The organism is Flavobacterium marginilacus, from assembly GCF_026870155.1.
Classification (GTDB): Bacteria; Bacteroidota; Bacteroidia; order Flavobacteriales; family Flavobacteriaceae; genus Flavobacterium; species Flavobacterium marginilacus.
The window spans coordinates 5,017,413-5,132,755 of record NZ_CP113975.1 but is presented as its reverse complement, the minus strand read 5'-3'; the positions used below and the strand labels follow the sequence as shown (position 1 = coordinate 5,132,755).

At 34.7% G+C, this 115,343-nt stretch carries 106 protein-coding genes and 2 pseudogenes (1 of these 108 only partly in view); 49 read left to right on the top strand and 59 right to left on the bottom strand.

All coding sequences use genetic code 11. The features are described from left to right. The 4 genes from OZP07_RS21370 to OZP07_RS21355 all read right to left on the bottom strand — a co-directional run. A protein-coding gene (locus OZP07_RS21370) for a polyphosphate kinase 2 family protein (RefSeq protein WP_281636699.1) crosses the window boundary here: on the bottom strand, positions 1-57 show its beginning. 915 nt of this gene lie to the left of the window's left edge; the window shows 57 of its 972 coding nt (coding positions 1-57); its start codon is at positions 55-57; the stop codon falls past the left edge of the window. A 392-nt stretch (positions 58-449) separates the two neighbouring features. Further along, positions 450-860 (bottom strand): BrxA/BrxB family bacilliredoxin, encoded by a 411-nt coding sequence (locus tag OZP07_RS21365; protein ID WP_194642829.1) that lies wholly within the window; start codon positions 858-860, stop codon positions 450-452. Positions 861-998: 138 nt separating this feature from the next. Next, positions 999-1,463: a thioredoxin family protein gene (locus OZP07_RS21360; RefSeq protein WP_281636698.1), complete on the bottom strand. Its 465-nt coding sequence runs from the start codon at positions 1,461-1,463 to the stop codon at positions 999-1,001. Next, a complete protein-coding gene (locus OZP07_RS21355) occupies positions 1,464-3,740 on the bottom strand; it encodes a TonB-dependent receptor (protein WP_281636697.1) in 2,277 nt (758 codons plus the stop codon). It abuts the gene before it with no gap. A gap of 90 nt (positions 3,741-3,830) precedes the next feature. Here OZP07_RS21355 and OZP07_RS21350 point away from each other — a divergent pair, with 90 nt between their 5' ends. From OZP07_RS21350 to OZP07_RS21340, 3 genes are read left to right on the top strand one after another with little or no spacing between them, the layout of a single operon-like run. Next, positions 3,831-5,702 carry an Nramp family divalent metal transporter gene (locus tag OZP07_RS21350; RefSeq protein WP_281636696.1) on the top strand — a complete coding sequence of 624 codons (1,872 nt, stop codon included), beginning with the start codon at positions 3,831-3,833 and terminating at the stop codon, positions 5,700-5,702. A 4-nt stretch (positions 5,703-5,706) separates the two neighbouring features. Beyond that, on the top strand, positions 5,707-7,365 hold the full coding sequence (locus OZP07_RS21345) for an AlbA family DNA-binding domain-containing protein (RefSeq protein ID WP_281636695.1): 1,659 nt from the start codon (positions 5,707-5,709) through the stop codon (positions 7,363-7,365). A 28-nt stretch (positions 7,366-7,393) separates the two neighbouring features. Next, entirely contained in the window at positions 7,394-8,047 is a 654-nt protein-coding gene (locus tag OZP07_RS21340) for a metal-dependent transcriptional regulator (RefSeq protein ID WP_194642821.1), read from the top strand. A gap of 34 nt (positions 8,048-8,081) precedes the next feature. Here the strand turns inward: OZP07_RS21340 and OZP07_RS21335 are convergent, their stop codons facing one another. The 4 genes from OZP07_RS21335 to OZP07_RS21320 form a co-directional block, all read right to left on the bottom strand. Continuing rightward, a complete protein-coding gene (locus OZP07_RS21335; RefSeq protein ID WP_194642437.1) occupies positions 8,082-8,204 on the bottom strand; it encodes a FeoB-associated Cys-rich membrane protein in 123 nt (40 codons plus the stop codon). Positions 8,205-8,210: 6 nt separating this feature from the next. Further along, positions 8,211-10,310 (bottom strand): ferrous iron transport protein B, encoded by a 2,100-nt coding sequence (gene feoB, locus OZP07_RS21330; RefSeq protein ID WP_281636694.1) that lies wholly within the window; start codon positions 10,308-10,310, stop codon positions 8,211-8,213. Further along, complete coding sequence (locus OZP07_RS21325) at positions 10,307-10,549, bottom strand: FeoA family protein (protein ID WP_115814808.1); 243 nt, start codon at positions 10,547-10,549, stop codon at positions 10,307-10,309. Before OZP07_RS21325 ends, feoB begins: the two co-directional genes overlap by 4 nt. Before the next feature lie 71 nt (positions 10,550-10,620). Then, positions 10,621-11,298 carry an SCO family protein gene (locus tag OZP07_RS21320; protein WP_281636693.1) on the bottom strand — a complete coding sequence of 226 codons (678 nt, stop codon included), beginning with the start codon at positions 11,296-11,298 and terminating at the stop codon, positions 10,621-10,623. Between the two features lie 131 nt (positions 11,299-11,429). On the opposite strand from OZP07_RS21320, the gene OZP07_RS21315 reads away from it, so the two are divergent. Beyond that, positions 11,430-13,493, top strand: coding sequence for a M13 family metallopeptidase (locus tag OZP07_RS21315; protein WP_281636692.1), 2,064 nt, complete (start codon positions 11,430-11,432; stop codon positions 13,491-13,493). Positions 13,494-13,627: 134 nt separating this feature from the next. Here OZP07_RS21315 and OZP07_RS21310 read toward each other — a convergent pair whose 3' ends face one another. Continuing rightward, complete coding sequence (locus tag OZP07_RS21310; RefSeq protein ID WP_228520920.1) at positions 13,628-14,548, bottom strand: DMT family transporter; 921 nt, start codon at positions 14,546-14,548, stop codon at positions 13,628-13,630. A 491-nt stretch (positions 14,549-15,039) separates the two neighbouring features. On the opposite strand from OZP07_RS21310, the gene OZP07_RS21305 reads away from it, so the two are divergent. Continuing rightward, entirely contained in the window at positions 15,040-17,382 is a 2,343-nt protein-coding gene (locus OZP07_RS21305) for a CHASE domain-containing protein (RefSeq protein WP_281636691.1), read from the top strand. A 14-nt stretch (positions 17,383-17,396) separates the two neighbouring features. On the opposite strand, the gene OZP07_RS21300 is transcribed toward OZP07_RS21305, so the two are convergent. The 3 genes from OZP07_RS21300 to OZP07_RS21290 all read right to left on the bottom strand — a co-directional run bounded on the left by OZP07_RS21300 (position 17,397) and on the right by OZP07_RS21290 (position 19,784). After that, a complete protein-coding gene (locus tag OZP07_RS21300; RefSeq protein WP_281636690.1) occupies positions 17,397-18,221 on the bottom strand; it encodes an SDR family oxidoreductase in 825 nt (274 codons plus the stop codon). A gap of 226 nt (positions 18,222-18,447) precedes the next feature. Beyond that, on the bottom strand, positions 18,448-18,897 hold the full coding sequence (locus OZP07_RS21295; RefSeq protein WP_281636689.1) for a GNAT family N-acetyltransferase: 450 nt from the start codon (positions 18,895-18,897) through the stop codon (positions 18,448-18,450). After that, complete coding sequence (locus tag OZP07_RS21290) at positions 18,894-19,784, bottom strand: LysR family transcriptional regulator (RefSeq protein WP_281636688.1); 891 nt, start codon at positions 19,782-19,784, stop codon at positions 18,894-18,896. The genes OZP07_RS21295 and OZP07_RS21290 overlap by 4 nt, the downstream gene beginning before the upstream one ends. A 145-nt stretch (positions 19,785-19,929) precedes the next feature. Between OZP07_RS21290 and OZP07_RS21285 the strand changes: the two genes are divergently transcribed. Further along, positions 19,930-20,325, top strand: coding sequence for a rhodanese-like domain-containing protein (locus tag OZP07_RS21285; RefSeq protein WP_281636687.1), 396 nt, complete (start codon positions 19,930-19,932; stop codon positions 20,323-20,325). A gap of 23 nt (positions 20,326-20,348) precedes the next feature. On the opposite strand, the gene OZP07_RS21280 is transcribed toward OZP07_RS21285, so the two are convergent. Next, complete coding sequence (locus OZP07_RS21280; RefSeq protein WP_281636686.1) at positions 20,349-20,888, bottom strand: DMP19 family protein; 540 nt, start codon at positions 20,886-20,888, stop codon at positions 20,349-20,351. A gap of 208 nt (positions 20,889-21,096) precedes the next feature. On the opposite strand from OZP07_RS21280, the gene OZP07_RS21275 reads away from it, so the two are divergent. Continuing rightward, complete coding sequence (locus tag OZP07_RS21275; RefSeq protein ID WP_281636685.1) at positions 21,097-21,981, top strand: 3-keto-disaccharide hydrolase; 885 nt, start codon at positions 21,097-21,099, stop codon at positions 21,979-21,981. 347 nt (positions 21,982-22,328) lie between these two features. Here OZP07_RS21275 and OZP07_RS21270 read toward each other — a convergent pair whose 3' ends face one another. Beyond that, a complete protein-coding gene (locus OZP07_RS21270; RefSeq protein ID WP_281636684.1) occupies positions 22,329-22,820 on the bottom strand; it encodes a hypothetical protein in 492 nt (163 codons plus the stop codon). Between the two features lie 243 nt (positions 22,821-23,063). Between OZP07_RS21270 and OZP07_RS21265 the strand changes: the two genes are divergently transcribed. Further along, positions 23,064-24,977, top strand: coding sequence for a M1 family metallopeptidase (locus OZP07_RS21265; RefSeq protein WP_281636683.1), 1,914 nt, complete (start codon positions 23,064-23,066; stop codon positions 24,975-24,977). A gap of 138 nt (positions 24,978-25,115) precedes the next feature. On the opposite strand, the gene OZP07_RS21260 is transcribed toward OZP07_RS21265, so the two are convergent. The 15 genes and pseudogenes from OZP07_RS21260 to OZP07_RS21190 form a co-directional block, all read right to left on the bottom strand. After that, a complete protein-coding gene (locus tag OZP07_RS21260) occupies positions 25,116-27,509 on the bottom strand; it encodes a M20/M25/M40 family metallo-hydrolase (RefSeq protein ID WP_281636682.1) in 2,394 nt (797 codons plus the stop codon). 14 nt (positions 27,510-27,523) lie between these two features. After that, a complete protein-coding gene (locus OZP07_RS21255; RefSeq protein WP_194642422.1) occupies positions 27,524-27,871 on the bottom strand; it encodes a DUF2116 family Zn-ribbon domain-containing protein in 348 nt (115 codons plus the stop codon). 60 nt (positions 27,872-27,931) lie between these two features. After that, on the bottom strand, positions 27,932-28,654 hold the full coding sequence (locus tag OZP07_RS21250) for a DUF2625 domain-containing protein (protein WP_281636681.1): 723 nt from the start codon (positions 28,652-28,654) through the stop codon (positions 27,932-27,934). Between the two features lie 374 nt (positions 28,655-29,028). Continuing rightward, a complete protein-coding gene (locus OZP07_RS21245; RefSeq protein ID WP_281636680.1) occupies positions 29,029-29,529 on the bottom strand; it encodes an SRPBCC family protein in 501 nt (166 codons plus the stop codon). Next, positions 29,526-29,848, bottom strand: a pseudogene (locus OZP07_RS21240) (ArsR/SmtB family transcription factor). Before OZP07_RS21240 ends, OZP07_RS21245 begins: the two are co-directional and overlap by 4 nt. A gap of 255 nt (positions 29,849-30,103) precedes the next feature. Then, positions 30,104-30,547, bottom strand: a complete 444-nt coding sequence (locus tag OZP07_RS21235; protein WP_281636679.1) for a lysozyme inhibitor LprI family protein — start codon at positions 30,545-30,547, stop codon at positions 30,104-30,106. 120 nt (positions 30,548-30,667) lie between these two features. Continuing rightward, positions 30,668-31,186: a DUF3997 domain-containing protein gene (locus OZP07_RS21230; protein ID WP_281636678.1), complete on the bottom strand. Its 519-nt coding sequence runs from the start codon at positions 31,184-31,186 to the stop codon at positions 30,668-30,670. 187 nt (positions 31,187-31,373) lie between these two features. Continuing rightward, entirely contained in the window at positions 31,374-32,480 is a 1,107-nt protein-coding gene (locus OZP07_RS21225; protein ID WP_194642415.1) for a hypothetical protein, read from the bottom strand. 32 nt (positions 32,481-32,512) lie between these two features. Beyond that, complete coding sequence (locus tag OZP07_RS21220) at positions 32,513-33,196, bottom strand: toxin-antitoxin system YwqK family antitoxin (RefSeq protein WP_194642414.1); 684 nt, start codon at positions 33,194-33,196, stop codon at positions 32,513-32,515. A gap of 164 nt (positions 33,197-33,360) precedes the next feature. Then, entirely contained in the window at positions 33,361-33,918 is a 558-nt protein-coding gene (locus OZP07_RS21215) for a DUF4738 domain-containing protein (RefSeq protein WP_194642413.1), read from the bottom strand. Between the two features lie 819 nt (positions 33,919-34,737). Then, positions 34,738-35,217: a hypothetical protein gene (locus tag OZP07_RS21210; protein ID WP_194642412.1), complete on the bottom strand. Its 480-nt coding sequence runs from the start codon at positions 35,215-35,217 to the stop codon at positions 34,738-34,740. 14 nt (positions 35,218-35,231) lie between these two features. Next, positions 35,232-35,609, bottom strand: coding sequence for a PH domain-containing protein (locus OZP07_RS21205; protein ID WP_194642411.1), 378 nt, complete (start codon positions 35,607-35,609; stop codon positions 35,232-35,234). A gap of 907 nt (positions 35,610-36,516) precedes the next feature. Continuing rightward, the gene (locus OZP07_RS21200) at positions 36,517-37,329 is read right to left on the bottom strand and encodes a hypothetical protein (protein ID WP_281636677.1); all 813 of its coding nucleotides are present in this window, start codon (positions 37,327-37,329) and stop codon (positions 36,517-36,519) included. A gap of 157 nt (positions 37,330-37,486) precedes the next feature. Beyond that, positions 37,487-38,077, bottom strand: a complete 591-nt coding sequence (locus OZP07_RS21195) for a transglycosylase domain-containing protein (protein ID WP_281636676.1) — start codon at positions 38,075-38,077, stop codon at positions 37,487-37,489. A 174-nt stretch (positions 38,078-38,251) separates the two neighbouring features. Next, a complete protein-coding gene (locus tag OZP07_RS21190) occupies positions 38,252-38,668 on the bottom strand; it encodes a TonB family protein (RefSeq protein WP_281636675.1) in 417 nt (138 codons plus the stop codon). 337 nt (positions 38,669-39,005) lie between these two features. Between OZP07_RS21190 and OZP07_RS21185 the strand changes: the two genes are divergently transcribed. Then, positions 39,006-39,329 carry a single-stranded DNA-binding protein gene (locus OZP07_RS21185; protein ID WP_194642404.1) on the top strand — a complete coding sequence of 108 codons (324 nt, stop codon included), beginning with the start codon at positions 39,006-39,008 and terminating at the stop codon, positions 39,327-39,329. A gap of 79 nt (positions 39,330-39,408) precedes the next feature. On the opposite strand, the gene OZP07_RS21180 is transcribed toward OZP07_RS21185, so the two are convergent. The 4 genes from OZP07_RS21180 to OZP07_RS21165 all read right to left on the bottom strand — a co-directional run bounded on the left by OZP07_RS21180 (position 39,409) and on the right by OZP07_RS21165 (position 44,780). Beyond that, positions 39,409-40,344, bottom strand: coding sequence for a right-handed parallel beta-helix repeat-containing protein (locus OZP07_RS21180; RefSeq protein WP_281636674.1), 936 nt, complete (start codon positions 40,342-40,344; stop codon positions 39,409-39,411). A 1,033-nt stretch (positions 40,345-41,377) separates the two neighbouring features. Then, positions 41,378-41,905, bottom strand: coding sequence for a ferritin (locus OZP07_RS21175; RefSeq protein ID WP_281636673.1), 528 nt, complete (start codon positions 41,903-41,905; stop codon positions 41,378-41,380). A gap of 290 nt (positions 41,906-42,195) precedes the next feature. Beyond that, positions 42,196-42,942: a LytR/AlgR family response regulator transcription factor gene (locus OZP07_RS21170; RefSeq protein ID WP_281636672.1), complete on the bottom strand. Its 747-nt coding sequence runs from the start codon at positions 42,940-42,942 to the stop codon at positions 42,196-42,198. After that, positions 42,939-44,780 carry a tetratricopeptide repeat-containing sensor histidine kinase gene (locus tag OZP07_RS21165; protein ID WP_281636671.1) on the bottom strand — a complete coding sequence of 614 codons (1,842 nt, stop codon included), beginning with the start codon at positions 44,778-44,780 and terminating at the stop codon, positions 42,939-42,941. The genes OZP07_RS21170 and OZP07_RS21165 overlap by 4 nt, the downstream gene beginning before the upstream one ends. Before the next feature lie 147 nt (positions 44,781-44,927). Here OZP07_RS21165 and OZP07_RS21160 point away from each other — a divergent pair, with 147 nt between their 5' ends. From OZP07_RS21160 to OZP07_RS21150, 3 genes are all read left to right on the top strand, one after another. Next, the gene (locus tag OZP07_RS21160; RefSeq protein ID WP_281636670.1) at positions 44,928-45,890 is read left to right on the top strand and encodes an SIMPL domain-containing protein; all 963 of its coding nucleotides are present in this window, start codon (positions 44,928-44,930) and stop codon (positions 45,888-45,890) included. Positions 45,891-45,993: 103 nt separating this feature from the next. Beyond that, the gene (locus tag OZP07_RS21155) at positions 45,994-47,154 is read left to right on the top strand and encodes a vWA domain-containing protein (protein WP_281636669.1); all 1,161 of its coding nucleotides are present in this window, start codon (positions 45,994-45,996) and stop codon (positions 47,152-47,154) included. Between the two features lie 196 nt (positions 47,155-47,350). After that, positions 47,351-49,006 (top strand): DUF4139 domain-containing protein, encoded by a 1,656-nt coding sequence (locus OZP07_RS21150; protein ID WP_281636668.1) that lies wholly within the window; start codon positions 47,351-47,353, stop codon positions 49,004-49,006. Positions 49,007-49,062: 56 nt separating this feature from the next. Here the strand turns inward: OZP07_RS21150 and OZP07_RS21145 are convergent, their stop codons facing one another. Next, the gene (locus OZP07_RS21145) at positions 49,063-50,100 is read right to left on the bottom strand and encodes an aldo/keto reductase (protein WP_281636667.1); all 1,038 of its coding nucleotides are present in this window, start codon (positions 50,098-50,100) and stop codon (positions 49,063-49,065) included. A 233-nt stretch (positions 50,101-50,333) separates the two neighbouring features. Here OZP07_RS21145 and OZP07_RS21140 point away from each other — a divergent pair, with 233 nt between their 5' ends. Together OZP07_RS21140 and OZP07_RS21135 are read left to right on the top strand one after the other, a co-directional pair. Further along, on the top strand, positions 50,334-50,570 hold the full coding sequence (locus OZP07_RS21140) for an addiction module component CHP02574 family protein (RefSeq protein WP_194642372.1): 237 nt from the start codon (positions 50,334-50,336) through the stop codon (positions 50,568-50,570). After that, complete coding sequence (locus OZP07_RS21135; protein ID WP_281636666.1) at positions 50,567-50,884, top strand: type II toxin-antitoxin system RelE/ParE family toxin; 318 nt, start codon at positions 50,567-50,569, stop codon at positions 50,882-50,884. The genes OZP07_RS21140 and OZP07_RS21135 overlap by 4 nt, the downstream gene beginning before the upstream one ends. Before the next feature lie 74 nt (positions 50,885-50,958). Here the strand turns inward: OZP07_RS21135 and OZP07_RS21130 are convergent, their stop codons facing one another. After that, complete coding sequence (locus tag OZP07_RS21130) at positions 50,959-51,897, bottom strand: OmpA/MotB family protein (protein WP_281636665.1); 939 nt, start codon at positions 51,895-51,897, stop codon at positions 50,959-50,961. A 125-nt stretch (positions 51,898-52,022) separates the two neighbouring features. After that, positions 52,023-52,784, bottom strand: a complete 762-nt coding sequence (locus OZP07_RS21125; RefSeq protein WP_281636664.1) for an exodeoxyribonuclease III — start codon at positions 52,782-52,784, stop codon at positions 52,023-52,025. Positions 52,785-52,976: 192 nt separating this feature from the next. On the opposite strand from OZP07_RS21125, the gene OZP07_RS21120 reads away from it, so the two are divergent. After that, the gene (locus OZP07_RS21120; protein WP_194642375.1) at positions 52,977-54,794 is read left to right on the top strand and encodes a GNAT family N-acyltransferase; all 1,818 of its coding nucleotides are present in this window, start codon (positions 52,977-52,979) and stop codon (positions 54,792-54,794) included. 38 nt (positions 54,795-54,832) lie between these two features. Here the strand turns inward: OZP07_RS21120 and OZP07_RS21115 are convergent, their stop codons facing one another. The 3 genes from OZP07_RS21115 to OZP07_RS21105 all read right to left on the bottom strand — a co-directional run bounded on the left by OZP07_RS21115 (position 54,833) and on the right by OZP07_RS21105 (position 56,698). Then, positions 54,833-55,270: a DUF2752 domain-containing protein gene (locus OZP07_RS21115; protein WP_281636663.1), complete on the bottom strand. Its 438-nt coding sequence runs from the start codon at positions 55,268-55,270 to the stop codon at positions 54,833-54,835. A gap of 7 nt (positions 55,271-55,277) precedes the next feature. Continuing rightward, positions 55,278-55,658: a DUF4234 domain-containing protein gene (locus tag OZP07_RS21110; RefSeq protein WP_281636662.1), complete on the bottom strand. Its 381-nt coding sequence runs from the start codon at positions 55,656-55,658 to the stop codon at positions 55,278-55,280. 89 nt (positions 55,659-55,747) lie between these two features. Continuing rightward, positions 55,748-56,698, bottom strand: coding sequence for a 2-hydroxyacid dehydrogenase (locus OZP07_RS21105; protein WP_281636661.1), 951 nt, complete (start codon positions 56,696-56,698; stop codon positions 55,748-55,750). Between the two features lie 118 nt (positions 56,699-56,816). Here OZP07_RS21105 and nhaA point away from each other — a divergent pair, with 118 nt between their 5' ends. From nhaA to OZP07_RS21055, 10 genes and pseudogenes are all read left to right on the top strand, one after another. After that, positions 56,817-57,980, top strand: a complete 1,164-nt coding sequence (gene nhaA, locus OZP07_RS21100; protein ID WP_281636660.1) for a Na+/H+ antiporter NhaA — start codon at positions 56,817-56,819, stop codon at positions 57,978-57,980. Between the two features lie 108 nt (positions 57,981-58,088). After that, complete coding sequence (locus OZP07_RS21095) at positions 58,089-58,748, top strand: hypothetical protein (RefSeq protein WP_281636659.1); 660 nt, start codon at positions 58,089-58,091, stop codon at positions 58,746-58,748. A 22-nt stretch (positions 58,749-58,770) separates the two neighbouring features. After that, on the top strand, positions 58,771-60,765 hold the full coding sequence (locus OZP07_RS21090; RefSeq protein WP_281636658.1) for a hypothetical protein: 1,995 nt from the start codon (positions 58,771-58,773) through the stop codon (positions 60,763-60,765). Between the two features lie 3 nt (positions 60,766-60,768). Next, entirely contained in the window at positions 60,769-62,136 is a 1,368-nt protein-coding gene (locus tag OZP07_RS21085; RefSeq protein WP_281636657.1) for a hypothetical protein, read from the top strand. 356 nt (positions 62,137-62,492) lie between these two features. Continuing rightward, entirely contained in the window at positions 62,493-63,005 is a 513-nt protein-coding gene (locus OZP07_RS21080) for a hypothetical protein (protein WP_281636656.1), read from the top strand. Between the two features lie 193 nt (positions 63,006-63,198). Continuing rightward, the gene (locus tag OZP07_RS21075) at positions 63,199-63,375 is read left to right on the top strand and encodes a hypothetical protein (RefSeq protein WP_281636655.1); all 177 of its coding nucleotides are present in this window, start codon (positions 63,199-63,201) and stop codon (positions 63,373-63,375) included. A gap of 3 nt (positions 63,376-63,378) precedes the next feature. Continuing rightward, a pseudogene (locus tag OZP07_RS21070) lies at positions 63,379-63,534 on the top strand (IS982 family transposase); the annotation flags it as partial. Positions 63,535-63,736: 202 nt separating this feature from the next. Continuing rightward, complete coding sequence (locus tag OZP07_RS21065; protein WP_281636653.1) at positions 63,737-64,453, top strand: immunoglobulin domain-containing protein; 717 nt, start codon at positions 63,737-63,739, stop codon at positions 64,451-64,453. Position 64,454: 1 nt separating this feature from the next. After that, positions 64,455-65,045: a hypothetical protein gene (locus OZP07_RS21060; RefSeq protein WP_281636652.1), complete on the top strand. Its 591-nt coding sequence runs from the start codon at positions 64,455-64,457 to the stop codon at positions 65,043-65,045. Between the two features lie 11 nt (positions 65,046-65,056). Next, positions 65,057-65,749: an outer membrane beta-barrel protein gene (locus OZP07_RS21055; protein ID WP_281636651.1), complete on the top strand. Its 693-nt coding sequence runs from the start codon at positions 65,057-65,059 to the stop codon at positions 65,747-65,749. 158 nt (positions 65,750-65,907) lie between these two features. Here OZP07_RS21055 and OZP07_RS21050 read toward each other — a convergent pair whose 3' ends face one another. The 5 genes from OZP07_RS21050 to OZP07_RS21030 all read right to left on the bottom strand — a co-directional run bounded on the left by OZP07_RS21050 (position 65,908) and on the right by OZP07_RS21030 (position 68,946). Beyond that, positions 65,908-66,078 carry a hypothetical protein gene (locus OZP07_RS21050; RefSeq protein ID WP_281636650.1) on the bottom strand — a complete coding sequence of 57 codons (171 nt, stop codon included), beginning with the start codon at positions 66,076-66,078 and terminating at the stop codon, positions 65,908-65,910. Positions 66,079-66,128: 50 nt separating this feature from the next. Then, complete coding sequence (locus OZP07_RS21045; RefSeq protein ID WP_194642385.1) at positions 66,129-66,314, bottom strand: hypothetical protein; 186 nt, start codon at positions 66,312-66,314, stop codon at positions 66,129-66,131. A gap of 168 nt (positions 66,315-66,482) precedes the next feature. Beyond that, positions 66,483-66,986 carry a GNAT family N-acetyltransferase gene (locus OZP07_RS21040; protein WP_281636649.1) on the bottom strand — a complete coding sequence of 168 codons (504 nt, stop codon included), beginning with the start codon at positions 66,984-66,986 and terminating at the stop codon, positions 66,483-66,485. Between the two features lie 144 nt (positions 66,987-67,130). Then, a complete protein-coding gene (locus tag OZP07_RS21035) occupies positions 67,131-68,027 on the bottom strand; it encodes an IS982 family transposase (protein ID WP_281635207.1) in 897 nt (298 codons plus the stop codon). A 154-nt stretch (positions 68,028-68,181) separates the two neighbouring features. Beyond that, the gene (locus OZP07_RS21030; RefSeq protein ID WP_281636648.1) at positions 68,182-68,946 is read right to left on the bottom strand and encodes a hypothetical protein; all 765 of its coding nucleotides are present in this window, start codon (positions 68,944-68,946) and stop codon (positions 68,182-68,184) included. Positions 68,947-69,530: 584 nt separating this feature from the next. On the opposite strand from OZP07_RS21030, the gene metG reads away from it, so the two are divergent. The 7 genes from metG (at position 69,531) to OZP07_RS20995 (ending at position 77,922) form a co-directional block, all read left to right on the top strand. Further along, positions 69,531-71,591, top strand: coding sequence for a methionine--tRNA ligase (metG, locus tag OZP07_RS21025; RefSeq protein WP_281636647.1), 2,061 nt, complete (start codon positions 69,531-69,533; stop codon positions 71,589-71,591). 158 nt (positions 71,592-71,749) lie between these two features. Then, positions 71,750-72,385 carry a transposase gene (locus OZP07_RS21020; RefSeq protein WP_281636646.1) on the top strand — a complete coding sequence of 212 codons (636 nt, stop codon included), beginning with the start codon at positions 71,750-71,752 and terminating at the stop codon, positions 72,383-72,385. Between the two features lie 107 nt (positions 72,386-72,492). Then, positions 72,493-73,371, top strand: a complete 879-nt coding sequence (locus OZP07_RS21015) for a DMT family transporter (RefSeq protein WP_281636645.1) — start codon at positions 72,493-72,495, stop codon at positions 73,369-73,371. Between the two features lie 55 nt (positions 73,372-73,426). Further along, complete coding sequence (locus OZP07_RS21010) at positions 73,427-74,134, top strand: HAD family hydrolase (RefSeq protein ID WP_194642390.1); 708 nt, start codon at positions 73,427-73,429, stop codon at positions 74,132-74,134. A 273-nt stretch (positions 74,135-74,407) separates the two neighbouring features. Beyond that, positions 74,408-75,679, top strand: a complete 1,272-nt coding sequence (locus tag OZP07_RS21005) for an OmpA family protein (protein ID WP_281636644.1) — start codon at positions 74,408-74,410, stop codon at positions 75,677-75,679. Positions 75,680-75,827: 148 nt separating this feature from the next. After that, on the top strand, positions 75,828-76,466 hold the full coding sequence (locus OZP07_RS21000) for a chloramphenicol acetyltransferase (RefSeq protein WP_281636643.1): 639 nt from the start codon (positions 75,828-75,830) through the stop codon (positions 76,464-76,466). Between the two features lie 64 nt (positions 76,467-76,530). After that, entirely contained in the window at positions 76,531-77,922 is a 1,392-nt protein-coding gene (locus tag OZP07_RS20995) for a hypothetical protein (protein WP_281636642.1), read from the top strand. A gap of 33 nt (positions 77,923-77,955) precedes the next feature. Here the strand turns inward: OZP07_RS20995 and OZP07_RS20990 are convergent, their stop codons facing one another. From OZP07_RS20990 to panC, 14 genes are all read right to left on the bottom strand, one after another. Continuing rightward, complete coding sequence (locus OZP07_RS20990) at positions 77,956-78,537, bottom strand: LOG family protein (protein WP_281636641.1); 582 nt, start codon at positions 78,535-78,537, stop codon at positions 77,956-77,958. A gap of 80 nt (positions 78,538-78,617) precedes the next feature. Beyond that, entirely contained in the window at positions 78,618-79,583 is a 966-nt protein-coding gene (locus tag OZP07_RS20985; RefSeq protein ID WP_281636640.1) for a hypothetical protein, read from the bottom strand. A 410-nt stretch (positions 79,584-79,993) separates the two neighbouring features. Further along, the gene (gene proC, locus OZP07_RS20980; RefSeq protein ID WP_281636639.1) at positions 79,994-80,770 is read right to left on the bottom strand and encodes a pyrroline-5-carboxylate reductase; all 777 of its coding nucleotides are present in this window, start codon (positions 80,768-80,770) and stop codon (positions 79,994-79,996) included. Positions 80,771-80,917: 147 nt separating this feature from the next. Continuing rightward, the gene (gene mgtE / locus OZP07_RS20975; RefSeq protein ID WP_194642397.1) at positions 80,918-82,270 is read right to left on the bottom strand and encodes a magnesium transporter; all 1,353 of its coding nucleotides are present in this window, start codon (positions 82,268-82,270) and stop codon (positions 80,918-80,920) included. Then, complete coding sequence (gene rsmA / locus OZP07_RS20970; protein ID WP_281636638.1) at positions 82,257-83,039, bottom strand: 16S rRNA (adenine(1518)-N(6)/adenine(1519)-N(6))-dimethyltransferase RsmA; 783 nt, start codon at positions 83,037-83,039, stop codon at positions 82,257-82,259. Before rsmA ends, mgtE begins: the two co-directional genes overlap by 14 nt. 95 nt (positions 83,040-83,134) lie before the next feature. Further along, entirely contained in the window at positions 83,135-83,446 is a 312-nt protein-coding gene (locus OZP07_RS20965; RefSeq protein WP_281636637.1) for a DUF4286 family protein, read from the bottom strand. A 161-nt stretch (positions 83,447-83,607) separates the two neighbouring features. Continuing rightward, a complete protein-coding gene (locus OZP07_RS20960) occupies positions 83,608-85,386 on the bottom strand; it encodes a tetratricopeptide repeat protein (RefSeq protein WP_281636636.1) in 1,779 nt (592 codons plus the stop codon). Positions 85,387-85,559: 173 nt separating this feature from the next. Next, positions 85,560-86,831: a serine--tRNA ligase gene (serS, locus tag OZP07_RS20955; protein ID WP_281636635.1), complete on the bottom strand. Its 1,272-nt coding sequence runs from the start codon at positions 86,829-86,831 to the stop codon at positions 85,560-85,562. Between the two features lie 306 nt (positions 86,832-87,137). Next, entirely contained in the window at positions 87,138-87,476 is a 339-nt protein-coding gene (locus OZP07_RS20950; RefSeq protein WP_281636634.1) for an SdpI family protein, read from the bottom strand. A gap of 17 nt (positions 87,477-87,493) precedes the next feature. Next, positions 87,494-89,455 (bottom strand): transglycosylase domain-containing protein, encoded by a 1,962-nt coding sequence (locus OZP07_RS20945; protein WP_281636633.1) that lies wholly within the window; start codon positions 89,453-89,455, stop codon positions 87,494-87,496. 39 nt (positions 89,456-89,494) lie between these two features. Continuing rightward, positions 89,495-90,856 (bottom strand): DNA repair protein RadA, encoded by a 1,362-nt coding sequence (radA, locus tag OZP07_RS20940; protein ID WP_281636632.1) that lies wholly within the window; start codon positions 90,854-90,856, stop codon positions 89,495-89,497. Positions 90,857-90,858: 2 nt separating this feature from the next. After that, positions 90,859-92,115, bottom strand: a complete 1,257-nt coding sequence (locus OZP07_RS20935) for an alpha/beta hydrolase (RefSeq protein ID WP_281636631.1) — start codon at positions 92,113-92,115, stop codon at positions 90,859-90,861. An 85-nt stretch (positions 92,116-92,200) separates the two neighbouring features. Then, positions 92,201-92,551 carry an aspartate 1-decarboxylase gene (gene panD, locus OZP07_RS20930; protein ID WP_281636630.1) on the bottom strand — a complete coding sequence of 117 codons (351 nt, stop codon included), beginning with the start codon at positions 92,549-92,551 and terminating at the stop codon, positions 92,201-92,203. A gap of 6 nt (positions 92,552-92,557) precedes the next feature. Further along, complete coding sequence (gene panC, locus OZP07_RS20925; RefSeq protein WP_281636629.1) at positions 92,558-93,406, bottom strand: pantoate--beta-alanine ligase; 849 nt, start codon at positions 93,404-93,406, stop codon at positions 92,558-92,560. Between the two features lie 107 nt (positions 93,407-93,513). Between panC and OZP07_RS20920 the strand changes: the two genes are divergently transcribed. The 16 genes from OZP07_RS20920 to OZP07_RS20845 all read left to right on the top strand — a co-directional run bounded on the left by OZP07_RS20920 (position 93,514) and on the right by OZP07_RS20845 (position 112,577). Further along, complete coding sequence (locus OZP07_RS20920) at positions 93,514-94,320, top strand: glycogen/starch synthase (protein WP_281636628.1); 807 nt, start codon at positions 93,514-93,516, stop codon at positions 94,318-94,320. A 21-nt stretch (positions 94,321-94,341) separates the two neighbouring features. Beyond that, the gene (gene bamH, locus OZP07_RS20915; protein ID WP_281636627.1) at positions 94,342-95,955 is read left to right on the top strand and encodes a BamH family beta-barrel-assembly machinery protein; all 1,614 of its coding nucleotides are present in this window, start codon (positions 94,342-94,344) and stop codon (positions 95,953-95,955) included. 8 nt (positions 95,956-95,963) lie between these two features. Continuing rightward, positions 95,964-97,811, top strand: coding sequence for a glutamine--fructose-6-phosphate transaminase (isomerizing) (gene glmS, locus OZP07_RS20910; RefSeq protein WP_281636626.1), 1,848 nt, complete (start codon positions 95,964-95,966; stop codon positions 97,809-97,811). Between the two features lie 300 nt (positions 97,812-98,111). Further along, complete coding sequence (locus tag OZP07_RS20905; RefSeq protein ID WP_281636625.1) at positions 98,112-100,949, top strand: carboxypeptidase-like regulatory domain-containing protein; 2,838 nt, start codon at positions 98,112-98,114, stop codon at positions 100,947-100,949. A gap of 37 nt (positions 100,950-100,986) precedes the next feature. Continuing rightward, a complete protein-coding gene (locus tag OZP07_RS20900; protein WP_281636624.1) occupies positions 100,987-102,501 on the top strand; it encodes an SGNH/GDSL hydrolase family protein in 1,515 nt (504 codons plus the stop codon). 259 nt (positions 102,502-102,760) lie between these two features. Then, positions 102,761-104,269, top strand: a complete 1,509-nt coding sequence (atpD, locus tag OZP07_RS20895; RefSeq protein ID WP_281636623.1) for a F0F1 ATP synthase subunit beta — start codon at positions 102,761-102,763, stop codon at positions 104,267-104,269. A gap of 77 nt (positions 104,270-104,346) precedes the next feature. Continuing rightward, positions 104,347-104,628, top strand: coding sequence for a F0F1 ATP synthase subunit delta/epsilon (locus OZP07_RS20890; RefSeq protein ID WP_281636622.1), 282 nt, complete (start codon positions 104,347-104,349; stop codon positions 104,626-104,628). Between the two features lie 669 nt (positions 104,629-105,297). Further along, on the top strand, positions 105,298-106,443 hold the full coding sequence (locus OZP07_RS20885) for an aminotransferase class I/II-fold pyridoxal phosphate-dependent enzyme (RefSeq protein WP_281636621.1): 1,146 nt from the start codon (positions 105,298-105,300) through the stop codon (positions 106,441-106,443). Between the two features lie 90 nt (positions 106,444-106,533). Next, positions 106,534-107,391, top strand: coding sequence for a TraB/GumN family protein (locus OZP07_RS20880; RefSeq protein ID WP_281636620.1), 858 nt, complete (start codon positions 106,534-106,536; stop codon positions 107,389-107,391). Positions 107,392-107,395: 4 nt separating this feature from the next. Further along, positions 107,396-107,899 carry an RNA polymerase sigma factor gene (locus tag OZP07_RS20875; RefSeq protein WP_194642352.1) on the top strand — a complete coding sequence of 168 codons (504 nt, stop codon included), beginning with the start codon at positions 107,396-107,398 and terminating at the stop codon, positions 107,897-107,899. Beyond that, positions 107,889-108,497 carry a hypothetical protein gene (locus OZP07_RS20870; protein WP_281636619.1) on the top strand — a complete coding sequence of 203 codons (609 nt, stop codon included), beginning with the start codon at positions 107,889-107,891 and terminating at the stop codon, positions 108,495-108,497. The genes OZP07_RS20875 and OZP07_RS20870 overlap by 11 nt, the downstream gene beginning before the upstream one ends. 137 nt (positions 108,498-108,634) lie before the next feature. After that, positions 108,635-109,252 carry a dethiobiotin synthase gene (gene bioD / locus OZP07_RS20865; protein ID WP_281636618.1) on the top strand — a complete coding sequence of 206 codons (618 nt, stop codon included), beginning with the start codon at positions 108,635-108,637 and terminating at the stop codon, positions 109,250-109,252. A gap of 97 nt (positions 109,253-109,349) precedes the next feature. Beyond that, a complete protein-coding gene (bioA, locus tag OZP07_RS20860) occupies positions 109,350-110,621 on the top strand; it encodes an adenosylmethionine--8-amino-7-oxononanoate transaminase (RefSeq protein WP_281636617.1) in 1,272 nt (423 codons plus the stop codon). Positions 110,622-110,731: 110 nt separating this feature from the next. Then, complete coding sequence (locus tag OZP07_RS20855; protein WP_281636616.1) at positions 110,732-111,886, top strand: beta-ketoacyl synthase N-terminal-like domain-containing protein; 1,155 nt, start codon at positions 110,732-110,734, stop codon at positions 111,884-111,886. 158 nt (positions 111,887-112,044) lie between these two features. Then, complete coding sequence (locus tag OZP07_RS20850; RefSeq protein WP_281636615.1) at positions 112,045-112,281, top strand: hypothetical protein; 237 nt, start codon at positions 112,045-112,047, stop codon at positions 112,279-112,281. A gap of 50 nt (positions 112,282-112,331) precedes the next feature. Further along, entirely contained in the window at positions 112,332-112,577 is a 246-nt protein-coding gene (locus OZP07_RS20845) for a type II toxin-antitoxin system RelE/ParE family toxin (RefSeq protein ID WP_349293672.1), read from the top strand. Between the two features lie 54 nt (positions 112,578-112,631). Here OZP07_RS20845 and OZP07_RS20840 read toward each other — a convergent pair whose 3' ends face one another. Next, positions 112,632-113,105, bottom strand: coding sequence for a regulatory protein RecX (locus OZP07_RS20840; RefSeq protein ID WP_281636614.1), 474 nt, complete (start codon positions 113,103-113,105; stop codon positions 112,632-112,634). 376 nt (positions 113,106-113,481) lie between these two features. On the opposite strand from OZP07_RS20840, the gene OZP07_RS20835 reads away from it, so the two are divergent. After that, positions 113,482-114,891 (top strand): DUF8693 domain-containing protein, encoded by a 1,410-nt coding sequence (locus tag OZP07_RS20835; RefSeq protein WP_281636613.1) that lies wholly within the window; start codon positions 113,482-113,484, stop codon positions 114,889-114,891. Positions 114,892-115,343 lie beyond the last annotated feature (452 nt).

The following is a 115,343-nucleotide window of genomic DNA, read 5'->3' as shown; positions in this document are numbered from 1 at the left end:
AAGGTCAATTAGATTTTCTTCAAAGTCATTTGGTTCTTTTTTATTCGATTTTGACATAATCCCGAAATTTAATATTACTGAAAAGGCTGTTAGTTGTCTGTAAAAAGAAAAGAATCTTTTTTGTACCAAAAAAATTAATGAATTATTAATGAACTAATTTAATGAAAAAATAATTACAGGTATTGTTTTTAATAATGAATTACTCCGAGGCAGAGCCTTAAGAAATTCAACTGATTAAATGCGATTTGTCAATAGTGTTTTTAATCTGCGATAATTTTTTGTATGCTGGGTAATCAAAGGGCAGCTGCGAACACTTTGTATTAATTCTAAAAAGTGATTACAAGAAACTGTATTTGGAAACTCATTTTGCATAGTCCTGATAGGTATGGAAACGAAACAAAAAAATCCAGCAATTGCCGGATTTTTTAAATAGTATAATTTATTTATGCTTAGCAGAATTCGTTGAAAGCATCTTTTAAGTTTTCTGCAATAGTTTCTGCAGGACGTCCTTCAATATGGTGACGCTCCAGCATGTGAACCAATTCACCATTTTTGAACAAAGCAATACTTGGAGATGATGGAGGAAAAGGGAACATGTGCTCTCTTGCTGCATTTACTGCATCTTTATCAACACCAGCAAAAACGGTGATTAAATGATCTGGTTTTTTTGAGCCTTCTAAACTCATAATTGCTCCCGGACGTGCATTTCTTGCTGCACAGCCACAAACAGAATTTACTACTACAAATGTGGTGCCTTCTGATTTAATTGCATTATTAACTTCGTCAGCACTATGTAAATCTTGAAAACCAGCAGTTGTCAATTCAGCCTGCATTGGTCTTACCATTTCTTCTGGATACATATTTTTTATTTTAAGTTTAACTTTTAGAACTGCAAAGTTACAAAGTTTCAAATCAAGATAGGGGTTTGAATTATAAAGTTTTGTTATAGTTTTATAAGATGTTTTGTGCTGATTTTGAGAACTTTTTTCAAAAAGGGATTATTTGGTCTTTTCCAGAATAGCGACTAATTCTTTGGCATTCAAAAAAGAGTGCTTTTGAAATACAACGGAATAATCATCCTGCAGAATAGTAACCGCTGGATAAACTACTTGGGAATCGATTTCGGCTAAGGCTGTGGCGAGTTCGTGAACTCCAGTATTCGGACCTTTTGGCTTGAATTTATAAGTATGATCATTGAACTGAATATCATTTCTGCTTTCGGCATCCAACGAAATGAAATAGAAATTCTCGTTTAAAAGCTGAATGATTTCGGGGTTCTTGAAAGTGGAGTTTTCCATCATTCTGCAGTAATTACACCAAGAGGTATGAATGAAAACTACAATTGGTTTGGGTTTTTCCTTGGATAATTTTTCAGCTTCTTCGAAAGTATAGGTTTTCAACTGGGCAAAACCAGATGGAGTTGTACAGAAGAAAATTAATAATATGTAAAGTACTTTTTTCATTTAAAACAAATTATAACGAAGCCCAAAGAAACCTCTGATTCCTTGATTCGAGCCGTAAACATAAGTAGTGTCGAATGTTAAACCATAGGGATTATTGGGAGTTACCAATACTTTTCCGTTAGAATCGTATTGTACATTTTTATCAAAGGGATCTTCTGTTCTGGAAATCAGGAACGGATTATTTTGCTTAGGAGTAAAGTTAAGCAGGTTTTTGATTCCGGCGTACAACTCAAAATTTTTCCAGCCGGCATAGGTAAACTGTATGTTTTGTAAGCTGTACCAAGGAGAGTCAGGGCTTCTGGGATCAGTGTCGCTTAATAATGGCAGTTTCATTGGGCTGTAACAGTTTCCGGTGTAATCAATGGACAAATCAATCGGGCTGATTTTATAGGAAACACTCCAAGTTGCCGTGAAATTTTCGGTCAAATAAGGCCTTGTTTTGATTCCGTTTTCTACATTGGAAACATCCATATACGTTGCGCCTAAAATGAATTTCAATCCGTTGGTAAAATTGATGTCCGCATTACAGCTGATTCCCTGGCTCAATGCATATCCGTCAATATTATGGTAAATGATTTTGTTTGGATCGGTTTCATAATCCGATACAATTTTGTTGCTGAAACGAGTGTAAAAGGCGGTGGTTTCAATCCCTAAAAATGTTCCGTTTGGAAAGTATATTTTTTTGATGTAATTTAAATTGGCATTAACAGATTTTTCCGGATCTAAATCTTCGGTAATTACCACCTCGCGTGATCCTGTGAGGGCGGCGTGATCTTCGGTAAACAAATTGACTACTCTAAAACCGGTTCCGGTATTGAAACGCACAATATTGTTATCATTAATCTTTAATTTATAAGCAAAGCGCGGGGTAAAAATGTTTCCATGAATGGAGTTGTAATCGTATCGTATGCCAAGCAGTATTTTGTGTTTCTCGCTGAAAGAGATTTCATTCTGAAGAAAAATCCCTGGAAGCCATGTTTTTTCGGGATTGTTTTCACTTAAAACTGCTGTCGCCGCTGTGTTGTCATCATAATAAGTATAACGTGAAGCGATTCCGGCAAGTAAGTCACTATTTTGGATTTTCTTGTCCCAAGTCAGCTGCAGAAAACCAATTTTTTGATTCGCAATATAGGAAGTCGTTCCATAACGGCTGTCCTGAAAATGCATTGTTCCCGAAAAAGAAAGCATCAGTTTTTCGGTTGTAGGTAATTGATAACTTCCTAAAAGTTCGCCTCGTTTGGTATAAATACTTTCGCCGTAAATTTCATCACCGCCGCGGTATTTTTTCTCCCAGCGTATGTCGCCACCCCAGCGGTCTTCATACATTCCGCGGACAGCAACAGTAAATAATCTGTTCTGCGTACGGCTAAAATTCCATTTGTTAAAAACCGAAATTCTATTCTGTGCTGTTACATCGGTAAATCCATCGTTATCATTGTCAATAGTCTGTCCGTAATTGTAATAATTGATTCCTAACAGGGATGAGGTTTTTTCTTTAATATTAAATTTCATTCCTAAATCGGCATTGGTTTCCAGCCAAGTCGTTGTAAATACATCGGCAGAAAACTGCGGAGCATTATTTGGGTTTTTGGTAATAATGTTGATCAATCCGCCAACAGCTTCACTTCCATACAGAGAAGAAGCTGGACCTTTTACGATTTCGATTCTTTCGACCAATGAATTTGGAATTCCGGATAATCCATAAACTGTAGACAAACTGCTGACAATAGGCATTCCATCAATCATTACCGAAGTATAAGGGCCTTCCAGTCCGTTGATGTGGATGTCACCCGTATTGCAGACGCCGCAGTTGAGCTGTGGCCGGACTCCGTTTACATTCTGCAAAGCTTCATAAATACTGGGAGTTGGGTTTTTCTTGAAGAAAACTGGAGTGAATACTTCGACAGGAACTGCGCTTTCGAGTCTTTTTATGGGTTTTAAAGTTCCTGAAACTACGACTTCGTTGAGTTCGTTTTCATCTGGGTGCAGCTGAAAATCAAGCTGGACGGATTCCTGCATTTTGATCGATAAGTTTCTTCTTTGTGTTTTATAGCCAGTGGCAGTTACTTGTATTTTATAATCGTCTTTTGGAATATTTTGAAAGGTATAAATGCCTTGATTGTCTGTTTCTGTTGAGTATTGAGTTCCGTTTATTTCGATGAGAGCTTTTTCAATTGGATTGGTTTTATGCATTATCACTCCTGTTATTACTATCTTTTCCTGTGAATAGGAAGAAGAGAGCATAAGTGTTGTGATGAATAAAAATATTTTTTTCATTTTGTTAAAATTAAATTTTAGACAAAGCTAAAAAAATAATTTCATTGATATAAAGTTATTTTTATATATTTGTTTATTAAATGATTAAAAATGTCCAAGTCTCTTGAAGAAGTACACCAATCGGTGTCAACCCAGAATAAAAAAACAGTTTTCAAAAAAATATTAGCCTTTTTTGGTCCGGCCTATTTGGTAAGCGTTGGATACATGGATCCCGGTAACTGGGCGACCGATATTGCTGGCGGAAGCCAGTTTGGATATTCCTTATTGTGGGTTTTACTGATGAGCAATTTAATGGCATTGCTTTTGCAAAGTTTAAGTGCACGTCTCGGAATTGTAACTCAGCGCGATTTGGCACAAGCCTCCAGGGAAACCTATTCTTCTTTTATCAACTATATACTTTATTTTTTGGCCGAAATTGCCATTGCAGCCTGTGATCTGGCAGAAGTTTTGGGGATGGCGATCGGGATTAATTTATTATTTGGGATTCCGCTGATAGAGGCAGTATTGATTACAGTTCTGGATACTTTTCTGCTGCTTTTTTTGATTAATAAAGGAATACGGAAAATGGAAGCTTTTATCATTGCATTGGTAATGATTATAGGATTGTCATTTATATTCGAAATGGTATTTGCCCAGCCCGAAATAGATAAGGTGCTTTATGGATTGATTCCTTCGCTGCCAAATGAATCGGCGCTTTATATTGCAATTGGTATTATCGGAGCAACGGTAATGCCTCATAATCTGTATCTGCATTCGTCATTGGTACAGACCCGAAAATTCAGCCGTACCGATGCAGGAATCAAGCAGGCCTTGAAATACAATTTCATTGATTCTACTATCGCTTTGAATCTGGCATTTTTTGTAAATGCAGCTATTTTGATTTTGGCTGCAGCCACTTTTTACAAACATGGAATGCATGAAGTTGCCGAAATTCAGGATGCTTATCGTTTTCTGCAGCCTTTGCTGGGAACAAAATGGGCACCTGTTTTGTTTGCCGTTGCCTTGATTGCTGCCGGGCAGAGTTCTACGGTTACGGGAACATTGGCTGGACAGATTGTTATGGAAGGCTATCTTAATTTAAGAATTCAGCCTTGGGTGCGCCGTATTTTGACCCGTTTGATTGCGATTGTGCCCGCGGTAGTGGTTATTTTGATTTATGGTGAAAGCGTTACAGGAAAACTTTTGGTGCTGAGTCAGGTTATTTTGAGTCTTCAGCTGGGCTTTGCGATTATACCGCTGATTCATTTTGTGAGTGATAAGTCCAAAATGAAGGGATTTCATATTGGTAAACTGACTCAAATCACAGCTTGGTTAATTGCAGTGATAATTGTTTCGCTTAATGCCAAATTGGTTTTTTCTGAAATTCAAGGCTGGCTGGAAACCTCAGATAATCCGGCTGTTCTTTGGTTTACTGTTGTTCCTTTGGCTTTTAGTTTTTTGATTTTATTGCTTTATATTGTCATAAAGCCTTTCTTTTCTAAAGCTAGACTGAATATCGAAAATCATTCACCACATAATATGAATTTGAAATTTGAAGAATTTCCAGTTCAGGATAATAAGAATATAGCTATTACCGTTGATTTTTCTTTTGCCGACGAAAATGCGCTTAACTATGCTTTCAAGATGGGTGGCAAAGATGCAAAATATACTTTGATTCATGTGGTTGAATCGGTTGGGGCGATGATGTACGGCAAACAGATTGACGATCATGAAACGACCATAGACGAAACCTTACTGCTCGAATACAAATCAATGTTCCGCGAAAAAGGGTTTCAGGTAAAAACGCTGTTAGGTTTTGGCAAACCAACCAAAGTTATTCCGAAGCTTGTTAATAAAGGAACTTTTGATATTTTGATTATGGGTACTCATGGACATACAGGGGTGAAGGATTTGCTTTTTGGAACCACTGTTGACCGTTTGAGACATAAAATAGTAATACCTTTGCTGATTGTAAAAAAATAACTGTATGAGTTTAGAACGCGTAAATAGATTGCTCAAACAAAGGGAAAACTGCACTTTGGAATACAAGGAAGCTAATGCAGAATTGCCTTCCAATTTGTTTGAAACTATCTGCGCTATGCTTAATCGAAGCGGGGGAAATATTTTTTTGGGTGTGAATGATGCTGGGGAAATAACCGGTGTGTCAGATGATGCTTGTGATAAAATGATAACCGATTTAGTCAATTTATCCAATAATCCGCAAAAAATTGATCCGCCTTTTATCCTTCATCCGCAAAAACATGTTCTCAACGGAAAGAGTATTATTTATATACAGGTTCCTGCCAGTTCTCAGGTGCATAAAACTGGGAATACAGTTTTTGACCGAAGTGATGATGGTGATTTCAAAATTACCCAGCCCAATAGAATTGCCGAATTATACAATAGTAAACGAAATTATTATACCGAAAATACGATCTATCCATATCTGAAGTTTGAGAATTTCAAAGAAGCATTATTTCCCAAAATACGTAATCTGATCCGAAGTAATAATCCAGATCATCCTTGGCTGGTATTAACAGATACTCAAATGCTGGAAGTAGCTGGTTTGTGGAAAAAAGATTTTCAAACAGGTGAAGAGGGATATACTCTGGCTGCTGCTTTGTTATTGGGTAAGGATGAGGTTATTCAGCAAATCGTACCGCATTATAAAACGGATGCTTTGGTACGAATAAACGATCTGAACCGTTATGATGACCGATTGTATGTGCAGACAAATTTAATCGAGGCATATGAGTTATTAATGGAATTTATTGCAAAACATTTGCCTGATCGTTTTTATTTAAAAGGTGATCAGCGAGTAAGTTTGCGGACTCAAATATTCCGAGAGGTAATAGCTAATGTCTTGGTGCATCGCGAATATACGAATGCACATCCTTGCTTAATAGTTATTAAAAAAAGTGTAATGACTTTTGAAAATGCCAATAATCCCCATGGATCGGGAGTAATTGATGCCACGAATTTTGCTCCATTTGCAAAAAATCCTGCTATTGCCAAGTTTTTCATTCAGCTGGGAAGAGTCGATGAATTAGGTTCTGGGATTTTGAATACTAGTATTTTGATAGAAAAATATACCCAAAAATCCATCAAGCCTGAATTTATCGAGGGAACTATTTTTAAGACTATTTTGCCTTTGCCAGATTTTGATGACATTGAGGGGATATATCTAAAAAATGAGGGAACTATTTCCAAAATTGAGGGAGTAAACGAAGAAAATGAGGGAACTATTTCCAAAATTGAGGGAGTGAACGAAGAAAATGAGGGAACTATTTCCAAAATTGAGGGAGTAAACGAAGAAAATGAGGGAACTATTTCTAAGATTGAGGGAGTAAATGATAAAAATAAAAAAATATATACTGTAATAAACGAAGCTATAAGACGAGATGTAACTGTAGGTAAAGCGCTTTCAGAAAGGCTGACTACTATTCTTGCTGCAATTATAGCTAATGAGGGCAAAAGGGTTCCTGATTATTCTAAAATAACATCATTTTCCGAAAAAAGTATTGAACGCTATTTAAGACAGTTGAACGGTTCAGGATTTATTGAGTTTAAAGGAGAGGCAAACCAAACAGGAGGCTATTATTTAACTCCAAAAATGAAACAAAAATTAACAGATGCAAATTTGTAATTAAAGCATAATAAAATCAGCAATCAAAATGACTTTCTCCGAAGAAAATTACTTAAAATCAATATACCATCTTACCGCTAATTTTGATAGTGAAGTAAGTACCAATGCCATTGCTGAAATGATGGAAACCAAAGCCTCTTCAGTAACAGATATGCTTAAGAAACTGGCCGAAAAAGATTTGGTGAATTATAAAAAATACCAAGGAGTTTCATTAACCGAAAATGGAAAGCTTGCGGCCAAAATGATTGTGCGGAAACATCGTTTATGGGAAGTCTTTTTGGTTGAAAAGCTAAATTTTTCCTGGGATGAAGTGCATGACATAGCTGAACAGTTAGAACATATAAAATCAGAACAGCTTATCAATAAGCTGGATGATTTTCTGGGAAATCCAACAGAAGATCCGCACGGTGACCCAATCCCTGATGCACAGGGAAGAATTATAGCCATTGAAAAACAACTGTTGTCTGAATTATTGTCTAATCAAACAGGGATATGTGTAGGGGTAAAGGACAATTCCTCTGATTTCTTGAAATATCTCGACAAACAGCAGATAGGATTAGGAACTAAAATTGAAGTTCTTGCCAAGGAAACCTTTGATTTATCATTGAAAATTAAAATCAATGATACCGAACTGGTGATTTCGAATAAAATAGCAAGCAATCTCTTTGTAAAAATGCTTTAGATTTTTTAACAGGCTCTAAGTATTGGAATCCCAATCAACTGCAGCCACAATCACCATTTCCGCAGTTTTTGTCCGATTTTTTTTTGAAGAAAAATTTACGGATTAAAAATGCAAGTGCGATGATAAGTATAACAAAGGCTATAATTTCCTGAATCATTATGCTTTATTTTAAGATTTGAAAAGCAATTAATGCTACTACGTATGCTAAAGTACTCATAAAGACAAGCTGACCGGCCGGCCATTTCCAAGAGTTGGTTTCTTTCTTTGTTATGGCAAGCGTACTGGCACACTGCATAGCAAAAGCATAAAACATTAATAAGGAAATACCCGAAGCAAAATTGAATATTTTTTCACCGGTTACCGGATTCACTTCATCGGCCATTTTATTTTTTATAGTATTTTCATTGTCGGTTCCGCCCACACTGTAGATGGTTGCCAGAGTGCCTACAAAAACTTCTCTGGCGGCAAATGAACTGATAATGGCTATGCCTATTTTCCAGTCGTATCCTAATGGAGAGATAATTGGTTCTATGCCTCTTCCCATTAATCCAATATAAGAGTTTTCGAGTTTTTGAGAGGCCACAGCATTATCAAATTCTGTTGATGACAGCGGATGTTCTTTTGCACTTTCAAAGACTATCTTTTCGGCATCTTTAAACTCTTTTCCTGGTCCGTAAGAAGCCAAAAACCATAGAATGATGGATATTGCCAAAATGATTTTTCCAGCTCCAGTAACGAATGCTTTTGTTTTTTCAATTACGTTGATGGCAACATTCTTAAACATTGGCAGCTTGTAATTAGGCATTTCTACAACGAAAAATGTTTTGCCTTTTACTTTCAAAATAAGATTCAGAATATAAGCAGCTAGAATTGCCATTCCAAAACCGATAACATACAGTAGCATTAAGGTTAATCCCTGAAGATTTAAAATTCCAAAAACATAAGTATCAGGAATTACCAATCCAATAATAATGGCATAAACAGGTAAACGGGCAGAGCAGGTTGTAAATGGAGTTACCAGTATAGTAATCAGTCTTTCTTTCCAGTTTTCGATATTTCGGGTCGCCATAATAGCTGGAATAGCACAGGCAGTTCCTGAAATTAAAGGAACTACGCTTTTTCCGGATAATCCAAACCGGCGCATGATTTTATCCATTAAAAAAACAACACGGCTCATGTAACCGCTTTCCTCGAGTATCGAAATGAACAGAAACAGGAAGGCAATCTGGGGTATAAATATTAAAATACCGCCAATTCCCGGTATTATCCCCTGCGAAATCAAATTTGTCAGCATTCCTGAAGGTAAATGTTCTCCAGCTATGGTGCTTAGTGTGGCAAAAGTACTGTCAATAAAATCCATCGGAATTTTTGACCATTCGAAAATTGATTGAAAAATCACAAACAAAATCACGAAGAAAATGGCGTAGCCCCACACTTTGTGAGTAAGTACACGGTCTAGTTTACTTCGGTAATCTTTGGCAATACTAGCATCAACTTTCAGACCTTCTTTTAAAACATTGTTGATGAACTGATAGCGTTTGATGGTTTCTTTTTGCTGCAGACGCTTCAAATCCGAATGGGATTTCGTAAACGTGCTTCGGATTTCATTTCGCTCCAAATTCAAAAAGTTGACATCCTGTGTGATAACCAGCCACAATTTATACAGCAGCTGATTAGGAAAGGCCTGCTGGAGACTGTCAAAATATGGCTTATCGATTACTGAAGCATTCAAACAAGGTTCTGCCGAAATGGTTTTGTAACTGATAATTAGGTTTTTCAATTCTTCGATTCCGTACCCTTTTCTGGAACTTATTAATGCAATTTTGGTTTTTAAGTGTTCCTCAAGATAGGGAATATCCAGGCTGATTCCTTTGGTTTCCATTCGATCTGCCATATTAATGACCAAAATAGTTGGAATTTCAAGGTCTTTTATCTGTGTATAAAGAAGTAAATTTCGTTTTAGATTTTCTACATCAGTAACAACTAATGCAACGTCTGGATAGAGACGGTCATTTTTGTTCAGCAGGAGTTCAATAACAACACTTTCATCAATTGAACTGGCATTTAGACTGTAAGTTCCTGGTAAATCAAGAATATTGGCTTTGATATTGTTGGGCAGTTTACAAAAACCCATTTTTTTCTCTACGGTAATTCCGGGGTAGTTCCCTACTTGCTGATTTAAACCAGTAAGCTGATTAAAAACTGAAGTTTTCCCAACATTTGGGTTTCCAATTAATGCAACGTTGATGTTTTTTAAACTCATTTTTCTGAAGTATTAATCAGTTCTACTTCAATAAGTTTGGCGGTTTCAATACGAATAGCAAGGTGTGAGCCATTTATATCTAGATACAGAGGATCACCAAACGGAGCCACCTGAAGCAATTCAACGTCATTACCTGGCAAACAGCCCATTTCCAGAAGTTTTAATGGGATTAAATCGATATCAAAATCCAGGATAGTGGCTTTTTGGCCTTTTTTGAGAGAATGTATCGTTGTTTGCAAAGCTTATTTAGATTGAATTTAGATTGCAAAAATACATTTTTATTTATAACTATACTTGATTATTATCAGTTTTACTCATTTTTTTCATTGGCGCAAAGCCAATCAATATCTTCAATTAATCTTTGAATTTCCTCTTTCTTAGTACCGTCATAAAATCCGCGGACACGCTTTTTTTGGTCAACTAAAACAAAATTTTCAGTATGCACCATATCGTATAACTGGTCTGGTCTGCCCATTTTTACGGCCAAGTATGATTTTCGTGCCATTGTGTAGATTTCTTTTTTGTCACCGGTAACCAGATTCCATTTGGCATCAATGACACCATACTTTTTTGCATACTCTTTTAATGCAGGCACGGTGTCAGTTTCCGGGAAGACAGAAAGCGAGAGCAGTTTAACTTTTGGATTGTTCTTGATTGCTTTTTGCACATCGACTAGGTTAGTTGTCATTTTTGGGCAAATAGAACCGCAGGTTGTAAAGAAAAAATCGGCTACGTATACTTTTCCTTCATAGTCTTTTTGGGTAATGGTTTTTCCATTTTGATTAGTAAAGGAAAAATCAGCGATTGTGTGGTATTTGCTGACGTATTGAACGGTTGAGTCTACTAATTCTGGGTTTACATCAGCCGGATTATAGATTGGCAGTGTTTTATTGGGTTTCAAAGCTGAATAAAACAAGTACAATGTTACGATTGAAAAAATTAAAACAATGGTTAGGTAGGTTCGATATTTTTTGAAGAAAGCAGACATAATTGTGATTTGATGCAAAAATACAAAAAGTAGTTTCTTTTTCAGGTTTTTTAATTTTATGTATCTTTTTAAAAATATAACAAAACGAGAAATTATTTATATGTTTGTAACAACTTCTAAACAATTTATTAATGAAAAATGTATTGACAAAAAGGGTTTTATTTGCGATCCCTGCATTGATTTGGGCATCTCAAAGCCAAGCGCAGTCAGCAGCAAAGATGGCTGAACCAGGAATCAATGTCACATTTATGGACAAAAATGTAAAGCCAAATGATAATTTTTACCAATTTGTAAATGGAACTTGGTTAGAAAAAACCCAAATTCCAAATGATAGAACAACTTGGGGATCTTCTAGCGAGCTGGTTAAGAAAACAGATAAAGATGCTCTGGATATTTTGAAAGAATCTTCAAAAAATCCAAAGTATAAATCAAATACTGATCAGGGAAAAGCTATTAATCTTTATAAGTCATTCCTTGATACAGTTGTCAGAAATAAGCAGGGAATTAATCCATTGAAACCGTATTTGGCAAAAATCGATAAGATAAAAAATATCGAGGATCTGCAAAAAATACTGATTGAAATGGAACCGATTGGCGGAATTGGTTTTTTTGGAGTTGGAGTAGGAGCGGATGAGAAAGACAGCAATAAAAATACAGTTAGTCTTGGCTTAGGAAGACTGGGGCTGCCAGACAGAGATTATTATGTTTCTGATGATAAAGATTCTAAAGAAAAAAGAGAAAAATACCTGCTGCATGTTGCTAGAATGCTTCAGTTTATAGGTGAAAATCCAAAGCAGGCCAATGAGAGCGCTGCAAAAATTTTAGCTTTGGAAACTTCTATGTCAAAACCTAGATTGGATAGGGTTGAACGAAGAGATTCCAGACTGCAGTACAATCCCACGACAATTGCCGATTTACAAAAAATGGTACCGGCAATCAATTGGGAAAATTATTTTTCGGGAGTTGGATTTTCAAAATTAAGTACAGTCAATGTTGATCAGCCTCGTTATATGAAAGCGTTGCAGGCTATTTTTACCGAAAATAAAGTGGATGACTGGAAAGAATTTATGAAATGGACTCTGTTGAATAATTCAGCCAGCAAATTATCAATGAATATAGATGCTGCTGATTTTGATTTTTATGAAAAAACATTAACAGGTGCCATTACACAAAGACCTCTTGAAGAAAGAGCTTTACTGATTGTGAATAGAAATATTGGAGAAGCTTTAGGGAAATTATATGTTGAAAAATTATTTCCTGCAGAAGCGAAAGCAAAAGCGGAGAAGATGATTAAAAACATCATCAAAGGTTATGAATTCAGAATTAACAATTTAACTTGGATGTCTGCTGAAACAAAAGTAAAAGCAATTGAAAAATTAAATAAAATCTCTATAAAAGTCGGATATCCGGATAAATGGAAAGATTATTCAAAACTAGTAATAAAAGCGCCTTCTGAAGGAGGCAGTTATTTTGAGAATTCAAAAAATGTTTCAGTCTGGAATCATCAAAAAGCTATTGAGGAACTTTCAAAACCAGTTGATAAAACAGAATGGCACATGTCTCCGCAAACTGTAAATGCTTATTATAACCCATCTTATAACGAAATTGTTTTCCCTGCAGCCATTTTACAGGCTCCATTTTATAATTACCAAGCCGATGAAGCTGTAAATTATGGAGGAATTGGAGCTGTTATCGGACATGAAATATCTCATGGATTTGACGATTCAGGAGCGCGCTACAATGCTGATGGAAATCTTGTTGACTGGTGGACTGCCGAAGATTTAAAACAATTTAGTGCATTAGGAACCGCTCTTGCCGATCAGTACAGTGCATTAGAGCCTTTACCGGGAATACATGTCGACGGTAAATTTACGCTTGGCGAAAATATTGGCGATTTAGGGGGAGTAAACGCCGCTTATGATGGATTGCAATTGTTTTTGAAACAAAACGGAAGACCTGAACTAATTGATGGATTTTCACCAGAACAGCGTTTCTTTATATCTTGGGCTACCGTATGGCGCATCAAAATGCGTGATGAAGCTATCAAAAACCGTGTAAAAACAGATCCGCATTCGCCGGGTATGTATAGAGGTTATGTACCATTACAGAATATTGATGCTTTTTATCAAGCATTTGATATTAAATCGGGTGAAGGAATGTTTATCGTTCCTGAGAAAAGAGTTAAAATCTGGTAGTAGATAATTTTAGCTAAAAGCATAAAAAATCCCATCAGATTCTAAAACTGATGGGATTTTTTTATGTCTTTTAAAACCAAATTCGATATAAGATTTGAGTATTATGAAAGAATCAGATGTAATTATACTTCTGGTCAGCGTTTTTTTCGCATGGCGAAATTAATAAGATACAAACCTATTAAAGTAACGCTTCCGCCAAAAATAATTGCCGAGGTTAAAGGTTCTTCAAAAATCAATGAGCCAAGAATTACTGCAACTATTGGATTCATATAAGCATAAAGGCTGCTCAGTTCTGTTGGGAGTTTCTGCAGTGCATAAATAAAAGCAATAAAAGTTAAAAGCGATCCAATAATTACCAAATAAGCAATTGCCCACCAGGAATTTACAGGGATTTCAGACAGGGGAATACCCGTTCCAGTGGCACCTATCAGCGAAAAAAGAAAAATACTGGAAATAAACATCTGCAGGCCTAAACTAAAATACGGATTAAAACTGGCGGCTTTTTTCTTGGTGTATAATGTTCCAAATGACCATGTAATAGTTGCCATTATAGAAAGCACAATCCCAAATTGAAAGTCAGGCTGCAAAAAATCAAGCAGGTGTTCGTAGAAAATAATGCAGACACCGCCAAAACAGATTAAAATTCCTAAAACTGCTAATCTGGTGATGCGTTCGCCTTTGCAAAAATTAATTAATAAAATCCACAAAGGAACCATTGCTGCTATGATAGCGCCCAAACCGCTGCTAATATATTTTACGCCCCAAGTACTAAGACCGTTACTTAAGAAGAAATTGAGCAGACTTAAAATCAGAATTGTTCTCCATTGTTTTCCTTTAGGCCAAGGCTCTTTTTTAAAAATAAAGAAACATAAATAAAGAAATCCAGCTATAAACTGTCTTATGGCAGCAAGCTGCAGTCCCGGCATATGTCTCACACCTTCCTTGGATGCCAGCCATGTGGTGCCCCAAAAAAATCCTACCCAGCACAATGCGAAAATAGGTAACCCGATGGCGTTAATTCTGGATTTTATAGCAGTTTTTATTTTTGTTCTCAATTTATAAACTATTTTTAATAAAGGCATCTGCCAAAAAACCTTTCGATTTTGTCGGTCTAAAGTAGTTTTAATGCAAGGTTAGGAGTAACCAAACCGTGGCAAAGGTAAGATTAAAACAATGTCTTTTTACTGTAATTTTTTTCTGTTTTAAGATAGTTTCTAAAATAAAATGGAATGAAAACTATTCGAGAACAGCTGATTTGATTCATATAATAACAGATCTTACCGCAGATTTTGTTTTCTGTTGCCAGAGACCGAATGTTTTTTAAACTTACAAAAGCTGTAATAAAAGACGGTTTATTTTTATAAATTGTTAAGTTTTTAACATAATTTTTTAATATTATTATTTTTTATTAATTTGTTCTTTATTAAAGGATTTTTTTTTAAGTTTAAAAAACGGATTTATACCTTTCAGATAAATGATAATTTAAACTGAAGATAAAAAATATCGCTTTTCCATAAGTTACTTTAACTGCTGAAGAAATAGTAAGATGCCAAATGTAAGACATATAAAAAATAGCGCTGCAAAAAATCACAACCCTTTGTGGAATTCTTTTGTAATTCTATTTGTTGGACTTATAATAACTTTTGGTGTTTCCCATTATGTAAGCCAGGATGATGAATCTCAGTCTCAAAAAGAGTTTGTTCTGGCATGTAATGAGGTTAAAACAAAGATTTTCCTCCGAATCAATCTGCATGTACAATTTCTCCTTAATGCTTCTTCTTTTTTTGAAGCTTCCCAATTAGTCACTCGGAAAGAGTGGGAGCAATTCAATAAATTTTCAACAGTGAATGAAAATTTTAAAGGAGTCCAGGGTTTTGGATATGCAGCTATCGTAAAAAAAGAGCAGTTAAAAAAACACATTCAGAATATTCAGAAAGAAGGATTTTCAAAATACACAGTTTATCCTGCGGGAGACAGAGCAGTTTACACTTCGATCATTTATCTTGAGCCATATAATGAAAGAAATGCCCGGGCTCTGGGTTTCGATATGTTTTCAGAATCAGTCAGACGCAAAGCGATGGAAAAAGCCCGGGATTATAATATGCCGGTTCTGTCAGGAAAAGTAGTGCTGCGCCAGGAAACTAAAAAAAATGTTCAGGCAGGGACATTAATCTACGTTCCTGTTTATAAAAATACGCTAATAAATACAATAGCAGAAAGGCGTTCGGCTATATTGGGATGGGTTTTCAGCCCTTTTCGGATGGATGATTTAATGAAAAGTATTTTAGAGGAATGGAAGTTAGACGGTGACAAAAATATTCATTTGAAAATTTATGACGGCGAATTCCTCTCACAAAAAACACTATTGTTCGATAACCATGAAAACAGTATAAAAAGCAGCGATACCAAGATTAGAACGCGAATACTTCCAGTTTTGTTTAATAATAAAAAATGGACTTTGGTATTTTCCCAGCCAATTGGAAGCTCCTTTTTCTTTTCGGGTAAAACACTAGTGGCAGCAATTGGCGGCATCGTAATAAGTCTGCTGTTATTTGCATTATCTTATTCCTTATTAATAACCAAACGGCGTGCAAAAATCATTGCATGGCGTTTAAGTCAGGATCTTTCGGTTAAAAACAAAGAGTATGAGCGGATAAATAATTCGCTCAAAAAAAATTATAAAAAATTAATTTCATCTAAGGAAAAACTAAAAGAAGCCATCAGTGAACTGCAGAAAGCTAAAATAAAAGCAGAAGAAAGCGACCAGTTAAAATCTGCTTTTCTCGCCAATATGAGTCATGAGATCAGAACTCCGATGAATGGAATAATGGGGTTTGCCGAATTATTGAAAGAAGCTGATCTAAGCAGTGAAGAACAAAAGAATTACCTTGAAATTATCGAAAAGAGCGGTACCCGTCTGCTCAATATTATCAATGATATTGTCGATATTTCAAAAATTGAGGCCGGGCAGATGAACGCTGTTTTTTCAGCGACAAATATTGATGAACTGCTCCAGTACATACATACTTTTTTTAAGCCCGAAACACAGGAGAAAGGAGTGCTTCTTCTTCTTAAAACGCCTCCGGACGGGGATGAAACTATAATTAGGACTGACCGCGAAAAACTATATGCCATTCTTATCAATCTGGTTAAAAATGCCATCAAGTTTACTATCAAAGGAATTATAGAATTTGGATATACAGAAAAGGATGATCATATTGAATTTTTTGTAAAAGATACTGGAATAGGAATTCCAAAAGACAGGCATAATGCTATATTTGAACGTTTTATTCAAGCTGATTTCAATGATAAAATGGCACGTCAGGGAGCTGGTTTGGGTTTGTCTATAGCAAAGGCTTATGTAGAATTGCTCGGCGGTAAAATCTGGGTAGAAAGCGAGCCGGAAAAAGGATCTATATTTTATTTTACAATTCCAAGCATGGTGAAGTTGGAAGAAAACTACTGTACAGAAATCAATATGCCGGCCTGTCAATTCTATAGTGAGATTGCAAAACTGAAAATACTTATTGCTGAGGATGATAAAATATCCAGGCTGTTAATTTTAAAGGTTTTAAATCCATTTGGAAAAGAAATTATAACAGCAAAAACAGGAGTTGAAGCGGTAAAAATCTGCCGTAATAATCCTGATATTGATTTAATTCTGATGGACATGCAGATGCCGCAGATGAATGGATATGAAGCTACAAAGGAAATCAGAAAATTCAATAAAAAAGTAATTATTGTTGCCCAGACAGCTTTTGCGCTGGAAGGGGATAAAGAGAAAACAATAAAAGCAGGATGTGACGGTTACATTTCTAAACCAATTAAAAAGGAAGAATTGTCAAGACTGCTGCAAAGCCATTTTGGGAAGCAGCGAGAGCTTAACTAATTTTAGTTTTCTATTTATAAATTTGGTTTTATAAATTGATATTCCAAAATTTTTTCGATTTTTTCGCCTGAAATCAGTTTACCAGCCGAAGGTTTAGTGTGGTCAAATTTAGGCGGAGATAAGTTCAGTCCGGAAGCTTTTTCAGTATAATATTTCTCTCTTGTGGGATGAAAAGGACTTACTCCGTTGTAGATTTCGTTCCAGGAACCGGCAGTAATTATTTTTAGGATTATCCCAATGCAGTCTTCCTGATGAATAAAATTAATACAGGAATCCGGATTCTCCAGATTTTCTTTTCCAGCCAAAAATTTAATAGGATTCCGGTCTTCGCCAATGAGTCCGCCAAAACGCAGAATGGTGGTTTTGAAACTGAGATTGTTCTGCAGCAGCGTTTCTGCTTCCAGTAATTGTTTTCCGCTTTCAGTATCTGGTTTTGGATGGGTTTCTTCGGTGATTCTTCCATTGGCTACACCATAAACTGAAGTTGAACTCACAAAGAGGACATTTTTTACAGCAGAGTTTTCAAGAAATGAAATCAGATTCTTTATTTTTTCGACAAATACCTTTTCTTCCACAGTCGAAGAATCATTGTTTTTTCCTCTCAATTGAGGCGGAATATTGACAATTAAAGTCTCGCTTCCGTTGAGAAAATTTTCGACGGCACCGTTTATGTTTTTGCTGTCAAGCGAAATTAAAAAAGCTTCAATTCCCAACGATTTTAATATAGGAAGTTTACTTTCGGACGTGGTCGAACCTTTCACGTAAAACCCATTTGTCAATAATGTTTTCGCCAAAGGCAGACCCAGCCAGCCACAGCCTAATATGCTTATTTGTTTCATTTTGTTTTTTTATTTAAATCAAGGATTATCATATTGGACACACAGTTTGTCATTCCGAGGAACGAGGAATCTTCACAAGTAATTCCGCAATCAAAATCCTCAATCTTTGTTGAGCTTCTAACGGAGATTCCTCGTTCCTCGGAATGACAAACTGTGTGTAAAACCTAGCGAATTAGATTAATTCATATCTTTCGAATATTTGTTTTTAAAACCTGTTAGGTCTTTGTTATAAATCCAGAAAAAACCGCACTTTGTCTTTTCCTGTCGCGCCGATGCGGCGGTAAAATTTAATGGCTCTTTCGTTGAATTCAGGAGTCTGCCATTGTATATTGATGCAGTTTTTGTCTGCAGCAATCTGCTTTAATTTTTCAATCAAGGCTTCGCCAATGCCAAAACCGCGTACATCTTCTTCCAGATACAGACAATCCATGTACATAAAAGTGGCCGCGTCCCAGGTTGAAAAATCAAAAGTATAACTCGTATAGCCAGCTATTTTTTCATTGACTTCTGCAATCAGACAGGATAATTTTGGGTTTTCGCCAAACAAAGCCTTTTGAAGTTTGTCTTCTTTTCCAATCGGTTCGAAGGAAGTTTTTTCATATGTAGCATGTTTTTGGCACAAATCAATTAAAATGCTTACATCGTCCGGCTGGCAGTTTCGTATCAGAAAGTTCATTGAAGATTGATTTCGTTTAGTAAAAAGCCAATAAACTGGCTGAAATAGTCTGGATATTGTTTTTCTGCTCTGATGGCGATGAAATGTTTTCTTTTCAGCCCATTTTTGCCAATTTTTATGGCTTTGACAGCGCCATTTTTTAAATACGGCTGTAACGCCCATTTTGCCATCGACATCACACCCATATTGGCTTTGACCATTTCTATTGAGGCTTCGGTGAGTGGCAGCGGCGTTATTTTTTTTGGTGTTATTTTGGCTGGAGCCAAAAACATCTGATGCACGGTAACGGTTTCCAGCGGAAGAGAATGAATGATTAAATGTTCATTGGCAAAATCTTCGGGAGTCACATATTTTTTATTGACCCACGGATGATTTTCGGAAACGGCCATCATCACTTCATCCTGAAAAAGTTCTATATATTTTATTCTGCCGTCTTTGATCTGGTCACTGACAATTCCGATGTCGATTACATTATCCAATAGTTTCTGCAATGGATAATGAGTGGCTTCGGTAACGATTTTCAATTCAATATTTGGATATAAATCATGAAACTGCTTTATAACTGAAGGCAGCCAATGGTAACTGGAAAAACATTCGGTACTGATGCGGATTTCGCCAAATTCTCCAAAAACCATTTCCTTGATTTGAAGTTCCGTTTCCGAAAGTTTGTCTAGGATTTCATTGGCTATTCCATACACTTTCTCGCCGGCTTTGGTCGGAATCAGTTTTTTATTCGTTCTTAAAAACAATTTGGTACCCAATTGATATTCGGCTTCCTTGAGCTGATGACTCAAGGCAGATTGTGTCAAATGCAGTTTGTCAATCGCTTTTGTGATGCTCCCTTCTTCGACAATTGCCTTTATCAATTTGAGATGTCTGATTTCCATTTAAAGAATTGTTTTTACAAAGGAACAAAAAATCTGCATGGATTTATATGAAAAGAATTAATGCAATGAATGAATTCTTTTCGTTAGTATTTGAAAAACAGTTACTTTAATTTTGGAGTATTAACCAATCTAAAAAATTATATAAATGGAAGAGCAGATAAAATTTTATGAAAACAAATTAGCCTTTGAGATGGATCCATCCGATTTGTTTGACGCTTTGAACAATGGCGAAAAAGTAATCGCACTCGATGCCCGAAAAGCATTTGGGTTTGAGGCAGAGCATATTCCAAACGCAATTAATATGCCGCACCGCGAAATGAATGCAGAAACAACAGCCCATTTGGACAGAGAAGTTTTGTATGTAACCTATTGCGACGGAATAGGCTGCAATGCTTCGACCAAAGGCGCACTGAATATGGCCAGATTAGGATTCAAGGTTAAAGAACTAATCGGCGGAATCGAATGGTGGAAGTTTGATGGTTATGCAACTGAAGGAACCAGCGGAAACAAAGGCGGACTGAAAATTGAATGTGCTTGTTAAAATGAAAATTATTGAGCAGAAGGCTATTCTCTTTTGATCTCGTGTCCTATGAATTCTTCCAGAACAGTAAACATTTCGTCTACGGAAAGTATTTCTGTGTCTGGATGTGATTTCAAGAAATTAGCATTTAGTTCTATCAGGTTTTCTTCTATTTCAAAAAAAGTATCATTATTCAATAAATCTCTAAGTGGGTTTACACCTTCGAGTCTGCTTTTGAAGAATTTTTCCCTTTTGACACTGCTCATCAGTTTTACTTTCTTGCATTGCTGCTGGAACAGTTCTAAATGCTTTTCGGCACCAAGTAATTGAAGTCCTTCTTCGATAAGTTCGTTTAATTCATTGTTCCAGCGCGAATTATATACAAATTGGGCAAAATTTCCTTCAGTGTATTGGGAAACGTAATAATCCAGATAATAACTCATCAAGGCATCTTCGTGAATCAAATCATCATCTACTTTTTCTTCGCGCATTAAATTGATTACCGAAATATTAGAATTGATGATGTCTTGAGGATTTTCGCTGTTTGATGCGGTTTCCGAAATAATGATTCTGCCGAATTCCATGTGAATTAATATTTATATAATGAGCTGCAAAATTGCATCAAATAATATTGCCAATGCATAACTGATTTTGTTTTTTATCAAATAAAAAATATTTATTAGATAAAATAAAAGAAAAATCTTATTTTTTAATAAGGTATAAAACTGCATCTTTAATAAAATCATTAGTTTTGTTATATTAACTGCTATTTAAATAACCAACAGAGACCTTATGAAAAAAACTTCTTTATTATTATTGCTTGGGCTTCTTTTCAGCTTAACTTCTTTAACAAAAGGAAGTCATTCCAAAGATGAGGACTGGATAAATTTATTAGATAATAATTTGAGTAAATGGGAAATGTACCTGAGTTATAAACATCAAAATGGATATTCTGGAAAAATTCCAACGGATGCTGACGGAAAGGAAATCCTGCCAATTGGCTATAACAAAAATGTAAATAATATGTTTACGGTAATTCAGGAAAACAATGAGCCGGTGCTGAAAGTTTCGGGGGAATATTATGGCTGTGTTTTTACCAAAGAAAAATTTAAAAACTATCGATTAAAGCTAAAAGTAAAGTTTGGAACCAAAAAATGGGAGCCTAGAGCAGACAAACTTATGGATGCAGGCGTACTTTATCACTCTCAAGGCGAAGCAGGGGTAGATTACTGGCGTGCCTGGATGCTGGCGCAGGAGTTTCAGGTTATGGAAGGACATTTTGGAGATTATTGGAACATTGCCAATGCTGCCATTGACATCAGAGCGTATCTTCCAGAAGGGACAATGAGTGCTGTTGCTGACGAAAGTCAAAATTTTATATCATTTGGCACCCACACAAATAACACTGGTTTCTGCATGCGAAAAATGAGAGCCGAAACACCTAATAACGGCTGGACAGAAATTGAATTAGTTTGTTTTGAGGGTAAAAGCCTTCATATAATTAATGGTAAAGTGGTAATGGTTTTGCAAAATTCCCGTTATTATGACGGCAAGGAATTTCAGCCTCTAATAGAAGGCAAAATACAGCTGCAGAGTGAAGCTGCTGAGGTTTATTACAAGGACATTAAAATAAAACCGATAAATAAAATGCCGGCTGAATTTGAAAAATTATTTTAAGTAAAGCGCTTTTGATTATCAATTTATAAAAAAACGGAAATAGCTTTAAAAGTCATTTCCGTTTCATGCTGCTTCCCAAAAGCAGCAGTATTTAACATCAGAAAATCAATTATCTGATGTATATAATTGTTATTTTACTGTTTCCTCTGGAATAAGTTTCTGACAGAGTTGTTACTGCACAAGGACTGACTGTAGAGTCATAATCTCCTGAAGTTATGTTATATTATCAATTTTTAAATTAATAATAGCTAAATTAGTTTTAGAGGGTTTGGAGACTGTTATATAATTTTTAAAATTGATTATTCTTACCATAATTCAAAACGCTGTGATCGGTTTTGTAAACCTGTTTAAATTACAAATTTATTTTTGTGGTGTTTTTCAATGTTTTTGGTCAATTCCTCAGCTTTTTGTGTGCCGATTAAGATTTTTTCTCCGCTGTTTAATTCAACCGCCAGTCCTGTTTTTCCTTTAGTGTTATAAACAGTCCCATAAGAAGTAAATAACCGGACTCCGTAACCGACAAACTTATATTCTATAATTGATGCAGATTTTATTTCATCCCATTTCAATGTTTTTTTTGTCAATGGAATAAAAGTAATGCGTATTTCTTTTTCGTCTATTTCTGTTTCCAGTTTCATGTACCAGAAGAAAGCTATCAGTCCGAATGGAATTAGCGTAAAGAAAATCAGTCCCATATCTGACATTGGCTTGTTCCCAAAAGGCACATCTTTAATCAGCTGGCTGAAAAGGCCGTAAATCTGAAAAATTCCAAGCCCGATTAAAAATAACCATAACCACCATTGGGTGAATTTTTGTTTTTCTTTGAATATTGTTTCCATTAAAATGCTGATTTATAAATGAATATTTTGATAATTTTATAGGTTTTCAAATATAATCTTTTAGAGCGGATTTTAGGAAATAAAACTAGTGATTCATTCTTACTTTTTTCGATGGCATAAACCAGATAAACACTATAAAAAAAGACAAATTTTATGCTGGTTAAACGAATGGTATTTTGTGGTTGGGTTTTAAGTCTTTAAAACTAAAGCAATGATTATATTTGGCACATTAATAGAATTGAAATGAGAAAAAGTCTTTTGCTGGCTGTACAGATTTTAATGATTTTGAGCTGTGTTCAAAAAAGCACAAGCCAAACATCAGATATTGCCCAGATTGAACGAAAGACAGCTGCCCAGAAGATGAACCTGAGTGTTAATCCCAATACATTAAATTATGATGTTACTTATCAAAAATTGGAATTTACTGTAGATCCGGCCAAATATTTTATTTCAGGAATTGTGACCAGTACTTTTACGGCATTGTCTGATCTTAACTCAGTGACTTTTGATTTAACGAATAAACTCACAGTAAGTGCTGTTATTCAGAATGGTGTGTCACTAGCCTTTGTGCAAAATGCCAATAATGAATTGATTATTACTTTACCTGCTATTTTAAAATCGGGAGTTTCGGCTTCTGTCGAAATTAGATATTCAGGAACTCCGGCCACAGGGGAAAAAGCATTTATTACTGCGGCACACAATGGTTCTCCTATTTTATATACTTTATCAGAACCTTATGGATCTCGCGACTGGTGGCCCTGCAAGCAGGATTTGAATGATAAAATTGATGCAGTTGATGTTTACATTACGGCACCTTCACAATATGTCAGTGTTTCCAATGGTGTTGAGCCCGAAGCACCCGTAATTAACGGAGCCAGCAAAACTACCCATTTTCATCACGGTTATCCTATTCCCGCTTATTTAGTTGCTATAGCGGTCACTAATTATAGTATTTACAATCAGCAGGGAGGAACCGCGTCCAGTCAGTATCCCATCATCAATTACATTTATCCCGAAACCTTAGCATCGGTAAAAACAAAATTGGACCAGACGCCATTGATTTTGAATTTTTACGAAAACCTATTTGAAATCTATCCTTTTCATACAGAGAAATATGGGCATGCTCAGTTTGAATGGGGAGGCGGAATGGAGCATACTACGGTTTCTTTTATGAATAGTTTTGAAAGAGATTTAATTGCTCATGAAATGGCTCACCAATGGTTTGGAAACAAAGTCACCTGCGGTACTTGGAATGATATTTGGCTGAATGAAGGTTTTGCGGTTTATGCAGCTTCCCTCGTTATCGAAAACTTTGACGGACAGAATGCCTTTGTTTCTGAAAAAAATAAAATGATTGATAACATAGTTTCCAAAACTAATGGATCCGTATATGTAACAGATGCTGAGCTTTCTAATGTTGACAGGATTTTCAGTTCCCGATTAACCTATGACAAAGGAGCAATGGTGCTAAACATGCTCCGTTTTAAAATGGGGGATGCTTTGTTTTTTCAAGGAATAAAAAATTATTTAAAAGACCCGAATCTTGCTTATAAATATGCCAAAACTTCGAATCTGCAATTGCATTTGGAAGCTGTTTACGGCAATAGTCTGACGGAATTTTTTAATGACTGGGTTTATGGGCAGGGCTATCCAAGTTATAGCATTTCTGCTGAAAATTTAGACAGCGGTGAAGCCAGATTTACGGTCAGTCAGACACAATCGGATGCTTCAGTTTCCTTTTTTGAGATGCCCGTTCCTATCAGGATTTTTGGAAGCGGAGGACAGCAATTGGATTTGGTTCTGAATAATACTTTCAATGGGGAAACTTTTACCGAAAAAGTACCTTTTACGATTACAAGCATCACATTTGATCCCAAAAAAAATATTATTTCCAAAGATAATACAACAATTATATCTTCCAAAAAAAATCAACTGAGCACGGCACAGTTATTTTTAAACCCTGCCAATAATATTCTTTCACTTGACATTCCTAGTGGTATAACTGTCGAAAAAGTGCAGTTTTATAACATGGCTGGTCAAAGAATAAGAACTACAAATGCTGTGTCCAGCTGGGATGTCAGCTCTTGGGCTTCTGGTGTTTATCTGATAAAACTAAAAACGAATACCAGCACACAGCAGTTAAAATTTATAAAGTAATAGAACTTTTTAATCTGTTTGATAAAAATGCTTATGTAATTGCACATTTATGAAAAAAAGGAACAGAGATATTCAAAGTCATTGTTATTAAACTTTGGATATCTCTGTTTTTTTTTGAGAAGTTTTACGAAACTGCTTTTACTTCACTTTCAAACTATCTTTCACTACTCTCAAACTGTCAGCCACAATCGGCTGTACAGCTACAGGTTTAATTGTTGGAGCAGCTTTCGGTCTGCGTCTTATTTTTTGGGTAATAATTATCGCATTGTTTAATACAAATGGTGTAGGCATCATCCAGTTTTCCCTTGGAGTCATGGAGAAAATTGGGTTGACCATCAAGTCAAAAGAACTTTCCATCACATCCATATCAAGAATCGTCGCTTTGTTTATTGTGAACTGTAACACCAGCGGTTCGTTGTTGACTACATAATAGCTCAGCAGTTTTTTGCCGTTTCGTTCTAATTCGGTTCCCTGCTGTCCAAGAGTCGAAGTTCCGTTGGCTTTGAAATTATAAAAACGCATAATTTCATTAGCAAAAACATCATAGCGGTTGACTTTTCGGTTTGGCGTGATCTGTATTTTTAGGAATCTTTTGTGACCCACTACGCTGTCTTTTAGGAACGAAATGCTTGGTTTTGCTATGTCTTTGTTTGGCGCTTCGGCAGAATAGGTGAACTCTGAATTGTATTTGCTGTACAGCTTCAAATCATTGAAAATTTTCGCGCCTTTCGGCTTTTCTCCTAGATAACCTTTTGTCCAAGAATCCAGATTGGTGTCATAAGTCAGCCAATGTGCTTTGTTGGTATCCGCATTATAGTAATACACTAAACTGTTCGATTTAGCTTCTCCGGCTTCGTAACCCGAATGGTATTGCGCTTTCGCGAAAAAGAGAACGGCTGTTAAAAAGAAAAACAGCGACCAGATTCCTTTTTTGGCGAAAGCCCCAAAAACAGGCAGTATTAAGACAAATAATAAAACCGTCAAAATTGCGCTACCAAACAGTATTTTCAGTCCCAAACCTATCGGAAACATTTGAATAAATGGTGCAACAATCAGTAAGGCGGGAATAGCGCAGATGAGGTTTACAATCCAATTCGATCTTTGGCTAAATACAAAAACCGCAAAGGCAAACAATCCAAAATACACAGGAATAATCAGGAATCCTGCACCCTGCAGACTATTGGCAAGAAAACCGTTCAGCACAATCCAAAAAATAAGCGGCATCACATAATGGTTCATTGCTACTTTGGGTTGTGAACCAATTTGATAAAAGAAAAAACAAATCGAAAGGCTAAGCAATACAAAAGCAGCAATATAATCGTGGCCGTTGTACGTAAAGCCGTTAAGCAGATCATTGTACTGCGGATTAATCAGCAGCAGTCCTTTCCATCCATAATACGTTATCAGTCCGACAAAAATCAGTGAACCGAGGAAAGGGAAGAAGCCTTTCATAATATCGGACAGCTTCAGCATTCTTTTGGCTTTGCCAATAAATACCAAAATGATTAAAACGCCAACAGCGATCAGTGTCATTGGCATTACCCAGTCAAAAGGATAGCTGATAAAAGCAAACGGAATCGTAAAATAAACATCATCTGATGCGGAAGCTGTAGCATTCAGATCGGCATTCGAAAAGTGATTCAGCAACGGCATCAGGTACGAACCTTGGTGTTTAAGCGTGCTTTTGTCTAAATGCGCTACATCGTCCTGTTGGGTATGGTAGTTGAAATGACTGTCGATAAAAGCAAAATTGAAACCCTGAATATCGCCTTTTTCTCTAAAAACAGTCAAATCTGTATCATTCGGCAGCATTTTGTAAATGCTGTACATCAGTGAATTTGAAACTGCATATGCTGGATCTGCTTTGGCAAATTCCTTTACCAAACCAGCATTCCCCTTGTTGGTCTCCATCAGCATATAACTCGGTCCAGATGAACCGCGGGCTTCAAAATTCAGAACTAGTCCCACTTCTTTTGCCCATTTATGTTCGGTTACAAAAAGCGAGGCACCGTTTAAGCCTAATTCCTCCGCATCAGTAAACAGAATAATAATGTCGTTTTGGTGTTTGGTTCTTGCATTCAAAAAAGCGCGAACACCTTCCAAAATCGTCGCCACGCCTGATGCATCATCGCTCGCTCCGTGCGAGAAGGAATGCGGTGCGCTGTCATAATGTGAAAGCAGAAGCAGGGCTTTGCCACCCGGTTTAGTCCCGTCAATACGGCACATAATGTTTTTGGATTTTACTAAATTCCCCCAGTCTGTAAGTGTATAGCCTTCCTGAACTGTTGTTTCTAAGCCCAGTTTTTCAAGCTCGGCGATGATATAATTGGCAACAGCTTCATGGTTTTTGGTGCCTACATAATGCGGATGCTGTGCAATCGCTTCGACATGTTCCATGGCTCTGTCCGTCGAAAATTCAGTGACTTTCTTTTCCTCACCCTCCGAATACGAAGGCATTAGCGAGGCAAACAGTAAGCCCAAAATCCCAAGGATTAAGGCAGCGGTTATAATGGAGGAATAATTTTTCTTCATTAGTATGTGTGGTATTAAATATCTTTTTTAACAAGCATATAGTAATCATTTTCCAAAACCATATAGCCTTGGTCGTATAGGAAATAGTAAGTATTCCCAGACTTGGTGTTCAAAATGCTGGTGAAAAATTCAAAATCAAAACCCCTGCTCATCAATTTGGCTCGGGTCGTTTTCGATTTTCCTTCAACATTTAGTTCCGACAAAATTCGGTAATTTTTGCGCAATTTGTTATTGATATTGCGCATATAATTCGTGCTGTCCTTATTTATTTTGTTGTTATAGGCATTTCGGCATCCGTCACTGCAGAATTTCTTGTCTTCTCGGCCTACAATCGGGTCACCGCATTCAAGGCAGTTTTTCATATTTTGTCGTTATTAATGTTCAAAATTAGTCTGTTTTTTGGAGCGAAACATTAGGCTTTATTACTTGTAATAATCTATTTTTAAACTATACTCTTCCTCTACGGGGACTTCTGTTTTAGCATTTTTTTCAATTTCTTTTCCTTCTTTGGTCCATAAATAAGGATAGAAATTATAGGTTTTATCATAATTAAGGTTTTTCAGATCTTTTTCCCAGTTTTTCCATCGCAAACCTTTGTAAAAAGCATTTAAGTCATTGTTAAGACAAAACAAAATGAATTCGGAATAGGTTATATTCAAAGGTTCGTATTCCAGACTGTCTGGCGCAGAATAATAGATTTTGCCGAAATCATTACCGAAAGCTCCTCCATTTAAAATATAAAATCCTCCTATTGCATCATCGGCAATTAGCAGAAATGGTGGTGAATCGCCGTATTCCTTGAATGATTTTCCTTTATTCCAGTTTGAAATTGAACGGGTAAGTTTTGAATTTCCTGAGCCTAATATTCTAATCCAGCCATTATCAATGATTATTCCTCCAGTATAATAAATAATTGCTCCCATTGGAGAACGGGTTGTTACCTGAGTGTTGTATAAAGCATTTTTATCTGTAGCAGAATCTAATTCTAATATCTCAGCTTTGTTTTTGGCAGATTTAATCCATTCCTGTACTATTGGCCAGCCGGAATCTGTTGTATTTATTAGTTCTGAGAGAGGTTTCATTTTATTTTGTCCAAGTATGCCTTGCGCAACAAAAAATAAAATTAGTAATGATGTTTTTTTCATTGGTACGTTTTCATAAAGCTAGGTTCTAATTTTTCGACAAGAAAACTTCATTTAAAAATGTTGAGATGTTTTTGATTATAAATATATTAGATTTTGGCTGTAAAAATGAATTCTTTTAATGGAAAAGCATAAAATATAATATGAATATCCTTGACTAATACCCAATCGATAAAATTGGTCACAGATTATAAAGATTCTCACAGATTTCTAAAAAAGGCATGTAAAATCTGTGAGAATCTGTGTAATCAGTGGCAAAAAAACATTTAGTATGCTTTGCGGATAGTCATAAAATATAAATAAAGAACCCCGCTTTATTCCTAATTATATCGGGAAAGCGAGGTTTGTTTTATTGTCTTTTAGTTCTGGAAGCGAAATTATTTTTTCGATAATGTTTCCAATAATTTTTTCAGGTTATCAATAGACATTGTAAATCCTTCTTTGAAGCCCATTTCGATCATTCTCTCCATGCGTTCAAGAGATTCATTGTAAATTGAGATGCTGACTTTTGTTTTTCCGTTTTCTTCGGTGAAATTATAATCCCATTCAGAACCCGGTAATTGCGGATTTTCGTCTTTGTCGGCAAATGCGTTGTACATTTTAAAATGGGTCTTCGGGCTAATAGAAGTATATTCCTGAATGGACCAATGTTCCTGCCCCTCTGGGCTTACCATCGCATAAAAGCGTTTCTCGCCAACTTTAAAATCCATGTATTTTGTTCTGGATGTCCAAGGTTTTGGAGCAACCCACTGATCCAGCAGTTCTTTCGTGGTAAAAGCATCCCATACCAGTGAAAGATCGGCATTAAATTCTCGGTTTATGACTACCGTTTTGGCTGTTTTGTCAACGGTAAAATCAAATAGCAAATTGTTGTTCATTTTTTATTTTTTTTAATTGTTGATAATACGTCATCGAGCTGGTCAAAACGGATTTCCCAAATTTTTCGGTATTGTTCTAACCATTCGTCTATTTCCTTCATTTTCTTGATTTCAAGCGAATAATAGATTTCTCTGCCCTGCTGTACTTGTTTTACTAATTCGCATTCCGTTAGTATGCGGAGGTGTTTTGAAATCGCTTGTCGCGTAGTATTGAAATTTTCAGCAATTGCGTTAGGCGTCACATGGCCTGTAAGGCAATTAAGGCGATGATAGCTCTTCTTGTCGGATCGGGTATGGCTTGAAAAACGTCTCTTCTCATACTATTTTTTAATTAAGAAACCAATCAGTTGCAAATATATGCGCAACTTTTCGGTTTCGCAAATGTTTTAATGATTTTTTTATTCTAAGGATTTGATTTTGAGTTTTTTTGTTGTGTGGTTGTTTTATAACTCAAAATGTGTAAATTTCATTTAATTTATTTTTCAATGTATTACGAATTAAATATTTATAAAAAGAAATCAAAATTAAACTAAGAGTTAGTTGTACAACAGCCACCGATGTTATATGCAGCTTTTTAAAAGTCTAACATTCTATAATATTCTTCTAATTCCAGCGCTCTTTCTTTCACAATTTCCTTTTTCTTATTTTCTGCTACCGCGAACCACATTGTTCCTTCCTTAACTTCATAATAAAATTTAGAAATAAACAAATATTCTTTATCTCGATAATTTATCCATTGTTTTTGTGATTCTTTCAAAATTTCAAATGCTTCTTTTGGAAGTTTAGTTTTCAAAAGTCCGTAATATTTGTTTAATTCTTTGTCCCACGATTCTCTTGCTTTTATTGTGCAGTTACACATTTCCGCATTAGAAATTTCACTTTTATTTAGACAGTTTGATTCAATTTTGTCTATTGATTTCTCATTTTTCTTTTGTGTCTGTGATATAGCAAAAAAAGAGAGAAACATAAAAAATACAGATAGAGTTCTTTTCATTGTTAAGTTGTTTAAGGCTTGCATATAAAGTTCTCTTGCTACAAGAGGTTTGGGGCTAAATTAAGCCTTATTTTCTGACAAAACCATTTTCAAATTAAGCCAAATGCCCAAATCTTTTGTAGTAGCGGTTGTGTGATGTGTTTTTTATTTCGGCTGATTTCCCATTAAGTTTTTAACATCTACAACTTCAGAGTCTGGATTCTTATATTGTATGTCTTTTCTTTGACCTTTTAAATAAAATTCTTCTGTTGAGTAATTTATTTTAAGATTGTCAGGAACTCCAATTTCTTTTCGTTTTTTTAGATATTCAGCTTTTTGGAACGGTCCAAATAAACTATCATTTTTAACTTTCAAAATCCAAAATTGATTAAAATTACTTTTAAAAACTTTTTCCATCATTTTATCATATTTTAAGTTTTCATTAAAATTATAAATACTATCTGATGGTTTTTGAATAACAATTATATAATCTTTTGAATGTCCATAAAAAAGGATATGTCCAGGAATTGATATTATATTATATCCGATTCCTGATTTTTGTTTATTTACTAAGTTAATTTCTTCATTTGGATTGTAATCCAATTCGTAATTTTTTTCAATGGAATTATCCTTGCACGAAACAAGTAAAATTGATAAAAAAGATAAGATTATAATTCTCTTCATATTTTTCATTTCCTCTATATTTTCTGCAGTTTTTTGGCAACATAGCACATAACGTTCCCTTACTACAAGAGGTTTGGGGTTAAATTAAGCCTTATTTTCGGATTTGCCTAAACTTCCAAATAAAAGACCTTTTTTTAAAAGCAAAATGCCCAAATCTCGCAAAACATCGTGTTGTGTGCTTTTTTTTTTAATAGTATTCAATTTCATATACAACTTCATTCTGTGAAGGTTCATTGGAATAAGTAGTAATGGTTTTAACTAAATGATTATATTCATTATATAGGTATTCACATTGAAAATTATTTTTGTTATTAGTTGTTTCTGTTTTTGTTAACGATTCATTATCTGAATGAAAATAGTATGTAAAACTAAAATTACTTTGTTCAGTACTTAAACCCTCTTGCATTTCAGAATAAACTAAAAGATTGTTTTCATACTTTTTGGTTCTTTTCATTTGAGATGTTATCAAACCATCATAATTGTTCTTTTTTGTTTCAATAAAAGTAATTAAGTTCTTATCGTTATCATAAGTGTAATTTCTCTCAATGGTTTCTGATTTATTTTTTATAACTTTTTTTACAATCAGGTTATTTTTAAATTCCTGTTCAACAGTGCTATTATTTGTTTTCTCTGTTAATATATTGTTTTTAAATATACTTCTAATTGATTCATAAAAAACGATTTGGTTGTCTTTGTATTTGTAAATTCTGTCCATAAAGGTTTTTGTCTTTGCATCAATTTGATTTATTTCTTCTTTTCTGATTAAATTTTTACCTGAATAATAAAAATTTGAAATATACTTAAGTCCTGTTGAATCAGTGCATTTAATCAGTCTGTTTTTATTATCATAATATTGATAACCAATTATTTTATATATGCTGTCTTTTGTTAATTTGAAAGTTTTGCCATCTATTATTTTTCCCTTGTCGTTTAGATTTAATTTAGTCGTTGTGATTTCGTCTGGACGTATTTTATTACCGTTCTGATCAAAATTAGAGATTTGTTTTAGCGTGTGCTCTACAATCATATCACCTTTATATCTTTTAATCTCAATTATGGTATATTCGTTCCAAAAAACACTTCTTTTAGTATGTCTTCCTATGGAATCAAATTCATCAATACATTTACTATGTTCAGAATTTATTATTTTTTTATAGGGTTTCTTAGAAAAATCCCATTTATCACCAGGAGATGCCGATGGCCATTCAATATCAAAGTTTGGAGTTGGGTCTTTAATTTGTCCAAAAGTCAAAATCGTGAATAAGGAAAATGATAGGTAAATAATTTGTTTCATTTATAAATTCTGGTTTTTAATTATAATGTTTATTACTCTGAATATACTTCTAACGGCAGTTCTTTTGTGCTAATCAATTTCCCTGTATTACCATCTATTTCATATTCTTTATAAACACGTTTATTGTAATCAGGTTGTGATTGAATATACCAACACTTATTATATTTTCTAATTTGAGATACTGACTTATCGTTGTTTATTCTTTGCAATGAAATTTTATTTATTAAACAGAAACTAAATACTTTTTTATAGCCAAATTTATAATCACGATCAAAATTCTCAACATTAATTAATTCTCCATTTTCGTCATATTTATACCAATTACCAATTTTAAAACCTAAGAAACAATATATTCCTTTAAGTTTTATATTTCCATTTTCATGAAATTCTTTATAGATGCCAACTATTGGATTAATAGAAAAATCATATCCAGAAAATGTGGATTTACTATCATCAGATTTAGTATAACGTATTAAGCAAAAGTGTAATGAATCATTTTCTACATATTCATTTTTTCCAATATTAACATATATAGTTTTGCCTTTCTTATTTTTCTTTGTGTACCCGATATATTTGTCAGATGAATTAGGTAAAGTATCAAGATTAAATTTTTCAAATGAATTGGTTATTTCAGGCAGTTCTAATTTATATTTTTGCGCTAAAGATATATTAGTTGTCAAAATAATAACTAATAATATTTTATTTAAGGTTTTCATATTTAGTTATTATGGTAAAATAGCTCACAACGTGTTGCTATTACAGTGGGTTTGAGACTAAATTAAGCCCATTCTTCGGATTTGCCAAATGATCCAGATACTTGACCATTTTTCCATTAAGCCTATTGCCCAAATCCGTTGCAGTAGCGGTTATGGGTTGCTTTTTAATCTTCATCTTCTTCAGTTTTTTGAACAAAAGTCAATTTTCTATTTGCCAAATCAAAATAATGATAAAAGTCAATTGTATTGTCGGTCTCTGGTTTAGCAATTACTCCAAAGAATTGAATTTTGTCTTTCCCTGACGCCTCAAACCAATAATTTAAAAAAATGGCATTATCTAAAAATCCTTTGTTAACATATTTCGAAAACTGTTTTTTTGTAAATACAGTGTCTAAAAATATTTGTGAATTTTGTTTAATTGTAAGCGATATTTCAGCATCTCTATATTTGTCAATTTGTTTGTTACCATCTTCTTCATATTCATTGATTACGTAACTGTCAAGGTCTGTTTTTTTAATAGTGATTTGTATCTTGCTGTCGGCTATTATTGTATCAAATTTTTCAGTTCCCTTTGTCTCAGGAATGAATTTTTCTGATTTTTTATTAATCAAAATCACGACAGAATTGTCAGCAGTCTTAATAATTGGTTTTTTCTTTTCTGTCTGTGAATTACAGGCAAAAAGTAGGAAAGCCAAAATTAGAATCAATATATTTTTTCTCATCTATCGTCGGTTCTTTAAAGTAACCCATAACGTGTTGCTACTATAGTGGGTTTGGGATTAAATTAAGACCATTTTTCGGATTTGCCAAATCTTTCCAAATATAAAACCATTTTCAAATTATGCCAAATGCCCAAATCTTTTGTAGCAAGTGTGTGTGTCCTGCATGAGCAGGACACAGGCTGTAAGCTTTGATAAAAATCCGAAAATACAAATTTTGGATTAGATAACAAATCCTACAGCGTGTATTTTTCCAGAGGGAGCAAGTCCCTTGTGGACGGATTGAAACGCCGAACCATTAGCACGTCGCAAGGTTGTTAGCTGCGAAGCTAGAACTGAAGGCAACGAAATACGAAGTATTCATGAACTCCAAAAGAGCAAATAAATACTTTGTGAATAAACGGCAAAATCCGGTACTGACGAACAGAATTTAGCGAAGCGGTATCACGAAGACCAAAAAAAACAATAAAAACTTATGAGTAAACCGACTTCAATACTGCATTTGGCACGATTGGAAGAAACCTGAAAGAAAGAGAAAGGGAAAGAATCTCATTCGGTTTGGAGTTGACCAAGGCCATGCCTATGCATTTAGCCGAACGAGAAAAGGGGGTTGGGCAATTGCACAGAGCCCGATTTTGAGTACCACCATTACTTTGAAACGCTTAAAACAGCGTGGTTATCAATCCTTAAGCGATGTTTATATCGAACTCAACCCATCTCTTTGCGAACCGCCGTGTACGTGACCCGTATGCACGGTGGTGTGAGAGGCGCACTCCGTCCCTTTAGGGGCGGAGCCGTCTACTCGATTGTGCGACGTATTTTTTATTCTGTTAATGCTTTAATGTATATATAATCTATTTTTCCTGAACCATTATCGAATACACTAATCTCTTTTATGTTTTCTATATTATTCCATTTCTTAACATTTCCTGGATTATCAAAACTTGGTTCCGCAGATTTCAAACCTAACAATTCAATATTTTCATTATTGATTTCGTTTTCAGAAAGTTTATTTATTGTTATCCAATCTGCTTTGCCATTTATGAATACAATTTCAAATTTGTCAGATTGATAATTGGCTTTTTCACAAGGTTTATTTTCACAAGGTGTATTACTTGGTTTAACCATTTCAAGATTATCAGGTTTCCCTAAAATTTTTTCAATTTCTGTTTGGTCTTTTCCAATAATATCTGAAACATTAACTATTGTTTTTTTTTCTGTTGCTACTGCTTCATTTTTATTTGAATTTAAACAAGATGTAAATACAAAACTAATAAGCAATATTTTAATAAAATTTTTCATTGTTTAGATTTTGTTTAATGTGAAATTTTGCTTGCCATTAAAGAACCAACTTCTTTAATGTCTAATTTTTTTCCAAATTTAATTTCAAAACATCCAACTCCTGAAACCCATATTTTGAAATCTGCATCTGTATCGAAAAATCCTGCAGTTTCAACTGAAAAAGATGATATTTTTGAATATGGAAAAATTCTGTATTCTTTTTTGCCACCTGTAAATCCTTGAACATCGTAACAAATAATTTTGTAAGTTGTGAAAACAACTTTATCTCTTGCGTGTTTATATGATAAAAGTATTTCTTCTTCTGGAGCTAAAAACACATCAAATATCTCTTTACTTTCTGTTGGTGTTACCTTTTCTAGAACACTGAATTTTGCAATTAAATCTAAAGCCATTTTAATTTTTAAGTTTCCTACTCTTTTGGCTTTTCGGTTACGCCACGTTTTTAATTTGGTTTCAGTTCTCCAATTATAGTTTTTATGTTACTTTCTATTTTCGCGATTTTTGGTAATATGTCGCACAACGTTCTGGTACTACAGCGGGTTTGGGAACTAAATTAAGATTTATTTTTCGGTTATCACTAAACATCCAAATACAAAACCATTTTCCCATTAAGCCAATTGCCCAAATCCGTTGTAGTAGCTGTGTGTGCCCTGCATGAGCAGGACACACGCTGTAAGCTTTGATAAAAATTGAAAAATACAAATTTCCAATTAGAAAACAAATCTTACAGCGTGTTATTTTTCCAGAGGGTGCAAGTCCCTTATGGGCGGATTGAAACCCCGAACCATTAGTACGTCGCAAGCTGGTTTACCGTGAGGTATGCAGTGAAGGAAGCGAACCGGCAAAATCCGGTACTGACGAACAGAAACGTCATAGGAGGCAAGTCAGCGAGGATAAGCGTCCACACCAACGCAACGTCCGAAGATTACCAAAATCGTTGATTTGTAGATGGCGCAGGAATTGGATGAAGGAAAAAGCTCTTACCAGGGGAGATCTCTTAAATGTCGGGAACATTAGAAAGAGAAGTCAGCAGAGGTCATAGTACTTGGGGCAACGAGTTGCGAATAGATACCGCACAGGACTCACAAACAAGGAAGGACTGAACGCAAATCTCCAAGAAATTCGATTAGGAAAGTTTACTTAGCCTAATCTTAAAGTAAATTATGGATAGCCCAAAAGGTGTAAAGAGCTTTTGGATGATGATTTGCGAACCGCCGAGTACGTGACCCGTACGCTCGGTGGTGTGAGAGGCGCACTCCGTTCCGTTTGGGGCGGAGCCGTCTACTCGATTAGCAGAAGTTACTTTAGTTTTTCTACTAAATTTTGAATGTTTTTTTCTAACTCTTTTTGTTTGTTTGCATTTTCTTGTTTTAAGAAATCTTGTTCCAAAATTGAAATAATAGCATCTTTAACTATAGGGAAATATTCAAGACATTCCTGTTCTTCTAATTCGTGAATTCCTTTGCTAATTATTGAATATACCTTTTTATATTTGACAACTGCTTCGGGTAAGTAATTTTTTAGCAATTCGATTTTTTCTGCTATTCTTGAATTAGTATAATTCTCTTCATTCCAATCATTATTTTTTTTGACTTCTTGGTGATATTTTTCAATTAGATTTTCAAAAATTCTTCTTAAATATACAAAAGCACCAATTCCAACTCCATTTGCGGATAATCCGATTGCTTTATTTAATTCTCGGAGATATTCCTTTTTCAAAATTTTAGAAAACTTTTTGTATTTTCCTATTTCTAAATCAGCAATTGTTGGAAATTGTCCAACTTTCTGAAATTTGTAAATTATTTCACTAAAGTCATTTTCTTCAATTTCAGTTTCAAATTTTTCTAATAAAAAATATGTTGTAATTGTATAACCTGTTCTTACACATCTTAATTCTCTTGTATGAAAGCCTACATAATTCCGTAAATTATAATATGTTGTAGTTTGAAAAGAACTTACTCTATAACTTGTATTTTCATTAATTTTTGGATTGTATCCATCAATTAACCCTGTGTAGTTTATAAAATCTAATAATGCATTACCTTTCTCTTCATCTTCATTGTTGAATTCTAAAATTTTGTATAATGGTATTTCAAAGTACATTTCTTTCATCTGTATTTTTTTTAATTTCTGCTAACGTCCCCTTGCTACAAGAGGTTTGGGATTAAATTAAGCCTTATTCTCGGATTTGCCTAAACTTCCCTGATACAAGACCATTTTTAAATTAAGCCAAATGCCCAAATCTCTTGTAGCAAGTGTTAGTAGCGGTTTATTTATTTATTATTTTTTTATATTCTTCAATTTTTTTCGGCAATAAACTTTTATTTTTAAAAGGATTGTATAAAGCTGAATTATCAACCATTAAAACTAAATTTATTTTTTCAGATTGATTTAAGTCTTCTATATTTTTATTGAAGAAATATTTTGAAGCTTGTTCAACACCTTTGCTTTCACATGAGAAATCATATGAAGCAAACAAAAAAGTCAAACAATTTTCTTGAGTAAATGTTTTTTCTATTTTGTTTGTATAAATTATTTCGTTTATTCCATTTCTTATTTGTGAACTATTTTTCTCGTACAGTTTTGGATAGCCAAATTTTTTGACGACTGATAGGCAAGGACAATCTTTTCGGTTCTTTATAATTCGATTGTTAACATTTTCAATGCTATGTGTTTTTTGATATATTGAAATCAAATCGGCATATTTTTTAGATTTCGATTTTTTTATAGATTTTTCGATCTCTATAAAACGTTCATTTTTAAACATATTATTGTAATCACTTATCAAAAAAAAGTAAATTCCAAAAAGAACTATTAATGAACCCAAAAAAATCTTAAGAATTAATTTAATTGATTTCATAAGTTATTGATTTCAGGTGTTTTGTGGTTAAATCGCTACTAACGTGTTGCTACTACAGCGGGTTTGGGATTAAATTAAGACCATTTTTTCGGATTTGCCAAATCATTCAGATACAAAACCATTATTCCATTAAGCCAATTGCCCAAATCCGTTGTAGTAGATGTTGGCGGTCGTTTATTTATTGAATTTTATTGGCAAATATACTTTAGACTTAACAGCTATTCCATATTCATAACCGGGATTCCATTTCGGCATTATTTTAATTATTCTTAAGGCTTCTTTGTCTGCTAATTCGGATAAACTACGTTTTATTTTTTCGTCTTTAATATTTCCCTTATTATCAATAATGAATTCGACATAAACAATTCCATTTTCAGATAATTTTAATTTTGAATGATTTATATTTCTTTTTATAAATACATTTAAACTATCAATACCACCAATAAATTCAGGCTTTATTTCAATAGGTAGAACGCAAACCACTTCTTTTTCAGTAAGTATTTTTTCTTTTAGCGAATTTTCAGTCTTTTGAGAAAATCCAGAGATACAAAAGAGAAGAAAAATAAATAATTTGAAATTTAATTTACCCATATAATCATCAAATATTTTTTAGAAAGATTCGATTTCGTTTGTAAATGACCGCCAACTTGTATATACCCGCAACAAACTAAAAAACACATATTCAAAATTGAGGTAATTACCTTCTAGTTTGTAAGCGATATCAAACAAATATAGGCTAATATTTTATTGTAACTTAATTACATTCGCTTTTTATTCTCAGTACATTATCCGTTTGCAAACGGTTACAAATATTTACAACCGAAAGTAAACAGTTACCAACCGAATAATTTTTGCATGCAGTCACATCTTTGCCATGTCAATAACAATATCAATAATAATATACGCTAACATTTAAATTTTACACGCCATGCAAAACAGAGTACAGTTAATCGGGAATACAGGGAATGATCCAATAATCAAAACGCTAGACAATGGGAGAAAAGTAGCAAACCTTTCCATCGCAACCAAAGAGTTTTACAAAAATGAAAAAGGAGAAAGGGTAGAACAAACCGAATGGCATCCCGTAGTTGCGTGGGGAAAAGTAGCCGAGATTATCGAAAAATTCGTAACCAAAGGCAAACAAATTGCCATAGACGGAAAACTAACCCACAGAAGCTACGATGACAAGAACGGAGAGAAACGATACATCACCGAAGTAGTAGTAAGCGAGATTATGCTGCTTGGAAAGTAGTTTCGAGCTTTGAATCTTTCCATAAAAAAAGTGTTCGCTTAGCGAACACTTTTTATTTAGTATCATTATCTAAAATGAATTAATAGATTCTGGTGAATGATCCAGCTCCATTACCAGAAGCTGTACTTCCCGTAATTGTTATGTGTCCGGTATTTCCATTTCCGTCGTAGCCCCATGCTTTATTATTTGTGGCCGAATTACTGGTTACTGTATGTGGAATATTTTGACCTGCACTTCCTAATTTAAATCCGTTACCGTCACCATTTGTTCCGTATCCATTATTTTGTGATTTACAGTTTTTAATGGTTACTGTATATGGCTGTCCATACAAATCCCATCCATCGTCAGAATTATGGTATGCAGTACAGCTGTCAAAAACGTTTCCTGCACCTCCAGACAGTTTGCAGGCAAAACCATCTGCATTTTCTCCACCATTTGCTGTGTCGTAATTTTCAGCTGAGTAGCAATTACTTACAGTGTTGTGATGCGCTCCATTATAAACTTGAATTCCAGAGTCTTTATTGCCTGTGGCTGTAATTTTATAAATATAGTTATAGCCGCCCACTTGTAAAACCAAACCGCAATCAGGAGCATTTTTAATGGTCATGTTGGTAACATTCCAGTAACTTCCATTTAATTTCACGCCCCAGCCTGAAGATATTCCAGAACAATCTAGTGTGCCTCCTGTAAAGTTTATTTTAGAAGATGAAGTACCGCTTTTTAGTAATTGAAGTGTTTTGGTTAGTTTAATGGTGCCGCTTACTGTGATGACATCGCCAGGAGCAGCATTGGTTATTGCACTTATTAATGCCGTCTCAGTCGTTACTGAAGTGCTTTTGCGTGTAAGTGAATTGCCAGATGAACTGCTTTGTGTATCATTTGAAATAGTTTGATCGTCGGTTGTGATGTTTTGCGAATCAGTCGGGCTGATAGTGTCATCATTTTGACAATTTGAAAGAAGCAGCGAAAGTAAAATTACACTTGTAATTTTACAAATTAGTACATTTTTTTTCATAAAAATTTAGTTTTTAAAATGGTTATTGATTAATTGCAATTAATTGTAATCGATTGCACAAATCTAATTCTAAAAAATAAAGTTTTTCTTATTTTTGTAAATAAATATATAATTTTATGTTAAAAACAGGTATTTATACCTGTTTTTTTAATGTATTTTAATAAATATATAATTACATTTTTAACAAAAAACATATAGAAATTATGTTTTATGATTAAAAATCGGCTTTATAAGTGAAAGTTTAATTACGTTATAATTTACAATATTGATTTTTATTATAACATTTTAGAAAGTACTTGGAGAGATTTTTTTTTCGTTTTTCTCTTTAATCTTTGAAGAGTATGTGCAGGCAGTAAGGATTGATTGTAATAAGCAATATTTTTGTTTCTATTCATGATTTGATTTTGAGTAAATACTTTTACAGAACAAAATTATTATGAATATTATAAAAACAAGACAGCAGTAATCGTGAGGTTACTGCTGTTTATGGATTTTAATTTTATTGCTTTTAAGTAAATTTGTTGTTTTTATGGCTATGTAATAAATCAATATTCTAAAACATAGTGGTGTGTATTATTAAGCTGAACACTTTAAAGAAGTAAAAAATACTTTATTCGAACTAAAACTATGCTGATTTTTTTAATAAATCAAACATTGGACAGCGGCTGCAGCGTTTCTTTTCGCTTTTCTTGTATTTTTCACAACAGCTGGATTTACAGTTTGACGGTACTTTACAGCTTGACATGCAAGTCGACTTACAGCCTTCAAGAGCTTTCAGTTTTTTGAGGATTTCTTTTTTATCCTTTTTTTTCTTCTTGTCCTTTTTCTCCTTTTCTTTTTCTTTCTTGCTCAAGGTAACTGCGGATTATAGTTATGAATCTGTTTTGAATCGTGGTATAAAGAATTTAAAACCAATGCAAAGGTATGTTGTTTTTATCTATTCTAAATAAATTTTAACACTTTTGGAGCAAAAAAAATCCCCAAAATGATGTTCGTGCATTTAGGGGATATTATTTATTAAGAGGTATCTTAACTATTTGGCAGTAGCGCCTCCATTTGCAGCAGCACTAGCAGCGGCTACCTGCTGGATGTCACGGTCAAAAAGATACAATCCGCCTTTGTCGTCACCGATAAGGTTGATTTTATCCAAAATTGATTTGGCAGTTGCTTCTTCTTCAATCTGCTCGGCTACGTACCATTGCAGGAAGTTATGAGTGGCATAATCTTTCTCCTGAAAAGTAATATGAACTAACTCATTAATCGAGTCGGATACAAAAACTTCGTGTTTGTATAATTCTTCAAACATTCCTTTGAAGGTTTCGTAAGATGTTTTTGGAGCTTTCAAATCGGTAATTTGAGCATGACCGCCGCGTTCGTTTACATACTTGATTAGCTTTAGCATGTGCAGACGCTCCTCATCTGATTGAGCGTACATAAACTGAGCGATACCTTCCAGTCCATTCACTTCAGCCCAGCAGGCCATCGATAAATAGATTTGAGAAGATTCGGCCTCTATACGGATTTGCTTGTTTAGCGCTGTTTCGATATTTTTTAATAACATGATTTCTAGTTTTTAGTAAAATTAAAAAAAAATATTTTAACGGTCTTTTTTTATATTAAAATTGCAGCAAATTGCGTCAATTTAGTATCATTCTATTGATAAAATGGTCTTTTATCGGTTTCAGATTTTGTCTAAAACTATACACTTTTAATGTGTTTCCTTATAGTTAAAAAAAACGGCCTCAAATTGCACATATAATCGATGTTATTAAGTTAAACTTTTATTCATTCGAAGACATTGAGGCGAAAAGTTAAGATCGGATTTCTTTGCGTTTTAGTGCGGTTAAATCATCACTTGAAATTCCTTAAAAAATCCTCTCTATAAGTCGGGGAAACTTCAATTTCGGTGGAATCGTTCAGCGTAATAATCCCTCCTTTATTGTACGATTTCACACAATTCAGATTGATGATATGGGATTTATGGACACGGATAAAAGGCAAAGGCAGAATTTCGGAGAAATGTTTTAAAAAACGGCACGCCATCTTTTTACTTCCGTTATGAAGATACAAATCGGTGAAATTGCCGTTACCGCGAAGCCGAATGATTTCCTCCATTTTTACAACTTCAAAACCTTCCAGTGTCGGCAGAATCACTTGTTGCTTTTCGGGTTTGGATTCCTTAAAATTTTCAATAATAATCTTATTTCTATTAAAAATTTCCTTATTCAGAATTTGATGATGCACTTTGTTTACCGCTACAATCAGTTCTTCAATGCTGATGGGTTTCAGCAGATAATAGGCCGCGCTTTGGTTCAAAGCCTTCAGCGAATACTCCGAAAAAGCGGTTACAAAAATGGTTTCAAAATGCAGATCTTTGCAGGCTTCGAGAACATCAAAAGCATTCCCGAAAGGCATTTCGACATCCAAAAAAACCAATTGCGGCTTTAATTCGTGCAACAGCGGAACGGCCTCTTTTATGTTTTGGGCTTCACCGATAACCTCTACCTGCGGACAATATTTGCTCAAATAATTCTTAAGCACCTCACGCGCTGCCAATTCGTCTTCGACAATAACGCTTTTTATCTTCTGAAAATTCATCCTATTTTATCAATTAATGGACAGCTAATTTCGACAATCGTTCCTCTTTCTAGTAACGTTTTTTCAAAAATCCGGAAAGAAATATGCTGTTTGTACAGTTCATTCAGCAGACTGATGCGCTCTTTGGTATTGCTCATTCCTCGCGATTCGTGTACTTTTTGATTGGCCGTTTTCAGCTCTTGGCTTTTGGCCAGACCAATGCCATTATCCTCAATCCGAATCACCACTTTTCCGCTGATTAATTCCACTTTTAGCAACAGCAGTCCTTTGGTATCCAAATAACGTAAACCATGCCAAATAGCATTTTCCAAATGTGGCTGAATAACCATATTCGGAACCATCGTTCTTTCGGCATCCAGTTCCGGATCAACACTAATTTTAAAATCAAATTTATCCTGAAAACGCAGATGTTCCAATTCTAGATATTTTCGTAATTGCTCCAATTCGTTATCGAGCGTAATGAAATCCTTATTGGAATTCTCCATTGCATTCCGCATCAGATTCGAATACGAAGTCAGGTATTTATTGGCCTCCAACTCCCTATTTTGGGCAATGAACTGATTGACGCTGTTAAGGCTGTTAAAAATAAAATGCGGATTCATTTCTCTGCGCAGCGACTGCAGGGCGATTTCCTTGTTCTTGATTTTAATCGAATAAAGCGCTTTCACAATCCATAAAAACAACAGTAAAAGCAATCCAATAGAACCCAAAAGAAAATAATTGAACGTGTTTTTCCTTGAAATCAATTCATCTTTCAGCGACTTTTCTTTTTCCAGCTGGCGGATTTTATCTTCACTCACCTGAAACGTTTTGGCATCAATCAAAGTCGTGTCCGAATGAATTAACTGGTCGAAATTCTTAACAAATTGATCGTACAAAACCAAACTCTCCTTATTGTTTCCCTTTTTGTTATAATACTGCGTTAATGCCGTCAGACTTGTTTTTGCTTCGGCCGAATTGCCTTTTTGCAGTGCCAAAGCAAATGCTTCCTTTAAGGCTTCAATAGCCTTGTTTGGTTCTTCTTTTTGAAAATATAGACCCGAAAGCGACTGCAATTGCTTGATTTGAGTAGTGAAATCCTGTTTGGTTTTGGCATCTGCCAAAAGTTTTTCGCTAATCCCGATCGCTTTGTCAAACTGATTGTCCGAAGCGTATACTTTTGCAATTTCATTATTGATTTTGATGATCGTCGCCGGCTTCCCTTTTGCGTAAGCGAGTGCTTGATTGTAACTTTCTATAGCAACTTCTTTCTTTTTTTGCTGAAGCGAATTTTCGGCCTTCTTAACATACGCATCCGAAACCTCTTCGCTTTTTTTCTCCTTTTTCAACAATTCAATATTCGAATTCACATAACTTTCCTGAGCCACAGGACTCGCAGAAGACCGCAGACGGTTCGCATCATTCGCATTAATCTTTTCGAGACTTTTATCCTCGGCCATCGATCCGGCAACTTCATAATTACTAATGGCTGACTTATAATCCCTCTGCGATTCCTGCACCTTGGCAAGGCTTCGGACCACGCGGGTTTTGTCATCAGTCAGTTTTAGTTTGGTGTAGCTCGCCAGCGCTTTTTTAAAGTATTCCTCGGCCTTGGCATTATCCCCTTTTCCGAGAAACTCACTGGCCAATTTTTCATAATTCGAAGCGATATTTGATTCATTATTTTCATCCAAAGATTTAGATAATTCCTCAGCAGCTATACTAATTTTGGCTTTACTGATTCTGGAGCTATTTTTTTTTTCAATTTTTTCTATAGGAGCAGACTGCGCAATTATTTCATGAGGAAATAAAAACGCTAAAAAGAGCAGAACAAAAACAATTAATAAATTATGTTTCACAAACAAATATTTAGAAAGTGTAAAGTAAGTTAATTTTTAATTCCAAAACTATAGCTTTTACCAAGTCAAACGGCTTGTTGACCCATTCTCTCAAAAATATATTTTCTCTATTGATACTTTTACCATGTAAACTTAAAATCTATCAACATGAAAAAAACATTCTTTTCATTTTTAATCATTCTGTTGTCTCAATTCAGCTCTGGACAGGTTTCGGGAAATGCCAATTACCAAAATCGGTATTCTGAACAAAATACAATCAATATCAATTTTCCATCACAAGATGGTATTGTGATAAATGTAAAAGGTCTTGCTAATGTTAAGGCAGATTCATACACAGCTATTTTCAGTTTAACTCAAACAGGTAAAACAGCCAAAGAGGTCAATGAATTAATTAATCAGCGAATTTCGCAATCATTAACAGAAATCAAACTCAAAAAAGATGTTGAGACCTTTGTAGATATGATCTCATTTGTCCCTGTTTATGAATATGAAGTTGAGAAAAAGGTTTTCAGCCGTAAAACCTACAATGAAGTCCCAATTGGGTTTGAATTGAAGAAAAATATTCACATAAAATACTCTGATCCCAATCAGTTGAACGATTTTATATCAATTTTATCCAATCATGAAATATACGATCTGGTACGAGTTGATTATTTTTCAAGCACCTTAGAATCAATCAAAAAAGAAATGATGAACAAGGCAAAGCTTTTAATACAAGAAAAAACCAAGAATTATGAGGTAATTCTTGGTGAGACATTTACAAATGCAGAGAAAAGAATAACCGATGATTTTATTGTAAACTTACCTGTAGAAATGTACAAATCCTATGAAGCGTATAACAGTTCTGATTTAAACTTAAAAAAAACAGCAAATGTCAATCAGTCCAATAAATCGACTACGCTTTATTATCAGCCTGTATTTAATAAAGAATTTGATTTTATAATAAATCCTGTGGTATTGGAACCAGTTATACAAGTACAATATGAAATAAAGATTTTCATTAATAGAGAAAAAAAACAGATTCCAAAAACAGATAAACAATTTATACTGATTACTCCAAATGGCGATTTAAAGAATCTTGTTATGGATACTACAAAACAAAAATTTTAAAGCTTTTCACCAAGTCAAAAGCCCGTTTCACCATTTGTCCAAAAAAGGCGTGTGTTTAGTTTCTAAGTTTGATAAGAAAATCAACCATAAAAATTAAAGAACTATGAAATCGACATTATTTATCTCCGCACTTTTGGCCACCACACTTTCTTTTGCAAGCTGTAATTCATCAACAGCAAAACCAGCAAATAACATTCCAACCGAAAAGCCAAAACCATCCGAAAACAACAAAATACAGGTTGCTCTTTTATTGGACACTTCCAACAGTATGGACGGATTGATCGACCAAGCCAAATCCAGACTTTGGAATATCGTAAACACTTTGACCACACTTAAATATTCAGGAAAAACTCCCGATATCGAAATTGCGCTGTACGAATACGGCAACGACGGATTAGCTCAGCAATCCAATTATATCCGACAAGTTACGCCTCTCACCACCGACCTCGACTTAATTTCCGAAAAATTATTTGCTTTGAGAACCAATGGAGGCAATGAATATTGCGGTGCTGTAATTCAAGACGCTACAAAAAAACTGCAATGGGGAAAAGCAAACGACAATATGAAACTAATTTATATTGCAGGAAACGAAGCTTTTGATCAAGGCAAAATAAACTATAAAGAGGCAATCAGTGATGCAATGAAAAACGATATTTACGTGAATACTATCTTTTGCGGAAGCAGTTTGGAGGGCATCAACACCTTTTGGAAAGACGGAGCCGATTATGGCAAAGGAAAATACTTCAACATTGACTCAAATCAATCTATTCAATATGTATCAACGCCTTATGACGATCAAATATCAAATTGTAATGTAAGGATAAACAACACCTATATTGGGTATGGTTCTAAAGGTATTTCCAAAAAAATGAATCAGGAAGTTCAGGATAAAAACGCTAGAGGTGTTTCATCTGCTAATTATGCAGAACGTGCTGTAAGTAAATCCAAAGCGATATACAAAAACGAAAACTGGGATTTGGTTGACCGAGTAAAACAAGACCCAAAAGCCATTACAAAAATCAAAAAAGAAGAATTACCAGCCGAATTTCAAAATAAATCGGAAGCAGAAGTAGAAAAAATCGTTGCCCAAAAAACCAAGGAGAGAGAAGCTATCCAAAAAGAAATTGGTGAATTGGGCAAAAAACGCCAGCAATACATCGACACCGAAACAAAAAAAACAAAATCACAAGATGATTTAGGCAAGGCAATTAACACCTCTATTGTGGCTTTGGCAAAAGCGAAAGGTTATATAGTAGAAAAATAAACCTTACAAAGTATTCGTAATAGGCTCAAAACGATAAAATTAGACATTGTTTCACACGGATTTTTTAATGATGCTTATAAAATCTGTGTGAATGTGTTTAATCCGTGGCAAAAAAAATTATAAAAAATTTAAGCAGACACCCAACCTTTTTCAGCTTTTTGCCATCTATAAAGATATAATCTTAACTTACTACCTCATGAAAAAAATTTATTTCCTCTTTGCGTTATTGTTTTCGGCATTTAATTTTGCTCAAAAACCAATTTTCACGACTGCCAAAGTAAAAGCTGCAACCGTGTATTTTAACGCTGCAGAAATCTCTCAAACAGCTAATATAAATCTGCCATTAGGTACAAGTGAGATTGTCATCAAAAATGTAGCCGTCGATTTAAATGAAAACTCGGTACAGATAGGCGCACCTGCAAGCGTAACAGTACTTTCGGTTCAATTTACAAACGACTACGTTTCGGAATATGAAGTGGATTTAAAATCTCCAGCATTAAAAAAAGTAAAAGACAGTATCGTTTTGGTACAAAAAGAACTTTTAAAAGTGGGTAATGCCAAAAATTCGGAAACCAAAACATTGGCATTATTAGACAGAAATCAGCAGGTTTCGGGAGTGAATTCGGGTTTGAATGTATTGGAACTAATGAAAATGGTCGATTATTACAAAGCCAAACAGACTGAAATTGCCAATACAATAAACGCCTTAGCCGAAAAAGAGCAAAAACTCAATGAGACTCTTCAAAAACTGAACAACAAACTCGAAGTAGATACAAGCAAAGAAGAAAAAACTTCTTCTGGAAAACTGATTGTACAGGTGATGAATAATCTGGCTGGAGCAGTTCCTTTGGACATTACCTATTTGTCAAATAATGCTTCGTGGACACCATTCTATGATTTACGCACCGAAAGTGTAACGGCACCAATCAATATGATGTACAAAGCGCAGGTTATTCAAAACACTGGAATCGATTGGAAAAAAGCAAAACTGACTTTGTCAAGCGGTGTTCCAAACCAAAATAATCAGGCTCCTTTGCTAAATTCATGGTTCTTAACTTATAGACCAACTGACAACAGGTTACAAGAAGTAGTTGTAGTTGGTTATGGCTCTAAGAGAAAAGGAATCCAAAATCAATTGCAGGGAACAGTTGCCGGAGTTCAGATTGCCAAGGAAGAAATGAATGCACAACCGATAACGATGGCTGAATCATCGGTTTCAAACTATACGACTGTATCTGAAAACCAATTGAATATTTCATTTGATATTGATATTCCTTATGATATTTTATCAAATGGAAAAATACACAGCGTTTCATTGAAAGAAATTAAACTTCCGGCATCCTATAAGTTTTATGCAGTGCCAAAAGCAGAAAAAGATGCTTTTTTACTGGCTCAGATTGCCGATTACAGCAAATACAATCTGCTGAGAGGTGAAGCAAATATTATCTTTGAAGGCATGTATGTGGGCAAAACATTTATCGAGCCGAGCCAAACGAGCGACACTTTGAGTTTAAGCATGGGGCGTGATAAAAAAGTGACTATCAAACGTGAAAAAGTCGTGGATCAATCGGGCACCAAGTTTTTATCTTCTAAAAAAGAACAGACTTTTACCTTTGATATTACCATTAGAAACAATAAAAAAGAAGCAATCGAAATGCTGCTAAAAGATCAATATCCGTTGAGTTCCAATAAAGACATTGAAATTGAATTACTGCAAAGCGATCGTGCTAAAGTAAATCCGGAAACAGGAATCCTAACATGGCAACTGCAGATGAAGCCAAATGAAACCAAGAAAATCAGGATTAGTTACAAAGTGCGGTATCCAAAAGATCAGGTTATAGAGAATTTATAAACTGTAAAGCCTGTCAGATTCAAAAAAACTGACAGGCTTTTATTTTTTATTCAGATTTAAGGCGCGGGATCAGGAATAACAGCCTGAACAGCATTAATCTCCTCTAAAATTTCTTTTGATAAAACTACATCAATAGTATCAATATTTTCTTTGAGCTGTTCCATTGTTGTAGCACCAATAATTGAACTGGTCACAAAAGGCTGGTGCAATACAAAAGCCTGAGCCAATTGCGTTAATGTAAATCCGTGTTTATGGGCAATTTTTTGGTATAATTTAGCTGCTTCAGTAGATTGAGCACTGCTGTATCTTGCATATTGCGGAAACAGAGTCAATCTTGCATTTGGATGGCTTTCGCCTGTCAAAAATTTACCCGACAAAACGCCAAAAGCCAATGGCGAATACGCCAATAACCCCACATTTTCACGAAGACAAACTTCGGCAGAAGCGTTTTCAAAAAGGCGGTTCAGCAAGGAATATGGATTTTGAATCGTTTTAATTCTTGGCAGATTGTTATATTTACTTTCCTCTAGAAAACGCATCATTCCCCAAGGATTTTCATTAGAAACTCCAACGTGCTTTATTTTCCCCGCTTTAATCAGACCGTCTAAGGTTTCTAAAACCTCATGAATATTATCTTCCCATGCATCGTCCTGAATTTTAAGCCCTCGCTGTCCAAAACAATTAGTTTTGCGCTCCGGCCAATGCAGTTGATAAATATCCAGATAATCGGTTTGAAGCCGCTGCAGACTTTTATCCAAAGCATATTGAATACTTACTGGAGAAAAATCCAGTTTTTCACGCATATAGCCAAAAAGAGGATTCGGCCCAGCAATTTTGGAAGCCAAAACAATTTCTTCCCTTTTTCCTGTTTTCTTCAGCCAAGTTCCAATGATTTTTTCAGTGCTTCCGTAGGTTTCTTCTCTGCTTGGAATAGAATACATCTCGGCGGTATCAAAAAAATTGACTCCTTTGTCGAGTGCATAATCCATTTGAGCATGCCCTTCGGATTCCGTGTTCTGCTGTCCGAAAGTCATCGTTCCAAGGCATATTTTACTAACTTTAATATCAGTATCTGGTAAAGTGGTATATTTCATTTTTTTTAAGTGGCTAAGTTACTGAGATGCTAAGAAGCTAAGTTTTTTTATGGAAGCAAAGATAAAAATTAATTTATCGTCTAGCATTTTTGAATTACATCAAACTAGATCCGGAGAAATAAAAAACTAAATGTTTCTCTGAATCCAAGTCAAATTACCAATCCTTACCTATTTTTTTGTATTTTTGTAATTAACAGTATCTGTTGAATAACCATTTAATCAGCAAACTAATTATGAAACTACAAGTTTTACATGATAGTGACGGAAATAATTCGGGTGTGTATATTCCTGCTCAAGAATGGGATTTAATTAAAAAACAATATCCCGATATTGAGGAAATCACAGAAGATATACCTGATTGGCAAAAAGAAATTTTGTCTTCAAGAATTGAAGCAATTTATAAAAATCCAGAAAGAGTAAAACCAATTAAAGGTCTTTTTGATACGCTCGATAAAAAAGTCAAAAAATGATTGTCTTTGATTTTGAGCTAAACTATTTTGAAGAAGTAGAAAGAGATATTGACAATGCTAAATTATGGTATTACGAGCAAAACCCAGATACTGATTTAGAAGAACGGTTTGCCAAAGCAATAAAAGAAATCATTTTAAAGATTCAAAAAAATCCTTTTATCTATTCCCCAATATTTAAAAACATCAGTATAGCTCATCCAAAAATATTTCCATATGGAATTCATTTTTACATTGAAGAAGATTTAAAACAAATCACAATCGTTGCAATTCTTCACAATAAACAAGACAAAAGAAAACTAAATGAGAGACTTTAAAGCCATATTCATTCCAATAAAAAAGGTTCACGTTTGCATGTGAACCTTTTTAAAATTAGAAACTTAGCGACTTTCTAAAACTCATTCAGCATTTTAGAAATTTCGTCCAATTTAGGAGTCAGGATAATTTCGATTCTGCGGTTTTTAGATTTACCTTCAGCAGTACTATTGCTAACTAATGGTGAATATTCACTACGCCCTGCAGCAGTAAGATTCTGTTTGTTTACTTTTTTGTTTTCGCCCAAAATAGCAACAATTGCCGTTGCTCTTTTGGTCGAAAGATCCCAGTTGTCTGCAATAGGTCCAGAACCTTCGTAAGGATCATTATCAGTATGTCCTTCTATCAATACCGAAATATCCGGATTATCACCCAAAACTTTCCCTACCTCAACAACTGCTTTTTTACCTTCGGCACCAACAGCCCAGCTGCCTGAACTGAAAAGCAGTTTGTTTTCCATAGAAACATATACTTTTCCGTTTTTTTGTTCCACCGTCAAACCTTTGCCTTCAAAACCATTAAGCGCTTTTGAAAGTGTTTCTTTTAGTTTTTTCATACTGGCTTCTTTGGCCGCAATTAAATCTTCCAGTTCTTTTAACCGCTGGCTGCTTTCATTCAGTTTTTCCTGTTCATCTGCCAGCGCTTTTGCTTTAGCATCCAATTGTGCCAATAAATCACGGTTCTTTTTCATATTAGCTTCCAATGATTCATTGCTGTTTTTTTCTAAAGCAGCATACGAATCCTGCATCACTTTCATTTTATTTTTCGCTGCTTCTAAATCAGCCTGGACTTTGGCTAGGTTAGCATTGACATCGTCAAGTTTACCCTGCAAAGCAGTTTTGTCAGATTCCAGCTGTTTTTTGGAAGCCAAAAGAGCAGCGTTTTCATCAGAAATAGCTCGGTTTTCTTTTTTTAGATTCGCAAATTGGTTTTCAAGATCATTGTAAATTTTCTTAGAAACACAAGAAGTACTCAGTACGAGAATTAAAAGTCCAATGGAAATTCTTTTTATCATTTTTCTTAAATTTTATTATTTATTGTAGTATTTGAGGTCAAAAGTTCTTGTTATACGGAATGCCCTAGCCTGGCTATCCATTGCAATATTTTTTATTTTAAATTGAAATTATCATTGCTATTATGTTATTCAATTTCGACCAAAACAGGGCAATGGTCAGAATGCATAGCATCAGGCAGTATAACGGCTCTTTTGAGTTTGTGTTTTAATGAATCACTGACCAAATTATAATCGATGCGCCAGCCTTTATTATTCCCACGTGCTCCGGCTCGGTAACTCCACCACGAGTATTGGTGCGGCTCACTGTTGAAATGACGAAAACTATCCACAAATCCGGATTTCATGAATTTATCGAGCCAAGCTCTTTCTTCGGGTAAAAAACCAGAAACATTTTTATTACGAATCGGGTCGTGAATGTCAATCGCCTCATGGCAGATATTGTAATCACCGCAAATAATCAGATTAGGTATGGTTGTTTTGAGAATGTCAATATAATTTTGAAAATCATCCATGTACATAAACTTATGACTCAAACGATCGATATTAGTTCCCGATGGCAGGTACAGACTCATAATTGAACAATCGTCAAAATCGGCACGAAGATTACGCCCCTCAAAATCCATGTGCTGAATTCCAGTACCATAAACTACGTTATTAGGTTTTATTTTGGAAAGAATAGCAACACCGCTATAGCCTTTTTTAGTGGCTGGATAATAATATTGATACGGATAACCAGCAGCGGTAATTTCCAAAACAGGAATCTGCTCTTCGGTAGCTTTGATTTCCTGTAAACAAATTACGTCAGGATTAGCATGCTGAAGCCATTCGATGAAACCTTTAGTAATTGCAGCTCGGATTCCGTTGACGTTGTATGAGATTATTTTCATTAATGTACTTTTTTGTCCGAAATAATGGCTATCAAAATAGGCTCTTAAAAACCAATTTTTTATCCCAAATTCGGAAGATTATTTTTTCTATGGATTCCAAAAGTAGTAAAAAGTAAAAAGATTGATTCAAAAAAAACCATAAAAAATGGAGTATTTTGCTATCTTTGCTTCTTGCTCAAAAAAGAAAAATAAATGGGTTTAGTTACCGCGAAAGAAGTTGCAAAGGCAATAAATACGGATAAGTACGGGGTTTTCGGTACTTTTTCGGGTTGGTTGCTGATGAAAGTTTTGAAGATTTCGACATTAAACAAAATATATGACCGCAACAAACATCTGAAAGAGGTTCCATTCTTGAATGCTATTTTGGACGAGTTTCAGATTAAATTTGAAATTCCGGAAGAAGATTTTAAACGCTTACCGAAAGACGGTGCCTACATTACCATATCCAATCACCCGCTTGGTGGAATTGATGGTATTCTGCTATTGAAATTAATGCTTGAAAAAGAGCCTAATTTCAAAATCATTGCCAATTTTTTACTTCACCGCATTGATCCGATGAAGCCTTACATCATGCCGGTCAATCCTTTTGAAAATCACAAAGATGCCAAGTCCAGCGTGGTTGGAATTAAGGAGACACTTCGTCATTTAAGAGACGGAAAACCTTTGGGAATGTTCCCTGCTGGTGAAGTTTCTACGTATAAAGATGGAAAACTGGTAGTTGATAAAGCTTGGGAAGAAGGTGCCATAAAAGTAATCCGAAAAGCACAGGTTCCTGTAGTTCCAATTTATTTTCATGCTAAAAACAGCCGATTATTTTATTTTTTATCTAAAATAAACGACACGCTTAGAACTGCTAAACTTCCATCTGAGCTCCTTACTCAAAAAGACCGGATCATCAAAGTCCGCGTAGGAAAACCAATTTCAGTTGCGGAACAGAACGAATACGAATCCATTGAAGATTATACGGAATTCCTGAGAAAGAAAACCTATATGCTTGCCAATCCGTTTGAAAAAGAATCCAAACTTTTACAGACACCATCACTTAAAATACCAAAAAGTCCCAAAGAAATAGTTACTGCCAGCGATCAGAATAAAATTGAAGCCGAAGTAAAAAATCTGCGCAAGAAAGACTGCCGTTTACTGCAGAGCAAAAACTACGAAGTGTTTTTTACAGATGCCAAATCGATTCCTCATATTTTACATGAAATAGGCCGTTTGCGGGAAATCACTTTCAGAGAGGTTGGAGAAGGAACTAACGAGTCTATTGATATTGACAAATACGATCAATATTATAATCACATGTTTTTGTGGGATGATGAAACCAAAAAAATCGCCGGTGCCTACCGTATGGGATTAGGTTCTGAAATTTATCCAAAATATGGCATTGAAGGTTTTTACTTAAATGATCTGTTTCGATTTGAACCAGAATTAAACGATATGATGCTGAGTTCAATAGAAATGGGACGTGCTTTTATCGTGAAAGAATATCAGCAAAGACCTATGCCTTTGTTCCTGCTTTGGAAGGGGATTATTCACACTACTCTAAGGTATCCAGAGCATAAATATTTGATTGGCGGTGTGAGTATCAGTAATCAGTTTTCTGACTTTTCAAAATCGTTAATGATTGAATTCATGAAATCTAATTATTACGATCCATATATTGCACAATATGTACATCCGAAAAAAGCATATAAAGTAAAACTTAAAGACGCTGACAAAGACTTTATACTAGATGAAGCCGAAGCAGATTTGAATAAATTCGACAAAATTATTGACGAATTAGAACCTGGGAATCTGCGTCTGCCTGTTTTGATTAAAAAATACATCAAGCAGAATGCAAGAGTAATTGCCTTTAATGTTGACCCATTATTCAACAATGCAATCGACGGATTAATGTACATTCGAATCGCAGATATACCAGAAAGCACTATGAAACCAGTTATGGAAGAATTTCAGGCTGAATTGGAGCGAAAACTGAATGATAAAGACGAACCGGAAGAAGAAGAATAAATTCTGAATATAAAAAAAAGCCCTGTTTCGGGCTTTTTTTATTTCCAAATGGATTCTTTTAAAATAGAATCAAAAGTATTATTTTCAACAAAATGGGTAATTCTCACTATCTGATAGCAGATAAGAAAACAAGCCAGAAAATAGGCTAGTTTTTTATTGTACAAAATCCCATTGAAATATTCTTTTTTTGTAACTAATTCTGCTGCTAAAACAAATATCGTCATTACGCAGAAAAGAACCACAAAAGGCCCCAGAATATGATAATACAAGCTTTTATGCAGATCTCCTTCATAGAAATAAACCAATGATTTAGTTATCCCGCAGCCTGGGCAGGGAAAACCGGTAAGCATCTTAAAGGGACATAACGACTGATCTGTTTCAAGATGATTATTCTGATTGTGCAGCATCAAAAAAAACGGAATTATAAGAGTCATTACAGCTCCTATAATTCCGAGTATTTTTCGTTGTCGTTTCATTTCTATATTAATACAGCTTATTGATTTCGTTTTGCAGAATCATTGCTGCTACCATTGGAAAAAACAAACCTAAAATCAAATAAAGCAATGAATCATCTTTGACTTGATATCCGAGTCTTCTTTGAATAGCCGGCAATCCTTCTTTACCTGCCAAATAAAAGAAATAGCAGTTTATAGGATAACAACAGCCAGCAAAAATAGCAATAGGGCTCGAAATAATTTCTCTTTCTGCAACTGCATTTAATACTTCGGATGCTTTCAGGTTCCAATAGATTAAATACAGCCCGCATGTTAATAGACTCAAGATCAACACTACAATTGGGTCAACTTTAAATGTTGGAATCGAACTCTTAGGAGTGTTCCAAGTTTCTTCAGATTTATTTTCCATAATTATAATTAATGAATGATAGATATTCGACTAAATTATAAAAAATATCACAAATTCCTATTTTTTAAACAATTAAAAACCTTACATTATTAGCTTTTCCCATACAAAGCCTTAATTTTATCGACAATCACCTGAGCCAAACGCTCATGGCTTTCGTAAGTCCAGCCTGCAATGTGCGGTGTCAATATCACTTTTCGCCCATCTAGTAAATACTGAAAAGCTTCGGGCGTATTTTTATCCTGGAAAAGATTTTCAAAAGACAGTTTTTCGTATTCTAAAACATCCAATCCTGCACCCAACACTTTTCCGGACTGCATCGCAGTAACCAAATCGGCAGTTATAATGTTCTTTCCTCTGGAAGTGTTGATAATCCAAATGTCTTTTGCGAAAGCATTAATAAAATCCGAGTCAACCATTTTGTCGGTTTCGGGAGTCCACGGAATGTGAAGACTCAGCACATCGGTCTTTTGCTGTAATTCCTGCAGTGAAACCTGTCTGGCATTGGCATCGCCAACATTTTCCTTGATATCGTAACACAATACTTCAACCTCAAAACCACGAAGTTTTTTTGCAAATGCTTTTCCCATGTTTCCGTAGCCAATGATCCCAACTGTTTTTCCGTCAAGTTCGTACCCTCTATTTTTTTCTCTGTTCCATTCCCCCGAACGGATTTCGCTGTCGGCAATATTTAATTTATTGAAAAGGGACAATATCATTCCCAAAGTATGTTCGCCAACAGCATTACAATTCCCTTCGGGTGCCGCAATAAGAGTTACATTTTTGGAAACAGCATAATCGCAGTCAATACTTTCTAAACCCGCTCCTACTCTGGCAATGAATTGCAGATTGGCTGCTTTGTCAAGAAACTGTTTATCAATTTTAAAACGGCTGCGAATAACAATTCCCTGATAGTCTTGAATTTTAGCTTCGATTTCCTGTTTGGAAGAAGTAAAATCGGCATGATTAATAAATCCTGCCTGTTCCAATTGATCCCAAAGCAAGGGGTGATTGCTGTCAATATGAAGAATTTTTATGTCCATGATACGGATAAGTAAATTAGAATTTCAAAATTAATTAAAATATTACGGTTTGAGGTTTGAAGCCAAATTAAATTACAAATGCTTAAATTAGCGATTCCAATTTAATAGTCCTTATACAATGAAATTAACAAATACGTTTACGGATTTCTTTCATAGCGAAAAAGCGGGTGGCATATTACTGCTTTTTGTAACTATAGTTTCCTTAATACTGGCCAATTCTCAGATTCAGACGGAATATATCGCTTTTTGGGAAACCAAAATTGGTCATCATTCTATTACGGACTGGATTAATGATGGATTAATGACTATTTTCTTTTTATTAATTGGATTAGAACTGGAGCGTGAAATGTATCATGGTGAACTGGCCGATATAAAAAATGCCATACTTCCTATTTTCGGGGCTTTGGGCGGAATGATTCTCCCAGCTGGAATTTTCCTGATTTTAAATTACGGAACAACTACCCAAAACGGAGCCGGAATTCCTATGGCTACCGATATCGCTTTTGCTATAGGTGTCCTATCATTATTAGGCAATCGGATTCCTGCATCGCTAAAAATATTTTTGACCGCACTTGCCGTGATCGATGACTTAGGAGCCATACTTGTTATTGCATTATTTTACACTCAGACAATTGCCTTTACTAATCTGATTATTGCTTTTTCCATTATGGGCTTCTTATTCATTTTGAACAGAAGTAAAGTCCATAATTTAATTCCTTACTTAATTGGCGGCGTTTTCATGTGGTATTTTATGCTTAATTCTGGAGTGCATGCTACTATAACTGGTGTTTTACTGGCATTTGTAATTCCGTTTGGAGATGGAGGAGAAAAAACCTCGTCCTACCGATTACAGCACTTTTTGCACAAACCTGTTGCCTTCATTATTCTCCCTTTATTTGCTATCGCTAATACTTGCATTGCCATAAATGGTAATTGGTATGAAGGGTTAAGTCACGAGAACTCTATCGGAATTATTCTAGGGCTTGTGGTGGGGAAACCACTGGGTATTTATCTGTTTTCGTTCCTCGCTGTAACCATCGGAATTTGCAGACTTCCGAAAGATTTAAAATGGAAAAATATTTTAGGAGCAGGAATGCTGGGCGGAATCGGATTTACCATGTCTATCTTTATCACTTTATTAGCTTTTAAAAACCAAGGAGAAGAAGTCATAACTTACTCTAAAATAGCAATTTTAATTGCTTCCTCTTTATCAGGAATTTTGGGTTTTATCTGTTTAAAACTCACTTTCAAAGCTCCCAAAAAAACGTTTAAAGACATATAAATAGGATAAAAAGCATTTTAAAAAAATTCAAAACACGAAATTTTATTCTTTCCTTTGCAATCCATTGCCTACAAACAGATCATTAAACATTTGTAGCAATTTGCAACGATGAAAAAAGTTTACTTTATACCTCTATTATGTTTTGTTTTTCTGTTCCAAAGCTGCTTTGAAGTCATCGAAGAAGTACAGATGAAAGACGATGGATCGGGACATTTTAATTTTGTAATTAATTTCAGCCAAAGCAAAACTAAAATCAATTCAATTTTAAAAATGCAGAAAATAAATGGCTACTCAATTCCTTCCAAAGACGAAATTAAAAAAGAAGCTTCAAAAATAGAAGCATTGGCTCAAAGTACCGCAGGAATTTCAAATGTAAAAACGAATATCGATTTAACGAACTATATTTTTGCAATTGATCTTGATTTTCAAAAAATAAGCAATCTCAACACTACTTTTTTAAAACTGAAAAACAGCAGAAAGCTAGATCCTTCGTTAAGCACTGACTATTTTACGTTTGCCGATAAAAAATTTATCCGCACCCAAAAAATCCCAATTAAAACACTTTATGAGAAATTAGAAAAATCGGATAAAGAAGTTTTTCAAACCGCAAAATACACTTCCGTTTACAAATTTGATTCCACCATAAAATCATTTTCAAACAAAAATTCGACAACATCCAAAAGCAGAAAGGCCATTAAGCTAAATGGATCCATAATCAGCCTTATTAACGGAAACGAAAAAATTGAAAACACTATCACGCTTAACTAAACAATTATTTATACTTCAAAATATGAAAAACTATTTGCTTTTACTTATAATTTGCTTTTCTGCTTCATTATGTGCGCAGGATTTAGCAAACAGAGTTCCTCAGAATTCACCGTTTGCACTGTGCATTAACAGTAAAAATCTAAATGATAAAGCAGCTCTCAAAACCATTCAGGAATATCCTTGGATGCAGGCTTTATTGGACAAAGAATTGAAATTTCTTCCAAAAGATCTTAACCAGACTGGCATCGATGTTACCCGAAACCAGTATCACTATTATTCAAGCAGAGATTCTGTTATGAATTATGTAGTGCTGATTCCATTAAACAATGCAGTACAATTCGAAAAATTAATACAAAGCAAATATGGTGACAGTCTTAAAATAAAAAAACAGACAAATTATATGAGTGTCAGCACTTCCAAAAATCATCATCTGGCATGGAATAATAAATTTGCTGTTTTGGTAAATGCTACATATACCAAACCGCATAAAAATATATACAATGAACCTTACTCTGATTTAACTTTAATGGATACCACCAGTGTTTTGGTAGATACTGTTGCCGCTGACTATAATATTCCTGAAGAAATAAAACCAACTCCAGAACCTAAAAAGACCAAAGCTTCCAAAAGCAGTAAATCAAAAAAAGGAAAAAAAGCAAAGAAAACAGTTAAAGAACCTGTAATTGCTGAACCTACCGAAGAAGAACTTTATGCCAAACAAGAAAAGGCTCAAGCTGAATTGGAAGAAACGAACAGAAAACTCCAAGATCTTGAATTTAAAAAGACCGATTCTATCGAAAGATTGAAAATCAGCTCTGCTGTAGATTTAGTTTTTAAAGAAACTTTTGATGTTGCAAAGGATAAAGAAGCCATAAATTCAAACGTTTTTAAGAATAATGACCCAAAATCCGATTTCTATGCTTTCGCAGATTTAGATATATTAACGTCACAATTATTTTCTTCTTTTGCCGGCAGTAATGTGGCTTTGATGGGAATCTATAAAAATGGGCTTCTGAATAGCAATTATCACATAAATGCTTATTTTGAAAAAGATAAAATTCGATTCAGTCAAGTATTAACTCCTAAAAACGATGAAATAAAAAAATCATATCAGGAAATGTTTGATTCCAAAATGGATAAAAACCTGTTGAATTATGTTGGGAATAACATCTTGGGCTATTACTCTATCAGCATGGACACAGAAGCCATTATGAATTATGAATACAAGGTTATGAAAAACACTTTAAGCTCTGTTTATCAAGCATACTCAAAGGAAGCCAGTGGCAAGGAAACTGATGTTCTGATTGATGCCATTGCTTTGATTTTGGACGAAAAAGCCATTGCCGATTTAGTTCCTGGCAATGCGATTTTTGTACTTCATGATCTCAAAAAAGTACAAAGAGATTACGTTACTTTCGAATATAATGAAAATTATGAGCAAGTAGAAACCAAAGGAAATAAAGAAGAAATTCAGCCCGATTTCACGTTTCTTTTGAACACTAGAAATGAATCCTTTGTAGACAAATTACTAAAACTTCCTTTGAATACCGATAAATTTACAGGAACCGATTATAAATTAACAGAGGGCTATTATACGCTTCATTTTGAAAAAGATAATCTGCTTGAAAATTTATATTTTGGACTAAAAAGCGGTGTGCTGATGATTACAACTTCTAAGGAAAATGTAGAAAACCTCATCCAGCAAAAAGTAATGCCATTGCAAGCCGATTTCAAAAAATTGATTTCAAAAAATAATTCTTCAGCATGGTTTGATCTTCATAAAATCATTACAGCTTCCAAAACCGAACTTTCAAAAGAGACTAAAAGCAATTACTGGGACATCGCTTTGAAAAATGCTGGGGAGATTACTGCGGAATCTAAATTTAAAAATGGAACCATTACGTCTGAATTATCATACACCATTAAAGGAGAGCACGCTAATAGTTTACAGTATTTCTTTGATGTAATTAATGAGGTTTATACTGAAAAGCAGAAAGAAACAACCGTTACAGAATAATACATGAAGAGGATTAAAAATAATTCTCTCAGAATTGCCATACTTCTTATCACAATAGGAAGTGTGGTAATCCTTTATTGGTTTGGATTTCATAAACAATTTGATAAAAAAAGCATTCCCGAAAATACTGATGGGATTGTAATGGTAGATATTAAAACCATTCGAAACCATTTTATTTTTTCCTGTCTAAAAAAACCTTCGCAATGGGAGCTTGGTTCAAACAATTCGAAAAAACGTTTTGATTTCTCAAATTACGGAATAGAAACTCCAGATTATTTATCTTTTTTTCACATTCAAAACCAGCCTTTGAATCAGTGGTGCTGTACTGCAATAGTCGAAAATGAAACAAAATTTAATAAAAGCTTACTCAATAGCCACTTTGTGAAAATAGAATCTGGCAAGTCATTTGTTGGTTATTATTCCAAAACTTTAAATACTTATATTCTCCGATATGCAAATCAGATTTTATATTGCGTAAACACTTCAACTAACTCTCAATCCTTCATCAAGATAGCCGAAGATTTATTTGTTAAGCATCATTATTTTGATTCTAAAAAGATCGAAAAAACTATTAATACTTCTGACGCCGTAACGATTTGGATCAAAAAAAATAACCTGCTCAATGATAATGGCATCATCACTATTTCATTACAAGAAAATGAAATAGTGGCTGAAGGTCAGTTGGATTTGAAACCAAAGTATAGAAAAAACCTTCCTTTTGTTCAGCATCCTAACGCTCTATTATCATTAGGTTTTAATTTCGAAATAATTCGCCATCAAGATATTTTCAAAAATTACAAGGCTAATATCAACAAAATTATTGGATTCAATCTGGATTCCATTTTAATACATAATCCCAAGCAAACCGAATTAGTGTTTCACAGCATACTTGAAAAGAAGAATACGGCTATTTCGTATGATTATGATGATGATTTCAATCCGATAAAAAAAGCCGTTGTTCATACCACGCGCGAACCTTCTTTTTACTTTTCCATTCAAACTGACGATTCTGAAAAAATCTATGACTATTTAAAAAATCAGAAAGTAATTGACAATCATCAAGTATTCGTAAATTTTCCATTGGCAGTGACCCAAACGTCTGTGAAAAATAATTCTTTACTATTAGAAGCTAATCTATCCAAAGTACAATCTTCAAAATCAATCCACTCTAAAACAGGGTATTTACAAATTAATCTCAATATGCTTCAGCCAAAAGACTGGCGTTTTTTAATTGCAAAAAACAAAAACTTTGCACTTTTAAAACCATTTGAAACTATACAAATAAATCTTATCCAAAAAAATAATCTAGGATATTTTCAGGCATCAATCAAATCAAAAACAGGAAAAAGCTTGCTTGAAATTAGCAACTAAAAACATTTTAAATTTTATGACTATCCGCAAAGCATACTAAATGTTTTTTTGCCACTGATTACACAGATTCTCACAGATTTTACATGCATTTTTTAGAAATCTGTGTTAATCTTTATAATCTGTGGCCAATTTTATCGATTGGGTATTAGTCACGGATAGTCATATTAAATTTAATCAATCAATACTATTTTCAAAACAATCTGCTAAAACGGCTTGTTTATTATTGCAGACATGTAAACTATATAATTAAAAAATATAAAGATATAACAGGTATTTAAAAAGATTAAATCTGGCAAAAAAACCTTAAATAAAACATAATAAAACTCTATTTTTGCGTTATAATTAAAAAAAAAACTATGAAAAAACTTATTCTAATTATTGCATTTGGTTTTTTATCAAATGGCATATTTGCTCAAAGTTCACTTAAAGAGGGTGGTATACAATTAAATGCTGGTGTTGGAGTTTCAGACTGGGGCTTTGTTCCTTTTTATTTTGGTCTTGATTATGGACTTGTAAAAGATGTTACAATTGGAGGTCAAATTTCTTATTTAACAAATAATGACAATTACTATTATGGCAACTACAATTATAATCATAACTCTGCTGTAGGTATTGGAGCAAATGGAAATTATCATTTCAATAGAATATTGGATATACCAAGTAAATTTGATTTCTACGCTGGTGCTAGTGTTACAGGTCTTATTTGGAATTATGACAATAAAGACTACCATCCAGGTTACGATCCTTTAAATGTTGGGCTTCAAGTAGGTGGCCGCGTATTCTTCAATAATCATTTTGGCATCAATCTTGAATTAGGCGGAGGCAGCACAGTAAGCGTCGCTAAATTTGGAGTTACTTACAAATTATAAAAAACAAACAAATATTTTATAAAACCATCTGATATTCTCAGGTGGTTTTTTTGTTCCAGTATCAATATGTGATTGAAAGGTAATTTTTAAATTACATTTGATACACTAATCGAATTTGAAATAAAAAAAGCCTTTTGTTGATATTAATCTCGGCTTTAGCCAAACATTAAAAAGAGCTCAAAGTGAGCAAAAGATGCCGGTTAAGAAAATGAACTTGAGTGTCAATCCAAATACACTAAACTATGATGTTACCTATCAAAAACTGGAATTTCCTGTAAATCCAACCAAGTATTTTATTTCTGGAATTGTAACTAGCACTTTTACCGCACTTTCAAATCTTACATCAGTGACTTCTGAACAGACACTTTAGAACAAAAAAATGAAAATGAGAAAAAGAGTAAAAACAACCATCAGTGACATTAAAAAACTATTCCCAAAAACAATAAATTCGGTAATATTAGAAGGACTTCTAATAAAGCTGACCTTATTTGTTTTTGGACTGACTCAATTAAATAAAGTAATAAACTAACAGCTTGAATTAAATTAAAAGGAAATGCGGGATTATTACTTTTTTAGAATAAAATTTATAGAATGCCAACTAAAACTGTATGAACTCATTAGTTATACATTTAAAAAATTCTAATTATTACACACAAAAAAGGAGTAAAATACTTAATAAAAGAGTTACATTCGCGCCATTTATTTTTTTAAAATTAACCTTAAACTTATTTATGAAAAAACCATTACTCTATTTATTTCTCTTTGTATGTACTATTTCATTATTTAGCTGTGCTACAAACGAAACTATAACCTGTTATCTTCCAAATAATACCATAACGAGTAATTCTCCACTTGTTCCAGGAGGAAGCCTGCAGTTAAAAGCTGCTGCTCCTAATAATTTGGAGGTAAGTTATAGCTGGTCTGGACCTAATAACTTCCAATCTGCGCTGCAAAATCCTATTATTAAAAATGTTACCGCTTCTATGTCGGGAGTATATAAATTAAAAACAATTAAAGGTATCTGTGAAAGCAGTGAAAGTACCGTTGATGTCCAAATAAGTGCGCCAAATATTCCATGTAATCCCGATACAAACACACTTATTTTTAATGGAGATTTACTTAATCCAAGAAAAGTTTCTACTTCTACCACAAATTATAATCAAAATTTCAAAATTTACGCAAGCAGCTTAAGTGACCAGATAACAATTGAATTCGCAAGTGAAGAAAGACCAGCTCCAGGCATTTATCGCATCTGCAGTGATTGTCCAACTTCATTTCTGGCAAAAGATCAGGTTTGTGTAACTTCTAAATATCCTGTTATGGCTACTGAAGGTTTGATCTATCTATCATCATCAAATGGTAAACTTACTGCCACTTTTTGTAATATTATTTTCTATATCTCTTCAACGTCATCCTATAAGGTATCAGCAAAATTAACCGAAAACTAAAATGAAGAAACTACTCATAATCCTATTTTTCGTTTTTACAGGCTCATTTGCTCAGACATCCTATATTGTTGATAAAAAGGGAACCAAAACCCTCGTGAGACCAGAGCGAACCGAAATCATATTAATTGACAAGCGAATATCCTATACTATCATTGGCAAAAGCTGGGAAAAATACATCAAGTTTGAAGACCTTGACCACGCAATAATCGGATCCAGTGTATTGAAGTCTTTTCATTTAAACCAAAAGAAAAAGTCTAATGTTTATTTTGTTTTAGGAGAAAAAGAAGATAAAAAACTTATCGGATTAGTCATAACTGTAATGTCAACCAATGGAGGTTTTACAAGTACTAGAACATATTATGAATTATATGTTATTGATAATAATGAAACCATATTGGAAGAGTATACTAATTCGGTTGGTGCTTCTAAAGTAAAAACAGATCCCCGTACAAAGATAGTTCCAATGATTAAAAACAATTTTTCTGATTGTCCAGATTTGATGCAGAAACTTCAGAAATATGATATTGCTGATGAAAACAATGAAACAATTTTAAACTTTATTGCTGATACCGAATATATTAATTGCAAATAATAACTTTAATAATGAAAAAACAAATACTCCTTTTTATTAGCGTACTTTTTTGTACTCTTTCTATATATAGTCAAGCTCCAAGAGGTTTTTATGCAGTTGCTGGTTTGAGCCAGACTAAACTGAAATCCAATGATTTGCTCACAGAACCTAATCCTGGTTTTTTGATGGGTGTAAATTTTCAGATGGGATATCATGAAAGTTATAATTATCAGTTGGAACTTGCTTACAAAATCAGTACTATGAATGTAAAATATGTAGAAAATGGTTTTGATGAAGCAAAAAAATCAAAATATAATGCCTCAGATCTTAATCTCGGTCTTTATTTTAACTATTATATCTTAAAACCCGAAGAAGACGAATTTTTTATTGGTCCACAAGCCGGTGTGTTTGCTGCGTTACAAGAAGCCTTTACGCCTTCTGGTGGTTCAGATGTTTCTGGTCAATACTATTTGCCTCACCTGCTGAGTGAAAATGATTTGTCTAAGTCCTCGACTTTCAATTATGGATTTGGATTTGGTATAACTGGCGGCTATAACAATTTTAGATTTGATATGCGATATACGCTGGGAATGGCTAATTTATTGAGTGATGTACAAACAAATAGTTATGACGAAACTAATACATACACTGGTCCTACTCTTGAAGGAAAAACCAATACTATAACATTTGGAGTCAGTTACATGATATTTCATTTTAAAAAATAACTGCTCTATAATAGCTGTATCCTGGTTTTCATAAATAAATGCCTTTACTCCGGTTTGCTTTTAGAAATTTAATTTTCTATTATTGACAAACTAGAATAAAGGCATAATTTTTTATTGTTTTTTTGACTCTTATCTGAGTTCGAAATCGTGCAATTTGGTTAAATGTCATCAGATTCGTCAGTGTTTTTTTTCTGATTCATCTTGGCGACCAGAGCTTTTAATCGTGCTGCTTTTTCCTTTTTCTCTTCCTGAAGTTTAGCTTTTTTACGATTGAGTAATTTGGTGTGCAAAGCCTTGTTTTTGGTGTTTTTTTCGGGTCCTTTTGGCATGACTTTTATTCTTTTATGTTTCGTTTACAAAGATAAATCAAAATCATTCTTTATTTTTCCTCCCTTTTATTAATGCCACGAATTGTAAAGAGCATTGCCACTATTACAAATATATTGGGACCAATTCCTAAAAAACTTTTGGCTTTTAAGTTGTCAAAATCTAATTGCAATAGATTAAATACTAGCAAAATACAACTTGCAATAATTAAAATATATGCTGTTTTTTTTCTATTCATGGTTTGCTTTTTGGATAACTTTCTATTAATACAGCGGGTTTGGGGTTAAATAAAGCCTCATTTTCGGATTTGCCGAATCTTCCGAATGCAAACAAATTTTTCAATTTAGCCAAATGCTCAAATCTCTTGCAGCAAGTGTTAGCGGTTCGTTCTTTTTGTGTACAAACTTTATTTTAGTTTCAATGTCATTTGGTCTTCAGTAAAATATTTTCCTTTCCATTTTATTGCGTTGCTTTCGGATCCAAATGTTACAAAGCCAAATTTTTCATAGAGTTTTTTTGCATTGTCGTTATTGGCTATAACTGTCAAGTTGATTTGCTCAATGTCAGCGATTTGGTTTACCCTTTCTACTAATGTTTGAATTAGTTTTTTTGCAATTCCTTGTCCCCGAAAGTGTTTAGAAACATACATTCTAAATAGAACACCCTTATGTCTTAATTTTTCTCGGTCGCCACCGTCACGAGCAAAACTCACTATGCCTGCTAATTGATTGTCTGAATAAGCCCCAAGGGTAAAACTATCCACTTTGTCTTTGGTCGGAAAAGGTGCATTTAAGTCATCATTGGGTGTTATTCTAAAATTCTCTTCGTCATTAACAAGTCCAAAAGCTAAAAACGTTTTATATTGTTTGAGTTGGTCAGACTTGATTTCAATAATTTTTATATCATTCATTTTGTATGTTATTTGTTGAGTGTCGCTTTACAATGACCACTAATGTCCCCTTGCTATAAGAGGTTTGGAATTAAATTAAGCCTTATTTTCGGATTTGCCAAAACTCCCAAATACAAGACCATTTTCCCATTAACCTGAACTCGATTAATAAAATACAGCCAATTGGTTAGTTTTAATCGTTTCGTATTTCAAAGAAGGTTTTTTAGGCAGAAAATTATAAGCAATTATTCCAGCGATAAGATTTGACAAAAAGTTGGTAAATGAACGATGTCTAGAATGTTCAACTTGGCAAATATTTTTAAGTTCATCGTTAACCGTTTCTATTATTGAACGTTTACGGAGTAAAATTTTATCACTCATTTCCATCAAACTATTTTTCATATTATTTCGAATACTTGTAATTAATTGGATTCCATCAACAAATAATAATTGAGAGAGTTTCTCGCTTATATATCCTTTATCACCAAATAGTTTTCCGAAAATAGCATTCAAAAAGCCCTCATTTTTCAGTGGCTCTCTATCATCTACGTTGGCTTGAGTTACAGCAAAACTTAACAATTCTCCTTTGTCATTAATGATGATGTGGAGTTTAAACCCATGAAACCAGCCCATTGTAGATTTCCCTGTAGTGGCAATACCTTTAAAAACTTTGTTTCTACTGATTCGTTTGTTTTTACAAACTCTAATTGGTGTTGAGTCTACAAACGAAATGCCTGTGCAATTGCCTAAGCAACAGGTTTTGGCAAAAATTGTCATTGGCAAAAGAACACTTTGCATTAGTTCTAAAAAGCGATTATAAGAAACTGTATTAGGAAATTCATTTTGCATATGCTTTTGGACATAAAAAATGTAATAATGCTTGAAACAGCGAAAACCACTCAAATGAAAAAGTAAATAAATTGTAATTACTTCTGATTTTGACATAATCGAAGGACGTTTGGAAGGTTTTCCTAGCAGAAAAGACTGTGTGGTTTTATCAAAATCTTTGCAAAATTCATCAACAATAGAAAAAATATCTGTAATTTTATCAAAACAAATCATAAGGTAGAGTTTAGTTAAATATTTAATTGTCAGAAATTTAAATATACTAAATTTTACCTTTTTCTACAAAATTTTCAACCAAAATTATTAATCGAGTTCAGGTCATTAAGCCAATTGCCCAAATCCGTTGTAGTAGCAGTTATGGGCTGTACTTTTATTTATGTATGCGAACAATTTCACCTAAAAGAACGTCAATTTCATTTTTAAAATTAATCTGAGTTTCAGTTGGTAAGATTTCTTTATTTCTAATTGGCTGATGTAAGAAAGAGTCAGCAATCTTTCGGGATGACTTTTCTAATCTCATCATTATTTCTTGAAAGCTACGTCCTCCATAAGAACCAGTTAACTCAATGAACGTTGCTTTTCCAAATAATGGTGGAATATGGTCAATTATAGCTCTAATCAACATAGGAATTGTCAAGTACATTCCGTTTACATTTGCTACATTTAATTCATTACATAGCCCAATTAATTTTGTCAAATCAAATCCTTCAATTGATAATTTATTAAGCTCATCAATTCTTTGTGGATGTACATACTCCTGGATTTGTAAGGCAATTTTGCTTTTGCTATCTTTTTCTTGGCCAAAATCATTTTTTATAAAATCCTTGGTAACATCATCTCCAAATTGGGCTAATATTTTATCATCTATATAGTTATACATATTCATATAACCTCGAGAAACTAAATTTTTGGATTGTGCAAATTCGTAAAATTCATTACCAGTTTTAAATTCTTCTGCTTTGAAAGTATAAATTTTAATTCTATTTAATCTTTCGAAAGTTTGGCGACTACCGTTAATAAAGAACGACGTTAATCCTTTATTATAAGAATCAACAACTTTTTGCAAATCGTCATCATCAATTACTAAAATATTGTATGTACTTAAAAAAGTGCTAATAATTAGATTGTATTTCATTGATTCGATTTTTAGTATAGCCCATAACTCGTATATAAGTCTGACAAAAAGAAAAAAAATCACATCACACTTACAGAAGCAGTTGGCTTCTTTTAATTTACCAAATATAATCTTTTCTTACAAAAATCCTTTATTCTCCGTTTATCATTTCTTTTTTTTTAAAAGATGAAATAACAAAATAACCCCGCTCGCCACGTTCCCAACCCCGTGATCGGGGTTCTGGACGCCGTTGCTGGCGTTCGGAACGCCAAAATTGGGGTTATACAACCCCGACAGCGGGGTCTGGAACGCCACCAGCGGGGTTGTCAAAATTGAAATCAAATTTTACAACTTTTACAGTTTCGAATATTTTGTGTAATTAAACAGCAATCTTAATTCGTGCAAATTAGTGTAATTCGTGTCAGAAACTTTTAAAAGCGAATGCCGTGTGCAATGACAATTTATACTATAACTCTCGATTCTATTGCTTATTTTTGCACCCAATAAATTTGAGTTGTGAAATGAGCCTAACAAAAATTGGTTATTACATCCAGTACTAGTAGGCGAATTACATGTGACAAATAAAAAAACAATACTATCAACACATGATACAGAATCCAGAAAGATATACGATTACGGCGGCATTGCCTTACACTAACGGACCGATACATATTGGGCATTTGGCGGGGGTTTACGTACCTGCTGATATTTATTCGCGTTACCTGCGTTTGCAAAACCGCGATGTTTTATTCATTTGCGGCAGCGACGAACACGGTGTGGCTATTTCGATGAAAGCCAAGAAAGAGGGCATTACCCCTCAGGAAGTAATCGACAAATATCACGGAATCATTAAAAAATCATTCTCTGATTTTGGAATTGCATTTGATAATTACTCCAGAACTTCGGCTCAGATTCATCATGATACGGCTCAGGAGTTCTTTAAAAAACTATACGACAACGGTGATTTCATCGAAGAAGTAACCGAGCAATTGTATGATGCTAAAGCAGATCAGTTCTTAGCTGACCGTTTTGTTACCGGAACCTGTCCAAAATGTGATAACCCAGAAGCATACGGGGATCAATGTGAAAAATGTGGTTCAACTTTGAACGCAACTGATTTAATCAACCCAAAATCGACAATAACAGGAGAAACTCCGGTTTTAAAATCAACGAAACACTGGTTTTTGCCATTGGACCGTTATTCTGATTTTTTGAATGAATGGATCCTCGTTGGACATAAAAACGACTGGAAACCCAATGTTTACGGCCAGGTAAAATCCTGGATTGATGGCGGACTCGAGCCTCGTGCAGTAACGCGTGACCTTGATTGGGGAATTGATGTTCCGGTTGAAGGTGCCGAAGGGAAAAAATTATATGTGTGGTTTGATGCGCCAATTGGTTATATTTCGTCTACCAAAGAATGGGCACAAAGAGAAGGAAAAGACTGGACGCCGTACTGGAAAGATAAAGGAACAAAACTGGTTCATTTTATAGGGAAAGATAATATTGTTTTTCACTGCGTGATTTTCCCAGCAATGCTAAAAGCGGAAGGAAGTTACATTTTACCTGACAATGTTCCTGCGAATGAGTTTTTGAATTTGGAAGGAAATAAATTGTCTACTTCCAAAAACTGGGCAGTCTGGCTGCATGAATATTTGGAAGAATTTCCAAACCAGCAGGATGTGCTGCGTTATGCTTTGACATCTAATGCTCCTGAAACTAAAGACAACGACTTCACTTGGAAAGATTTTCAGGCGAGAAACAACAACGAACTAGTAGCTATTTTTGGAAATTTCATCAACCGTGTGGTGGTGTTAACCAATAAATATTACAACGGAATTGTACCGCAACCAAATGAATTATCAGAAGTGGATGAGGCTGCTTTGACCGAATTGAAAGCATATCCAGCCGTGATTTCGAGTTCGGTAGAAAGATACCGTTTCCGTGAAGCACTTGGCGAAATGATGAATGTGGCCAGACTTGGAAACAAATACCTTGCTGATGAAGAGCCTTGGAAAATGATTAAAACGGATGAAGAGCGTACCAAAACTCAAATGTATGTTGCCTTGCAGATTGCTGGAGCTTTGAGCATTTTGTGCGAGCCTTTCCTGCCGTTTACAGCGAATAAATTGACGCGTATTTTGAAAATCGAAAACCAATTGAATTGGAATTCGATTTCGGAAACATCAGATTTAATTCCTGCTGGACACCAGATTGGCGAAGCCGAATTGCTTTTCTCTAAAATTGAAGACGAAGAAATTCAGAAACAAATAAATAAACTGGAAGCTACGAAAACAGCAAATATCGCCGAAAACAAAAAAGCTGAACCTCAGAAAGATTTGATTCAGTTTGAAGATTTTGCTAAAATGGATATCCGTGTAGGAACGATCCTCGAAGCAGAAAAAATGCCAAAAGCCAACAAACTTTTGGTTCTGAAAGTTGATACTGGAATTGATGTCCGCACGATTGTTTCGGGTATTGCTGAAAGTTTTAAACCAGAAGATATTATCGGAAAACGTGTGACTGTTTTGGTGAATTTGGCGCCAAGAGCATTGCGTGGCGTTGAAAGCCAGGGAATGATTTTGATGACTACAAATGCAGAAGGAAAATTGGTTTTTATTAATCCGGATACTGATGGTGTTGGAAATGGGGAGACGATAAATTAATTACATCATATCATTTTACGTAGAGACGTTGCAGTGCAACGTCTCTTTTTGTTTCCCTGTATCGTTTTTGTTTTAATGCAGAAAAAACTACATTCGTGACAATCAATTGTCGTTTATACGTTGCAGTGCAACGTCTATACATCAATCAAACGAATTATATGAACGGTAAATTCCAAAACAAATACCGAATTTCTTCTACCCGATTGAAAAATTGGGATTATGGTCAAAATGGTGCTTATTTTATAACGATATGCACTAAAAACAGGGAACATTTTTTTGGCGAAATTGTATCAGCCAATGGTGAAAATGAAATGCAGTTAAATGAAATCGGAAAAATAGCAGATGCATTTTGGACAGAAATCCCAAAACATTTTCCATTTATTGAATTGGGAAATTATGTGGTTATGCCAAATCATGTTCATGGAATATTGATTATTAACAAAACAAATATTGTTGATGATCGTATCGACAATGCGGTAGAGACGTTGCAATGCAACGTCTACACGTCTGCAAAGACGTTGCAATGCAACGTCTCTACACCCCCGATTGACGAAAATGCGTCACAGAAAAACGAACAAATGTCAAAAATTTCACCATTAGCAGGAACAATTTCTACACTGATACGTTCTTATAAATCGGTAATAACTAGAAATGCCCATTATATTCACGCTGATTTTGAATGGCAAGAACGTTTTCACGATCACATCATACGTAATTCTGAATCTTTTGAAAGAATTCAAAATTACATTCAAAACAATGTAACAAATTGGAAGGAAGATAAATTTTATAATTAATTCAAGTAGAGACGTTGCATTGCAACGTCTAAGACAACATTAAACACAATTATAAACTAACCTACATAGAGACGTTGCACTGCAACGTCTCTACATAATAATATACAATGAAACTTACAAAACCAAGATTAGCCTTAATCTGTGGCATACTCTGCATTTCGATTTTCCCGATATTGGTAAAATTACGTTTGACACCGGGATTAATTTCGGCTTTTTACCGAATGTTTTTTGCCTTGATCCTGCTTTTACCTTATGTTATTTTGAGTAAAAACTTCAAAATTCCTTCTTTAAAATTTGCTCTTTTGGCAGCATTTTGCGGCGTATTATTTTCTTCGGATGTTGCCGTCTGGAATATTGCTATTCAGGAATCGAGTGCTACACAGGCATCACTGCTGACAAATCTGTCTCCGGTTTGGGTTGGTATTGGCTCATTTTTATTTCTAAAATCTAAGCCCGCACCTAATTTCTGGATTGGTACTATCGTTTCTTTATTCGGAATGGTGATTTTGGTTGGTTTCGAAATTTTCGTTGAAATGAATTTCAATCAAGCATTTCTATTTGCCGTGTTATCAGGTATTTTATATTCCATTTATCTTTTGATCAGTAAAAATGTGCTTTCTAAAGTTGATGTTTTATCCTTTATGACCATCAGTTTAACAGCTTCAAGCATTTATTTGGGAATTGTTTGTTACAGTTTGAACGAACCTTTCACTGGTTTTTCAGATACGGGCTGGTTGGTACTGATGCTGCAGGCGTTTATCTGTCAATTATGTGCATGGTTATCTGTCAGCTATGCAACACAGCACATGCGTGCCACCAGAGTTTCACTGAGTTTGTTGAGTCAGGCTGTGATTACATCCATTTTGGCATGGCTTTTTTTAGAAGAAAAAATAAATTTACAAATGATTTTCGGCGGAATTATTCTACTTTTCGGAATCCGAATTACTTTTTACAATAAAACAATTTCATTGAAATCGTTTTTCTAAATTGAATAATAGTTCGTCGCTGAAAAACATTGGCCGAAAAAAATATTTTAAAAATATGTTAGACAAAAACAAAATTCAAAATTTAAAAGTAATTGCCTTCGACGCAGACGACACCTTATGGATCAACGAAACCTACTTTGATGAAGCCGAAAAAAAATTCTGCGGTCTGATGGAAGATTATCTATCACATCAGGGAATTTCGAATGAGCTGTTTAAAATTCAAATCGGTAATCTCAAATTATACGGTTATGGAATTAAGGGATATATCTTATCAATGATAGAAGCTGCAATGAATATTTCAGAGAAAACTATACGAGTAGAAGTCATTGAAAAAATAATTGAATATGGAAAAGAACTGCTCGAAAAGCCAATTGTTTTGCTGGATGGCGTAGAAGAAACTTTAAAAGCACTGCAAGGCAGATACAAATTAGTTGTTGCCACCAAAGGCGATTTACTAGATCAGCGCCGTAAGTTACACAAATCGGGTCTGGGACATTATTTTCATCATATTGAAGTAATGTCTGACAAGCAGGAAGTAGATTATTCGGATTTGATTAAACGATTAGAGATTCAGCCTGATGAGTTTTTCATGATTGGCAATTCCTTAAAATCGGATGTTTTACCTGTTTTGTCCATCGGAGGATACGCAGTTCACATTCCTTTTCACACGACTTGGGCACACGAAAAAATTGACCATAAAGTAGAGCACAAAAACTTCCAGGCATTCGAAAAAATAACTGAAATTTTACCATTATTAACTTAATAATGATACACATATATACTAAAAATTTGGAAAATTTTTACAAAAATTAAATCAAAGCTTTAATTCCTTGTATCAATTTTCTTAGAAATATAAAAAACTTAATTTTTTACAAAAAAAATAAAAATTAACACAAACACCTTGTTATCAGTGTCTTAAATTAAAAACCAAACGGTTTTAACAAATAATAATATTCTTTTCTTACACAATTAAGCTTTAAAAGGTTTAAAAATGACTCTGAATTTTGTATTTTTGCCCGAATTTTAAAAATACATCATGAAAAAAACAATACTTGCATTAGTTTTTGCTTCAGGTCTGACAACTATGACTGCACAAACTGATACAGAACAAAGTACAGAAAGCAGCAACTTCAACAGATGGACTATTGAACTGGCTGGTGGTTTTAACAAACCAGCAAAACCAATGACAAACGGGTACACTACTTTACCATTAAGCCCATATGTTGTTGATTTTGGAGCAAGATACATGTTTAACAATAAATTTGGTTTAAAAGCTGATTTTGGATTTAATCACTTTTCAGGTGACAATTCTTCCAAAGATTTTAAATCTGATTATTACAGAGTAGCAGTTCAAGGTGTTGCTAACCTTGGCAGAATAATGAACTTTGAAGAATTCACACAAACTTTTGGTTTATTAGCTCATACTGGATTTGGAGTAGCTCAAGGTACTTTTGATAACGGAAGAGATAATGATTTAATGGTTAATCTAATAACTGGTGTAACTGCTCAAATTAAATTATCAAACAGAATTGCTTTAACAGGTGATTTCTCAGTTATTTATAATGCAAAACAAGATGTCGCTTTTGATGGATATAGCTTAAACAAATCGGATATGTTATCATCAGGCGTAATATTAAATGGAACTATTGGTTTATCATATTCCTTAGGCAAATATGACAAACATGCTGACTGGTATGCACGTCCAATTGTTGAAGTTAGCGAAATTGCTGCATTAAACAAAAAAATTGCTGATATAGAATCTACAATGCAGGATACAGACAAAGATGGTGTTCCTGATTATTTAGACCAAGAACAAAATACTATTGCTGGAGTAATGGTTAACACAAAAGGACAGTCTATTGATGTTAACAAAAACAGCATTCCTGATGAATTAGAAAGCTATTTAACTAGAACTTACGGAGATAATTCTGAAAGCACTGTTATTACAAAAAATAACGAATCAATTAAAAGGTTAATCAACTCAGGTTATATCTGTGCTTATTTTGATTATAACTCAACTATACCTTCAAATGATTCAACAGACGGTATCAATTTCGTTCTTACTTACCTAAGAAACAATCCATCTGCTACTGTTGATGTTGTTGGTCATGCAGATGAATTAGGAAAAACTGCTTATAACGACAAACTATCTACTGCGAGAGCAAACACAATAAAAGATATTTTTGTAAAATCTAAAATAGACGCATCAAGAGTAAATGTTATTTCTGCTGGAGAAGACACTTCAGTAGATAAAACATCTAACGGAGCAAGAAAATTAGTTAGAAAAGTTACTTTCACAGTAAAATAAGCTAACTTAACCACTTTTAAAAGTCCTAAAATGATATCATTTTAGGACTTTTTTTGCTTTGTATCCTTAAGGAAAGATCTATTACTATTATAATTCTCAACTAAAACAGATTAAAAGAAAAACTGTATTTTTGTAAAAAAATAACTTTTTGAAAACGCTTTTAAATCTAGATAATTGGAATAGAAAAGAACATTTCCTTTTCTTTAAACAAATGCAGGAGCCTTTTTTTGGGGTAAGCATAAATATTGACTGCACCAAAGCCTATGCCGTTTCCAAAGCACTAGACACTTCATTTTTTATCTATTATTTACACAAAACACTGTCAGCCGTAAATACTTTCGAAAGTTTTAGATACCGCATAGACAACACTCACATTTACATACATGACAGGATTGATGCATCGGCGACTATAGGAAGGACTGATGGAACTTTTGGATTTTCCTTGATAGAATTTCACCCCGATTATGCGATTTTTGAAAAAAATGCAATGGCCGAAATCGAGCGTATTCAAAATACAGCAGGACTGTTAACCAGAGATTTCAAAGAAGATAATCTCATTCATTTTTCGTCAATTCCGTGGCTGAATTTTACTTCGCTTTCACACGCACGCAATATGACCATTCCAGACAGCTGTCCAAAAATTTCTTTTGGAAAAATGACATTATCTAAAAAAGGAAAAAGAAAAATGCCTATGTCAATCCACGTTCATCATGGATTGATGGATGCCCTGCACGTAGGACAAATGGCAGATTATTTTCAAGAAATTATGAATCAAGAAACGGCATAAATAAAATGGAACAATTTTTGTTGATTCTTTCAAAACGAATACTCATTTGAAAAGCAAAAAACATATGAAAAGAATATTTCTTTTTTTTATACTAATTCAAAGCCAGTTTCTTTTAAGCCAGACGGTCTTAGCTGCTTTTCCATTAGAACTAAAAAAATCCAAAGAATACAGGCATATTATCAATGCAGCAAACACAATCACCCATAATATGTTTGTGTTTGCTTCCGATAAAGAAACACTTACTATTCTAAAATACAACAGTTCCTTGTTTCTGAACAGTCAATACTCATTTCCAAGGCCGGACACCAGTCTTACAACAATTGCAGGCTATAGTTTCAACAGCGATGGAAATCCAGCTCTTTATTGGTCAAATGCTGATTTGACCAAAATAACAGCTGTACAATATGATTTGAATGCCAAAACCAGTTATCCTATTAATTATGAACAGCAGTTTTTTAATCAAACCGTTATTACACAATTTCAGGAAAACAATACATTCTATATCCTTGCACAAAAACAATTTGAAGAAAAATTAATACTGTACATTTTCAAAGATGGCAAAAAAGAAGAAAAAACACTTGATTTTAGTTCTTTTAAATTCAAAAACAGTAAAAATCAAGCAATAAACTTTACCCAAATTCTGGAAGCCTGTCCTATTGAAAAAATAGAAACAAACCAATTCAATCCATTATTTAAAGGCACTCAAAAGACAAAATTTTACGTCCTCAAAAACCGATTGCTTCTGACTTTTGATCATAATGACAATGAAACGCAGGCATTTGATATTGATCTGTCAACCTTAGAAATTCAGGAGAAAAATTTCCCGAAAACTTCAACCAAAAATTATGTCAGCCTGTCTAATTCTTATTACCACGAGAGTAAAATATATCAATTCAAAGTCAATGCCGAAGAATTGGTGTTTGAAATAAAAGATTACAACACAGCAGCCATCATAAAAAACATACTCGTTTCAAAAACCGATACTATTTCCTTTAAAAGTTCTCCTTTATGGCAGCAGTTTGAAGGACAAAGACCAAAAGAGCTCAAAACCACTGCCAAATTTCTGAGCCAATTAGTATATTTAGAAGCAGGATTAACAGTTTACAAAACCTCAAATTCGATTTTGATTACATTAGGAGGCACTGGTAACATCCAATTTGCAAATTTCATTAATACATTGTCAGACTTTAATTCATTCGACAATAATTTGCAGTATCAAAATATTCCCACCACTGTTTATTTTGAGAGTATATTCGATAAAAAGTTAGATCACATTAAAAAAGACCAGGAGCCTCTCGCTGTCGATTTCATTTCACGTTTTGAACTGGAACACTCAGAAGTAACCTTACCAAGCATTATACGCTATAAAAATTACTATATTCTGGGTTATTATGACAGTTCTGCAAAACAATATATCATGCGTAAGTTTATTGACGGATTTGACCGTTCGTTTTAAATAGACTTTATAATTAAAAAAAACGGCATAACATTAAATATTTTCTTTATTGATCCATTTTCCAACAGCGGGTGCTGTATAATTTTCCATTTTCTCCAGAAGATCATCAATATCACTGCTTATCAAAAGCATCTGCTGATTTACTTCTTTCAAAAGACCTTTTTCTTTCATTGTATGGACAAAAACAATCAAAGCATCAAAATAACCATCTACGTTTAAAATGGCAATTGGTTTTTTATGCAGTCCAAGCTGTCCCCACGTCAGCATTTCGAAGAGTTCATCCAATGTGCCAAAACCGCCCGGCAGAGCGATTACGCCGTCGCAAAGGTCATTCATTTTAGTTTTTCGCTCGTGCATAGTATCAACCAGAATTAATTTAGTAAGTGCTGGGTGAGCAATTTCTTTTGACCTCAAAAAATTTGGCAGCACACCGATTGCTTTACCGCCTGCATTCAAAACACCGTCTGCAACGGCTCCCATAAGCCCGACTTTGGCTCCTCCATAAACCAATTCAATGTTTCGCTTGGCTAATTTCTGTCCAAGCAGAGCTGCCTGAGAAGTGTAAATTTCTTCAGTTCCTGAACTGGAACCACAGAATACGGTTATTCTTTTCATTTCAATAACTATTTAAAATTCTTCAAAAAACATATCACATTACTAAAATACTCCTTAATCCGCAAAAATAAAGCTGCTGACTATTTCACCGGCAGGTATTTGTTCATTTTAAAATACATGAAATATTCCTTTTTTCCCTCTTCAACCAAGAAGTAAATATTGGCATTTAATCTTTCTTCCAGTTTACTTTCATCAAGCTGCTTTTTGCTTGTATACCCTAATCCTTGTATCTTAATAGCCGTTTGAGGTTTCATAACCCACTCCATATTGTATACATCAAGAATTCCATTAACTTCCCAATCATCAGAATGGTTGTGATTGTATTCAAAAATATTGTTACTGTAGTTTGTACTTCCTACAAGTTCGTCCTTAAATTTAACTTTGCCTTTAAAACTAATAAAAGACCCTTTTAACCCCCTGCAAAGACCTTCTGTAAACCAAATATCATCATTCTCATAATTTATTAGAGTAAGACATTTATGGATAAAATTGAAGTGAGGCAGCGGCACACCATCAGTATCGATAATACCTCCAAAATATTCATCCGGACCTGTCTGTTTTGTTGCCATTGCATAATATTTCCCTTCAAACAGAAAGGGACTCACTTTATCATAATATAGATTTGAGTAAGAGGTAAGCTTACCATTTACATCAACGGTAAAACCTTTGAACCCTCCTTTGGAATCAATAACTTCAATAGTTTCACGTTCACTTTGCATTCCTCTAATCGATGGGAATAACTCCTCATTTGTGAGCTTTTCAACATTGATATTAAAGGTGTCTCCCGAAATTTCGAAATTGTACAACTTTTTATAAAGCCCTTTCATATTAGGTTTAAAAAGTGTTACGTCTTGTAAATTGGAAGTTGGATTAAGAAGTTTTTTATTTGTTACAGCATCTACAAAACCAATTTTACCGTTTATTTTATAGGTTAGCACGTTTTGAAGATTTGATTTGCCTGCTTTTTGAAATAAAGCTGCAATTTCCTTTTTTATTTTTACAATTTCTGCATTATCTTGGGCTGAAAGCAGACCTGAAATTATCAAGAAAAAAAAACAAAAGAATTTTAATTTTTGAAGTCATAAGAGTATAATAGATTGCTGTTAATTCATTTACACCTGCACTTTATAAAATTGTGCATAATTGATATTGCGGTAATAAAGCAATATGCATAAGTTTGAATTTATGAAAATTATATTATTTTTTTTGCGCATGAAAATAGTGAAAATAATCTGGGAAATCAGCAAAAACTTTTTATTCCTGAATATTTTCTGATGAAAATTAATTCAAATAAGTCTGTAGCAATTCAGCAAATTTTATTCTGAAATGGTAATCTGTGAGGGATAGAAACCAGATGCCAAAGCAGCGTGGATAGCCCGACAGCAAAAAATAAAGGGGCCGAATCACCATTACAATGATTTGACCCCTTTCTTTATGGTGGCACGCCCAAAAGGCTTTACCCCTTGATCTGTTTTAATGAAGTTTTGATTCCTTTGATTAAAGAAGAACTGAAACCATGAAGCTCCATCTCGTTCAATCCTGCAATGGTACAGCCTTGCGGTGTAGTAACGCGGTCAATCAATTGTTCTGGATGTCCTTTTTCCTCCAGCAGCATTTCGGCAGCACCTTTAACAGTCTGTGCCGATATCTCCAAGGCAGTCTTCCAGTCAAATCCAATTTCAATTCCCGCCTGCATAGAAGCACGTATGTAACGCAAAGCAAATGCTGTTCCGCTTGCTGCTAGAACGGTTGCTGCATCCATCAGTTTTTCGTCAATGATAGGAGCTGTTCCTAATCCCTGAAAAAGAGTTACTGTTGGCTGTGCTTTTTCTTTGTTTTTTTCATGAAAAGCAATACAGGTAGCCGAAGCCCCAAATTGTGCTGCGATATTTGGCATAATACGCACCGCACTATGATTCTCCCCTATCTTATTCTGTAAATTCTCTATAGAAAGTCCGCTTACTGCCGAAGCGATTACTTTACTGGAAATCACAGGCAGAATCTCAGCCAGAACGGTATCTACCTGATAGGGTTTTATCGTCAGGATAATAACATCTGCTTCCTGAATATTACTGGTATTATCTGTAGTGATTGTAACTCCTAATTCTTTTAAATGCGAAATAGGAGCCAAATTGCGTCTCGTTACCGTTACCTGGTTATCTTTAGTAAATTTTGCTATTCCGATTGCGACAGAAGCCCCAAGGTTTCCTCCGCCTATGATATGTACTTTCATTCTTGTATCTTTTTATTCTTTGATTGATTAATAGTATTTCGGATGCCGAAAAAAAGGAATTACAAAGAACACAAATTATCCCGAATCTATTATTTTTAAATTTAAATAAATTCGGGATAATTGTTATATTCTAAAAGTTGCCGATGTTTAATATCCTAATATCAGTCTGGCTATCTCAAAATAAATCATGATGCCGAAAACATCGTTTGTAGTAGTAATAAAAGGCCCTGTCGCAATTGCAGGATCAATTTTCCTTCTATGTAAAAACAGAGGCACTAATACCCCTAATGAAGCTGCAAATACTATTACTACAAGCATGGAAATGGAGATAGCAAATCCAACTAGATACTGCTGATACATTAAAGAATGGTACAAAAATAAAAATAATGATATTATCGTTCCCGAAATCATAGCAACCGAAAGTTCCTTAGTTAAGTATTGACTGCTGTATTGTTTTAAAGTTCCGTTGGCCAGACCCTGCACCACAATTGCAGATGCCTGCACACCAATATTCCCCGCTGTAGCCGAAAGTAAGGGAACAAATATCATCAAAGTAAAATACTGCTGCCCCGTAGTCTGATTGCCTTCCAGAACCTTTGAGGCAATAATTTCAATTACCATTCCTATCAAAAGCCACGGCAGTCTTGCTTTCATCAGCTCCAGAACAGTATCGCTGGATTCTACGTCATTGGTAATACCCGCAGCCAATTGATAATCTTTTTCGGCCTCGTCTTTGATAACGTCCACGATATCGTCAATAGTAATTCTCCCTACTAAACGTCCCAGTTCATCCACTACAGGAATAGCTTCCAAATCGTATTTCTGCATGATTCTGGCCACCTCAACATCTTCTGTATCTACATTTACCGAATTCAGTTTTCGGATATATACATCGCTGATATTTGTCCGTGTAGAAGTCGTCAGCAGATCTTTCAGCGACAATCGGCCTTTTAATCTGTCTTCGTCATCGACTACATAAATAGAATGGACTCTGGAAATATTTTCGGCCTGAATACGCATTTCTTTTACACAGGTAAGCACGTTCCAGTTTTCATTCACTTTTACAAGCTCCTTGTGCATGATTCCTCCTGCAGTATCTTCCTTGTAACGTAAAAGTTCTACAATATCCTTAGCATGTTCAACGTCCTGCAGCTCTGATATTACTTCGGCTTTTTTCTCTTTCGAAAGTTCCCCGATAATATCGGCCGCATCATTGGTTTCTAATTCGTCAAGCTCTTCGGCAATCTCTTTTGGCGAAAGCCTGTTTAATATATTCTCCCTTAAATCATCTTCTAACTCTAAGAGGATTTCGGCAGTTTTTTCACTGTCCAGAACTTTAAAGATATACGTTGCCTGATCAAAGTCTAATTCATCTAAAACTTCGGCAATATCAGCATGGTGCATATCATTCAATAAAACTTCCAGCTGCTGGTCATTTTTACTTTGAATAAATTCACCGAGCTGCAGTATTAATTCTTTGCTGATTTTAAACTCCTCCATCGGCTTCTATTTTTTGGGTCAATGCTATAAATTCTTTGTAATCCAATTGCTCGGGACGAAGATTAAAAACTTCGTCTTCTCTCAAACTATCGGACAAATTTAAGGTTTTTAAACTGTTCCGCAAGGTCTTTCTGCGCTGCTGAAAAGCCGTTTTTACAACCGTGAAAAACAATTTTTCGCCACAAGGCAGACTAAAATCTTCTTTCCTTCGCATACGCATCACTCCCGATTTTACCTTGGGTGGCGGATTGAATACATTTTCGTCTACGGTAAACAGATACTCGGTATCATAAAACGCCTGTGCCAAAACGGACAGGATTCCATAAGCTTTGGTTCCTTTTTTCTCACAGATGCGTTCTGCTACTTCTTTTTGGAACATTCCGGCAAATTCAGGAATCTGATTGCGATATTCCAATGTTTTGAAAACAATCTGCGTCGAAATATTATACGGGAAATTTCCAATGATAGCAAATTGTTTCCCAGCGAAAACTTCATTGATATCGTATTTGAGGAAATCTTTTGAAATGATTCTGTCCTTCAATTTATCATAATGAACACCCAGATATTCAACCGATTCAGTGTCAATTTCGATAACATATGTATTGATTGGTTTTTCCAGCAGATACTTGGTCAGTACTCCCATTCCGGGTCCTATTTCCAGTACATCTTCATACCCTTCTAAATTCAGGGTGTCAGCGATGTCTTTCGCTACGCTTTCATCTTTTAAGAAATGCTGTCCGAGGTGCTTTTTGGCTGTTACTTTTTCCATATCGTTATTACGAGGCACTGTGTCTTCTCGCTTTATTTAGGGTTATAATCTCGCAAAGACGCAAAGACAAAATTTAATTTTAAATCCAAAGATTTTTAATGATCTGAAATCACTTGCAATTCAGTTCTAAAAGTCAGCATTTTGTCGCCAAACAATTTTTGTCCTTCCTCTCTTAATTTTGGAGCATCTTCCTGATAGTATTTTGCTAATGTTTCCTTACTGTCCGTTTCATACTGAACAGAATAAGTAACACCGCCCATTTCCTCCTCAACCAAAACTCGGACTAAACGAGCTGAACTAAATTTTCCGCAAGCCAGCATTTCGGGAATATGTTTGTGCTGCATCCAGATCATCCATTGATCATGAACGCTTTCATGTATGTTTGTGGTAACGTTGTATATAATCATTTTTTTTATTGTTGATTTGGTCAATTGTTTAATTGTTTAATCGAAGAAAGTTAAAAAGATAAAATAATTAACCGATTAAACTCTTCTTTTATTAATTATACTTATTTGTTTAATCATTAATTCGGTTAAACAAATAAACAATTAAACGATTAAACTTTTCTTTAAAGGTTCGTATCTCCTCGCAATTCCCTGAATTTCCTTCTGGCATCGACAAAATAGATACTGTCCTGATGCGCAAAAATTATTTTCTCGTATAAAGCTTTTGCCTTATCAGGCTGCTGTAATTGTTTATTATAAATCTCTGCCGAGAAATACAATGCTTCATCAATATAAATTCCGTCACTGTGATGATCAATAATATCTTGATATTGTGCCAAAGCCAGCGTATTATCACCCAGCTTTTCATACAATCTGCCCAATCGGAGCAAAGTCACAGCTTCGATTTCCTGTCCTTTGAAACTTTTCAGAATCTGCTGAAACTGAGCAATTGCTTCCTGATTCCTGTTTTGGTACAAAAGATAATCTCCTTTGGCAAACTGTTTCAGTGCCGTCTGAGACGAATCGGCTACGGTATTATCATTAATCAAAAGAAAATATTCCAAAGCGTCATTGGCAATCAGCTGGGTAGCGGCCGATTTTAGTTCTTTGAACTGTTTCAAAGCCCATTCAAAATCGGTTTTAAAATAACTTGTTTTTGCTGATTTCAAACTTGCTTCGTGCGACAGCACATTATTCTGCAGATTTTCCTGAATCTGAGAATAATAGAGTAATGCCTGATTGAACTTTTCTTCAGAAAGCAAAATATCCGCCAGTTCCATTTTGCACTGTGCCTGATCAAATTGATTCAGCTGCATCTCCGCTGCCCGCTTTACAATGGTTTTACCCAAAGTTGGGTTTTTCATTATGAAACTTACAAAATGTGCTTGTTTTAACTGCAAAGATAAAGTAACCGGCGTTATTCCATACTGCTTTAACAAAGCATTAAACTGTGCATCAATAGCCGCAAAATCTTTTTCCTGCGCTTTTTCCATTCGCATCTGCAGTAAATAACTTTGAGCCCTAACAATCAAATCAACATCGGTTGTGTTTTCTAAAACATAATTCATCACCTCGGTGGCAATTTCCTGATTTCCTTCTTCGATAGCGATTTGTCCCAAACTGATGATGTTTGATAATGATTCCGGATTTCGCTTATAAATCGCTTTTTCCTGAATAAACGCTTTTTCAAATTCCTTTTGCTGCATATAAAACCAACTTAAAAACTGATTCCAAAACACATCCTGATTTTTTTGAACCCGAACAATTAAGGCTTTCCGGAGACTTTCGTTAAACTTAGATTCCCCTTCAGAAGACATATACCGCGTCAATTGATTTTGAATCATTACAGTCGACTGCTGATTTTCAAAAGCTTCTTCCAAAAAATTAACAGTCATTTGGTCTGTATTTCCTAATTGTCCATACAGCAGAGCCGTTTGATATTTAAAATCAAGGGTTGGCACCATTTCAACCGCCGTCAGATATGATTTTAAAGCATATTCGAGCAGTACTTTTTTTTCAAATGCATTGGCAACACCATAGACTTCGTTTGGATTTTTTCGGATTCTGTCTATGGCCTCATCATAATATTTTTTGGCCTTGACATCATTTTTCTGTAATTGAAAATTATACCCTAATTCGACCAAAAGTGTTGACTGTCCAGATCTTGTCAGTCGGTCCTGGATTTCCTTTTCGGCGGGATTAAACTGAAGCAGCTGCTGCATACAGTCAATTTTTCGCTGAAAATAAAAAGGATTCGAAGGCAGGCTGTTTGATAACTCCTGATAACTGACTAATGCTTTCTCAAAATCTCCTTTGTCGTAATAATACTGGGCCAATTGTTCATTTTGGGCAAACCCAATTAATGAAAAAAACAGTGCGATATGTAGGAAGAGTTTTTTCATTTTTAACAGCAATTTTTTATAAAACATATAAGTCATATAAGTTTGCATTTGCTTTATTTTTAAAGTTTTGCAATACATTTATATGACTTATAAGGCAAATTTTTAATCACAAATTAATTGGATAATTTCCGATCTAAATTTCAAGCTATTGCCTTTTGGCTAATGGCTATTCACTAATTTATAATATCAAACCCGCAGTATGGACGCAAAACCTCAGGGATTATGATTCCTTCCGGAGTCTGGTAATTTTCTAAAATGCCTGCCAGAACTCTTGGCAGAGCCAATGAACTTCCATTAAGCGTGTGAGCCAATTGATTTTTACCGTCTTTGTCTTTGAAACGCAGTTTCAAACGGTTCGCCTGAAAAGTCTCAAAATTAGATACTGATGAAATTTCTAACCAGCGTTCCTGCGCTGTAGAATACACTTCAAAATCATAAGTCAAAGCCGATGTGAAACCCATATCTCCTCCGCAAAGACGTAAAATTCGGAAAGGCAGTTTCAATTCTTTCAGAATATTTTTTACATGTTCTACCATTCCGTCAAGAGCTTGGTAGGAGTTATCCGGATGTTCAATACGAACAATTTCTACTTTGTCAAATTGATGCAGACGGTTCAATCCTCGCACATGCGCACCGTAAGAACCCGCTTCACGACGGAAACAAGGTGTGTAGGCAGTCCGTAAAATTGGAAATTCATTTTCATTCACGATTACATCCCTGAAAATGTTGGTCACAGGAACCTCAGCAGTTGGAATCAAATATAGATTATCTGTTGCGTCATGATACATCTGTCCTTCTTTGTCCGGCAATTGCCCCGTTCCATAAGCCGAAGCTTCATTCACAAAATGTGGAACCTGAACTTCCTGATATCCTGCTGCTGTATTTTTGTCAAGGAAATAATTAATTAAAGCACGCTGCAGACGAGCACCTTTTCCTTTGTAAACAGGGAATCCTGCACCTGTAATTTTATTTCCAAGTTCAAAATCAATGATATCATATTGTTTTACCAATTCCCAATGTGGCTGTGCCCCTTCGTGCAAAACCGGAATATCACCTTCTTCATAAACATTTAAATTATCGTCTGCCGATTTTCCAGCAGGAACAATAGCTGCAGGAAGATTAGGCAGTGTATATAATTTTTCTGTTAATTCATTTGCTAAAACATCAGCGCTTTCAGCCAATGCTTTGCTTTTTTCTTTTAAAAGAACCGTTTTTTCTTTAAGGATTGACGCTTTCGATTTTTCGCCGGCTTTCATCAATTCGCCTATATCTTTGGACAATTTATTAGATTCGGATAAAGTATTGTCTAACTCAACTTGCGCAGCGCGTCGTTTTTCATCCAGTTGTACCACTTCTTCAACAACGGCTCTGGCATCCATATTTCTTTTGGCCAAAGCGCTGATTACTTTCTCTTGATTCTCTCTAATAAATGCAATTTGTAACATAGTTTGATTTTTATAACTCAATAATGGAAGCAAATTTAAGGAAATGTTTGGTAACAACGGGACAAAGTTTCCTTGTGGATTTATTTTAATTTTTTGATGCTAAATTCTATAATAAAACCTCTTTTGATTTACTTAGTTAATTCGGTACCGCTCGTGCAATGCAATTAAGTTAAGGGTTTTTTATTAAAGTTTGTCCAAAGATAATTCTCAAAGGCGCAAAGAAAAACCCGCAACGTTCGCAAAGTTTAGCGTTCTTAGCGTTTCATTTGCGAACCCTGCGGTTAAATATTCCAAATCAAAAAAGTTTTAAAAATCAAATTCCTCTTTAATTGCTCTTTCCGTTTTTTGTCTAACAAAAATATAAAACGATACGACAACAGCAAGTGAAGCGATAAAACCCATAGTATCAGAAAAAGGAAATAATAATCCAATAAAAGAAATTGCAACTAAACATAATGCTGAGATTATTGTCATTTTTGCAGAATATTTTTGTGCAAAATCCCAATGTTCTTGCGATTTTAAAGAGTTTTTCGTTCGATATCCTTTTTGATTTCTGCTTTTTGGAGGAAAAATATATTCAGCGAAACCTACAATAATAAAAATTATTCCAAATGTTAATAGCATTAATGAAAAAGTATAATTCATAAATGGTATAAAAAAAATTAAAAATCAAAATCCTCTTTAACCTCTAAGCTATCGATTACGGTTGTGTCTTTTACTTTGATATTTAATAACGAATGAGCTCGACCTGTAAGCGTAACAGGGGCAGACAAACCAACAGTATCTTCAGGAACTAATAAACCACGGCGGAACATCAGATTTCTCAGGAATGCCTGTTGTTTGGTGGCATAGGCTTTCTGCAAACCTTCCTGATCAAACTGCCACATGAATTTCTTTGGTTTTGGGATGATCGTTGCCAGATATAAACATTCGCGGACATTCAGATCGGCAGGTCTTTTTTGGAAATAAAATTCGGCAGCTTCGCCAATTCCATATACGTTTGGTCCCCATTCGATAATATTGAAATACACTTCAAGCATACGTTGTTTGCTCGTGATTCGATTGCCTTCAATTATATAAACCAACAGAATTTCTTCTAGTTTTCGTGATAAAGTTTTTTCTCTGGTAAGGAAAACGTTTTTAACCAATTGCATGCTTATGGTGCTTGCTCCACGTGAAAACTTTTTGGTGCGGATATTTTTAAGAATCGATTGTTTAAAAGCTTCGTTTATAAAACCGTGATGCGACATGAACGAAGGATCTTCGGAAGTTAAAACGCATTTTTGCAGATATGGTGAAATCTGGTCCAATGGTGTGTAATACGGATTGCTTGCGCCTACAAAAACCGGACGCTGCAGAACACCTTTATCGATCGCTCTATAAGTGAATTCGCCGTTTAATTTGTTAAGGTCAATATTTCCATATTTGGTTATTTTAACATCTCGTTTGTTGACATTGCTTTTGAAAACGATGGTGTTTGGTTTATTTTTGTTGAACATGAAATCCAGATTATAATCAAAATCACCCGTGGCTTCCATGCCTTGAAAATGGGTAAACAATCCGTCAGGCAGGGAAGTGATAAAATCCTGTGTTTTGATTTTTGGAGTTCGGATTTGCAGTCTGTAAACGGTATCTTCTTCGGTGTTATACGAAAGATACGGATGTATTTTTATTTTGTTGAATTGAACGGTCGAACTGCTGTCGATCGAAATAAAATCGCTGCCTAACAAGAAACGGAAATCAAAGCGTGCATTTTTGATATTAACGTCTTTGCTGGCAATTCTTTTGTGATTTACTTTCAAATTGGTAATCGAGCTGAAACCATCAAAATGCAGTTCGCCGCCACTCATGTCAATGTTTTGAACATTGAAACGAATGGAGTCAAAACTGGCTTTCAGGTTATAGCGTTCATCAAAATAAGGCACTTTGATGGCACCGGTGTCAATGTTAAAAAAATGGAGATCTCCTTTTTTATTTCTTGGATCTGCTATTCCGTTGATTCTCCATCGCTGTGCAAAGGTGTTGGTTTTAACCTCGATCGACGATTCCAATTTGGTTTGGTGCAAGGTCAGGTTTTTAAAATTTACAGTCGCTTTCTTGCCATTGTCATCGAGTTTGAAAACAAGATTTTCCATTGTCATATCTGTCGGAACTAGATTGAGGACCTTGGAGATAATGCGATAGGCAAATTCGGCATAATCTCGTTTTTTGTTCGTTCTAGGTTCGTTTTTGTCTTTTTTGAAGAATGCTCCAAAGTTTTTGACATTTCCTTTTTTGGTTAACTGGACATAACCGTTTTTTATTTCAAGAGTCCCAAGCTGCACATCGCCGATGAGCAAACGCCATAAATTGACACTTGTTTTTATTTTTTGAATTTTGAAAATTGTGTCCAGATTTTTTGGAGCCAAAGTAATTTCGTCCAGTTCTATTCCTGAAATACCATCGAAAGATGCTTTTTTTATAGCAAATTCGCTGTTGTATTCTAATTTCATCGTGGATGATACCTTATCCACTGCCTGATCCAAAAGTTCGTCCCTGAATACCAGAAAACCAATTAGGAGCAGAGTAATAACTATCCCAATTATTTTGGAGGCAAGCAGTAACTTTTGTTTGTTAGTTTTCATGTTGTAGGAAAGAAAAGAAATGTTTTTTAAAATGATGTTTTATCCAAAAAGCATACTCGCCACATCTTCAATTTTGGCAACCAGCTGAATTTTGATTCCGGTATTTTTTAAAGCTATTTTATTGTACTTGGATACAAAAATAGTAGAAAATCCTAATTTTTCAGCTTCCTGGATGCGCTGATCTACTCGGTTTACAGGACGGATTTCGCCAGAAAGACCAACTTCGCCTGCAAAGCAGTAATCTTTGTTGACCGGAATGTCTTCATTAGATGATAAAATTGCTGCAACAACGGCCAAATCGATGGCAGGGTCGTCAACAGAAATTCCTCCGGTTACATTCAGGAAAACATCTTTTGCGCCAAGTCTAAAACCGGCTCTTTTTTCCAAAACGGCTAAAATCATATTCAGTCTTTTGGCGTTATAACCTGTGGTGCTTCTTTGTGGAGTTCCATATACTGCGGTACTTACCAGCGATTGAATTTCGATCATCAGCGGACGCATACCTTCTAGTGTGGTAGCAATGGCCGTTCCTGATAGTTCTTCGTCTTTGTGCGAAATCAATATTTCGGAAGGATTGGATACTTCCCGAAGTCCGCTTCCAAGCATTTCGTAGATACCAATCTCTGCAGTTGACCCAAAACGGTTTTTTAGCGAACGTAAAATGCGGTAAACATGATTTCTGTCACCTTCAAATTGAAGTACAGTATCAACCATATGTTCCAATATTTTTGGTCCGGCAATCGTTCCGTCTTTGGTGATATGACCAATTAATATTACGGGAATATTGGTTTCTTTGGCAAATTTGATCAATTCGGCTGTGGTTTCCCGTATTTGAGAAATACTTCCGGCGGTCGATTCGATATAATCGGTATGCAAAGTCTGAATCGAATCAATTATGACAATTTCGGGCTGAATGGCTTCAATCTGCTTAAAGATATTCTGTGTTTTAGTTTCTGTAAGGATAAAGCAGTTATCTCCATTTGGAGTAATACGCTCAGCACGCATCTTAATCTGCTTTTGGCTTTCCTCACCCGAAACGTATAAGGTTTTGTATGGTAATTTTAAAGAAATCTGCAGCAACAAAGTACTCTTTCCAATACCAGGTTCTCCTCCTAAAAGTATTAGAGAGCCAGGAACAATTCCGCCTCCCAGAACTCTGTTCAGCTCATTGTCAGTAGTATTGAGTCTGATTTCTTCTGTACTGTCAATTTCATTGATCCTTAATGGTTTTGGCGCTTTGCTAGTTGTGGACTGCTCGCTTTTCCAAGCCACTTTTTCCTGCTTTTGAATAATTTCCTCGGCAATAGTGTTCCATTCTCTGCATGAATTACACTGCCCCTGCCATTTGGAATATTGGGCACCGCAATTCTGGCAAAAAAAAGTTGTTTTTACTTTGGACATTATTATTGCTTTTTTTCTTCTGTTACTGGTGCGTCAGCTGTAGGAGTTTCTTCAATTACTTCTTGTTTTGCTTCAGTATCCTGACCAACTTTTCCTTTTATTTTTGGTTTTTTTGCAAAGGTTTTTTTCAGCTCTTCAGCTTTTGCAAACATCATATCTTTGGTTAGATCAGCAATTTCTTCTTTGTTGAATCCTGACATATAATAACGTACAGCCCTTGGATTATCTTGTTTTTTTTCGAACATGATTGCTAATTCGTAATCTCCAAGCATGCTTTTTGGGTAATTTTTATCTGCAAGAATTGCCAAGGCATCCAGCTCATTGTAATCTTTATTTTCTAGGATGGCTGCTTCTATGGCTTTGAAATCGGAAATTCTGATTGGATTTTTTATTCCAAAAGAATTTTCAATTATATCGTATTTTTTTTTCAGATATTCTACATAACCTTCTTTTAAAGTGACTATTTTAGTCTTGTATTCCAGTACAGATATTGGCTCTGCCACTGAGAAAATTTGATATAAAGCAGAAGGAATCGAATGCAGCACAAGTGAATAATGGGAGGCTTCCTTAAAATCTTCGAATTTATAATTTAAATCAGGGTTTTTAATTGTTTTTAGACTTGTGTCAAGATTTAGGATTCTTTCTCTCATTTTTTTCTCATCTCCATCGGCTGTGGATAAATAATAGAAAAGAGGTGTTTTGGAATTTGCAAGTAAATCTGGCATCGTTTGCTCCATATTTACTGGAAATTCCGGGCTTAATGAAATATAAGCATCAAATAGTGGTCTGTCTTTGTATAAAAAGAAATTTAAAAAAGAGGCGGTGGTGTCATGCCCGGCTATAATCTTGAAATTTGTTACTCTGTATTCCTTTTGAATCATAGGAATAAGTTCTAGTGAAATAAAATCAAAGAAATCTACACTTTTTCCGTCAGGCATTCCTGTTACTGGATCAACTCCGCAATCTGTGTTTCTTTGATCATTTTTGTTTTGAGCTATACCAACAATTATTACTTCTGGTAAATCATCCCAATAAGAACCGTAAATTAACGCACCAGTGAAAGGATTTAATAAATAATCGCCATCCAATAAAACTAATAAAGGATATTGTTTGGTTTTGTTTTTTTCATAAGAAGCGGGCAATGACACAAAAAGATCCCTTTTTTCTTTGAGTTTTTCTGAGTTAAAACTGATTGTTTTTATTTGTGCCAAACAGGAAAATGAAAAAAAGGCTAGGAATGCTAATAATAGATGTTTCATATGTTGGGGATTGGTTATCTATAAGAAATAGTGTCGCAATATAAACAATTATTAGGATACCGTGAAAGACGAAACTGACAAACTGTTATGTTAAGGAGTTGTCATTTTCATTAGGAAAAACGATCCATGGCTTAAATGTTTTTGCTTCTTCAAAATCTAATGTAGCATAAGAAATGATGATAATGATGTCGTCTTTTTGAACTTTTCTTGCGGCAGGACCGTTTAATGTGATTGTTCCGGAATTTTTTTCTCCAACTATCGCATAGGTATCAAAACGTTCTCCGTTATTAATGTTTACTATCGATACCTTTTCTCCTTCTATTATGTTGGATGCTTCTAATAATGCTTCATCTATAGTTATACTTCCGATGTAATTTAAGTCGGCTCCTGTAACTTTTACTCGGTGAATTTTTGATTTAACAACTTGAATATGCATGGTATTTTAATTTAAAGAAATAGTGTCTATTAAGCGGACATTGTTGATAAACACAGCAATAAACGCTCTGTATTTTTTGTTTTTATTTTTTCGGATGCAGGTAGAAAGAGTATCTTCATCTGCAATTTCAAAGTATTCTAAAGTGAATTGTCTATGTTTGTCGAACTCATTTTTAACCCATTGTGCTGTTTTTTGAGCACTGGTATTTGTAAATTTATTTTTGGCTTCTTTTAGTGTTTTGTAAATGATGGCTGCATCATTTCTTTGCTGCAAAGTTAAGCGTTCATTTCGAGAACTCATAGCTAAGTTGTTGGTTTCTCTTAAAATGGGGCAAACAATAATTGTTACGGGTAAATGGTTTTTCTCTACCATTTTTTTGACAATCTGTACCTGCTGAAAGTCTTTTTCCCCAAAATAGGCTCTTGCGGGCTGTACAATTTCGAAAAGAAGTTTTACAATAGTTCCAACCCCGTCAAAATGACCTGGTCTGAATTTTCCTTCCATTTTGTTTTCCAAACCTTCAAAATCAAAAGATTGTGATAACGTTTTTCCTTCATATATGTCATCGACTGTTGGAGCAAAAACAATAATATCTGGATTTATTTGAGAAATTTTGATAATATCTTCGTCTAAAGTACGAGGGTATTTTTCTAAATCTTCAGGATTGTTAAATTGTGTTGGATTTACAAAAATACTTACAACCGTTATATCATTTTCCTGAACAGACTGCTTCATTAACGACTGATGTCCTTTATGCAGAGCACCCATTGTTGGAACAAATCCAATTGAAGAATCTGTAGTCTTTACTGAACGTAAATAATCCATTAAAGCTGTTTTTCCATCGAAAATCTGCATGGCTGTTTTGTTTAAATTAGATGCAAACTTAATATTTTAGTCCATAACTGCATAAATTTTTGTAATTTTGCATGGTTTTTATTGCCAATAATTAATCAATTTATATTATGAAAGATAAGAGGATATTATATGTATCATCTGAAGTTGTGCCTTATCTCGCTGAAAATGAGGTTTCATTAATGTCTTACGACGTACCAAAAATGATTAATGATCAAGGAGGGCAAATTAGAATTTTTATGCCAAGGTATGGAAATATTAACGAGAGAAGACACCAATTACATGAAGTGATCAGGCTTTCCGGGATGAATTTGGTGGTGAATGATTTGGATATGCCTCTTATTATAAAAGTAGCTTCAATACCAAAAGAGAGAATTCAGGTTTATTTTATTGATAACGAAGAGTATTTTAAGAGAAAAGCAACATTTGCAGATGAAGAAGGGGTAATGTATCCTGATAATGATGAGCGTGCAATTTTTTTTGCTAAAGGTGTTGTTGAAACTGTCAAAAAATTAAATTGGGTTCCAGATATTATACATGTTCATGGCTGGATGGCGGCTATGCTTCCAGTTTATATGAAGCATTTTTATAAAAATGAAGCTCTTTTTTCTGATACTAAAATAGTTACCTCTGTATATAGTCAGTCTTTTGATGGAACATTAGATGCTGAAATGATTAATAAAGTTCGTTTTGACGGTATTCCTGATGAAGCTATTGCTGAGTTAGAAGTGCCTAACTACGAAAATATTATGAAAACTACAGTTCGTAATTCAGATGCTGTTATCATTGCCTCAGACGGACTCTCCCCAAGTTTAACAAAATTTATAGAATCTTCAAGTAAACCTTTTTTACCTTTGAAATTTAAGGACGAATTTGCAGTAGCTTATACTGAGTTCTATCAAAATATGTTGTTATAAATCAATCTTTTACGAATAAATATGCTTAAAAATTCTGTTTTTAAAACAATTCCTTTTATTTTTTTTATTGTTCTTTTTAACTCCTGTGATAAAGAATTTAGTGTTGTTGGTGAAGATATTGTAGGTGACAATTCTTTTAATATTGTTAAGGAAGAATTTCCGGTTGTTGCATATAATCAAAAAATAGAACCTATTCAATCTAATAATTTGGATATTAATGCTTTGGGTGTATATGATAACCCTTCTTTTGGTACCACTACTGCAACTTTTGTGACACAGCTTACAATGGCTTCAGTAAACCCAACTTTTGATTTAACGACTGCAAAAATAAAAAGTGTTGTTTTGTCTATTCCTTATTTCAGTCATAAAGATCCTGACGCAACAGTTGACAGTGAAGGAAAAACGGTGTATGTTTTAGATTCTATTTATGGGTCTGCTAAGGCCAAAATGAAGCTCAGTGTTCATGAGTCTGGTTATTTTTTGAGAAATTTGGATCCGGTGGATCAATTGACACAACCTCAAAAATATTATAACGACCAATATTCAGATTTTACTCAAAATATAATTGGGAATGCTTTAAACGATGATTCAGACACTACTCAGAATTCTGCATTCTTTTTTGATCCTTCTCAACACCCTGTGAAAACCACTACAGATGGCAAAGATGTAACAACTTGGACTCCTCCGGCAATGCAGCTGAATTTGAATAAAGCTTTTTTTACAGCTAAAATATTGAATGCACCAGCAGGCTCTTTGGTTGATAATAATGTGTTTGTAAATTATTTTAGAGGTTTGTTTTTTAATATTGAAGCTGATTCAGGTGAGTTGGCAATGATTAATTTTAAAGGAGGAAAGATAACGATTACTTATACAGAGACTGTAAGTGCGGTTGAAACTGAAAAAACATTTGTGTTGAATTTGACTGGAAATACAGTTAGTTTGTTGAATCAAAGTAATGCTAATGCCGATTATGTTTCTGCTACAAATCCAGCAAATATTAATAAAGTTCAAGGCGATTCAAATTTATATTTGAAAGGAGGTGAAGGTTCATTATCTGTTTTGAAATTGTTTAACCCAGCTGATAATCATGGGAAAGAATTGAGCGATGGTCCAAATGGTGTTTCGGATCAGCTGGATGATTTGAGAAGAAATAAATCTCTTATTAATCAGGCAAATTTAACTTTTCACTTGAATACAGCTGCTATGGGGAAAAGCGAAGTTCCTCAACGAATTTATTTGTATGATTTTAAAAACAATAAAGTTTTGGCTGATTACAGTGATTTAACAACTTCTTCAAATCACAAAAATGATAGGTTTGTTTTCGGTGGAATTATCACTAAAGAGACAGCTGCTAATGGAGGAGGATATACTTATAAATTTAGGATAACTGAGCATGTTAGAAATCTTGTGAAACGAGATTCAACGAATATAGATTTAGGATTAGTTGTTACAGAAAACATCAATAAATCTAATTTCTACACGGTAAGAGATAAAACAAAGTTTCCGTCGAAAGTTCCTATGGCATCTGTAATGAATCCATTGGGGACTATTGTTTTTGGAAATAATATTCCAAGTAATAATGAAAATTATAGCAAACGTGTAAAGTTTGAAATCTATTATACTAAAACTAATTAAGAAAAACTATGTGCGGAATTGTTGGGTATATCGGTTATAGAGAAGCTTATCCTATTGTAATAAAAGGTCTTAAGAGATTAGAATACCGTGGGTATGATAGTGCTGGGGTAATGCTTTACGATGGTGAGTCGGTAAAGTTGTCAAAAACGAAAGGTAAAGTTTCTGATCTTGAGGAAAAAGTAAAAAAAGAAATTACTACAACTGGATCGATAGGAATTGGTCATACGCGCTGGGCAACTCATGGGGTTCCAAATGATGTAAATTCGCATCCTCATGTGTCTAATTCTGGCGATTTAGTGATAATTCATAATGGTATTATCGAGAATTATGCTCCTTTGAAAGTAGAGCTGATAAAAAGAGGTTATTCTTTTACTTCTGATACGGATTCTGAGGTTTTAATTAATCTTATTGAAGAAGTTCAGAAAAACGAAAAATTAAAATTAGGAAAAGCTGTTCAGGTAGCATTAAACCAAGTAGTAGGGGCTTATGCTATTGCAGTTTTTGATAAAAAAAATCCAAATGAGATAGTTGCTGCCAGACTTGGAAGTCCGTTAGCAATTGGAATTGGTGAAGGTGAATATTTTGTTGCTTCTGATGCTTCTCCATTTATTGAATACACTTCGAATGCCGTGTATCTTGAGGATGGTGAAATGGCTAATATCAGATTACATAGACCAATGAAGGTTCGTAAAATTAAGGATGATTCTATTGTTGATCCTTATATTCAGGAGCTTCAAATGAATTTGGAGCAGATTGAAAAAGGTGGTTACGACCATTTCATGCTAAAGGAAATCTATGAGCAGCCTAGTGTAATTAAAGATACTTACCGAGGCAGATTACATGCTAACGAGGGTATAATTCAGCTTGCAGGTATAGAAGATAATGTTGAGAAATTTTTGAATGCAGACAGAATTATAATCGTTGCATGCGGTACTTCTTGGCATGCTGGTTTGGTTGCCGAATATATTATAGAAGAGTTTGCAAGAATCTCTGTCGAAGTTGAATATGCATCAGAATTCAGATATAGAAATCCAATTATAAGCAGTAAGGATGTTGTAATTGCAATTTCACAATCAGGTGAAACTGCAGATACAATGGCAGCGATAAAATTAGCAAAAGATCACGGCGCGTTTGTATTTGGAGTATGTAATGTGGTGGGTTCTTCTATTTCCAGAGAATCTCATGCGGGTGCTTATACTCACGCTGGGCCAGAAATTGGTGTCGCTTCAACAAAAGCATTTACTACTCAAATCACAGTTTTAACGATGCTTGCTCTGCGTTTGGCTAAAGCTAAAGGAACTTTGACACAGTCTGATTTTCATACCTATCTTCAGGAATTGGAAATTATCCCTGAAAAAGTGAAGGAAGCTTTGGAAACTAATGCTAAAGCAACAGAAATTGCCGCTGTTTTCAAAGACGCTCCAAATTGTTTATACCTTGGTCGTGGTTATAATTTTCCGGTTGCACTTGAAGGAGCTTTAAAACTTAAAGAGATTTCATATATACATGCTGAAGGTTATCCTGCTGCAGAAATGAAGCATGGTCCTATTGCATTGATTGATGAATTAATGCCAGTAATTGTTATTGCTCCAAAACAAGGTCACTATGATAAAATTGTGAGTAATATTCAGGAGATTAAATCAAGAAGCGGTAAGATTATAGCGGTTGTAACCAAGGGAGATAAACAAGTTCGTGAATTAGCAGACTATGTTATCGAAATTCCTGAAACATCTGACGCATTGTCGCCGCTTATAACAACTATACCGTTACAGCTTTTATCGTATCATATTGCTGTCATGAGAGGATGTAACGTGGATCAGCCGAGAAATTTAGCTAAATCTGTTACAGTTGAATAAACAGTTAAATAAAATTTTTTAAAAGCGAGAATTATTTCTCGCTTTTTTTTGTCCTATACTTTTTACGAAAACGTTGTAATTTTTATGATAAATTTAAAGAAATTGCTAAATTACTATGTATGCATAATATTTATCATGAATAATTTATTATTTTATTATTAATTATGCAATTTATTAAAATATCATATTGTTATTAATATTGGTATTTTTATGAAAATAACAATAAATTTTTTTATTTATTTTATTGATAATTAAAAAATATGCGTAATTTGGCTTCATTAACCAAAAAAAATTAGCCAAATGAGATTGTATTTACTTTTTTTAACACTATTCTTTTGCAGTATATCTTTTGCACAAAATTCAATCAAAGGAGTTGTTACGGATGAAAAAAATCAGCCGATAGCGGGTGCCAGCATTAATTTGGCAGGAACAAAGGAAGCGGCGGTTTCGGATTATGATGGCTCTTTTGTTTTAACTACTAAACAAACGCCTCCTTTTTCTCTTGAAATTAACGCTGTTGGATACACCTCTTCCAATGTTACAGCGGAATCATTAAGTCAAAAAGTCGTTGTGAAATTAAATTCAGAAGAAACAAAATTAAACGAGATTGTTGTTTCCGCTTCGAGAGCGCCGGAAAGAGTGCTTCAGTCGCCAGTGACTATTGAAAGAATGGGGATTCAGCAGGTAAAAAGCACTACTGCTCCAACCTTCTACGATGGTTTAGAGAATTTAAAAGAAGTACAGTTCAACACCAGCAGTATTTCTTTTAAAACTGTAAACACAAGAGGTTTTGCTGCGGTAGGGAATACCCGTTTTATGCAGTTAGTTGACGGTATGGACAATTCATCACCTGCGTTAAATTTTGTTTTGGGTAACTTAATTGGTCTTTCCGATATTGATGTGGCGAGTGTTGAGCTTTTGCCAGGTGCTTCTTCTGCTTTGTATGGAGCCAATGCATTTAATGGAATCTTATTCATGAATAGTAAAAGTCCGTTTATTCATCAAGGAATCAGCTCTTATGTAAAGTATGGACAGACTTCTCAGGATGCTGCGGGTACCAATGATTATTTTGATATGGGAATTAGAGCAGCAACTGCTTTTACCAAGCATTTTGCAATTAAGGCTAATTTTAATTATATGAAAGCTACTGAATGGATAGCTGATGACAGAAGAAGTGTGACTGGAGGTTCTATCGGCCATGATGGAAATCAAAATTATGATGGTTTGAATATTTATGGAGATGAAGTGACTACTTTTATTACTAATGTTGGGCAGGTAAGCAGAACAGGATATCGTGAAAAAGACTTAAATGATAATAAAGTAAATAGTGTAAAGGCAGATTTTTCTATGCATTTTAAGCCATGGGCAAATGATACTGAGATTATACTCCAATATAAATTAGGTCTTGGGAATACTATTTATCAAGGGGCAAATAGATATGCTTTGAATGATTTTTTTATGAGTCAGACTAGAATTGAAGTGAAAGGGAAAAACTTTTTTGCAAGGGCATATCAGTCTTCTGAAGACGCTGGAAATTCTTATGATATGCGTTTTGCAGGCTGGAATGTTCAAAGATTGGCTAAATCGGATACTAACTGGTTTACTGATTATGCGACCTCATTTCAATTATCGTCTGCTGTGTTGGGACTTAATGCGAATCAGGCTGCAAATTATGCTCGAACTTTTGCCGACACGAATGTTTCGCCAGGTTTGAATTTAGTGCCAAATACGGATCCAAATAATCCATCAGCACCAAGGGGAGCTCGTTTTGAACCGGGAAGCCCTGAGTTTGTTTCTGCATTAAATAGTGTAAAAAGCAACCCTGATTTAACTCAAGGGGCTAAATTTACGGATCAGTCTAAAATATACCATTCTGATGTTAATTATAATTTCAAAGACTTAATCAAATTTGCTGAATTTCAAATTGGCGGATCAGCTCGTCAATATGAAATGAATTCTGGTGGCTCTATTTTTACAGATTATGATGGCCCAATCCGCTACAATGAATTTGGGGTTTATACCCAAGCGTCAAAATTGCTTATGGAAGAACGTTTAAAAATAGTTGCATCTATCCGTTATGATAAGAGTCAAAATTTTGATGGAAATATATCTCCAAGAGTTTCTTTAGTGTATTCTGCTGGAGCTCAAAAAACTCATAATTTTAGAGCTTCATATCAAACAGGCTTTAGAAACCCGACTACACAAGATCAGTATATCGGGCTTGATTTAGGGCCATTTGCTTTAATTGGCTCTGCTCCAGAAAACCTAGTTCGTTTTTCAGAAACATTGAATGTAAGTGCAGCGGGCCAGTCAGCGGGAGCGGTTGCAACAGTGGGGATGAATGGTAATAATGCTTACGATAATTCATACACATTAGTTTCAGTTCAGGATTTTGGAAAAGCATTGGCAGATAATCCTTCTAATCTTGCCGCTGCAGCTGCAAAGTTGAAAGCTGCAAATATTAATTTGGTTCGTCCTGAGGAAGTAAAAGCTTTCGAATTAGGATATAGAACTATAATCAATAATGACTTTTCAGTAGATATTAATGGATATTATAATCAATACAATCACTTTTTAAATACTTCAAGAGTTGCAGGTGTTTATTATGGGGATGTTAACTCAGCAATTAATTTGTCAGATCCATTGAGTCCGGTTTATGCTTTAGTAAGAAGCGACAGAAGAATTTATCAAGTATACAGTAATACTTCTGCCGATGTAGCTTCGTTAGGTTTTGGTATTGGTTTGTCTAAAAAAGTCTATAAAAATTTTGAATTAGGAGCAAATTATAATTATTCTCAATTGGATTTCGATCAATCTCAAGATCCTGGATTTGTTACGGGTTTTAATACTCCAAAACATAGAGTAAAAGCATCTTTGGGAAATACCAGATTGTTTAAAAATTTTGGTTTTAATACGAATGTTAGATGGAATTCTGAGTATTTATGGCAATCTTCTTTTGGAGACGGTATGATCGAATCTGCAACAGTATTTGATGCGCAAGTTAATTATGCTCTTCCGCAGTATAAATTATTGTTTAAGGTAGGAGGGACTAATATTGGAGGAAAAGATTATATTCAAGTAATCGGTTCAGGAGCAATAGGCCAGCAATGGTTTGCTTCATTAACTATTAACCCTTAATTAAAAAGATAAGTCAAGAACTTAAAAATATACTAGTATGATAAAAAATTTCAAATGGCTGCTGTTGGTTTCTTTAAGCTTTGCAGCATGTAACGATAATGATGAGGATGTGGCTGCAGAAGTTCCTGTTACTCCAGGTTCAGCTTCTTTTGCAAAATATGTAGCGTTGGGTGATTCCTTTGCTGCGGGATATAGTGATGGCGCTCTTTTTAAGAAAGCTCAAGAAACATCTTATGTAAATATATTGGCTCAACAATTTATGCCTGCAGGCGGTACTGCAGTAACAACACCTTTTATGGTTGATAATATAGGTGGTTTTTCTAATGGAGGTGTTCAAATTCCACAGTTTGCAACTCGATTGTACTTTGATGCTAAAACAAAATCACCAATAAATGTTACAGGAATTTCCGGCACTCCAATTACGGCTCATTTGTCTGGCCAGTTTAGTAATATGGGGGTTCCAGGGGCTAAGAGTTATCATTTAATTGCGCCAGGTTACGGGAACATAGCCGGAGTATTTGCATCTCCTGCGACAGCAAGTCCTTACTTTTCTCGTTTCTCCTCTTCGCCGACTACTACAGTTTTGGCCGATGCTTTAGCGCAGTCTCCAACTTTCTTTTCTTTGTTTATCGGTGGAAATGATGTTTTAGGTTTTGCTACTACAGGCGGTGATGGAACAGATCCTATAACGCCAACTGCGACTTTTGATTTTGCATACAATACTTTGGTTACAAATTTAACTGCAAAAGGGGCAAAAGGAGTAGTGGCTAATTTGCCGTACATAACTACACTTCCTCATTTTACTACTGTTCCGTATAATCCACTTACGTCAAGTGTTCTTGGTCTTGGGAATGTGGCAGCGGGCGAGGCGGCGATTGCGGCTTTAAATGCTCAATTATATGGCCCTTTAAAGCAAGCATTAACGGCTTTTAATGCCGGTGATAGAATTAATCTGCTGTCAGCTACCGCAGCAAACCCTTTGCTGATTTCGGATGAAAATTTACCTAATTTGTCAGCTCAATTAACAGCAGCTTTTACGCCCTCTTTAGGTGCTGCAAAAGCGGCGGTTTATGGTCAGGTTTTTGGACAGGCAAGACAAGCAACAAAAGCTGATTTGGTTTTGTTGTCTACAAAAGCAGTGATTGCGGGAGCTTCAGGATATCCAGCACCATTAGATAAATTTGGAGTTACTTTTCCATTATTGGATAAACATATCCTAGTTCCCTCAGAAATTGAAGCTGTTAGAGTTGCTACAGATGCTTATAATGTTACTATTGCGGCAATAGCAGAGGCTAAAGGATTAGCTTTTGTGGATACTAAAAAAGCGATGGATCAATTGGCATCGGCAGGAGTTCGTTTTGGGAATTATCAAATGACAGCTTCTTATGCGACAGGAGGTGCTTTTTCATTAGATGGAGTTCATCCAACCCCAAGAGGATATGCTTTTATAGCTAATCTTTTTATTAATTCTATTAATGCAAAATATGGAGCAACTTTGAGAAATGTAGATTTGGCTCAATATCAGACTTTATTTCCTGCAACAATACAGTAATTAAAATTTTCAAAATAATGTTTAAAACCACCCGTTTTGTGCGAGGTGGTTTTTCTATTTTATAATAAAAATGGAGTGTTTTGTTAGTATAAAAGTGCTTAATAATCAATGTGATAAAAATTTAGCTTATTTTATAAAAAAAATATTGATTTTATATTTTAAAAAATTATCTTTGCACTCTGAAAAAAGTATCCATTCGATGTGTTTCGATGGTCTGTATTTCATAAACCTAAATAGCTATTTAATAAATACATAAGCAATGTCAAAAGTAATAGGAAAAGTTGCCCAAATCATTGGACCAGTAGTCGATGTAGTTTTCAACGGAGAAGTTGAACTTCCAAAAATTTATGATTCATTAGAAATCACTAAAAAAGACGGTACATTATTAGTACTTGAAGTACAGTCTCACATCGGTGAAAACACTGTTCGTACCATTTCGATGGACTCAACAGATGGTTTGAGCAGAGGTTATGAAGTAGTTGGAACAGGAAATCCTATCCAAATGCCAATCGGTGCAGATGTTTACGGTCGTTTGTTTAACGTAATCGGTGATGCAATTGATGGTCTGCCAGCTTTACCAAAAACAGGTGAAAGCGGAACACCAATCCACAAGCAAGCGCCAAAATTCGAGGATTTATCTACGTCTTCTGAAGTTTTATTTACAGGTATCAAAGTAATCGATTTGATCGAGCCTTATGCAAAAGGAGGTAAAATTGGATTGTTTGGCGGTGCTGGAGTAGGTAAAACAGTATTGATTCAGGAGCTGATTAACAATATCGCAAAAGGTCACGGCGGACTTTCTGTATTCGCAGGAGTAGGAGAAAGAACACGTGAAGGGAATGACTTACTTCGTGAGATGTTGGAGTCAGGAATTATAAAATATGGTGAAGATTTCATGCACTCTATGGAAAATGGAGGATGGGATTTATCTAAAGTAGATTTACAGGGAATGAGAGAGTCTAAAGCTACTTTCGTTTTCGGACAAATGAATGAGCCACCGGGAGCTCGTGCACGTGTTGCACTTTCTGGATTGTCTATCGCTGAGTATTTCCGTGATGGAGCTGGTTCTGACCAAGGAAAAGACGTTCTTTTCTTCGTTGACAACATCTTCCGTTTTACACAAGCAGGTTCTGAGGTTTCGGCTCTTTTAGGCCGTATGCCGTCTGCGGTAGGTTACCAGCCAACTCTTGCTACAGAGATGGGTGCAATGCAGGAGCGTATTACATCTACAAACAAAGGATCTATTACATCTGTACAAGCGGTTTACGTACCTGCGGATGACTTAACTGACCCGGCACCAGCAACAACGTTTGCTCACCTTGATGCTACTACAGTATTGTCTCGTAAAATTGCTGAGTTAGGTATCTATCCAGCGGTGGATCCATTGGATTCTACTTCAAGAATCTTGGCACCTCACATTATTGGTAACGAACACTATGACTGTGCACAAAGAGTAAAAGAAATTCTTCAAAAATACAAACAATTGCAGGATATCATCGCCATCCTTGGTATGGAAGAGTTATCTGAAGATGATAAATTAGCAGTTGCTAGAGCTAGACGTGTACAGCGTTTCTTATCTCAGCCTTTCCACGTTGCTGAGCAGTTCACAGGATTAAAAGGTGTATTAGTTGATATCAAAGATACTATCAAAGGATTTAATATGATTATTGACGGTGAATTAGATCACTTGCCAGAATCAGCTTTTAACCTTAAAGGTACTATTGAAGAAGCTATCGAGGCTGGAGAAAAAATGTTGGCAGAAGCGTAATTGGTTGTCAGTTGTTAGTTATCAGTTGTTAGAAAACAACGACGAACCATCAACCATCAACTACTAACTAAAAAATTATGATTTTAGAAATAGTATCACCAGAAGCGAAATTATTTTCAGGAGAAATCACTTCTATTTCTGTTCCGGGAATAGATGGACGTTTTCAAATGCTGAATAATCACGCACCAATAGTTTCATTGCTGCAAAAAGGAACGGTTAATATTACAGCTCCTAGTTTTGATTTAAGCGAAGAGGCAGCAGGTTTGTTTACAAAGATTAATGATCAGAATTATACTTTGGAAATTGCCTCTGGAACTCTTGAGTTAAAAGACAATAAGGTAATTGTTTTAGCAGACTAAGATATTCAGAATTAATAAATTAAAATGCTCGGCTTAGGTCGGGCATTTTTTTTGTTTAAAATTGTCTGATGGTAAAAATTGTTGTTTTTTCTTGCCTGAAAGTTTAAAAGACATTGAGTCTGCCCTAATTTGGGTCTGCTGAAAAAGTATGTTTTTTTGCTATTTCTGGATTAAAGACGGGAAAATACGGCATAAACCTTGGCTTGCAATACTATCACGGTTTGGTTCCGCTTTTAAAGGGTGAGGACAGTCCAAACCAGTTTAATCGTTCCTTGTACATAACGGCTGGTCTTACGATTGGAAAAGCAATAGCAGCTAAAAAAGCTGAGGAGAAAATGAAGAAGGCGGATGGGGTTAGTGAATAAGATAAACAGACCTAACAGGTTTTAAAAACATAAGTGTTCGGAAGACTTCAAAAGCTATATATTTCGTCAACATATTACCCCCAAAGTAGGTCATTCCGAGGAACGAGGAATCTCTGCAAGTAATTCCGCAATCAAAATCCCCAATCTTTGTCGAGCTTCTAACGGAGATTCCTCGTTCCTCGGAATGACAATATTACGTAAAATAGGGCGTTTCTTGTCGTATTCAACTCTTCCGAACACTTATGTTTTTAAAACCTGTTAGGTCTTTTAATAAAAATAGGATTGGTTTTCATAACTTTGTTTTATGAATTTTCCAAAAAACCTTACCGATAAACTCGAAACCAGAAAGAAAAATAAATCACTTAGGTTACTTCCAAAACCTAATGACTTAATTGATTTTTCTTCGAATGATTATATCGGTTTTTCAAAATCGGAAGCAATTTTCGATGCAGTCCATCAATTTTTATTGGATCATAACATAAAAAGTAATGGTGCAACCGGATCACGATTGATTTCTGGGAATCATGTTTTATATTCTGAAACAGAAAATCATATTGCCCAATTTCATCAGTCGGAGTCGGCTTTGCTTTTTAATTCCGGTTACGATGCTAATGTTGGTTTTTTTAGCTCCGTTCCCCAAAAAGGCGATTTGATTTTGTATGATGAACTCTGTCATGCTTCGATTCGGGATGGAATACAATTATCGAATGCTAAATCCTATAAATTCAAGCACAATGATTTTGAGGATTTGGAGCGATTAATTTCCAAAGCCATAACAGATATCTCTCAACTGATTATTTACATTGTGACCGAATCGGTTTTTTCGATGGATGGTGATTGCCCTAATATGGAAGAATTAACAGCTGTTTCGGAGAAATACAATTGTTATTTGGTTGTTGACGAAGCCCATGCTTTAGGCGTTTTCGGTGACAAAGGTGAAGGATTGATTCAGTATCTGCATTTACAAGACAAAATATTTGCCCGAATTATGACTTTTGGTAAAGGCTTGGGGTGTCATGGAGCAGTGGTCTTGGGTTCATCAACATTAAAATCGTACCTCGTTAATTTTGCCCGAAGTTTTATTTACAGCACGGGACTTTCTCCTCATTCGGTTGCTGCTATTTTAATGGGTTACCATCATTTGGAAAAAGATAAACAAGCGATTGAAACTCTTCGGGAGAATATTGTTTTTTTTAATCAGGTGAAAAAAATGTTGTGTTTGAGTCCGATTTTTATCCGAAGCAAATCGGCAATACAAAGTGCCATCGTTCCTGGAAATAAAAAGGTAAAAAGCATTGCTGCTTCGCTTCAGCAAAATGGTTTTGACGTCAAAGCGATTCTTTCACCTACAGTTCCTGAAGGGCAGGAACGACTGCGTTTTTGTATCCATAGCTTCAATTCAAAAGAAGAAATTTCATCTCTAATTGCCTGCTTTTCCTCACTTCTTTAAAAAAACATTATATTTTTTTGTAACGTTTTAATTGTTTGATTACTTACGAGTCGTAAAAAAATCAATCATCAATCAAAAAACAAACAAATTATGAAAAATGTATTTAAATCAATTGTAGCTGTCACAGTATTAGCCTTTAATTTTGCAGTTAATGCGCAAACTCAAAAAAATGAAAATTCGGTATTGTGGGAAGTATCGGGTAATGGATTGGTAAAACCATCCTATCTTTTTGGAACCATTCACATGATTTGCGGAAAAGACTTTGTGATGAAACCTAAAACTGCAGACGCTTTTGCGAAAACTGCGAAACTGGTTTTAGAAATTAATATGAGTGATGTCGACGAGTTGAAAATAGTTCAACAGGCAGCAGTTGGTAAAGAACCTTTGTCTAAAACATTGTCCACAAAACAAATTGTACAATTGGAAGAAGTGTTAAAAAATAACGGAGGACTTACTTTGGCTCAGGTTGACAGCTATACTCTGGAAACGGTTATGAGTTTATTGTTTATGAAATCGTTTGGCTGTACCGATTTAAAATTTTATGAAATGGAATTTCTTGCTAAAGCCAAAGAAAGCAATAAACCAATTGTTGGACTCGAAAAAGCTACAGAGCAATTGGATATTTTAAGCAAATCATTTACTGAGGATGAATTGATCGCTTATTTGCAAAAGATTGATAGCAATATGACTGAAACCATGATAAAAGAATATACTAGTGAAAATATAGATGGGCTTTATGCAATGACAACAGACAAAGAATTGATGTCCGCAACTACTAAAGAAACATTATTGAATAACAGAAATGTGAATTGGTTGAAAATAATGCCTGAAATGATGCAAAAAGAAAGTGTCTTCTTTGCAGTGGGGTCGGCACATTTAGCAGGAGATCTTGGAGTAATCAATTTATTAAAGAAGGCTGGATATACAGTAAAACCTATAATGAATTAAAATTTTGAAAACTAAAGAGCAGGAATTTTTAAACCGAATTGAGCAGCACAAAGGAATACTCTACAAGGTTTCCAAGATGTATATGGATAATCCGGACGATCAGCAGGATCTGTTTCAGGAGATTGTCCTGCAGCTTTGGAAAGCCTATGAGAGTTTTAAAGGTGAAAGCCAATTTTCGACTTGGATGTACAGAGTGGCAATTAATACATCAATTGTTTTTTTGAAAAAGGAAAAACGAAAAGTTGATAAATACGAAATAGCATCTGAAAATATCAAGGAAGAAGAAAGCGATTCTGATCACAAAGAAAGTCAGCTTCATCATTTTTATAAAGCTGTTCAGGAATTGGACAAAATTGACAAAGCTATTATTTTCTATCAGCTTGAGGGATTTTCACATAAAGAAATAGGAGTTAATTTGGGTATTTCAGAAGGAAATGCAAGGGTTAAATTGAACAGAGCAAAAGATAAATTAAAAGAAATTATAAAAAAACAAGGTTATGGACTTTAACGATATACAATCAGCTTGGAAGAATGAAAAAACTGAAAATGTAACTCTTCCTACCCATTTGGATAAAATAAATTCGGCAAATATGCCTTTGGAAATAATTAAAAACAACTCAAAAAAGGAATTTTTCTATCAAATCATTTCCATTGTATTGATTGGATTTGTTCCTGTCATTTTTGATTTTCCTGTGAATGCATTTGCTGGATTCTATTTACTTTTCTCCATATTTGTGGCAGTTTGCATTTATTATTTGGTGAAGTTATTTATGTTTTATAAAAGATTAGACAAGACTACTTTAAACACCAAAGACAGTTTGTATGAAACTTATTTTGACATTAGGCTGAATATGGAGCTGTATAAAACTTTCGGATTTGCATTAATACCATTTCTTATATTGTTTTTATTAGGGTTTATGCATTATAAAATTCCTGATTTTTTTGCTAAAGGAATAAATAGTACTCCCTTTTTGATTACTACATTTTCAGTCGTTATTTTTTCAATCCTATTTATGGGTTTAGCTCTCGAATGGTGGGTGCACTTTTTTTATGGAAAGTATGCCAAAGAAATTCGGAAAGTTCTTGATGAATTAAAAGAAGAATAATAAAACGTAACCCATTGTAATGATGGGTTTGTTTTTTTATTGGTATTTTTGTGCTTCTAAATGGTATAACTCAAAGATTCACAAAAAAACAAGATGATATGCGAAGAGTAATTTAAAACTTTGCGAAATAAAAATCTATGAAACTATTCATCACAGGAATTTCTACCGATGTAGGCAAGACTATTGCCTCAGCTATTATTGTCGAAGCTCTCGGGGCTGATTACTGGAAACCAATCCAAGCAGGTGATCTGGATAATTCTGATAGCCATAAGGTAGAATCTTATGTCTCTAATACTAAGTCAAAATTTCATGCGAATGCATATGCATTAAATACACCTGCAAGTCCGCACCTTGCTGCAGAAATTGATGGTGTTGTTATTGATTTGCAGAAAATAAAAGAACCGAAAACTGATAACCGCCTGGTTATAGAAGGAGCAGGAGGTATTTTTGTTCCATTGAACGATTCAGAATGCGTTATTGATTTGATTCAGCCTGATTATAAAGTGATTGTGGTGTCAAGACATTACCTAGGGAGTATTAATCATACCTTGCTTACAATTGAATCTTTGCTTAATCGTAAAATAGCGATAGGAGGAATTGTTTTTTCGGGAGATGAAAATAAATCTACTGAATCTATTATTCTGAATAAAACACGCCTCAAATGTATCGGTAGAATAGAACAGGAGCCTTATTTTGATAAAAATGTTATCAAAGAATATGCAGATAGGTTTCGTGATCAACTTTTACAATTATAATGACAAGATCAATGTCAAAAATCAATACTAAGTTCTAACGATTTGTTTGTAATACCAATCTAAAATCATAAATCGTTAATCAATAATCTGAAATCAAATGACTTTAATCGAAAAAGACAGCCAGTATCTTTGGCATCCATATACGCAGCACAAAACAGCAGCAATTCCCATTGCGATAACTAAAGGAGAAGGAGCATTACTTTGGGACGAAAACAATAAAGAATATGTTGATGCCATCGCTTCATGGTGGGTTAATCCTTACGGACATTCCAATAAGTTTATTGCTGATGCGATTTACAAGCAACTGACTACGCTGGAACACGTTTTGTTTGGAGGATTTACGCATGAACCTGCCATTGTTTTGGCTGAAAAGCTGCTGGCCATTTTACCAGATAACCAAAAGAAAGTATTTTTTTCCGATAATGGTTCCACATCTGTTGAAGTAGCGATTAAAGTAGCTCTGCAGAATTTTTATAATAAAGGGCAAAAGAGAACAACTATTATTGCTTTCGAAAATGCTTTTCATGGTGATACTTTTGCGGCAATGGCAGCAAGCGGCATTTCGTTTTATACGCAGGCTTTTCAAGGAATGTTTATTGATGTGGTCCGGATTCCTGTACCGGTGAAAGGGCAGGAACAATTAAGTTTTGATAGGCTGAATGAAGTAATCAAAAACAATAATTGTGCAGGATTTATATTTGAACCCTTGGTGCAGGGAGCTGCTGGAATGGTGATGTATGAACCCGAAACATTAGATCAACTGCTTAAAATCTGCCAAGATAATGATGTGCTAACAATAGCAGACGAAGTGATGACAGGTTTCGGCAAAACCGGAAAAACATTTGCCTGCGATTATTTGGAACTAAAGCCAGATATGATGTGTCTCTCCAAAGCATTGACAGGCGGAACCATCCCGATGGCAATTACTACTTTTACCCAAGATCTTTTTGATGCTTTTTATGACGAGGATATCAATAAGGCATTATTCCACGGACATACTTTTACCGCTAATCCTACAGGCTGTGCTGCCGCATTGGCTAGTTTATCTTTGCTCGAAACCGAAGAAATGCAGCAAAATTTAATCCGAATTCATAAGAGACATTTAGAATTTCAAAAAAAGACTGAAAGCCATCCGATGGTTACTACTACTAGAGTGCTGGGCGTTATTTTTGCATTGGAAATAAAAACAGAAACTTCGGCGAGTTATTATGGAACGCTACGTAACAAGCTTTACGATTTTTTTATTGAAAATGGTGTGATTTTGAGACCTGTTGGGAATATTGTTTATATTTTACCACCATATGTAATTACTGATGTACAATTGGATAAAGTGTATGAAGTGGTTGTAAATGCTTTGGAAATAGTTTAGTTATTACCCGCGGATTTGATGGGTTAAACAGATTTGCACAGATGTTTAATTATTTTGCAGACTTTGCCTAAAACTTTCCGACCTTTGCGATTAAATCAGAATATAATATTTTGTCACAAATTATCTCCATAACAGCCATAGCTTCCATTTCGTCTCTGGGAAATTCATCTGAAACGATCTGGGAAAATTACCTTTCCGAAAATCCATGTTTTTCTACTCAGTTTTTGGACCATCAGAATACGGCTGTAGCTGTTCTTGATGCTGATTCGTTAGCTGAAATTGAAAATCTGCAGCAATCAGATATAAAATATAAATCTTTAGATCAATCTGTTTTGTTTGCGATGGCAGCTTCCCGCAAAGCAATTGAAAAAGCCGGCTGGACACAAGGAGATGAATTCGGAATCAACATTGGTTCTTCACGGGGTGCTACCGATTTGTTTGAAAAACATTTTCTGGAGTATTTGGAGACAGGAAAAGCGCAGACTTTGGCATCGCCAACAACTACTTTGGGGAATATTTCCTCTTGGGTCGCGCATGATCTGCAAAGTACAGGACCTGAGATTTCACATTCTATTACCTGTTCGACGGCTTTGCACGCCGTTCTTAATGGTGTTGCCTGGTTAAGAGCCGGAATGGCTGATAAATTTTTGGTCGGAGGAAGTGAAGCTCCTTTGACAGATTTTACTATCGGTCAGATGCGTGCTTTGAAAATCTACTCCAAAAGTGATGAAAAATATCCAAACCGAGCTTTGGATTTGGACAAAAAACTAAACACCATGATTTTGGGCGAAGGCGCTGGAGTATGCTGTCTTGAAATCGGTAAAAAAGACAATGCCATTGCTTTTATTGAAGGTATTGGTTATGCTACTGAAATTTTGGAGCATAATATTTCGATATCGGCTGAAGCTGTCTGTTTTCAGAAATCAATGAAAATGGCTTTGCAGAATAGTAATGTTTCCGAAGTTGATGCCATCGTAATGCATGCACCGGGAACCATAAAAGGTGATTTGACAGAGTATAGAGCGATTGAAAAAATCTTCGGCGAAAGCATTCCATTATTGACTACTAACAAATGGAAAATCGGACACACTTTTGGAGCTTCAGGTATTTTGAGTATGGAAATGGCTATTTTGATGATGCAGCACAATGAGTTTATCGGAGTTCCTTTTGCGGAAGCGCAAAAACAGACGAAACCAATAAAGAAAGTTTTGGTCAATGCGGTTGGTTTTGGCGGGAATGCGGTGAGCGTTCTGTTGAGTATTTAAAAATAGAATAAATTTTTTGGCAGTAAATTTTATAGATTTAGCAGACTCGCACAGATAATTTAAATTTCAATGCGGCTTAAAAATGAAATGTAAGGAATTCGTAGATTAAGGTTTGATGTTTTTTTTATTTATCTTTGTTATAATTTAATCTTTGTATTATGAACGCTATCAGACAATTTATTGATGTAAAAAACAATTCTTTTGTTGTTTCACTTCCTGATGAGTTTAACGATCAGCGTGTAGAAGTTATTATTCTGCCTGCATCGCAAAATGATTTTAATATTTCAAACGAAACCAAGCAAATGCTGGATAATAGATTAAGTGATTATTTGGGAAATCCAAATGATGTTCAAGATTTCGATACTTTACTAGATGAATTAGAGCGTGAGTTATGAAGTATAAATTTGTTTAGAGACCATTTGTACAACAAGATCTACAAAAGGCTATAAAGTATTACAAAGATATTTCTCCTCGTTTAGCAAAAGAATTTGTCTCTCGATTAAGAGAAGCAAAAAAGTATATCGACCAAAATCCTTTTGGAGATGATATAATGTATAAAAATATCCGAATGCATAATATTCGCCAATTTCCTTATCACATTCATTATTATTTGAACCTTGATAACAAACAAATTGTTATCCTTGCGATTGCATTTTCTAAAAGAGAGGATTTAGATTTTTCTAAAAGATAGTAATAATTTTGCCTGTTTGTTTTAACTCAGGTTTAAAAATCAATGTAGATTTGGTTAATTTCCATTCTCTAATTCTTTCACCTTATCATAAATCAAATTACTTTCAAAGCCACGGCGCAGCATATAATCGCAGAATTTTTTTCTTTTCTTCAAAACATTTTTTTCAGAAATAGAGCTCCAGTTTCTTTCGGCCAGTTCTTCAAATGTGGCAATGTATTCTTCGGGTTCAATTTCTTTTAGAGCAAGAGTAATCAGCGTCTGATTGATGCTGCGCAGTTTCAATTCATTAGTAATCCGGATTTTACCCCAATGTTTGATACGGTGTTTTCCTCTGGCAAAACTGCAGGCAAACCGCGCCTCGTTTAGGAAATTATGCTCAATGAGATGTACTATGGCTTGGTCTATTTCGTTTTGGTCCAATTTCATGCTCCATAATTTGGATACAACTTCCTCATGGCATCGCTCCTGATAGGCACAGTAATGCTCTATTTTTTGAATGGCATCTTTGAGGGAATAGACTTCTTTCATTAACTAGAAATTTTATCAGTATTTGGACAAAAATAATTTTTTTGAGTAAGAAACAGTTCATACTTCAAATTTATTCTTTCAAAATGACAGTAATTTTTAGGAATCACAATAATAAAGCTAAGAAATTTATTTTAGAGGTTATAATGATATCTTTTTCTTACTTTAATATAGCATTGATAAATTTGGTTTTAGCATAATTACGTAGTCTTATTCTTTCTATATTTAAAAAAAAGTGCTTTTTATCGATTAAATATGCTTTTCTTCTATTTTTTTAATTTTTTTTCCTTAAATTAGAGTATGATTTTGATTACAGAATAACAAATTGCCTATTTAGATGATTAATTGAAAAAAGTACAAAATTTAACACCCTATCCTTATGAAAACAATTTTACTTTTTATGTGCAGTCTTTTATTAATTTCACAAACTTCTTTCGGAAAAGAAATAAATACAAAAGCTTCGGCAGGTAATAGGGATGTTAAGCTGGAGCGTACAAACTTTATTAATTCATTGGTTTCTAAAAAAACAGCTATAGAAAGGCATCGAATTTGGCTGAATTTCACCAATGCTCAAGGAGCGTTTAAACAGCAATTGGTTGGTTACGCTTCAGGAGCAACTAACGGGTGGGATAAATTGTATGACGCAATTTCTTTAGATTCAAACCCGTATGTTGATTTTTACAGTATTAACAGCGGTAAAAATTTAACCATACAAGCAAGAGCTCTGCCGTTTTTAATAACTGATGAAATACCATTGGGTTATAAATCGACTATGGGAGGTACATTTGAAATCAGTATAGATCATGTAGACGGTCTCTTTGTTACTCAGGATATTTTTCTTAAAGATTTAACCACAGGTACTATTCATAATTTGAAAAGCGGTGCTTATAGTTTTACAACACTGATTGGCCGATTTAATGACCGTTTTGTACTGCTTTATATTAATGCACCAGCAGTGCCGGCTCCTCCTATCGAGCCAATTGTGACTGTGGTGACAGAACCAGTAGTAACCACTCCCGAAGTTCCAGTTCCGGTTGTGACCGAGCCAGTGGTAACTACTCCGGAAATTCCAGTTCCTGTTGTGACCGAACCAGTTGTAACTACTCCGGAAGTTCCAGTTCTGGTTGTAACAGAACCAGTTGTAACTGTTCCCGAAGTTCCAGTTCCAGTTGTGACCGATCCAGTTGTAAATGTTCCCGAAGTTCCAGTTCCGGTTGTGACAGAACCAGTTGTAACTACTCCGGAAGTTCCAGTTCCGGTTGTGACTGAGCCAGTGGTAACTACTCCGGAAGTTCCAGTTCCAGTTGTGACCGATCCAGTTGTAAATGTTCCCGAAGTTCCAGTTCCGGTTGTGACAGAACCAGTTGTAACTACTCCGGAAGTTCCAGTTCCAGTTGTGACCGATCCAGTTGTAAATGTTCCCGAAGTTCCAGTTCCGGTTTTGACCGAGCCAGTTGTAACTACTCCGGAAGTTCCAGTTCCGGTTGTGACAGAACCAGTTGTAACTGTTCCAGAAGTCCCAGCAGAAGTATCTGTTGAAACGATTTATGGAGGAAAAGGAAAATCGGTATTTGTTTCTGTTAATAACAATCAGATAACCATTAACTCAGCTGGAGTGCCTATAGATGAGATTTCGGTGTATAGTTTTGGACAAATACAGTTGTTTAATAAAAATAATATCAATAGTAAAGAATTTGTAATTAACGATTTAGGTATCGCAAAACAAGTGTTGATTGTAAAAACTCTGCTTAAAAATGGTAAATCGACAACCAGTAAAGTAATTTTATAAAGCAGTTTTTTTTAAAATATTTTTCTATCAGCCTCATTTTGTTGACTCAAGATGAGGTTTTTTTGTGTTTTTTTCTCATCTTTTTGTAAGTAAAGTTCTTTTTTGTTGAAATTTTCATGGAATTTTAAAAAATTATGAGTGCTGTTATTTTTTTAATGTTTAGTTTTGTATCGTATTAATTATGTTTAGTTTAGAATAGATAGAACAGGATACAAATAGAAACTGTTTTGAATGTAATAGAAAGAGAAACAGTTTTGTGAGTTTGTAAAATGAAAAATGGACTTACCCCCAAAGCCAAATTGTATGAATAAAACTTTACCTACCGCAGCTGCTTTTTTATCTCCCCAGATAAATAAGCGTAAAAGTTATTATTATATTTTATCAAAATTGATAATAACGTTCGTGTTTGATCACTTAATCAAACAATATAGCACAAGAGAAGATTCAGTAAA

Excerpts from the sequence above, each read along its gene's own strand:
- OZP07_RS21365 (WP_194642829.1), bottom strand. The coding sequence starts at position 860 with ATGTATCCAGAAGAAATGGTAAGACCAATGCAGGCTGAATTGACAACT.
- OZP07_RS21360 (WP_281636698.1), bottom strand. The coding sequence starts at position 1,463 with ATGAAAAAAGTACTTTACATATTATTAATTTTCTTCTGTACAACTCCA.
- OZP07_RS21355 (WP_281636697.1), bottom strand. The coding sequence starts at position 3,740 with ATGAAAAAAATATTTTTATTCATCACAACACTTATGCTCTCTTCTTCC.
- OZP07_RS21350 (WP_281636696.1), top strand. The coding sequence starts at position 3,831 with ATGTCCAAGTCTCTTGAAGAAGTACACCAATCGGTGTCAACCCAGAAT.
- OZP07_RS21345 (WP_281636695.1), top strand. The coding sequence starts at position 5,707 with ATGAGTTTAGAACGCGTAAATAGATTGCTCAAACAAAGGGAAAACTGC.
- OZP07_RS21340 (WP_194642821.1), top strand. The coding sequence starts at position 7,394 with ATGACTTTCTCCGAAGAAAATTACTTAAAATCAATATACCATCTTACC.
- OZP07_RS21335 (WP_194642437.1), bottom strand. The coding sequence starts at position 8,204 with ATGATTCAGGAAATTATAGCCTTTGTTATACTTATCATCGCACTTGCA.
- feoB (WP_281636694.1), bottom strand. The coding sequence starts at position 10,310 with ATGAGTTTAAAAAACATCAACGTTGCATTAATTGGAAACCCAAATGTT.
- OZP07_RS21320 (WP_281636693.1), bottom strand. The coding sequence starts at position 11,298 with ATGTCTGCTTTCTTCAAAAAATATCGAACCTACCTAACCATTGTTTTA.
- OZP07_RS21315 (WP_281636692.1), top strand. The coding sequence starts at position 11,430 with ATGAAAAATGTATTGACAAAAAGGGTTTTATTTGCGATCCCTGCATTG.
- OZP07_RS21305 (WP_281636691.1), top strand. The coding sequence starts at position 15,040 with ATGCCAAATGTAAGACATATAAAAAATAGCGCTGCAAAAAATCACAAC.
- OZP07_RS21300 (WP_281636690.1), bottom strand. The coding sequence starts at position 18,221 with ATGAAACAAATAAGCATATTAGGCTGTGGCTGGCTGGGTCTGCCTTTG.
- OZP07_RS21295 (WP_281636689.1), bottom strand. The coding sequence starts at position 18,897 with ATGAACTTTCTGATACGAAACTGCCAGCCGGACGATGTAAGCATTTTA.
- OZP07_RS21290 (WP_281636688.1), bottom strand. The coding sequence starts at position 19,784 with ATGGAAATCAGACATCTCAAATTGATAAAGGCAATTGTCGAAGAAGGG.
- OZP07_RS21285 (WP_281636687.1), top strand. The coding sequence starts at position 19,930 with ATGGAAGAGCAGATAAAATTTTATGAAAACAAATTAGCCTTTGAGATG.
- OZP07_RS21280 (WP_281636686.1), bottom strand. The coding sequence starts at position 20,888 with ATGGAATTCGGCAGAATCATTATTTCGGAAACCGCATCAAACAGCGAA.
- OZP07_RS21275 (WP_281636685.1), top strand. The coding sequence starts at position 21,097 with ATGAAAAAAACTTCTTTATTATTATTGCTTGGGCTTCTTTTCAGCTTA.
- OZP07_RS21270 (WP_281636684.1), bottom strand. The coding sequence starts at position 22,820 with ATGGAAACAATATTCAAAGAAAAACAAAAATTCACCCAATGGTGGTTA.
- OZP07_RS21265 (WP_281636683.1), top strand. The coding sequence starts at position 23,064 with ATGAGAAAAAGTCTTTTGCTGGCTGTACAGATTTTAATGATTTTGAGC.
- OZP07_RS21260 (WP_281636682.1), bottom strand. The coding sequence starts at position 27,509 with ATGAAGAAAAATTATTCCTCCATTATAACCGCTGCCTTAATCCTTGGG.
- OZP07_RS21255 (WP_194642422.1), bottom strand. The coding sequence starts at position 27,871 with ATGAAAAACTGCCTTGAATGCGGTGACCCGATTGTAGGCCGAGAAGAC.
- OZP07_RS21250 (WP_281636681.1), bottom strand. The coding sequence starts at position 28,654 with ATGAAAAAAACATCATTACTAATTTTATTTTTTGTTGCGCAAGGCATA.
- OZP07_RS21245 (WP_281636680.1), bottom strand. The coding sequence starts at position 29,529 with ATGAACAACAATTTGCTATTTGATTTTACCGTTGACAAAACAGCCAAA.
- OZP07_RS21235 (WP_281636679.1), bottom strand. The coding sequence starts at position 30,547 with ATGCAAGCCTTAAACAACTTAACAATGAAAAGAACTCTATCTGTATTT.
- OZP07_RS21230 (WP_281636678.1), bottom strand. The coding sequence starts at position 31,186 with ATGAAGAGAATTATAATCTTATCTTTTTTATCAATTTTACTTGTTTCG.
- OZP07_RS21225 (WP_194642415.1), bottom strand. The coding sequence starts at position 32,480 with ATGAAACAAATTATTTACCTATCATTTTCCTTATTCACGATTTTGACT.
- OZP07_RS21220 (WP_194642414.1), bottom strand. The coding sequence starts at position 33,196 with ATGAAAACCTTAAATAAAATATTATTAGTTATTATTTTGACAACTAAT.
- OZP07_RS21215 (WP_194642413.1), bottom strand. The coding sequence starts at position 33,918 with ATGAGAAAAAATATATTGATTCTAATTTTGGCTTTCCTACTTTTTGCC.
- OZP07_RS21210 (WP_194642412.1), bottom strand. The coding sequence starts at position 35,217 with ATGAAAAATTTTATTAAAATATTGCTTATTAGTTTTGTATTTACATCT.
- OZP07_RS21205 (WP_194642411.1), bottom strand. The coding sequence starts at position 35,609 with ATGGCTTTAGATTTAATTGCAAAATTCAGTGTTCTAGAAAAGGTAACA.
- OZP07_RS21200 (WP_281636677.1), bottom strand. The coding sequence starts at position 37,329 with ATGAAAGAAATGTACTTTGAAATACCATTATACAAAATTTTAGAATTC.
- OZP07_RS21195 (WP_281636676.1), bottom strand. The coding sequence starts at position 38,077 with ATGAAATCAATTAAATTAATTCTTAAGATTTTTTTGGGTTCATTAATA.
- OZP07_RS21190 (WP_281636675.1), bottom strand. The coding sequence starts at position 38,668 with ATGGGTAAATTAAATTTCAAATTATTTATTTTTCTTCTCTTTTGTATC.
- OZP07_RS21185 (WP_194642404.1), top strand. The coding sequence starts at position 39,006 with ATGCAAAACAGAGTACAGTTAATCGGGAATACAGGGAATGATCCAATA.
- OZP07_RS21180 (WP_281636674.1), bottom strand. The coding sequence starts at position 40,344 with ATGAAAAAAAATGTACTAATTTGTAAAATTACAAGTGTAATTTTACTT.
- OZP07_RS21175 (WP_281636673.1), bottom strand. The coding sequence starts at position 41,905 with ATGTTATTAAAAAATATCGAAACAGCGCTAAACAAGCAAATCCGTATA.
- OZP07_RS21170 (WP_281636672.1), bottom strand. The coding sequence starts at position 42,942 with ATGAATTTTCAGAAGATAAAAAGCGTTATTGTCGAAGACGAATTGGCA.
- OZP07_RS21160 (WP_281636670.1), top strand. The coding sequence starts at position 44,928 with ATGAAAAAAACATTCTTTTCATTTTTAATCATTCTGTTGTCTCAATTC.
- OZP07_RS21155 (WP_281636669.1), top strand. The coding sequence starts at position 45,994 with ATGAAATCGACATTATTTATCTCCGCACTTTTGGCCACCACACTTTCT.
- OZP07_RS21150 (WP_281636668.1), top strand. The coding sequence starts at position 47,351 with ATGAAAAAAATTTATTTCCTCTTTGCGTTATTGTTTTCGGCATTTAAT.
- OZP07_RS21145 (WP_281636667.1), bottom strand. The coding sequence starts at position 50,100 with ATGAAATATACCACTTTACCAGATACTGATATTAAAGTTAGTAAAATA.
- OZP07_RS21140 (WP_194642372.1), top strand. The coding sequence starts at position 50,334 with ATGAAACTACAAGTTTTACATGATAGTGACGGAAATAATTCGGGTGTG.
- OZP07_RS21135 (WP_281636666.1), top strand. The coding sequence starts at position 50,567 with ATGATTGTCTTTGATTTTGAGCTAAACTATTTTGAAGAAGTAGAAAGA.
- OZP07_RS21130 (WP_281636665.1), bottom strand. The coding sequence starts at position 51,897 with ATGATAAAAAGAATTTCCATTGGACTTTTAATTCTCGTACTGAGTACT.
- OZP07_RS21125 (WP_281636664.1), bottom strand. The coding sequence starts at position 52,784 with ATGAAAATAATCTCATACAACGTCAACGGAATCCGAGCTGCAATTACT.
- OZP07_RS21120 (WP_194642375.1), top strand. The coding sequence starts at position 52,977 with ATGGGTTTAGTTACCGCGAAAGAAGTTGCAAAGGCAATAAATACGGAT.
- OZP07_RS21115 (WP_281636663.1), bottom strand. The coding sequence starts at position 55,270 with ATGAAACGACAACGAAAAATACTCGGAATTATAGGAGCTGTAATGACT.
- OZP07_RS21110 (WP_281636662.1), bottom strand. The coding sequence starts at position 55,658 with ATGGAAAATAAATCTGAAGAAACTTGGAACACTCCTAAGAGTTCGATT.
- OZP07_RS21105 (WP_281636661.1), bottom strand. The coding sequence starts at position 56,698 with ATGGACATAAAAATTCTTCATATTGACAGCAATCACCCCTTGCTTTGG.
- nhaA (WP_281636660.1), top strand. The coding sequence starts at position 56,817 with ATGAAATTAACAAATACGTTTACGGATTTCTTTCATAGCGAAAAAGCG.
- OZP07_RS21095 (WP_281636659.1), top strand. The coding sequence starts at position 58,089 with ATGAAAAAAGTTTACTTTATACCTCTATTATGTTTTGTTTTTCTGTTC.
- OZP07_RS21090 (WP_281636658.1), top strand. The coding sequence starts at position 58,771 with ATGAAAAACTATTTGCTTTTACTTATAATTTGCTTTTCTGCTTCATTA.
- OZP07_RS21085 (WP_281636657.1), top strand. The coding sequence starts at position 60,769 with ATGAAGAGGATTAAAAATAATTCTCTCAGAATTGCCATACTTCTTATC.
- OZP07_RS21080 (WP_281636656.1), top strand. The coding sequence starts at position 62,493 with ATGAAAAAACTTATTCTAATTATTGCATTTGGTTTTTTATCAAATGGC.
- OZP07_RS21075 (WP_281636655.1), top strand. The coding sequence starts at position 63,199 with ATGCCGGTTAAGAAAATGAACTTGAGTGTCAATCCAAATACACTAAAC.
- OZP07_RS21065 (WP_281636653.1), top strand. The coding sequence starts at position 63,737 with ATGAAAAAACCATTACTCTATTTATTTCTCTTTGTATGTACTATTTCA.
- OZP07_RS21060 (WP_281636652.1), top strand. The coding sequence starts at position 64,455 with ATGAAGAAACTACTCATAATCCTATTTTTCGTTTTTACAGGCTCATTT.
- OZP07_RS21055 (WP_281636651.1), top strand. The coding sequence starts at position 65,057 with ATGAAAAAACAAATACTCCTTTTTATTAGCGTACTTTTTTGTACTCTT.
- OZP07_RS21050 (WP_281636650.1), bottom strand. The coding sequence starts at position 66,078 with ATGCCAAAAGGACCCGAAAAAAACACCAAAAACAAGGCTTTGCACACC.
- OZP07_RS21045 (WP_194642385.1), bottom strand. The coding sequence starts at position 66,314 with ATGAATAGAAAAAAAACAGCATATATTTTAATTATTGCAAGTTGTATT.
- OZP07_RS21040 (WP_281636649.1), bottom strand. The coding sequence starts at position 66,986 with ATGAATGATATAAAAATTATTGAAATCAAGTCTGACCAACTCAAACAA.
- OZP07_RS21035 (WP_281635207.1), bottom strand. The coding sequence starts at position 68,027 with ATGATTTGTTTTGATAAAATTACAGATATTTTTTCTATTGTTGATGAA.
- OZP07_RS21030 (WP_281636648.1), bottom strand. The coding sequence starts at position 68,946 with ATGAAATACAATCTAATTATTAGCACTTTTTTAAGTACATACAATATT.
- metG (WP_281636647.1), top strand. The coding sequence starts at position 69,531 with ATGATACAGAATCCAGAAAGATATACGATTACGGCGGCATTGCCTTAC.
- OZP07_RS21020 (WP_281636646.1), top strand. The coding sequence starts at position 71,750 with ATGAACGGTAAATTCCAAAACAAATACCGAATTTCTTCTACCCGATTG.
- OZP07_RS21015 (WP_281636645.1), top strand. The coding sequence starts at position 72,493 with ATGAAACTTACAAAACCAAGATTAGCCTTAATCTGTGGCATACTCTGC.
- OZP07_RS21010 (WP_194642390.1), top strand. The coding sequence starts at position 73,427 with ATGTTAGACAAAAACAAAATTCAAAATTTAAAAGTAATTGCCTTCGAC.
- OZP07_RS21005 (WP_281636644.1), top strand. The coding sequence starts at position 74,408 with ATGAAAAAAACAATACTTGCATTAGTTTTTGCTTCAGGTCTGACAACT.
- OZP07_RS20995 (WP_281636642.1), top strand. The coding sequence starts at position 76,531 with ATGAAAAGAATATTTCTTTTTTTTATACTAATTCAAAGCCAGTTTCTT.
- OZP07_RS20990 (WP_281636641.1), bottom strand. The coding sequence starts at position 78,537 with ATGAAAAGAATAACCGTATTCTGTGGTTCCAGTTCAGGAACTGAAGAA.
- proC (WP_281636639.1), bottom strand. The coding sequence starts at position 80,770 with ATGAAAGTACATATCATAGGCGGAGGAAACCTTGGGGCTTCTGTCGCA.
- mgtE (WP_194642397.1), bottom strand. The coding sequence starts at position 82,270 with ATGGAGGAGTTTAAAATCAGCAAAGAATTAATACTGCAGCTCGGTGAA.
- rsmA (WP_281636638.1), bottom strand. The coding sequence starts at position 83,039 with ATGGAAAAAGTAACAGCCAAAAAGCACCTCGGACAGCATTTCTTAAAA.
- OZP07_RS20965 (WP_281636637.1), bottom strand. The coding sequence starts at position 83,446 with ATGATTATATACAACGTTACCACAAACATACATGAAAGCGTTCATGAT.
- OZP07_RS20960 (WP_281636636.1), bottom strand. The coding sequence starts at position 85,386 with ATGAAAAAACTCTTCCTACATATCGCACTGTTTTTTTCATTAATTGGG.
- serS (WP_281636635.1), bottom strand. The coding sequence starts at position 86,831 with ATGTTACAAATTGCATTTATTAGAGAGAATCAAGAGAAAGTAATCAGC.
- OZP07_RS20950 (WP_281636634.1), bottom strand. The coding sequence starts at position 87,476 with ATGAATTATACTTTTTCATTAATGCTATTAACATTTGGAATAATTTTT.
- OZP07_RS20945 (WP_281636633.1), bottom strand. The coding sequence starts at position 89,455 with ATGAAAACTAACAAACAAAAGTTACTGCTTGCCTCCAAAATAATTGGG.
- radA (WP_281636632.1), bottom strand. The coding sequence starts at position 90,856 with ATGTCCAAAGTAAAAACAACTTTTTTTTGCCAGAATTGCGGTGCCCAA.
- OZP07_RS20935 (WP_281636631.1), bottom strand. The coding sequence starts at position 92,115 with ATGAAACATCTATTATTAGCATTCCTAGCCTTTTTTTCATTTTCCTGT.
- panD (WP_281636630.1), bottom strand. The coding sequence starts at position 92,551 with ATGCATATTCAAGTTGTTAAATCAAAAATTCACCGAGTAAAAGTTACA.
- panC (WP_281636629.1), bottom strand. The coding sequence starts at position 93,406 with ATGCAGATTTTCGATGGAAAAACAGCTTTAATGGATTATTTACGTTCA.
- OZP07_RS20920 (WP_281636628.1), top strand. The coding sequence starts at position 93,514 with ATGAAAGATAAGAGGATATTATATGTATCATCTGAAGTTGTGCCTTAT.
- bamH (WP_281636627.1), top strand. The coding sequence starts at position 94,342 with ATGCTTAAAAATTCTGTTTTTAAAACAATTCCTTTTATTTTTTTTATT.
- glmS (WP_281636626.1), top strand. The coding sequence starts at position 95,964 with ATGTGCGGAATTGTTGGGTATATCGGTTATAGAGAAGCTTATCCTATT.
- OZP07_RS20905 (WP_281636625.1), top strand. The coding sequence starts at position 98,112 with ATGAGATTGTATTTACTTTTTTTAACACTATTCTTTTGCAGTATATCT.
- OZP07_RS20900 (WP_281636624.1), top strand. The coding sequence starts at position 100,987 with ATGATAAAAAATTTCAAATGGCTGCTGTTGGTTTCTTTAAGCTTTGCA.
- atpD (WP_281636623.1), top strand. The coding sequence starts at position 102,761 with ATGTCAAAAGTAATAGGAAAAGTTGCCCAAATCATTGGACCAGTAGTC.
- OZP07_RS20890 (WP_281636622.1), top strand. The coding sequence starts at position 104,347 with ATGATTTTAGAAATAGTATCACCAGAAGCGAAATTATTTTCAGGAGAA.
- OZP07_RS20885 (WP_281636621.1), top strand. The coding sequence starts at position 105,298 with ATGAATTTTCCAAAAAACCTTACCGATAAACTCGAAACCAGAAAGAAA.
- OZP07_RS20880 (WP_281636620.1), top strand. The coding sequence starts at position 106,534 with ATGAAAAATGTATTTAAATCAATTGTAGCTGTCACAGTATTAGCCTTT.
- OZP07_RS20870 (WP_281636619.1), top strand. The coding sequence starts at position 107,889 with ATGGACTTTAACGATATACAATCAGCTTGGAAGAATGAAAAAACTGAA.
- bioD (WP_281636618.1), top strand. The coding sequence starts at position 108,635 with ATGAAACTATTCATCACAGGAATTTCTACCGATGTAGGCAAGACTATT.
- bioA (WP_281636617.1), top strand. The coding sequence starts at position 109,350 with ATGACTTTAATCGAAAAAGACAGCCAGTATCTTTGGCATCCATATACG.
- OZP07_RS20850 (WP_281636615.1), top strand. The coding sequence starts at position 112,045 with ATGAACGCTATCAGACAATTTATTGATGTAAAAAACAATTCTTTTGTT.
- OZP07_RS20840 (WP_281636614.1), bottom strand. The coding sequence starts at position 113,105 with ATGAAAGAAGTCTATTCCCTCAAAGATGCCATTCAAAAAATAGAGCAT.
- OZP07_RS20835 (WP_281636613.1), top strand. The coding sequence starts at position 113,482 with ATGAAAACAATTTTACTTTTTATGTGCAGTCTTTTATTAATTTCACAA.